This window comes from Solimonas fluminis, assembly GCF_002930645.1.
Taxonomy (GTDB): Bacteria; Pseudomonadota; Gammaproteobacteria; order Nevskiales; family Nevskiaceae; genus Solimonas_A; species Solimonas_A fluminis.
Window position 1 is genome coordinate 1 of the sequence record NZ_PSNW01000006.1, and the last position, 104,900, is coordinate 104,900.

121 protein-coding genes, 2 tRNA genes and 1 pseudogene (1 of these 124 running past the window's edge) are annotated in these 104,900 nt (G+C 69.5%); 48 read left to right on the forward strand and 76 right to left on the reverse strand.

Features of this window, described 5'->3' with window-relative positions:
* Positions 1-353 (forward strand): OmpA family protein (locus C3942_RS11665; RefSeq protein ID WP_133164290.1); only part of this gene is annotated, 353 nt, incomplete at its 5' end.
* Positions 354-621: 268 nt separating this feature from the next.
* On the opposite strand, the gene C3942_RS11670 is transcribed toward C3942_RS11665, so the two are convergent.
* Positions 622-1,254 carry a TetR/AcrR family transcriptional regulator gene (locus C3942_RS11670; RefSeq protein WP_104230527.1) on the reverse strand — a complete coding sequence of 211 codons (633 nt, stop codon included), beginning with the start codon at positions 1,252-1,254 and terminating at the stop codon, positions 622-624.
* Between the two features lie 65 nt (positions 1,255-1,319).
* On the opposite strand from C3942_RS11670, the gene C3942_RS11675 reads away from it, so the two are divergent.
* Positions 1,320-2,678: a flavin monoamine oxidase family protein gene (locus C3942_RS11675; protein ID WP_104230528.1), complete on the forward strand. Its 1,359-nt coding sequence runs from the start codon at positions 1,320-1,322 to the stop codon at positions 2,676-2,678.
* Positions 2,679-2,963: 285 nt separating this feature from the next.
* On the opposite strand, the gene C3942_RS11680 is transcribed toward C3942_RS11675, so the two are convergent.
* A complete protein-coding gene (locus tag C3942_RS11680) occupies positions 2,964-3,683 on the reverse strand; it encodes a hypothetical protein (RefSeq protein WP_104230529.1) in 720 nt (239 codons plus the stop codon).
* Between the two features lie 78 nt (positions 3,684-3,761).
* On the reverse strand, positions 3,762-4,100 hold the full coding sequence (locus C3942_RS22295; RefSeq protein WP_165797425.1) for a DUF2834 domain-containing protein: 339 nt from the start codon (positions 4,098-4,100) through the stop codon (positions 3,762-3,764).
* Between the two features lie 161 nt (positions 4,101-4,261).
* Here C3942_RS22295 and C3942_RS11690 point away from each other — a divergent pair, with 161 nt between their 5' ends.
* The gene (locus tag C3942_RS11690) at positions 4,262-5,227 is read left to right on the forward strand and encodes a DMT family transporter (RefSeq protein ID WP_436286240.1); all 966 of its coding nucleotides are present in this window, start codon (positions 4,262-4,264) and stop codon (positions 5,225-5,227) included.
* Between the two features lies 1 nt (position 5,228).
* Positions 5,229-6,257, forward strand: coding sequence for an RNA methyltransferase (locus C3942_RS11695; RefSeq protein ID WP_104230532.1), 1,029 nt, complete (start codon positions 5,229-5,231; stop codon positions 6,255-6,257).
* Positions 6,258-6,334: 77 nt separating this feature from the next.
* Here C3942_RS11695 and C3942_RS11700 read toward each other — a convergent pair whose 3' ends face one another.
* The 4 genes from C3942_RS11700 to C3942_RS11715 form a co-directional block, all read right to left on the reverse strand.
* On the reverse strand, positions 6,335-7,657 hold the full coding sequence (locus tag C3942_RS11700) for a multicopper oxidase family protein (RefSeq protein WP_366516616.1): 1,323 nt from the start codon (positions 7,655-7,657) through the stop codon (positions 6,335-6,337).
* Positions 7,658-7,761: 104 nt separating this feature from the next.
* Entirely contained in the window at positions 7,762-8,019 is a 258-nt protein-coding gene (locus C3942_RS11705) for a hypothetical protein (protein ID WP_133164291.1), read from the reverse strand.
* 49 nt (positions 8,020-8,068) lie between these two features.
* A complete protein-coding gene (locus C3942_RS11710) occupies positions 8,069-9,580 on the reverse strand; it encodes a TolC family protein (protein ID WP_243393587.1) in 1,512 nt (503 codons plus the stop codon).
* A 125-nt stretch (positions 9,581-9,705) separates the two neighbouring features.
* Positions 9,706-10,134 (reverse strand): hypothetical protein, encoded by a 429-nt coding sequence (locus C3942_RS11715; RefSeq protein WP_104230534.1) that lies wholly within the window; start codon positions 10,132-10,134, stop codon positions 9,706-9,708.
* A 193-nt stretch (positions 10,135-10,327) separates the two neighbouring features.
* Here C3942_RS11715 and C3942_RS11720 point away from each other — a divergent pair, with 193 nt between their 5' ends.
* From C3942_RS11720 to cueR, 3 genes are all read left to right on the forward strand, one after another.
* Positions 10,328-10,519: a heavy-metal-associated domain-containing protein gene (locus C3942_RS11720; RefSeq protein ID WP_104230535.1), complete on the forward strand. Its 192-nt coding sequence runs from the start codon at positions 10,328-10,330 to the stop codon at positions 10,517-10,519.
* Between the two features lie 113 nt (positions 10,520-10,632).
* Positions 10,633-13,050 (forward strand): heavy metal translocating P-type ATPase, encoded by a 2,418-nt coding sequence (locus tag C3942_RS11725; protein ID WP_104230536.1) that lies wholly within the window; start codon positions 10,633-10,635, stop codon positions 13,048-13,050.
* Positions 13,037-13,483 carry a Cu(I)-responsive transcriptional regulator gene (cueR, locus tag C3942_RS11730; RefSeq protein ID WP_104230537.1) on the forward strand — a complete coding sequence of 149 codons (447 nt, stop codon included), beginning with the start codon at positions 13,037-13,039 and terminating at the stop codon, positions 13,481-13,483. Before C3942_RS11725 ends, cueR begins: the two co-directional genes overlap by 14 nt.
* A gap of 80 nt (positions 13,484-13,563) precedes the next feature.
* On the opposite strand, the gene C3942_RS11735 is transcribed toward cueR, so the two are convergent.
* The 13 genes from C3942_RS11735 to C3942_RS22855 form a co-directional block, all read right to left on the reverse strand.
* Positions 13,564-13,640, reverse strand: a tRNA-Met gene (locus C3942_RS11735).
* An 82-nt stretch (positions 13,641-13,722) separates the two neighbouring features.
* Positions 13,723-15,354: a 3-(methylthio)propionyl-CoA ligase gene (locus C3942_RS11740; RefSeq protein ID WP_104230538.1), complete on the reverse strand. Its 1,632-nt coding sequence runs from the start codon at positions 15,352-15,354 to the stop codon at positions 13,723-13,725.
* A gap of 163 nt (positions 15,355-15,517) precedes the next feature.
* Positions 15,518-16,612, reverse strand: coding sequence for a redox-regulated ATPase YchF (ychF, locus tag C3942_RS11745; protein WP_104230539.1), 1,095 nt, complete (start codon positions 16,610-16,612; stop codon positions 15,518-15,520).
* A gap of 17 nt (positions 16,613-16,629) precedes the next feature.
* The gene (pth, locus tag C3942_RS11750) at positions 16,630-17,214 is read right to left on the reverse strand and encodes an aminoacyl-tRNA hydrolase (RefSeq protein ID WP_104230540.1); all 585 of its coding nucleotides are present in this window, start codon (positions 17,212-17,214) and stop codon (positions 16,630-16,632) included.
* A 64-nt stretch (positions 17,215-17,278) separates the two neighbouring features.
* Positions 17,279-17,977, reverse strand: a complete 699-nt coding sequence (locus C3942_RS11755) for a 50S ribosomal protein L25/general stress protein Ctc (protein ID WP_104230541.1) — start codon at positions 17,975-17,977, stop codon at positions 17,279-17,281.
* 87 nt (positions 17,978-18,064) lie between these two features.
* Positions 18,065-18,979 carry a sigma-70 family RNA polymerase sigma factor gene (locus C3942_RS11760; protein WP_104230542.1) on the reverse strand — a complete coding sequence of 305 codons (915 nt, stop codon included), beginning with the start codon at positions 18,977-18,979 and terminating at the stop codon, positions 18,065-18,067.
* A 10-nt stretch (positions 18,980-18,989) separates the two neighbouring features.
* On the reverse strand, positions 18,990-19,532 hold the full coding sequence (locus tag C3942_RS11765; RefSeq protein ID WP_104230543.1) for a hypothetical protein: 543 nt from the start codon (positions 19,530-19,532) through the stop codon (positions 18,990-18,992).
* Between the two features lie 12 nt (positions 19,533-19,544).
* Positions 19,545-19,937 (reverse strand): hypothetical protein, encoded by a 393-nt coding sequence (locus C3942_RS11770; protein WP_104230544.1) that lies wholly within the window; start codon positions 19,935-19,937, stop codon positions 19,545-19,547.
* A gap of 210 nt (positions 19,938-20,147) precedes the next feature.
* Positions 20,148-21,101, reverse strand: a complete 954-nt coding sequence (locus C3942_RS11775; RefSeq protein ID WP_104230802.1) for a ribose-phosphate diphosphokinase — start codon at positions 21,099-21,101, stop codon at positions 20,148-20,150.
* Between the two features lie 167 nt (positions 21,102-21,268).
* A tRNA-Gln gene (locus tag C3942_RS11780) sits at positions 21,269-21,343 on the reverse strand.
* A 3-nt stretch (positions 21,344-21,346) separates the two neighbouring features.
* A complete protein-coding gene (gene ispE, locus C3942_RS11785) occupies positions 21,347-22,207 on the reverse strand; it encodes a 4-(cytidine 5'-diphospho)-2-C-methyl-D-erythritol kinase (RefSeq protein ID WP_104230545.1) in 861 nt (286 codons plus the stop codon).
* A 48-nt stretch (positions 22,208-22,255) separates the two neighbouring features.
* Positions 22,256-22,888: a lipoprotein insertase outer membrane protein LolB gene (gene lolB / locus C3942_RS11790; protein ID WP_104230546.1), complete on the reverse strand. Its 633-nt coding sequence runs from the start codon at positions 22,886-22,888 to the stop codon at positions 22,256-22,258.
* Positions 22,885-24,561, reverse strand: coding sequence for a tetratricopeptide repeat protein (locus C3942_RS22855; RefSeq protein WP_104230547.1), 1,677 nt, complete (start codon positions 24,559-24,561; stop codon positions 22,885-22,887). The genes lolB and C3942_RS22855 overlap by 4 nt, the downstream gene beginning before the upstream one ends.
* Positions 24,562-24,713: 152 nt before the next feature.
* On the opposite strand from C3942_RS22855, the gene hemA reads away from it, so the two are divergent.
* The 7 genes from hemA (at position 24,714) to C3942_RS11830 (ending at position 30,374) form a co-directional block, all read left to right on the forward strand.
* Positions 24,714-25,976, forward strand: a complete 1,263-nt coding sequence (gene hemA / locus C3942_RS11800) for a glutamyl-tRNA reductase (RefSeq protein WP_104230548.1) — start codon at positions 24,714-24,716, stop codon at positions 25,974-25,976.
* Positions 25,977-26,033: 57 nt separating this feature from the next.
* The gene (gene prfA / locus C3942_RS11805; protein ID WP_104230549.1) at positions 26,034-27,113 is read left to right on the forward strand and encodes a peptide chain release factor 1; all 1,080 of its coding nucleotides are present in this window, start codon (positions 26,034-26,036) and stop codon (positions 27,111-27,113) included.
* Positions 27,110-27,940 carry a peptide chain release factor N(5)-glutamine methyltransferase gene (gene prmC / locus C3942_RS11810; protein WP_104230550.1) on the forward strand — a complete coding sequence of 277 codons (831 nt, stop codon included), beginning with the start codon at positions 27,110-27,112 and terminating at the stop codon, positions 27,938-27,940. Before prfA ends, prmC begins: the two co-directional genes overlap by 4 nt.
* Positions 27,937-28,668: a HesA/MoeB/ThiF family protein gene (locus C3942_RS11815; RefSeq protein ID WP_104230551.1), complete on the forward strand. Its 732-nt coding sequence runs from the start codon at positions 27,937-27,939 to the stop codon at positions 28,666-28,668. Before prmC ends, C3942_RS11815 begins: the two co-directional genes overlap by 4 nt.
* Complete coding sequence (locus C3942_RS11820; protein ID WP_104230552.1) at positions 28,658-29,077, forward strand: M67 family metallopeptidase; 420 nt, start codon at positions 28,658-28,660, stop codon at positions 29,075-29,077. The genes C3942_RS11815 and C3942_RS11820 overlap by 11 nt, the downstream gene beginning before the upstream one ends.
* Before the next feature lie 96 nt (positions 29,078-29,173).
* Complete coding sequence (locus C3942_RS11825) at positions 29,174-29,962, forward strand: crotonase/enoyl-CoA hydratase family protein (protein WP_104230553.1); 789 nt, start codon at positions 29,174-29,176, stop codon at positions 29,960-29,962.
* Positions 29,963-30,098: 136 nt separating this feature from the next.
* Complete coding sequence (locus C3942_RS11830; RefSeq protein ID WP_243393588.1) at positions 30,099-30,374, forward strand: endonuclease domain-containing protein; 276 nt, start codon at positions 30,099-30,101, stop codon at positions 30,372-30,374.
* Between the two features lie 166 nt (positions 30,375-30,540).
* On the opposite strand, the gene C3942_RS11835 is transcribed toward C3942_RS11830, so the two are convergent.
* Positions 30,541-32,982: a CehA/McbA family metallohydrolase gene (locus C3942_RS11835; protein ID WP_104230554.1), complete on the reverse strand. Its 2,442-nt coding sequence runs from the start codon at positions 32,980-32,982 to the stop codon at positions 30,541-30,543.
* Positions 32,983-33,214: 232 nt separating this feature from the next.
* Here C3942_RS11835 and C3942_RS11840 point away from each other — a divergent pair, with 232 nt between their 5' ends.
* From C3942_RS11840 to C3942_RS11860, 5 genes are all read left to right on the forward strand, one after another.
* Entirely contained in the window at positions 33,215-34,915 is a 1,701-nt protein-coding gene (locus tag C3942_RS11840; RefSeq protein WP_104230555.1) for a proline--tRNA ligase, read from the forward strand.
* A 90-nt stretch (positions 34,916-35,005) separates the two neighbouring features.
* Entirely contained in the window at positions 35,006-37,348 is a 2,343-nt protein-coding gene (locus tag C3942_RS11845; RefSeq protein ID WP_104230556.1) for a penicillin acylase family protein, read from the forward strand.
* Between the two features lie 16 nt (positions 37,349-37,364).
* Positions 37,365-37,958: an NAD(P)H:quinone oxidoreductase gene (gene wrbA, locus C3942_RS11850; protein WP_104230557.1), complete on the forward strand. Its 594-nt coding sequence runs from the start codon at positions 37,365-37,367 to the stop codon at positions 37,956-37,958.
* 7 nt (positions 37,959-37,965) lie between these two features.
* Positions 37,966-38,487: a hypothetical protein gene (locus tag C3942_RS11855; RefSeq protein ID WP_104230558.1), complete on the forward strand. Its 522-nt coding sequence runs from the start codon at positions 37,966-37,968 to the stop codon at positions 38,485-38,487.
* Positions 38,484-38,825 (forward strand): DUF2069 domain-containing protein, encoded by a 342-nt coding sequence (locus C3942_RS11860; protein WP_133164292.1) that lies wholly within the window; start codon positions 38,484-38,486, stop codon positions 38,823-38,825. Before C3942_RS11855 ends, C3942_RS11860 begins: the two co-directional genes overlap by 4 nt.
* A gap of 4 nt (positions 38,826-38,829) precedes the next feature.
* On the opposite strand, the gene hda is transcribed toward C3942_RS11860, so the two are convergent.
* From hda to C3942_RS11875, 3 genes are read right to left on the reverse strand one after another with little or no spacing between them, the layout of a single operon-like run.
* Entirely contained in the window at positions 38,830-39,495 is a 666-nt protein-coding gene (gene hda, locus C3942_RS11865) for a DnaA regulatory inactivator Hda (protein ID WP_165797426.1), read from the reverse strand.
* Positions 39,492-40,658, reverse strand: coding sequence for an AI-2E family transporter (locus tag C3942_RS11870; RefSeq protein WP_104230561.1), 1,167 nt, complete (start codon positions 40,656-40,658; stop codon positions 39,492-39,494). Before C3942_RS11870 ends, hda begins: the two co-directional genes overlap by 4 nt.
* Complete coding sequence (locus C3942_RS11875; RefSeq protein WP_165797427.1) at positions 40,655-41,278, reverse strand: DUF8605 domain-containing protein; 624 nt, start codon at positions 41,276-41,278, stop codon at positions 40,655-40,657. Before C3942_RS11875 ends, C3942_RS11870 begins: the two co-directional genes overlap by 4 nt.
* 84 nt (positions 41,279-41,362) lie before the next feature.
* On the opposite strand from C3942_RS11875, the gene purM reads away from it, so the two are divergent.
* Genes purM through C3942_RS11895 form a run of 4 tightly spaced genes read left to right on the forward strand, consistent with a single transcriptional unit; the run spans position 41,363 to position 43,994 of the window.
* The gene (gene purM, locus C3942_RS11880; protein WP_104230562.1) at positions 41,363-42,394 is read left to right on the forward strand and encodes a phosphoribosylformylglycinamidine cyclo-ligase; all 1,032 of its coding nucleotides are present in this window, start codon (positions 41,363-41,365) and stop codon (positions 42,392-42,394) included.
* Entirely contained in the window at positions 42,391-43,050 is a 660-nt protein-coding gene (gene purN / locus C3942_RS11885; protein WP_104230563.1) for a phosphoribosylglycinamide formyltransferase, read from the forward strand. The genes purM and purN overlap by 4 nt, the downstream gene beginning before the upstream one ends.
* Positions 43,047-43,751, forward strand: coding sequence for a DUF3108 domain-containing protein (locus C3942_RS11890; protein WP_104230564.1), 705 nt, complete (start codon positions 43,047-43,049; stop codon positions 43,749-43,751). The genes purN and C3942_RS11890 overlap by 4 nt, the downstream gene beginning before the upstream one ends.
* A 9-nt stretch (positions 43,752-43,760) precedes the next feature.
* A complete protein-coding gene (locus C3942_RS11895) occupies positions 43,761-43,994 on the forward strand; it encodes a hypothetical protein (protein WP_104230565.1) in 234 nt (77 codons plus the stop codon).
* On the opposite strand, the gene C3942_RS11900 is transcribed toward C3942_RS11895, so the two are convergent.
* Positions 43,981-45,354, reverse strand: a complete 1,374-nt coding sequence (locus C3942_RS11900) for an MBL fold metallo-hydrolase (RefSeq protein ID WP_104230566.1) — start codon at positions 45,352-45,354, stop codon at positions 43,981-43,983. The two genes, C3942_RS11895 and C3942_RS11900, sit on opposite strands and share 14 nt — an antisense overlap.
* On the reverse strand, positions 45,354-45,626 hold the full coding sequence (locus C3942_RS11905) for a hypothetical protein (protein WP_104230567.1): 273 nt from the start codon (positions 45,624-45,626) through the stop codon (positions 45,354-45,356). Before C3942_RS11905 ends, C3942_RS11900 begins: the two co-directional genes overlap by 1 nt.
* A gap of 123 nt (positions 45,627-45,749) precedes the next feature.
* Between C3942_RS11905 and C3942_RS11910 the strand changes: the two genes are divergently transcribed.
* A complete protein-coding gene (locus C3942_RS11910) occupies positions 45,750-46,154 on the forward strand; it encodes a CBS domain-containing protein (RefSeq protein WP_104230568.1) in 405 nt (134 codons plus the stop codon).
* Positions 46,155-46,168: 14 nt separating this feature from the next.
* Here the strand turns inward: C3942_RS11910 and C3942_RS11915 are convergent, their stop codons facing one another.
* Positions 46,169-47,485 (reverse strand): sigma 54-interacting transcriptional regulator, encoded by a 1,317-nt coding sequence (locus C3942_RS11915; protein ID WP_104230569.1) that lies wholly within the window; start codon positions 47,483-47,485, stop codon positions 46,169-46,171.
* A gap of 190 nt (positions 47,486-47,675) precedes the next feature.
* Here C3942_RS11915 and tal point away from each other — a divergent pair.
* From tal to creD, 5 genes and pseudogenes are all read left to right on the forward strand, one after another.
* Positions 47,676-48,761, forward strand: a pseudogene (gene tal, locus C3942_RS11920) (transaldolase); the annotation flags it as partial.
* 116 nt (positions 48,762-48,877) lie between these two features.
* A complete protein-coding gene (locus tag C3942_RS11925) occupies positions 48,878-49,207 on the forward strand; it encodes a BON domain-containing protein (protein ID WP_104230570.1) in 330 nt (109 codons plus the stop codon).
* Positions 49,208-49,273: 66 nt separating this feature from the next.
* The gene (locus C3942_RS11930) at positions 49,274-50,404 is read left to right on the forward strand and encodes an AI-2E family transporter (protein WP_104230571.1); all 1,131 of its coding nucleotides are present in this window, start codon (positions 49,274-49,276) and stop codon (positions 50,402-50,404) included.
* A gap of 12 nt (positions 50,405-50,416) precedes the next feature.
* Positions 50,417-50,809 (forward strand): group II truncated hemoglobin, encoded by a 393-nt coding sequence (locus tag C3942_RS11935; RefSeq protein ID WP_104230572.1) that lies wholly within the window; start codon positions 50,417-50,419, stop codon positions 50,807-50,809.
* Positions 50,810-50,916: 107 nt separating this feature from the next.
* Complete coding sequence (gene creD, locus C3942_RS11940; protein ID WP_104230573.1) at positions 50,917-52,305, forward strand: cell envelope integrity protein CreD; 1,389 nt, start codon at positions 50,917-50,919, stop codon at positions 52,303-52,305.
* Between the two features lie 231 nt (positions 52,306-52,536).
* Here creD and C3942_RS11945 read toward each other — a convergent pair whose 3' ends face one another.
* Both C3942_RS11945 and C3942_RS11950 read right to left on the reverse strand, forming a co-directional pair.
* Positions 52,537-54,015, reverse strand: coding sequence for an aminotransferase-like domain-containing protein (locus C3942_RS11945; RefSeq protein ID WP_104230574.1), 1,479 nt, complete (start codon positions 54,013-54,015; stop codon positions 52,537-52,539).
* A 114-nt stretch (positions 54,016-54,129) separates the two neighbouring features.
* Complete coding sequence (locus tag C3942_RS11950; RefSeq protein WP_104230575.1) at positions 54,130-54,558, reverse strand: FxsA family protein; 429 nt, start codon at positions 54,556-54,558, stop codon at positions 54,130-54,132.
* Between the two features lie 132 nt (positions 54,559-54,690).
* On the opposite strand from C3942_RS11950, the gene C3942_RS11955 reads away from it, so the two are divergent.
* A complete protein-coding gene (locus C3942_RS11955) occupies positions 54,691-55,032 on the forward strand; it encodes a BON domain-containing protein (protein ID WP_104230576.1) in 342 nt (113 codons plus the stop codon).
* A 54-nt stretch (positions 55,033-55,086) separates the two neighbouring features.
* Here C3942_RS11955 and C3942_RS22065 read toward each other — a convergent pair whose 3' ends face one another.
* Positions 55,087-56,271, reverse strand: coding sequence for a hypothetical protein (locus C3942_RS22065; protein ID WP_165797428.1), 1,185 nt, complete (start codon positions 56,269-56,271; stop codon positions 55,087-55,089).
* A 148-nt stretch (positions 56,272-56,419) separates the two neighbouring features.
* Between C3942_RS22065 and C3942_RS11960 the strand changes: the two genes are divergently transcribed.
* Positions 56,420-57,211: an acyl-CoA thioesterase gene (locus tag C3942_RS11960; RefSeq protein WP_165797429.1), complete on the forward strand. Its 792-nt coding sequence runs from the start codon at positions 56,420-56,422 to the stop codon at positions 57,209-57,211.
* Positions 57,212-57,226: 15 nt separating this feature from the next.
* Positions 57,227-58,156 carry a patatin-like phospholipase family protein gene (locus C3942_RS11965; protein ID WP_104230578.1) on the forward strand — a complete coding sequence of 310 codons (930 nt, stop codon included), beginning with the start codon at positions 57,227-57,229 and terminating at the stop codon, positions 58,154-58,156.
* A 33-nt stretch (positions 58,157-58,189) separates the two neighbouring features.
* On the opposite strand, the gene dmeF is transcribed toward C3942_RS11965, so the two are convergent.
* Positions 58,190-59,119, reverse strand: coding sequence for a CDF family Co(II)/Ni(II) efflux transporter DmeF (gene dmeF / locus C3942_RS11970; protein ID WP_104230579.1), 930 nt, complete (start codon positions 59,117-59,119; stop codon positions 58,190-58,192).
* A 48-nt stretch (positions 59,120-59,167) separates the two neighbouring features.
* Here dmeF and C3942_RS11975 point away from each other — a divergent pair, with 48 nt between their 5' ends.
* Positions 59,168-59,434, forward strand: coding sequence for a metal/formaldehyde-sensitive transcriptional repressor (locus C3942_RS11975; RefSeq protein WP_104230580.1), 267 nt, complete (start codon positions 59,168-59,170; stop codon positions 59,432-59,434).
* Here C3942_RS11975 and C3942_RS11980 read toward each other — a convergent pair.
* On the reverse strand, positions 59,427-59,774 hold the full coding sequence (locus tag C3942_RS11980) for a DUF2834 domain-containing protein (protein ID WP_104230581.1): 348 nt from the start codon (positions 59,772-59,774) through the stop codon (positions 59,427-59,429). The two genes, C3942_RS11975 and C3942_RS11980, sit on opposite strands and share 8 nt — an antisense overlap.
* Positions 59,775-59,816: 42 nt before the next feature.
* Between C3942_RS11980 and dinB the strand changes: the two genes are divergently transcribed.
* Both dinB and C3942_RS11990 read left to right on the forward strand, forming a co-directional pair.
* Entirely contained in the window at positions 59,817-60,890 is a 1,074-nt protein-coding gene (gene dinB / locus C3942_RS11985; protein ID WP_104230805.1) for a DNA polymerase IV, read from the forward strand.
* Between the two features lie 442 nt (positions 60,891-61,332).
* A complete protein-coding gene (locus tag C3942_RS11990) occupies positions 61,333-61,830 on the forward strand; it encodes a CbrC family protein (RefSeq protein ID WP_165797430.1) in 498 nt (165 codons plus the stop codon).
* A 234-nt stretch (positions 61,831-62,064) separates the two neighbouring features.
* Here C3942_RS11990 and C3942_RS11995 read toward each other — a convergent pair whose 3' ends face one another.
* The 8 genes from C3942_RS11995 to C3942_RS12030 form a co-directional block, all read right to left on the reverse strand.
* Positions 62,065-62,481, reverse strand: a complete 417-nt coding sequence (locus tag C3942_RS11995; protein ID WP_104230583.1) for a DoxX family protein — start codon at positions 62,479-62,481, stop codon at positions 62,065-62,067.
* A gap of 8 nt (positions 62,482-62,489) precedes the next feature.
* Entirely contained in the window at positions 62,490-62,744 is a 255-nt protein-coding gene (locus tag C3942_RS12000) for a hypothetical protein (RefSeq protein ID WP_104230584.1), read from the reverse strand.
* Between the two features lie 14 nt (positions 62,745-62,758).
* The gene (locus C3942_RS12005; RefSeq protein ID WP_104230585.1) at positions 62,759-63,817 is read right to left on the reverse strand and encodes an SDR family oxidoreductase; all 1,059 of its coding nucleotides are present in this window, start codon (positions 63,815-63,817) and stop codon (positions 62,759-62,761) included.
* A 67-nt stretch (positions 63,818-63,884) separates the two neighbouring features.
* On the reverse strand, positions 63,885-64,793 hold the full coding sequence (locus C3942_RS12010) for an oxidoreductase (protein ID WP_104230586.1): 909 nt from the start codon (positions 64,791-64,793) through the stop codon (positions 63,885-63,887).
* Positions 64,794-64,860: 67 nt separating this feature from the next.
* Positions 64,861-65,736 carry a transglutaminase family protein gene (locus tag C3942_RS12015; RefSeq protein WP_104230587.1) on the reverse strand — a complete coding sequence of 292 codons (876 nt, stop codon included), beginning with the start codon at positions 65,734-65,736 and terminating at the stop codon, positions 64,861-64,863.
* A 28-nt stretch (positions 65,737-65,764) separates the two neighbouring features.
* On the reverse strand, positions 65,765-66,313 hold the full coding sequence (locus tag C3942_RS12020) for a lipocalin family protein (protein ID WP_104230588.1): 549 nt from the start codon (positions 66,311-66,313) through the stop codon (positions 65,765-65,767).
* Positions 66,314-66,389: 76 nt separating this feature from the next.
* Positions 66,390-66,782, reverse strand: a complete 393-nt coding sequence (locus C3942_RS12025; RefSeq protein ID WP_104230589.1) for a hypothetical protein — start codon at positions 66,780-66,782, stop codon at positions 66,390-66,392.
* A gap of 153 nt (positions 66,783-66,935) precedes the next feature.
* On the reverse strand, positions 66,936-67,553 hold the full coding sequence (locus C3942_RS12030) for a class I SAM-dependent methyltransferase (protein WP_104230590.1): 618 nt from the start codon (positions 67,551-67,553) through the stop codon (positions 66,936-66,938).
* 125 nt (positions 67,554-67,678) lie between these two features.
* Here C3942_RS12030 and C3942_RS12035 point away from each other — a divergent pair, with 125 nt between their 5' ends.
* Positions 67,679-68,686 (forward strand): SMP-30/gluconolactonase/LRE family protein, encoded by a 1,008-nt coding sequence (locus C3942_RS12035; RefSeq protein ID WP_133164295.1) that lies wholly within the window; start codon positions 67,679-67,681, stop codon positions 68,684-68,686.
* On the opposite strand, the gene C3942_RS12040 is transcribed toward C3942_RS12035, so the two are convergent.
* Positions 68,683-69,441, reverse strand: a complete 759-nt coding sequence (locus tag C3942_RS12040; RefSeq protein ID WP_104230592.1) for a helix-turn-helix transcriptional regulator — start codon at positions 69,439-69,441, stop codon at positions 68,683-68,685. The two genes, C3942_RS12035 and C3942_RS12040, sit on opposite strands and share 4 nt — an antisense overlap.
* 86 nt (positions 69,442-69,527) lie before the next feature.
* On the opposite strand from C3942_RS12040, the gene C3942_RS12045 reads away from it, so the two are divergent.
* Positions 69,528-70,391 carry a sterol desaturase family protein gene (locus tag C3942_RS12045; RefSeq protein WP_104230806.1) on the forward strand — a complete coding sequence of 288 codons (864 nt, stop codon included), beginning with the start codon at positions 69,528-69,530 and terminating at the stop codon, positions 70,389-70,391.
* Here C3942_RS12045 and C3942_RS12050 read toward each other — a convergent pair.
* Complete coding sequence (locus C3942_RS12050) at positions 70,366-70,776, reverse strand: TM2 domain-containing protein (RefSeq protein ID WP_104230593.1); 411 nt, start codon at positions 70,774-70,776, stop codon at positions 70,366-70,368. The two genes, C3942_RS12045 and C3942_RS12050, sit on opposite strands and share 26 nt — an antisense overlap.
* A 102-nt stretch (positions 70,777-70,878) precedes the next feature.
* Here C3942_RS12050 and C3942_RS12055 point away from each other — a divergent pair, with 102 nt between their 5' ends.
* Positions 70,879-71,142, forward strand: coding sequence for a hypothetical protein (locus tag C3942_RS12055; protein ID WP_104230594.1), 264 nt, complete (start codon positions 70,879-70,881; stop codon positions 71,140-71,142).
* A 16-nt stretch (positions 71,143-71,158) separates the two neighbouring features.
* Here C3942_RS12055 and C3942_RS12060 read toward each other — a convergent pair whose 3' ends face one another.
* From C3942_RS12060 to C3942_RS12100, 9 genes are all read right to left on the reverse strand, one after another.
* Entirely contained in the window at positions 71,159-71,908 is a 750-nt protein-coding gene (locus C3942_RS12060; RefSeq protein WP_104230595.1) for a glutathione S-transferase family protein, read from the reverse strand.
* A 56-nt stretch (positions 71,909-71,964) separates the two neighbouring features.
* The gene (locus tag C3942_RS12065; protein ID WP_104230596.1) at positions 71,965-72,423 is read right to left on the reverse strand and encodes a host attachment protein; all 459 of its coding nucleotides are present in this window, start codon (positions 72,421-72,423) and stop codon (positions 71,965-71,967) included.
* Positions 72,424-72,431: 8 nt separating this feature from the next.
* Positions 72,432-72,632 carry a hypothetical protein gene (locus C3942_RS12070; protein ID WP_104230597.1) on the reverse strand — a complete coding sequence of 67 codons (201 nt, stop codon included), beginning with the start codon at positions 72,630-72,632 and terminating at the stop codon, positions 72,432-72,434.
* 85 nt (positions 72,633-72,717) lie between these two features.
* Entirely contained in the window at positions 72,718-74,652 is a 1,935-nt protein-coding gene (locus C3942_RS12075) for a sensor histidine kinase (protein WP_104230598.1), read from the reverse strand.
* Between the two features lie 11 nt (positions 74,653-74,663).
* Complete coding sequence (locus C3942_RS12080; RefSeq protein ID WP_104230599.1) at positions 74,664-75,326, reverse strand: glutathione S-transferase family protein; 663 nt, start codon at positions 75,324-75,326, stop codon at positions 74,664-74,666.
* A gap of 90 nt (positions 75,327-75,416) precedes the next feature.
* Positions 75,417-75,932 carry a hypothetical protein gene (locus C3942_RS12085; protein WP_104230600.1) on the reverse strand — a complete coding sequence of 172 codons (516 nt, stop codon included), beginning with the start codon at positions 75,930-75,932 and terminating at the stop codon, positions 75,417-75,419.
* A 94-nt stretch (positions 75,933-76,026) separates the two neighbouring features.
* Positions 76,027-76,818: a dienelactone hydrolase family protein gene (locus tag C3942_RS12090; RefSeq protein WP_104230807.1), complete on the reverse strand. Its 792-nt coding sequence runs from the start codon at positions 76,816-76,818 to the stop codon at positions 76,027-76,029.
* A 22-nt stretch (positions 76,819-76,840) separates the two neighbouring features.
* Entirely contained in the window at positions 76,841-77,482 is a 642-nt protein-coding gene (locus C3942_RS12095) for a 1-acyl-sn-glycerol-3-phosphate acyltransferase (RefSeq protein ID WP_104230601.1), read from the reverse strand.
* A gap of 97 nt (positions 77,483-77,579) precedes the next feature.
* Complete coding sequence (locus C3942_RS12100; protein ID WP_104230602.1) at positions 77,580-77,969, reverse strand: DUF4345 domain-containing protein; 390 nt, start codon at positions 77,967-77,969, stop codon at positions 77,580-77,582.
* A gap of 159 nt (positions 77,970-78,128) precedes the next feature.
* Between C3942_RS12100 and C3942_RS12105 the strand changes: the two genes are divergently transcribed.
* Positions 78,129-78,494 (forward strand): VOC family protein, encoded by a 366-nt coding sequence (locus C3942_RS12105; protein ID WP_104230603.1) that lies wholly within the window; start codon positions 78,129-78,131, stop codon positions 78,492-78,494.
* A 72-nt stretch (positions 78,495-78,566) separates the two neighbouring features.
* Here the strand turns inward: C3942_RS12105 and C3942_RS12110 are convergent, their stop codons facing one another.
* Positions 78,567-79,553 (reverse strand): NAD-dependent epimerase/dehydratase family protein, encoded by a 987-nt coding sequence (locus C3942_RS12110; protein WP_104230604.1) that lies wholly within the window; start codon positions 79,551-79,553, stop codon positions 78,567-78,569.
* Entirely contained in the window at positions 79,550-79,972 is a 423-nt protein-coding gene (locus tag C3942_RS12115; RefSeq protein ID WP_104230605.1) for a hypothetical protein, read from the reverse strand. Before C3942_RS12115 ends, C3942_RS12110 begins: the two co-directional genes overlap by 4 nt.
* A 137-nt stretch (positions 79,973-80,109) precedes the next feature.
* Here C3942_RS12115 and C3942_RS12120 point away from each other — a divergent pair, with 137 nt between their 5' ends.
* Complete coding sequence (locus tag C3942_RS12120; protein ID WP_104230606.1) at positions 80,110-80,559, forward strand: hypothetical protein; 450 nt, start codon at positions 80,110-80,112, stop codon at positions 80,557-80,559.
* 15 nt (positions 80,560-80,574) lie between these two features.
* On the opposite strand, the gene C3942_RS12125 is transcribed toward C3942_RS12120, so the two are convergent.
* Together C3942_RS12125 and C3942_RS12130 are read right to left on the reverse strand one after the other, a co-directional pair.
* Complete coding sequence (locus C3942_RS12125; protein ID WP_104230607.1) at positions 80,575-80,844, reverse strand: YcgL domain-containing protein; 270 nt, start codon at positions 80,842-80,844, stop codon at positions 80,575-80,577.
* A gap of 28 nt (positions 80,845-80,872) precedes the next feature.
* A complete protein-coding gene (locus C3942_RS12130) occupies positions 80,873-82,477 on the reverse strand; it encodes a L,D-transpeptidase family protein (protein WP_104230608.1) in 1,605 nt (534 codons plus the stop codon).
* 115 nt (positions 82,478-82,592) lie between these two features.
* Here C3942_RS12130 and C3942_RS12135 point away from each other — a divergent pair, with 115 nt between their 5' ends.
* Positions 82,593-83,306, forward strand: a complete 714-nt coding sequence (locus C3942_RS12135) for a murein L,D-transpeptidase catalytic domain family protein (RefSeq protein ID WP_207766064.1) — start codon at positions 82,593-82,595, stop codon at positions 83,304-83,306.
* Here the strand turns inward: C3942_RS12135 and C3942_RS12140 are convergent.
* From C3942_RS12140 to C3942_RS12165, 7 genes are all read right to left on the reverse strand, one after another.
* A complete protein-coding gene (locus C3942_RS12140; RefSeq protein WP_104230610.1) occupies positions 83,303-83,689 on the reverse strand; it encodes a cupin domain-containing protein in 387 nt (128 codons plus the stop codon). The genes C3942_RS12135 and C3942_RS12140 overlap by 4 nt on opposite strands.
* Positions 83,686-83,859, reverse strand: a complete 174-nt coding sequence (locus tag C3942_RS22300) for a hypothetical protein (protein ID WP_165797431.1) — start codon at positions 83,857-83,859, stop codon at positions 83,686-83,688. Before C3942_RS22300 ends, C3942_RS12140 begins: the two co-directional genes overlap by 4 nt.
* A complete protein-coding gene (locus C3942_RS12145; protein ID WP_104230611.1) occupies positions 83,856-84,266 on the reverse strand; it encodes a hypothetical protein in 411 nt (136 codons plus the stop codon). The genes C3942_RS22300 and C3942_RS12145 overlap by 4 nt, the downstream gene beginning before the upstream one ends.
* A gap of 91 nt (positions 84,267-84,357) precedes the next feature.
* Complete coding sequence (locus C3942_RS12150) at positions 84,358-84,957, reverse strand: ferritin family protein (protein ID WP_104230612.1); 600 nt, start codon at positions 84,955-84,957, stop codon at positions 84,358-84,360.
* Between the two features lie 220 nt (positions 84,958-85,177).
* On the reverse strand, positions 85,178-85,483 hold the full coding sequence (locus tag C3942_RS12155; RefSeq protein WP_104230613.1) for a YMGG-like glycine zipper-containing protein: 306 nt from the start codon (positions 85,481-85,483) through the stop codon (positions 85,178-85,180).
* Between the two features lie 75 nt (positions 85,484-85,558).
* Entirely contained in the window at positions 85,559-86,791 is a 1,233-nt protein-coding gene (locus C3942_RS12160; protein ID WP_104230614.1) for an aminotransferase class V-fold PLP-dependent enzyme, read from the reverse strand.
* 67 nt (positions 86,792-86,858) lie between these two features.
* On the reverse strand, positions 86,859-87,164 hold the full coding sequence (locus C3942_RS12165; protein WP_104230615.1) for an EF-hand domain-containing protein: 306 nt from the start codon (positions 87,162-87,164) through the stop codon (positions 86,859-86,861).
* Positions 87,165-87,366: 202 nt separating this feature from the next.
* Between C3942_RS12165 and C3942_RS12170 the strand changes: the two genes are divergently transcribed.
* Positions 87,367-88,545, forward strand: a complete 1,179-nt coding sequence (locus C3942_RS12170) for a WG repeat-containing protein (RefSeq protein WP_165797432.1) — start codon at positions 87,367-87,369, stop codon at positions 88,543-88,545.
* Positions 88,546-88,555: 10 nt separating this feature from the next.
* On the opposite strand, the gene C3942_RS12175 is transcribed toward C3942_RS12170, so the two are convergent.
* Complete coding sequence (locus C3942_RS12175; protein WP_104230617.1) at positions 88,556-88,801, reverse strand: hypothetical protein; 246 nt, start codon at positions 88,799-88,801, stop codon at positions 88,556-88,558.
* Between C3942_RS12175 and C3942_RS12180 the strand changes: the two genes are divergently transcribed.
* Positions 88,800-89,387, forward strand: coding sequence for a Crp/Fnr family transcriptional regulator (locus C3942_RS12180; RefSeq protein WP_104230618.1), 588 nt, complete (start codon positions 88,800-88,802; stop codon positions 89,385-89,387). The two genes, C3942_RS12175 and C3942_RS12180, sit on opposite strands and share 2 nt — an antisense overlap.
* Positions 89,388-89,442: 55 nt before the next feature.
* On the opposite strand, the gene C3942_RS12185 is transcribed toward C3942_RS12180, so the two are convergent.
* The gene (locus C3942_RS12185) at positions 89,443-90,273 is read right to left on the reverse strand and encodes an SDR family oxidoreductase (RefSeq protein ID WP_104230619.1); all 831 of its coding nucleotides are present in this window, start codon (positions 90,271-90,273) and stop codon (positions 89,443-89,445) included.
* Positions 90,270-91,196 (reverse strand): MBL fold metallo-hydrolase, encoded by a 927-nt coding sequence (locus tag C3942_RS12190; RefSeq protein ID WP_104230620.1) that lies wholly within the window; start codon positions 91,194-91,196, stop codon positions 90,270-90,272. Before C3942_RS12190 ends, C3942_RS12185 begins: the two co-directional genes overlap by 4 nt.
* A gap of 226 nt (positions 91,197-91,422) precedes the next feature.
* Here C3942_RS12190 and C3942_RS12195 point away from each other — a divergent pair, with 226 nt between their 5' ends.
* On the forward strand, positions 91,423-92,466 hold the full coding sequence (locus C3942_RS12195; RefSeq protein ID WP_104230621.1) for a Rieske 2Fe-2S domain-containing protein: 1,044 nt from the start codon (positions 91,423-91,425) through the stop codon (positions 92,464-92,466).
* Positions 92,467-92,518: 52 nt separating this feature from the next.
* Here C3942_RS12195 and C3942_RS12200 read toward each other — a convergent pair whose 3' ends face one another.
* The 5 genes from C3942_RS12200 to C3942_RS12220 all read right to left on the reverse strand — a co-directional run bounded on the left by C3942_RS12200 (position 92,519) and on the right by C3942_RS12220 (position 97,114).
* On the reverse strand, positions 92,519-93,301 hold the full coding sequence (locus C3942_RS12200) for a phosphatase PAP2 family protein (RefSeq protein ID WP_104230622.1): 783 nt from the start codon (positions 93,299-93,301) through the stop codon (positions 92,519-92,521).
* The gene (locus C3942_RS12205) at positions 93,298-94,107 is read right to left on the reverse strand and encodes a metallophosphoesterase family protein (RefSeq protein WP_104230623.1); all 810 of its coding nucleotides are present in this window, start codon (positions 94,105-94,107) and stop codon (positions 93,298-93,300) included. Before C3942_RS12205 ends, C3942_RS12200 begins: the two co-directional genes overlap by 4 nt.
* Positions 94,104-95,045, reverse strand: a complete 942-nt coding sequence (locus C3942_RS12210) for a diacylglycerol/lipid kinase family protein (protein WP_104230624.1) — start codon at positions 95,043-95,045, stop codon at positions 94,104-94,106. Before C3942_RS12210 ends, C3942_RS12205 begins: the two co-directional genes overlap by 4 nt.
* Positions 95,046-95,107: 62 nt before the next feature.
* Positions 95,108-95,977 carry a lysophospholipid acyltransferase family protein gene (locus tag C3942_RS12215; protein ID WP_165797433.1) on the reverse strand — a complete coding sequence of 290 codons (870 nt, stop codon included), beginning with the start codon at positions 95,975-95,977 and terminating at the stop codon, positions 95,108-95,110.
* Between the two features lie 51 nt (positions 95,978-96,028).
* Positions 96,029-97,114, reverse strand: coding sequence for an NAD(P)H-dependent flavin oxidoreductase (locus C3942_RS12220; protein WP_104230626.1), 1,086 nt, complete (start codon positions 97,112-97,114; stop codon positions 96,029-96,031).
* A 105-nt stretch (positions 97,115-97,219) separates the two neighbouring features.
* Between C3942_RS12220 and C3942_RS12225 the strand changes: the two genes are divergently transcribed.
* Entirely contained in the window at positions 97,220-97,561 is a 342-nt protein-coding gene (locus C3942_RS12225) for a winged helix-turn-helix transcriptional regulator (RefSeq protein WP_104230627.1), read from the forward strand.
* Positions 97,562-97,580: 19 nt separating this feature from the next.
* Here the strand turns inward: C3942_RS12225 and C3942_RS12230 are convergent, their stop codons facing one another.
* The 3 genes from C3942_RS12230 to C3942_RS12240 are packed head-to-tail and all read right to left on the reverse strand — an operon-like array spanning position 97,581 to position 100,111.
* On the reverse strand, positions 97,581-98,567 hold the full coding sequence (locus tag C3942_RS12230; RefSeq protein WP_104230628.1) for a hypothetical protein: 987 nt from the start codon (positions 98,565-98,567) through the stop codon (positions 97,581-97,583).
* A gap of 1 nt (position 98,568) precedes the next feature.
* Entirely contained in the window at positions 98,569-99,108 is a 540-nt protein-coding gene (locus C3942_RS12235; protein ID WP_104230808.1) for a YaeQ family protein, read from the reverse strand.
* A 31-nt stretch (positions 99,109-99,139) separates the two neighbouring features.
* A complete protein-coding gene (locus tag C3942_RS12240) occupies positions 99,140-100,111 on the reverse strand; it encodes an alpha/beta fold hydrolase (RefSeq protein ID WP_165797434.1) in 972 nt (323 codons plus the stop codon).
* 105 nt (positions 100,112-100,216) lie between these two features.
* Between C3942_RS12240 and C3942_RS12245 the strand changes: the two genes are divergently transcribed.
* A complete protein-coding gene (locus tag C3942_RS12245; RefSeq protein ID WP_104230630.1) occupies positions 100,217-100,855 on the forward strand; it encodes a TetR/AcrR family transcriptional regulator in 639 nt (212 codons plus the stop codon).
* A 185-nt stretch (positions 100,856-101,040) separates the two neighbouring features.
* Here the strand turns inward: C3942_RS12245 and C3942_RS12250 are convergent, their stop codons facing one another.
* Positions 101,041-101,913 (reverse strand): DUF1295 domain-containing protein, encoded by an 873-nt coding sequence (locus C3942_RS12250; protein WP_104230631.1) that lies wholly within the window; start codon positions 101,911-101,913, stop codon positions 101,041-101,043.
* A gap of 150 nt (positions 101,914-102,063) precedes the next feature.
* Between C3942_RS12250 and C3942_RS12255 the strand changes: the two genes are divergently transcribed.
* Positions 102,064-102,582, forward strand: coding sequence for a DUF2937 family protein (locus C3942_RS12255; RefSeq protein WP_104230632.1), 519 nt, complete (start codon positions 102,064-102,066; stop codon positions 102,580-102,582).
* Here the strand turns inward: C3942_RS12255 and C3942_RS12260 are convergent.
* Entirely contained in the window at positions 102,579-102,986 is a 408-nt protein-coding gene (locus C3942_RS12260; RefSeq protein WP_207766065.1) for a PaaI family thioesterase, read from the reverse strand. The genes C3942_RS12255 and C3942_RS12260 overlap by 4 nt on opposite strands.
* A 133-nt stretch (positions 102,987-103,119) precedes the next feature.
* Here C3942_RS12260 and C3942_RS12265 point away from each other — a divergent pair, with 133 nt between their 5' ends.
* Positions 103,120-104,346, forward strand: coding sequence for a saccharopine dehydrogenase family protein (locus tag C3942_RS12265; protein WP_104230633.1), 1,227 nt, complete (start codon positions 103,120-103,122; stop codon positions 104,344-104,346).
* Positions 104,347-104,430: 84 nt separating this feature from the next.
* On the opposite strand, the gene C3942_RS12270 is transcribed toward C3942_RS12265, so the two are convergent.
* A protein-coding gene (locus tag C3942_RS12270; RefSeq protein WP_104230634.1) for a Pycsar system effector family protein crosses the window boundary here: on the reverse strand, positions 104,431-104,900 show its 3' portion. Its footprint extends 76 nt past the window's final position; 470 of the gene's 546 nt are visible here — the last part of the coding sequence; its start codon lies beyond the right edge, outside the window; its stop codon occupies positions 104,431-104,433.

Consider the following 104,900-nt stretch of genomic DNA (forward strand, 5'->3'; position numbering starts at 1 on the left):
GCTGCGCGCTGGACAAGAACTTCATCCTGCGCGGCGTGAAGTTCGAGTTCGACTCCGACCGCCTGACCGAGCCGGCCAAGCTGATCCTCAACGAAGTGGGCGAAACCCTGAAGGCCTACCCGAGCATCCGGGTCGACCTGGAAGGCCACACCGACTCCGTGGGCTCGGACAACTACAACCTGGGCCTGTCGGAGCGCCGTGCCAACGCGGTGAAGACCTACCTGGGCGGCCGCGGCATCCCGGCCAACCGGATGAACCCGGTGGGCTACGGCGAGACCCGCCCGATCGACAGCAACGACACCGAGGCCGGCCGCGAGGAGAACCGCCGCGTGGAGCTCAAGGTGCTCGAGTAAAGCAAATCTCCGCGTGGAGGGGCCCCGGCGCCAGAGCGCCGGGGATCCTGGCGAAGAGATCTGCGGTTTGATGGACCGAACCCCGCCCTGACCGGCGGGGTTTTTTCTTTGTCCGGCCCAGGCCTCGCTTGGAGATTCTTGTCGTTGTGCATTGACCGCCAAGTGCCACTTCCAGTCCCTCGTGAGGAACCGCTTTGCGGCGGCGAATCCAAACAGTTCCAGGAGCAGACCTTAAATTGCGCTCGCGCATCGCTTGCTTTCCGGGTGTTCAGCGCAACCCGATGACTAATGCGCGGATCGTCGCGCGCTTGAGTTTGTCAGGATCCCCCCAGGGAAATTCCGGCATCGCGATCAAGCTGACCGCGATGCCCTGCACACCGCATAACAGCACGTTCTGGATTTCCTCAGGGTCTCCGGCGCGCAGTTCGCCGCGCGACTGTGCTTCTGTAATGCCGCGACGAAGGACGGCCATACGCGGCAGCACTTGGGCGCTGTCGACGAAGTAGCGATCCTGCTCGCCTTGCAGTCGGTCCTCAATCATGAAGATCGCACGGAATTCATCAGGCCGCTGCAGCCAGAAATCGACGAAGGCCAAGCAGACCGCTTCCACACGATACTGCGTGCCACTGGTCGCGTAGGCACTTTCCAACTGCACCAGTAACTCGGAGAACAGTTCTTCCCAGATGCCGCGCAGCAGTTGGCGCTTGTTGGGGAACAGGGTGTAGAGCGCGGCCGGCGAGCATTGGGCGATCGCAGCGATCTTCCGCATGGACACGCCCTCATACCCTTCCTCCGCAAACAGCTTGCGGGCGGATTCCACGATCAGGCTGCGGCTGGCCGCGGCCTGCTGATCGCTGCGCGCGGGCCGGCCGCGCCTTGTTTTTGGTGTGCCGGTCTTCATTGTCTCTTGAATATAGTGAACGCGTTCATTATTATAAATCCAACAGTTTTACCGAAGATAAACGCATGGATCATCTGAATTCGACCTGGGATGTGATTGTAGTAGGTGCGGGTCTCGCAGGACTGAAGACCGCCATCGAACTCAGCGCTGCGGGTCGCAAGGTGTTGGTGCTGGAAGCCCGGGACCGCGTCGGCGGCCGTTCCAAGCCGGGTGAGATCTGTGGCCAGGTGATCGACCTGGGCGGCCAATGGGTGGGGCCGGGGCAGAAGTCGCTGCTGAAACAGGCCGAGGAGCTGGGCGTGAAGACTTATTCCCAGTACATCCGAGGCAAAGCCCTGATGCGGCTCGACGGCAAGCTGACGGAATCCAGAACCACCATCCCCAAGCTGCCCTTGTTCTCTTTGCTTGAGGTGGGACTGTTGGAGCAGCGCTGGAAGCGGGAATCCCGCACGCTCCCGACGGACGCGCCTTGGTCTGCGCCGCGCGCGAGGGAGTGGGACGCGCAGTCGGTGGAGAGCTGGATACTGAAGAACGTGCGCACGCACGCGGCGCGTGAACTGCTGCGCGCCATCACGCGGACATTGTTCTGCGCAGAGGCATCCCAAGTGTCCTATCTCTGCCTGCTGGAGTTCATGCGGCAGGCCCATGGTCTGGAGGTGGCCACCGGCGTCGAGGGCGGAGCGCAGCAGGACAAGTTCGTGGGCGGTGCTTGGCAGATTCCCCGGCGCATGGCGGAGCGCCTGTGTGGGAGCATCATCTTCGATTCTCCGGTGCAGGAGATCGAACAGCACGAGGATCATGTCCGCGTCACCACACCCGAGGCTCGCTACACGGCCAGGCGCTTGGTCATGACGGTTCCGCCCGCGCTGGCGGCGCAGGTCCACTATGCCAGGCCGTTGAGTACGCGTCGTCTCGGACTGTTGCAGCGGATGCCAATGGGTTCCGTGATCAAGATCCATGTCGCCTACGAGTCGCCGTTCTGGCGCAGGCGAGGATTGAGCGGCATGGCGTTCAGCAACGACCTTCATTTCAGCGCGGTCTTCGATCAATCACCACCCGACGAAAGCCTGGGCATCTTGGTGGGATTCATGGATGCCGCACATGCCGTGGAGATGAGCGCCCACGGGGAAGAAGCCAGGCGCACGCAGGCAGTGTCCGACCTGGTGAAGTACTTCGGCGCGGAAGCCGCACAGCCACTGGCATATGTGGACCAGGACTGGACGCAAGACCGCTGGAGCCTGGGCGGCTACGTCGCGCATATGCCACCGGGCGTGATGACCACGTACGGCAGCGCGCTGCGCGAGCCCTGTGGCCGCATTCACTGGGCGGGATCGGAAACGGCGAACGAGTGGGCGGGCTATCTGGATGGCGCCCTGCAATCGGGCATTCGCGCCTCCGGGGAAGTTCTGTTGGCGCAAGGGTAGTTCGCGGGGCTGCGCCTTTTCTACAAGGGTCTGCTTCGCGCATACACGACTGCCGTTAGAGGCGATGCCGAGCCTGAGCTGAATGTCTGCTACTCGGCGATCAGTCTTTGAATATCAACTTCCGCTTCGGGCTGATCTTCAATAACGTCAACCACGCCGTCCCCGCGCCCTTCACCCCAGCCCTCTCCCGGAGGGAGGGCGCCAGGACTCGCGGGTTTGTCCTGGGATGGGCGTATGGTCTTGCCTTGGGCTCCAGGCGGTCCGCTCCGGTGTGCCGCCAGCAGGCTACTTCTTCTCGCCCGGGAAGCGGATCGGCTCCTGCGGCAGGTTGTGCTGCACCGACTCCACCGTCAGGCTGAACTTCCGGCTGCCCTCGGTGCCGGTCACCCTGAAGGCCAGCAGGATGCCGTCCACTTCACGGTAGTCGCCGACATTGGAGATCACCGTCACGGGCGGCTTCTTCGGGTCTTCCTGCTGGCTGCCTTCCATCTGCCTGAGCAGGCCGGTGTCTGCATCGAAGCGCCAGACCTGGCGGTCGCCGATGTCGGAGATCATTTCCACCACGTGCAGCTTCACGCCGTCCACCTGGGTGTCCGGCAGCAGCCGGCGGGTGGGATACCACTGCGCGAAATGGCGGTACCAGTCGAGGCTGTGGCCGCGCAGCATGCGCGTGAGTTCCTTGCCCTGCACGACGGTGACCTTGCTGCCCCGGCGGGTCCAGCCGGTCTTGCCGTCGTAGCCGCTGCCGCCGCCCTGGCCGAGGATGGAGGCTTGTTCCTCGAAGCGGTTGGGGTGGAGGATGCGCGATGTCAGGCCGAGGCTCAGCCAGCCCAGCGAGATTTTCGACTCCATGACGCGCGACTGGATGCGTCCCAGCTTTTCATGGCCGCCGAGCGCTTCGATGTAGCGGTCCAGCACCTCGTCGGCATTCGCGGGCGGCGCGGCGCCTGCTGCCGTGGCGAGCAGCAGCAGGGCGAGGGTACAGGATCGCAGGAGGGCATTCATCGGTTGTCCGGAGGGTGGAATCCGGCCGCATCCTGAGGCAAGCCCGGCGCCCTGCACACCACCCCGCCTGGCGGGGGATCAGCCCGGGATGGCCGCGGCCGGCAACTGGCGCAGGCGGCGCTCGCGGAGGACCAGGAACAGGCCCAGGGCGAGGCTGACGAAGACCGTCACCGGCACGAAGAGCCAGGCCCGGCGCATTCCCAGCCGCCGCGATTCGGCGACGATCCAGATGCCGACGATGGCGTAGGTGAAGCTGAGGTCCGCGAGCGCGGAGGTGGTGGCCGGATTCACCAGGCACTGGCGGATCCAGTCGATCCAGCCGGGATCCGGCTGCTGCAGGTACTGCAGGTTGTAGTACCAGCCGATCACCGTGGCCGCGAGGGCCAGGAGTCCGTACAGCCATTCACGAATCGACATCGCAAGCCTCCTCCGCGCTTCTCCCCCGGAGTCCGGTCCCGCTGCCGCAGGGGCCTGCTCCGTCCGGTACCGAGCCTTGCACCCCCTGCGGCGGCCGGCCTCGCGCAAACGAGTGAGCCGGGCTTTTCCTCCATAATTGCCGCCCGACGAGGAGCCGATCCATTTCCGCTCGCAGCAACACATTCCTGGGCATTGCCTGCGGTATCGCGGCCGGCGCGCTGTGGGGCCTGGTGTTCGTGGCCCCCGAGGTGGCCAGCAGCTTCAGCCCGATGATGCTGGCGGCGGGCCGCTACCTGACCTACGGGTTGTTCGCCGTCGCGCTGATCCTGCCGGCCTGGCGCCGCCTCGCCGCCGGGCTGGCTCCGCGCGACTGGCTGACGCTGGCCTGGCTCAGCCTGCTCGGCAACACGCTCTACTACGTGCTGTTGGCCAACGCCGTCCAGCTCGGCGGGGTGGCGATGACCTCGCTGGTGATCGGCTTCCTGCCGGTGGCGGTGACGATCATCGGCAGCCGCGACCAGGGCGCGGTGCCGCTGCGCCGCCTGGCGCCGTCGCTGCTGCTCAGCGCGGCCGGCGTGCTCTGCATCGGCGCCGAGACGCTCGGCAAGGCCGGCGCGGAGTCCGGGGGAGGGCAGCGGTTGCTGGGTCTGCTCTGCGCCTTCGGGGCGCTGGCGTCCTGGACCAGCTTCGCGGTCGGCAACAGCCGCCAGCTCGCCCGGCTGGACCGCATCTCCTCGCATGACTGGAGCCTGCTGATCGGTGTGGTGACCGGCGTGCAGGGCCTGCTCCTGCTGCTGCCGGCCCTGCTGCTGGAGACAGGGGCCCACACGCAGGCCGACTGGCTGCGCTACGGCGCGGTCTGCGCCGGCCTCGCCCTGCTGTCCTCGATCGTCGGCAACGGCCTGTGGAACCAGGCGTCGCGGCTGCTGCCGCTGACGATGGTGGGCCAGATGATCCTGTTCGAGACCCTGTTCGCGCTGCTGTACGGCTTTCTCTGGGAACAGCGGGGGCCGACGCTGCTGGAGTCCCTGGCCGTCGGCCTGGTGCTGGCCTCGGTGCTGTCCTGCCTGGCCGCGCACCGGCCCAGCGCGCGGATCACGACGGCGATCACGGCGGGGCATGAGTAGCATGCAGATCGCACAGATTCGCGAACGGCTGCGACAGGCCGGCGCCGCGCCGATCCACGAGCGGCATGTGCTGCGCCAGTGGGTGCAGGGAGCGGCGCAGACCCGCAAGCGCAATCCAGAGGACTTCCTGCCGCGCAGCCTTCGCGAGGCGCTCCCGGCGCTGCAGGCCGACCTGGCCGCCCTGGCGGCGCTGCGCTCGGTCCACCCGAGCGAGGACGGTTCGGAACGCCTGCTGCTCGGGCTGCGCGACGGCCAAACCATCGAGAGCGTGCTGCTGCCCCGCGAGGGGCTGTGCGTGTCCACCCAGGTGGGCTGCGCGGTGGGTTGCGTCTTCTGCATGACCGGACGCACCGGGCTGATCCGCCAGATCGGCAGCGCCGAGATCGTGGCCCAGGTGGTGCTCGCGCGCCAGCGCCGGCCGGTCCGGAAGGTGGTGTTCATGGGCATGGGCGAGCCGGCGCACAACCTCGATGCGGTGCTGGAGGCGATCGAACTGCTCGGCACGGGCGGCGCGATCGGCCACAAGAACCTGGTGTTCTCCACGGTGGGCGATCCGCGCGTGTTCGAGCGCCTGCCGCGGGGACCGGTGAAGCCCGCGCTGGCGCTGTCGCTGCACACCACCGACGCGGCCCTGCGCGAACAGCTGCTGCCGCGCGCGCCGCGCATGGCGCCGCAGGAACTGGTGGCCCTGGGCGAGGATTACGCGCGCCGCACCGGCTACCCGATCCAGTACCAGTGGACCCTGCTCGACGGGATCAACGACAGCCCGGCGGAACTCGACGGCATCGTGCGCCTGCTGCGGGGCCGCTATGCCGTACTCAACCTGATTCCCTACAACGCGGTCGACGATCTGCCCTTCAGGCGCCCGAGCTGGGAGCGTGCCCGCGCGATCGCGCGCGACCTGCACGGGCGCGGCGTGTTGACCAAGCTGCGCCAGTCGGCTGGCCAGGATGTCGAGGGCGGCTGCGGGCAGCTGCGCGCGCGTGCCGCGCGCCTCAAGGCAGCGGCCACGCCGCCGCCGCGATCGTGACCGTCCTTCGATGGGTGTCGCCGGCCGCCATCGGATAGGCGCCGGACCCTCTTGAGGAGTTTCATGTCCTGCGGGCATCAGCCGCCGTGCCGGGAATGGTCCGCCGGCGGCGTGGCCGGCGCCGCCGCGGGTTCCGGGCGCGGCCCGTAGGGATCGCGCCGCGGCGGGTTGCCGAAATCCGGGTCGCTGGAAACGCGGCGCGCGATCCTGTCCGGCGGATTGCGGTACCAGCCTGGGTCCCGGTAGTCGCCCGGTGCCTGGTCGTCGCGCACCTTGAGCAGGGTGAACATGCCGCCCATCTCGATCGGGCCGTAGAGCCCTTGCCCGGCCATCATCGGCAACGTGTTCTCCGGGCCCTTGAGTCCCATGGCGACATGGGCGCCATGCTCGGCCATGCCGTGGCGGCCCATGGCGCCGTAGCCGGGCAATAGCTTGCGGATGTCGGCTTCGACGCCGCTCTGGTCGACGCCCACCGGGTTGGGGATGCCATGCCCCATCGGGCCCATGGTGTGATGGGCCATGTGGCAATGCAGGGCCCAGTCGCCGGGCTCGGTGGCGACGAATTCGAGATCGCGGATCTGGCCGACGCCGACGATCTCGGTGACCTCGCGGCGCCACTGGGAGCGAGGCCAGCGTCCGCCGTCCGAGCCGGTCACCCAGAAGGGATTGCTGTGCAGGTGGATCGGGTGGTTCCACATCGACAGGTTGGCCACGCGGATGCGGGCGCGTTCGCCGGTGCGCATCACCAGGTTCTCGATCGCCGGGAAGGTCTTGCTGTTGAACGTCCACAGGTCGAAGTCCTGCATCACGCTGGGATCGGGCCGGTAGGTGCCGGGGTGCAGCGCCCAGTTGTGCAGCAGGAAGCTGTAGTCACGGTCGATGGGCACGTCCTCGCCCGCCTGGGGATGGATGATGAACATGCCCATCATGCCGAAGGCCATCTGCGTCATCTCGTCGGCATGCGGGTGGTACATGTGCGAGCCGTGCTGCCTGAGGGTGAACTCGTAGACGTAGGTCTCGCCCGGCTGGATGTGCGGCTGGTTCAGGCCGCCGACGCCGTCGAAGCCGTTGGGCAGGTCGATGCCGTGCCAGTGCACGGTGGTGGGCTCGCCCAGGCGGTTGGTGACGAAGATGCGCACGCGGTCGCCCTCCACCGCCTCGAGGGTCGGGCCCGGCGTGGTGCCGTTGTAGCCCCAGCATTTCGCGCGGGAGCCAGGCGCGAATTCGTGCTCGATCTCCTCGGCCACGAGATGGAACTCCTTCACGCCGCCCTTGAGCGTGTAGGGCAGCGTCCAGCCGTTGAGCGTGCGCACCGGCAGGTAGCCCTGGGGATGGCGCTTGAGCGTGGCCGGCGCGGGCGCCGGCGCTGCGCGAGGCGGTGCGGCCGCGGCATGATCCATGCCCGCCATGTCGTGTCCTTCGTGCTGGGCGAGGGCCGGCGCGGCGGCCAGCAGGCCGGCGCCGCCGGCGCCCATCATCTGCAGCAGATCGCGTCGCGTGACCATCAGTGGCCTCCGTGTTCGGTGGAGGAGGGCTTGGCGCCGTCCGGCTTCCCGTGGCCCCTGCAGCGCTCGTGCAGGGCCTTCGTCACGGGGTCGTTCGGGTCCATCTCCGACAGGTCCATGCGCTTCATCGAGGCGCAGTCAGGCCCGGCCTTGGCCGCCGCCGCTTCCCTGGCGTGCTCTGCCGGATCGTGGGACCAGGCGCCCTGGGCGAAAAGCATGGCGGCGGCCGCGAGGGCGCTGCGGAGGCTCGTGTTCATCGTGTGACTCCAGTGCGTCTGACGCCGGGGGGCGTCGGGGGATAGGGTGTCAGTGGACATGCGGCGGCTCCTGGCCGGCGGAGGCCGGCGCGGCGTGATGCATGCCATGGCCGGAGTGCTCCGGAGCGCCGTGCTGCGAGTGGTCCATGCCGGGCATGGCGTGCCCGGAGTGGCCGGCGGGCTCGTCCCGGGGCCGTGTCAGCTCCGCCGGATCGAGCGTCGCCGCGGCGGGCTGGTCGCTGCTGGGCAGGCGGCGTCCCACGGCTTGCGTGAGCACGGCGCGGGCAACCCAGTAGTCCTGCACCGCTTCGAGATAGCCGGCGTAGGCCTCGTACTCCTGCTGCCTGGCGACCAGCAGCTCGAAGACGCCGACCAGCATGTAGTTGACCTCTTCCTGCATGCGGGCCACCACGGCCTCGCGCTGAGGGATCAGCTCGTCGCGGTAGCGTGCGGCGCGGCTCCTGGCCGACAGCAGCCGGGCATGGGCCAGCTTCACCTCGTTGCCGCTGTCGAGTACCGCGGCGTCGAGATCGGCCTCGGCCTGGGCCAGCGAGGCCCGCGCGGCGGCGACGCGTCCGCCGCCCCAGTTGAACAGCGGCAGTTCCAGCTCCAGCGTGGGTCCCACGTTGATGCTGCCGTCGAAGTCCTTCTCCCGTTCCACGCCCAGCTGGATGCCGTCGATCCAGCGCGTGCGGCGTTCCAGGCCGTAGCGCGCCGACAGGGACTCGGCGTTGCTGCGCGCGCTGGCCACGTCCAGGCGCGAGCCGGCCGCGAGCTGGAGCAGCGTGTCGAGCTCGTCCTCGTGATGCAGCGGCTCGGCCAGGCGTGCTTCCAGCGTCCAGCCGTCCTGGGCCGCGGGCAGGCCCATCAGGCGCTGCAGGCGGCTGCGGGCCTCGACCGCCTGGAGCCGGGCGGAGAGCGCATCGAGTCCGGCCTGGCTGGACGAAGCCTGCTCCAGGGCCAGCTCGCGCCGGTTGATGTTGCCGGCATCGAAGTAGCGCTGGCCCAGGCGGGCCGAGGCATCCGCCGCGCGGGCCACGGCCTCGCGCATCTGGGCGCGCTGCTCGGCGCCGATGGCCTGGTAGTACGCCGCCTCGACCTCGCCGGCCAGTTCCAGGGTCCTGTGGGCCAGGGACAGCTTGGCGCTCTCGAACTGCGCGCCGGCGAAGCGCGAGTTGGCCGGCAGGAACAGCAGGTTGACGAAGTTGATGGCGATGCCGAGCGTCAGTTGGGGATTGGCCGCCGCGGGATCGCCGGGCGAAATCCGCGCCGCGCTGAGCACGGGATTGGCCAGGCGCCCGGCGTCGTAGACCTGCGCGGCGGCAAAGCCGAGCCCGGCGGTGTCGCGGCGCAGGCCGGGGTTGTGGAGCAGCGCCAGCTGCACCGCGGTTTCCGCGGTGAGGGGGCGCTGCAGCGCCTGGCGAGTGAAGGCGGCCGCGTCGTCGCCGGCCGGCATCGGGCGGCCATGCGAACGCGCGAGATCGGCGACCTGCGAGCGCCCCCAGTCCGACGGGATGCTCGCACAGCCGCTCAGCAGCGCTGCGCACAGCGCCGGTACCAACAGAAATTTTCGGGGAACCACAAAGCCTCCCAGGAATCCATGAGCGAAGGGCCGCGGCGCTCGGGCCACGGCGGGGCCGCGGGCATGCGGGCAGGGTTCACCTGCGCCGCAGACGCGGCTTCGACTCAGGACATACTGGGCGGGCGGATCAGGTCGAGGATGTAGGCGCCGGAGGTGGCGGCGGGCGCCGGGAAGGCGCGCAGGCTTTCGGCAGGAGGAACGAGAGCGGACAGGGAAAGACCGGCGGCCATGCCGGGGCCGCTGCCGCTGCAGCCGATCATGGCGCAGTCACAGCCGCAGTCGCAGCCGGGTGCCGGGGCCGTGCCGGAGGCATCGTCCGCGGCCTGGGCCATGACGTGGCCGGCGTGCTCGCCCTGCTGCATGGCAGCGTGGTCGTGATGCATGCCGGCATGGCCGGCGGGCATCGCTTCGAGCGCCTGCGGCTGCTGCGGCCCCGCGGGATGCCGGCAGGACGAACCCACGACGCCGGCCATAGCCTGGAACGAGAACGTCCAGGCGAGCAGCAGGGCGAGCAGGGGCTTGAGCAGGGGCATATGCGTAGTTTCTTCCTTGCGCTTAGGCGCTGGCAAGGGGAGAAAGTTCACCAGCTGCACCCAGGAAAAAGGCTTGAGCCTGGAGCCGGCTCCGGGGTTATAGGAGCCTCGACGAGGGTATCGCTTGACCTTGCCATCATGGGAAGGTGGAGAGTATCCCCGTCCAATGCCGGACCCGAGACGGAGAAGCACCATGTACCAGTTCCATGTTCCCACGATGACCTGCGGCCACTGCGTGGCCCGCGTGACCCGGGCGGTGCAATCCGCCGACCCGCGTGCGCGGGTGCAGATCGACCTGGCCGGCAAGACGCTGAGCGTGGAGTCCACGGCTTCCGATGCGAGCCTGCGTCAGGCGCTGAGCGAGGCCGGCTACCCGGCGCGATGAAGCGCGGCGGGCGGGGCGCCTGCGGGACGCAATCCCCTGGCGCCTTGACCTTCCCATCATGGCAAGCCCCAGCCTGCAGTCCCTAGAGTGTCCCCATCCAGTCGAGATTCCCGATGAACAACCCTGCTGCAGCCGAACTCTGGCAGTTCCAGATCGAGGGCATGACCTGTGCCTCCTGCGTGTCCCGTGTCGAGAAGGCCCTGGCCAAGGTGCCGGGCGTGCGCGAGGCCACGGTCAACCTGGCGATGGAGAACGCCACCGTGAGCGTGGATCACGGTACCCGGCTCGAATCGCTGCAGGAAGCCGTCCGCGGGGCGGGATACGGCATCGTGGAAAGCACGGTGGAGCTTGCGATCGAGGGCATGACCTGTGCGTCCTGCGCCGGGCGGGTCGAGAAGGCGCTGCAGCAGGTGCCGGGCGTGCTGGAAGCCTCCGTCAACCTGGCGACCGAGCGCGCGACGGTGAGGGTCAGCGGTGAAGCGGCCGCGGCTGCGCTCGGCGCGGCGGTGGAGCGCGCGGGCTATGTCGCGCGCCCCGTCAGGGATTCCGCGCCGGCCGCGCAGGCGTCGCGCGGCCGGCCCGGCTGGGCGCCGGTCGCCGCCGCGGCACTGCTGTCGGCGCCCCTGCTGCTGCCCATGATCGGCATGCTGTCCGGCCATCACTGGATGCTGCCGGCCTGGCTGCAATGGGCCCTGGCGACGCCGGTGCAGTTCCTGCTTGGCGCGCGCTTCTATCGCGCTGCCTGGAAGGCGCTCAGGGCCGGCGTCGGCAACATGGACCTGCTGGTGGCGATCGGGACCAGCGCGGCCTATGGCCTGTCGGTGTACCAGGTATTGATGGGGCGGCCGGCCGAAACGCTCTACTTCGAGGCCTCGGCGGTGGTGATCACGCTGGTGCTGCTCGGCAAGTGGCTGGAAGCCCGGGCCAAGCGGCAGACCACGGAGGCGATCCGCGCCCTGCAGGCGCTGCGCCCGGAGACCGCGCGCGTGCGCCGCAACGGCGAGGACCGCGAGGTGCCGCTCGCCCAGGTGAAGATCGGTGACCTGGTCGTGATCCGTCCCGGTGAACGCATCCCGGTGGATTCGAAGCTGCTGGAAGGCCGCAGCCATGTCGACGAGTCGCTGATCACCGGCGAGAGCATGCCGGTGGCCAAGGAGCCGCAGAGCCGCCTGACGGGCGGATCGGTCAACGGCGAGGGGCTGATGGTGGCCGAAACCGTCGCCGTGGGGGCCGAGTCCACCCTGTCGCGTGTCATCCGCATGGTGGAGTCGGCACAGGCCCGCAAGGCGCCGATCCAGAAACTGGTGGATCGCGTCAGCGCGGTCTTCGTGCCGGTGGTGCTGGCGATTGCCGCGGCGACCTTGCTGGGCTGGGGCCTGGCCGCGGGCGACTGGGAGGCGGCGATCCTGCATGCCGTGGCGGTACTGGTGATCGCCTGTCCCTGCGCGTTGGGCCTGGCGACGCCGACGGCCATCATGTCCGGCACTGGCGTGGCGGCGCGGTTCGGCATCCTCATCAAGGACGCCGAGGCACTGGAGCAGGGGCACCGGGTGGATACCGTGGTCTTCGACAAGACCGGGACCCTGACCGCCGGCCAGCCCGAGCTCGTTGCGCTGGAAGCCCTGGAAGGGGAGGAGGCGGACAGCCTGTCGGTTGCGGCGGCCCTGCAGTCCGGCAGCGAGCATCCGCTGGCGCGCGCCGTCATTGCGGCGGCGGAGCAGCGCCACCTGGCTCCCGCTACGGTCAGCGGGTTCCGCGCCTTGCCGGGGCGGGGACTGGAGGGGGTCGTGGGCGGGCGCAGGCTGGTGCTGGGCAGCACGCGGCTGATGATCGAGCTGGGCCTGCAGGAATCGCAGTTGCAGGAGCGCAGCGCGGCCTTGCAGGCCCAGGGCCGAACCATCTCCTGGGTCGCCGACATCTCCGCAGCGCCGCGGCTGCTGGCGCTGCTGGCCTTTGGCGATTCCCTGAAGCCGACGGCGCGGTCCGCGGTGGAAGTGCTGCAACGACAGGGCGTGCGCACGGTCCTGCTGACCGGCGACAACTGGGGCAGCGCGCGGTCGGTGGGCCAGCAGCTGGGCCTTGACCAGGTCCGCGCCGAGGTCCTGCCGGCGGCCAAGGCGCATGAAGTGCAACTGCTGAAGGAGCAGGGCCGCCGCGTCGCCATGGTGGGCGACGGCATCAACGATGCACCCGCGCTGGCGACGGCCGACGTCGGCATCGCCATGGCCACCGGTACCGACGTGGCGATGCACACCGCCGGCATCACGCTGATGCGGGGTGATCCGGCCCTGGTGCCGGCCGCCATCGACATCTCGCGCCGCACCTACGCCAAGATCCGCCAGAACCTGTTCTGGGCCTTCCTGTACAACGTGGCGGGCATCCCGCTGGCGGCGCTGGGTCTGCTGAGCCCGATGGTGGCCGGTGCGGCCATGGCCCTGAGCAGCGTGAGCGTCGTCACCAACGCGCTGACGCTGTCCCGGTGGCGCCCTGTGGAACAGTTGAAAGGAGGAGACCCGGATGCCCCGCGCTAAGCCAAGCCTGGAGAACGCCGAAGCCCGCAGCAGCGGCTACCACAACATCGGCCAGGCCGCGGAGGCGACCGGCGTGACGGCCAAGATGATCCGGCACTACGAGTCGCTCGGCCTGCTGAGCCGCGTGGAGCGCACGCTGTCCAACTACCGCATCTACACCGAACGCGACCTGCACATCCTGCGCTTCATCCGGCGCGGCCGCGGCCTGGGCTTCTCGATGAAGGAGATCGAGGCCCTGCTGGGCCTGTGGCAGAACAGCCGGCGGCGCAGCGCCGAGGTGCGCCGCCTGGCCGCGCAGCACGTGGAGGAACTGGATGCGCGGATCGCGGAAATGCAGGGCATGCGCGACACCCTGGTGCACCTGATCGACGCCTGCCACGGCGATCACCGGCCGGATTGTCCGATCCTGGAGGATCTCGGCGGGCCGCGGTAGCGGGGGATAGGGCACCGGAAACAAAAAACCCAGCAATTACGCTGGGTTACGGATACCCTGGACATCTTGGGATCGGGATTTGGTGGTGATGAGTGGAATCGAACCACCGACCTCAGCATTATGAGTGCCGCGCTCTAACCGTCTGAGCTACATCACCGGGGGCGCGCATTGTAAGTGGTTGGAAACCCCACGTAAATGCCAAACCGGGGCCAGCCCGCCAAGGCCGGCCCCGGTGGACCTCAGGCCGTCAGCAGGCGCTCGCCGAACTCGTCGCGCAGCTTGTTCTTCTGCACCTTGCCGGTGGCGCCCAGGGGCAGGGCGTCGACGAAGACCACGTCGTCCGGCGTCCACCACTTGGCGATCTTGCCCTCGTAGAACTTCAGCATCTCGTCGCGGCTCACTTCCGCGCCGGGCTTCTTCACCACGACCAGCAGCGGGCGCTCGTCCCATTTGGCGTGCTTGGCCGCGATCACGGCGGCCATGGCCACCGCCGGATGCGCCATGGCGATGTTCTCCAGGTCGATGGAGCCGATCCACTCGCCGCCGGACTTGATCACGTCCTTGCTGCGGTCGGTGATGGTCAGGTAGCCGTCGGAATCCAGCGTGCCGCGGTCGCCGGTGGGGAACCAGCCGCCCTGCAGCGGGCTCTTGTCGCCCTTGTAGTACTGGTCCACGATCCAGTAGCCGCGCACCAGCAGGTCGCCGGAGGTCTGGCCGTCGCGCGGCAGTTCCTTGCCGTCCTCGTCCACGATCTTCAGGTCCACGCCGAAGGGCGGCCGGCCCTGCTTGAGCTCGACCTTGAACTGCTCTTCCTTCGACAGTTCCAGGTGACGGTTCTTCATCGTGCAGACCGTGCCCAGCGGCGACATTTCCGTCATGCCCCAGGCATGGATCAGCTTGATGCCGTAGTCGCGCTCGAAGGCCTCCATCAGCGCCGGCGGGCAGGCCGAGCCGCCCACCACCATGCGCTTCACCGTCGAGAGCTTCTTGCCGGTCTGCTTGAGGTGCTGCAGGGCGCCGAGCCACACGGTGGGCACGCCGGCGCTGAAGGTCACCTTCTCGTTCTCGAACAGTTCGCAGATGCTGGCGCCGTCCAGCGCCGCGCCGGGGAACACCAGCTTGGCGCCGATCATCGCGCCGACATAGGTCAGCGCCCAGGCGTTGACGTGGAACATCGGCACCACCGGCAGGATCACGTCGCGTGCCGAAAGGTTCATCACGTCGGGCAGCGGCACCGCGAAGGTGTGCAGCAGGGTGGAGCGGTGCGAGTACAGCACGCCCTTGGGGTTGCCCGTGGTGCCGGAGGTGTAGCAGAGGCAGGCGGCGGCGCGCTCGTCGAACTCGGGCCACACGTAGCGGTCATCCTCGGCGCCGATCAGGTCCTCGTAGGACAGCGGCTTGACGTTCTTCATCTCCGGCAGGTGCGCGCGGTCGGTCAGCGCCACCCAGGTCTTCACGGTCTTGCACTTGGCGGCCACCGCGTCCACCAGCGGCGCGAAGGTGATGTCGAAGAACAGCACCTGGTCCTCGGCATGGTCGGCGATCCAGGCGACCTGCTCGGGGAACAGGCGCGGATTGATGGTGTGCATCACCGCGCCGGTGCCGGAGATGGCGTAGTACAGCTCCAGGTGGCGGTAGCCGTTCCAGGCCAGCGTGGCCACGCGGTCGCCCTGGCGGACGCCGAGCCGTTCCAGTGCCTTGGCGGCCTGGCGCGCGCGGCGCGCCGCCTCGACCCAGGTGTAGCGATGGATGGGGCCCTCGACCGTGCGCGAGACGATCTCGGTGTCGCCATGGAAACGCTCGGCGTGCAGCAGCAGCGACGAGATCAGCAGGGGGCGGTCCATCATCTGGCCCATGAGCACGGACGACATCGTATTCTCCTCAAACGTGACAAAAGACGGGTGGCTGAGCCCCGCGTCTGGGCGCGGGTATTGCTGAAATCCTTGCCGGTTTTGACGCAAAGGGCAATAGACGGATGCCTGGAAACGAAAAAGGCCCGCTTGCGCGGGCCCTTTTTCCTACACGTTGACCGGTTCAGACATTGAAGCGGAAGTGCATCACGTCGCCTTCGTTCACGATGTACTCTTTTCCTTCCAGGCGCCATTTGCCGGCTTCCTTGGCTCCGGCCTCCCCTTTGTACTGGATGTAGTCGCCGTAGCCGATCACCTCGGCGCGGATGAAGCCCTTCTCGAAGTCGGTGTGGATCACGCCGGCGGCCTGCGGCGCGGTGGCGCCCAGCTTCACGGTCCAGGCGCGCACTTCCTGCACGCCGGCGGTGAAGTAGGTCTGCAGGCCCAGCAGGTGGTAGGCGCCGCGGATCACGCGGTCCAGGCCGGCTTCCTCCAGGCCCAGGTCGGCGAGGAAGGCGAGCTTGTCGGCGTCGTCCAGCTGCGCGATCTCGGCCTCGATCGCGGCGCAGACCGGCACCACCTCGGAGCCCTCGGCGGCGGCGTATTCCTTCACGCGCTTGAGGTAATCGTTTCCATTCTGCAGGCCGGCCTCGTCGACGTTGGCGATGTACAGCGCCGGCTTGGCGGTGATGAAGGAGAACTCGCGCAGCTGCACCTTCTCTTCCGGCTCCAGCGCCAGCGAGCGCACCGGCTTGCCGTCGTTCAGGTGGGCCTGCACGCGCTTGAGCAGGTCGTGCTTGGCCACTGCTTCCTTGATGCCGGCCTTGGCGGTCTTGGCGATGCGCTCCACCGCCTTGGTGACGCTGTCGAGGTCCGCCAGCGCCAGCTCGGTGTTGATGATCTCGATGTCGCGGATCGGATCGGGCTTGCCGGCCACGTGGATCACGTCGTCGTTGTCGAAGCAGCGCGTGACGTGGGCGATGGCGTCGGTCTCGCGGATGTGGCCGAGGAACTGGTTGCCCAGGCCCTCACCCTTGGAGGCGCCCGCGACCAGGCCGGCGATGTCCACGAACTCCACCGTGGTGGGCACGACGCGCTGCGGCTTGACGATGACGGACAGCGCGTCGAGGCGCTTGTCCGGCACCGGAACGATGCCGACGTTGGGGTCGATGGTGCAGAACGGGTAGTTCTCCGCCGCGATCCCCGCCTTGGTCAGCGCGTTGAACAGGGTGGACTTGCCGACGTTGGGGAGACCGACGATGCCGCACTTGATGCCCATGGTGTCCTTTGCTTCGCTTATTTCGTTGCGGTGTGGAGCTGGGTCAGCGCCCGCTCCCAACCCTTGGTGAACCAGGTCTCGATCGCGTCCGCGGCGAGGCTGATCCCGTTGAGGATGGCATCCTCGTCCGCCTTGGAGGCGCGGTTGAGGACGTAGTTGTGCACCAGGCTCTTGTCGCCCGGATGACCGATGCCGACGCGCAGGCGCTGGTAGCCCTCGCCGAACACCTTGTGCAGGTCGCGCAGCCCGTTGTGGCCGCCATGGCCGCCGCCGGACTTGAGCTTCATCGTGCCCACCGGCAGGTCCAGTTCGTCATGCGCGGCGAGGATGTCGGCCGGCTGCAGCTTGTAGAACTGCGCCAGCGCCTGGGCCGCCTGGCCGCTGCGGTTCATGTAGGTGGACGGCTTGAGCAGCAGCGTGTCCTGCCCGGCGATCTTCACGCGCGCCAGTTCGCCGTGGAACTTCGACTCCACCCGGAACGTACCGCCATGGCGGCGCGCCAGTTCGTCGACGAACCAGAAGCCGGCGTTGTGGCGCGTGCGCGCGTAGTCCGGCCCGGGATTGCCGAGACCGACGATGGCGCGAAGGGCGGGAGAGGACATGGCGGTTCAACAAAAAACCCGTCCGGCCAAAGCGGACGGACGGGTCTGTTCAGTCCAGACGGCCTTACTTCTTTTTCGGGGCAGCAGCCTTCGGAGCGGCGGCGGCGGCCTTGGCATCCGGAGCCTTCTGGTTCGCAGCCGGGACTTCGGCGGCGGCAGGGGCGGCGGCGACCTCTTCTTCCTTGGCGGCGCGCGGCAGATGGATCACGACCACGCTCTGGTCGTTGCCATGCTTCAGCTCGGCCAGGGAGACGCCTTCCGGCAGCTTGATCTGCGACAGGTGCACCACGTCGTTCAGTTCCAGGCCCGAGAGGTCGATCTCCAGGAACTCCGGCAGGTCCTTCGGCAGGCACTCGACATCCACCTGGTTGAGGTGATGCTCGACGATGCCGCCGCCGATCTTCACGCCCGGGGCCACGTCGGCGCCCTTGAAGTGCAGCGGCACGGCGCGACGCAGGATCTGGTCGGCCAGGATGCGCTGGAAGTCGATGTGGATCAGGGTCTCGTCGACCGGGTGACGCTGGAGGGCCTTGAGCACCACCTGCTGCGACTGGCCGTCGAGCGTCAGGGTCAGGATGTGCGAGTAGAAGGCTTCAACCTTCAGGCTCTTCCACATCTCGTTGTGCGAGACGGCGATGCTCTGGGCCTTGTCCTTGCCACCATAGAGGACGGCGGGAACCTTGCCCTCGCGACGGAGGCGGCGGCTCGCACCTTTGCCTTCGTCCGCGCGGGTTTCGGCGATGACGGTAAAGTTCTGTTTCATGGAAATCTCTCGAAAAATCAATGGGCTTCCGCCCGCGACCAGACGGAAGGGCGCAAATTGTACTGGAACCGGCCCCGCGCCGCGAGTTCAGGCCTGCCCGGCGGGCTGCAGCCGGGCCAGTTTCTCGGGATTGCGCGTCACGTAGACCGCCGCGATGCGGCCGTCGCGGATGTCCAGCGCATAGGTCTGGGCCAGGCGCCCGGCCATGTACAGCAGGATGCCCGGCATGCCGTTGATGCTGGCCAGCCGCAGGTTCAGGGGGCCGGAGACCAGGCGCCGGGCGATCTTCGGCTTGCGCACCAGCCCGGTCAGGAAGCGCGCGATGCGCTCGGCACCCCGCACCGGCTTGAGCGCCGCGGGCACCTTGCCGCCGCCGTCGGAGTAGAACACGGCGTCGTCCGCCAGCACCTGCTTCAGGCCCTCGATGTCGCCGCCGCCCAGGGCCATCACGAAGGCCTGCGTCAGCCGCGCCGACTCCTCGGCGGAGGGGCGGAAGCGCGGCCGCTCGCGCCGCACCTGGCTGCGGGCGCGCGAGGCCAGCTGGCGGCAGGCCTCCTCGCTGCGGCGCAGGGTGCGTGCCACCTCGGGGTAGTCCAGGTCGAAGACGTCGTGCATCAGGAAGGCGGCGCGTTCCAGGGGCGACAGGCGCTCCAGGGTCAGCAGCAGCGCCACCGACAGGTCATCCGCGTACTCGCTGGCGGCGTCCGGCGCCAGGGCCGCGTCGTCGAGCAGCGGCTCCGGCAGCCAGGGGCCGATGTACTCCTCGCGCTGCAGCCGCGCCGACTTGAGCTGGTCCAGGCACAGCCGCGTCACCGTGCGGGCGAGAAAGGCGCGCGGCTGCTCCACCGCCGCGCGGTCCGCCGCGTGCCAGCGCAGGTAGGCGTCCTGCACCGCGTCCTCGGCCTCCGCTCGCGAGCCGAGCATGCGGTAGGCCAGGCCCAGCAGGGAGCCCCGGTGGGGCTCGAAGCTGGCGGCCGGATCGGGCTGGGCGCTGGCGGACATGGCGCGCGGGTCAGGCCGTCTGCGTCACGGCCTGCGGCCGCCCGCCCACTTCCACGCGCAGGCAGGTCTTGCCGTAGCCCAGGGCGTACTTCAGCGTCGGGAAGATGCGTGCCGCCACCAGGGCGAAGGCGATCGACACCAGCGCGCGCCGGCCCCATCGCTGCAGGACCTGCTCGCGCAGCGGATCGGCCTCCGGGCTGCGGGCCAGCGAGGCCTCGGCGAAGCGGTAGGCCAGCCGGGCATCGGGCGGCAGCTGCTCCGGCCTGCGGCCGACCACGGCACGCAGGGTTTCGGCCGGCACGCCGGCCTGCTCGGCCATGCGCACCACCAGTTGCGTGCAGGGACCGCAGTCCTCGTGCAGGCCGCCGACGATCTTGGCGGTGAACCAGGCATCTACCGGGATGTCGCGGTGGTATTTCGCCAGGGGCATGACCTTGTTGAAGAGCAGCACGGCCTTCAGGTCGGCGGCGAGCAGTTCGCGGGCGTAGGACATGTCGTAATCGTACGCGCGCTCGAACTTCGAGATCTGGCTGTTGATGAGGGGCTTGATCATGGCGGCGGTTCCTCAGGCGTAACGGGCGGCGGGGGCGGCCTTGCGCGGCCAGGACAGGGCCAGCGCCGCCAGGGCGGGGACCACGACCAGCAGGGCGTCATTGAGCAGGTGGCCCGCGGCGACGCGGCCCTGCAGGGCGTCGAAGACATGGATCAGGGCATGCAGCAGCTGGAACGCGCTGCCGGCGATGGCGGCCGGCCAGGCCTGGGGCCAGCGCAGCAGGGCGAGCAGGCCGGCACCGGAGACGCTGTAGGCGGCACCGATGTCGCGGATGAAGTGGGGGTTGTAGGGCCCGGTGGCGCTGACGCCGGGCACCGCCGGATACCAGGACGCTGGCGCCAGCAGCATGAACAGGCCGTTGGCCAGCAGGCCGAGGCCCAGGACGGCCAGGATCGGGTTTCGCATCGCTCGTGTGCTCCGGTGAGGGGGTTCACGGACAAGACGAGCCGGCTGCGCAGGTTGTGACATGACACGGCGTGCCATGCAGCAGCCAGCTTGCTGGCGACCGGGTGCGAGAGGTCGCCGGCAAGCTGGCTCCTGCATGAATACCCCTGTATCCCCGGAAAGCAGAAAGCCCCTCGCAGGGAGGGGCTTTCGCTTGAAACCCGCCGCGGCTCAATCCACGTACAGCGAGCTCACCGACTCCTCCGCGCTGATGCGGCGGATGGTCTCGGCCAGCAGGCCGCCGATGGACAGCTGGCGGATCTTGGGGCAGGCCTTGGCGGCGTCGGAGAGGGGGATGGTGTCGGTCACCACCAGCTCGTCCAGCACCGACTTGCTGATGTTGCTGATCGCCGGGCCCGAGAGTACCGGGTGGGTGATGTAGGCCACCACCTTGATCGCGCCGGCTTCCTTCAGGGCCTCGGCGGCCTTGCAGAGGGTGCCGGCGGTGTCGGCGAGGTCGTCCACCAGCACGCAGGTGCGGCCGGTGACGTCGCCGATGATGTTCATCACGCGCGATTCGTTGGGCTTGGGCCGGCGCTTGTCGATGATCGCGAGGTCCGCGTCGTCCAGGCGCTTGGCCACGGCGCGGGCGCGCACCACGCCGCCGACGTCCGGGGCCACCACGATCAGGTTCTCGTACTTCTGGCGCCAGATCTCGCCCAGCAGCACGGGGCTGGCGTAGACGTTGTCCACGGCGATGTCGAAGAAGCCCTGGATCTGGTCGGCGTGGAGGTCCACCGTCAGCACGCGGTTGGCGCCGCACTCGCCGATCATGTCGGCCACCACCTTGGCCGAGATCGGCACGCGCGTGGAGCGCGGGCGGCGGTCCTGGCGGGCGTAGCCGAAGTAGGGGATCACCGCCGTGATGCGGCCGGCCGAGGCGCGCTTGAGCGCGTCCAGCATCAGCAGCAGCTCCATCACGTTGTCATTGGTCGGCGCGCAGGTCGGCTGGATCACGAACACGTCCTTGCCGCGCACGTTCTCCTGGATCTCGATCTGGATCTCGCCGTCGGAGAACTGCGAGATCACCGCCTGGCCCAGCGGCTGCTTCAGGTAATTGGCAATGTCCTGCGAAAGCTTGGGATTCGCATTACCCGAGAACAGCATCAGCTTGGAGTCGGCCATGTAAACGTTCGCCTCTGCGGTGGCGCTGTCGGAATAGGAGTTCATGCAGCGCCCCGTCGATCCTGGCTAGAAAGAAAGGAAGTAAGAAACGGCTGGGGCGGATGGATTCGAACCTCGCCCCGATGATCGGGATCGTTCGGTTGCCAGCTGCCGGCCATTCGAAACTGTGGCTGGGGCGGATGGATTCGAACCACCGAATGGCGGGATCAAAACCCGCTGCCTTACCGCTTGGCGACGCCCCAACATCACAGGCCGCGCATTATACCGGTGAGCGGTGAGTGATTCAGCCCGCGCGCAACAAAACTCTTCCACGCGGCCGGAACCTGCTTCTGGGCGGCGCTGGCGAGCGCGCGTTCGGCAAAGCTGACGAAGACCGAGGCGCCGGTGCCGGACATCTGCGCCGGGCCCTGGCCGCGGGCCCAGTCCAGGGCGGCCTTGACCTGGGGATAGCGGGCGGTGGTGACCGGCTCGCAGACGTTGCCGGTGCGGCCGGCGAGGTAGTCGTCCAGCGTGACGCGGGGGCAGTCGCGCTTCAGCTCGGGCGCCTGGAAGATCTCCTGGGTGCTGACCGAGACGTCGGGCACCACCACCAGGTACCAGGGCTCCGGCATCTCCACCGGGGCCAGCCGCTCGCCCACGCCCTCGGCCCAGCTGGCCAGCCCGCGGACGAACACCGGGACGTCGGCGCCCAGCTGCAGGCCGATCTCGGCCAGTTCGGCGGTGGTGAACCCGGTGTTCCACAGCCGGTTCAGCGCCACCAGGGTGGTGGCGGCATTGCTGGAGCCGCCGCCGAGCCCGCCGCCGATGGGCAGGCGCTTCTCGATGCGGATGTCCGCGCCGAGGCCGGCGCCGCTGAGCCGGCCCAGCAGCCGGGCGGCCCGCACCGCCAGGTCCTGCTCCGGGTCGATGCCCGGCAGGGCGTTCTGGCGGACCACCTGGCCGTCGCCGCGCGGGACGAAGAACAGGCTGTCGCCGTGGTCCAGGAACTGGAACAGGGTCTGCAGCTCGTGGTAGCCGTCCTTGCGGCGGCCGGTGACGTGCAGGAACAGGTTCAGCTTGGCCGGAGCCGGCCAGGGGAATTCGTTGGTGAAGGGAGCGAGGGTCATTGGTCTTGTTGATGGGCAGGGCGGGAGGTCCGTCTCCGGCCGTTCTCGTTATTGTACCGGGGGAGCGTCCGGCGCTTCGGCGCCCGGCAGGCCTTCCCAGCGGTCGGCCACCAGCTTGATCGTCACGTCCGGGCTGGCCAGCTGGAAGCGCCGCGGCAGCGTCACCGGGCCTGCCGGCTGGTATTCGTCGTATTCCAGGCGCCAGCCATCCTGCTCCAGGGCAGCGATCTCGCCCTCGGCGTCCAGCTCGATCCGGGCGGGCGAGGCGGGGGCGGGCAGGCCCAGGGCCCAGTAGCGCAGCCCGGCGATCGGCAGGGTCCAGCCCAGCTTGCGCCGCAGCCAGGCTTCCGGGTCCGCCGTGACCTGGCTGCCTTCGCGGCTGCGCACCTCCACCACCGAGGGATTGCCGGCGATGCTCAGTGCGCCGACGCCGAAGGGGCCCGCCAGGCGCAGGTCGAAGCTGTCATCCGGGTTCTGCTGCCAGCGCAGTTCGCCCTTCATGCCCAGGCTGCCGCTGCTGGCGACGCGGGCTTGCAGGCTGAAGCGGTCGATCCGCTCCAGCGCCGCCTTGCGCTCCTGCCAGCGTGCTTCGGAGGGGGGCTGCGGCATGTCCGGACCCTTGAACAGGGCGCAGCCCGCCAGCAGGCTGGCGGCGGCAACGCCGCACCATGCGAGCCTCATCGGGCGAGCCGCTGCACCGTTTCCTTCAGCACACGGTGGTCGGGATCGTCGGCGAGGGCCTTGTCCCAGATGTCGCGGGCACGATCCTTCTCGCCCAGGGCCCACAGCACCTCGCCCAGGTGGGCGGCGACTTCGGGGTCGGGGAATTTATCGTAGGCCTGTTGCAGCCAGGTGAGCGCCTCCCGGGTACGGCCGCGCTTGTACTCGGCCCAGCCCAGGCTGTCGATGATCGCGGCATCCTCGGGCTCCAGCGTATGCGCGCGCCGGATCATCTCGGTGGCTTCGTCCAGGCGCTTGGTGTGGACCAGCAGCATGTAGCCCAGTCCGTTGAGCGCGCGGGCGTCGTCCGGGTTCTCCGCCAGCAGGCTGCGCAGGTCCTTCTCCGCCAGCGGCAGCTGGCCCAGGCGCTCGTGCACCAGGGAGCGGCTGTAGACCAGGTCGCCATCCTCCGGATAGTCGCCCACCGCTTCGTCGAGCAGCTTCAGGGCCTCGGCATTCTCATTGGCGTCGATCAGGATCTCGGCCTCGGCGCGGTAGAAGCGCGGCCCCAGCGGCGGCAACTGGTCCCGTGCCTGCGCCAGCAGCGAGCGGGCGGCGGCCATCTGGCCGTTCTCCGCCAGCACGGAGGCGCGGCGCATCAGCGCCTCCACCGCCGGCATGCCGGTGGTGACCTTGGCGTAGTAAGCCAGGGCCTGAGCCCAGTTCTTGCGCGATTCCTCCATGCGGCCGAGCTGCAGGGCGGCCTCCTGGACGCGCTCGCCCTGCATCAGCGGCTGCAGGTACTTCTCCGCCTCGGCGTACTGCTGGTCGCTGACGGCCAGCACGCCCAGCGCGAAGCGGGCCTCGTCCATCTTCGGATTGGCGGCCAGCGTCTTCTGCAGCTGGCTGCGCGCGGCGTCGCGCTGCTCGGCTTCCAGCAGCAGGCGGGCGTAGGCGTAGCGGATGGTGGCGCCCTTGGTTCCGGCGGCCAGCTTGTCTATCAGGGCCGTGGCCTCGTCCAGCTTCTTCTGGCGCACCAGCACGCCGGCCAGCAGCAGGGTCTCTTCCTCGGCCCCCTTGGACAGCTCCACGGCCTTGCGCGCCGAGGTCTCGGCCAGCGGCAGGTCTTCATAGCGCAGGGCCACCAGGGCCAGCGCGTGCTGGGCGCCGGCACGCTGGGGCTCGCGCCCGGCCAGGGGCTTCATGACCTCCAGCACGGCGGGGCCCTGCTCGTTTCCGGCCTGGGCCAGCAACAGGGCCACGTGGCGGTAGCCGTCGTCCCGGCCGCCGGCGTGGCCCTCCACGATGGCCTCGGCCTGGCGCTGCACCTCGGCCTTGTCGCCGGCTTCCAGGGCCAGCCGGGCGATGACCTCGCGGGCCTCCAGGGCATTGGGTTCCACCACCAGCCAGCGCTGCGCGGCCTGCATCGCCAGCCCCGCGTCCTTGGCCAGCAGCGCCAGCTGGGTGGCGCGCTGGGCCAGGTCCGGATCGGGGGTGATGGCCAGGGCCTTGAGGAATTCCTGGGCCGCCACGGCGGGCTGCTGGCGGTTGGCCGCCATCTCGCCGGCCATGACGTGGAACTGGGCGTTGGCCTCCTGGGAGGCGAAGGGAGCCGTCTGCGCGGTCCTGGCTTGCTCGGCCGCCAGGGTCTGGACGGAAACCAGCAGGAGGGCGCTCAGGCCCAGGAGTTGCATCGGGAAAGTTCTGGAAATCACGGGGAAAACCGGCGCGGGCGATGGATCACAGACATTATCACCCCGCCGGGGTTCAGTTCGTGAGGTCGGTAGCCAGGCAGGCAGCAGATTCGCGAACCCGTTAAAATTGCTGAATTGTTTCCGGTAGCCCCATGGCCTTAATCACACTGGGTCTCAGCCACCATCTCGCGCCGGTCGAGGCGCGCGAACGCATGGCCTTTGCAGAAGCCGACCTGCCGGCGGCCCTGACGCGCCTGCGTGCCCTGCCGGGCGTGGCCGAGGCCGCCATCCTGTCCACCTGCAACCGCACCGAGATCATGGCGGTGGCCGAACTGGGGGAGGAGTCGCGCCTGCTGGAGTGGTGGCGCCGCGAGCGCCAGGCCCCCGAGGGCTACGTCGAGAAGTACCTGTATTCGCACCGCGACCTGGGCAGCGTCACGCACAGCCTGCGGGTCGCCTCCGGGCTCGATTCCATGGTGCTGGGCGAGCCCCAGATCCTGGGCCAGATGAAGCAATCCTTCGCCCTGGCCAGCGAGATCAAGTCCCTGGGCCCGGTGCTGGGGCGCCTGTTCCAGCACGCCTTCGCCGTTGCCAAGCTGGTGCGCAGCCAGACCCAGGTCGGCGCCCATCCGGTGTCCGTGGCCTACGCCGCCGTGCAGATGGCGCGGCGCATCTTCGCCGACCTGTCCGGCCAGACCGTGCTGCTGATCGGCGCCGGCGAGATGACCCAACTGCTGGCCCGCCACCTGCAGCAGCATGGCGTCGGCCGCATCGTGGTGGCCAACCGCAGCCTGGAGCGCGCCGAGAAACTGGCGCGCGAGGTCCACGGCTACGCCATCAGCCTCAACGACCTGCCGAACTACCTGGCGGATGCCGACCTGATCGTGTCCTGCACCGCCGCGCGCGGCACCATCCTGCACAAGGAAGTGATGCAGCGCGCGGTCAAGAGCCGCCGCCGCAAGCCGGTGTTCATGATCGACCTCGCCGTGCCGCGCGACATCGACCCGCGCATCGCCGACCTCGAGGACATCTATCTCTACACGGTGGACGACCTGCGCGCCGTGGTGGCGGAGAACCTCAAGCTGCGCGAGGAGGCCGCCAAGCAGGCCGAGGTGCTGATCCAGTCGCAGGCACTGGAATTCGGCCGCTGGCTGGAGACGCGCGATGCCGGCGCCACCATCCAGCAGATCCGTGCCCGTGCCCGCAGCGTGCGCGACGAGGTTCTGGACAAGGCCCACCGCAAGCTCGCTTCCGGCGAGAAGCCGGAAGAGGTGATGGCCTTCATCGCCGACACGCTGGCCAACAAGCTGCTGCATGCCCCGTCCAGCGCGCTCAAGCGCGCCGACGCCGTCGAACAGGCGCTGCTGCTGAACGCGGCGCGCAAGCTGTTCGACCTTCCCGACGACCAGGCCTAGCGGCCCTGCGGCCGTGCCGGCAAGCGCCGGCCGGTCGCCATTCCCGTTGATCCGCACATGAAAGCCTCACTACTGACCAAGCTGGAAGGACTCGCTGAGCGCCGCGAGGAGATTGCGGGGGAGCTGTCCGACCCCGACGTGATCGGCAACGTCGAGAAGTTCCGCCGCCTGTCGCAGGAGTACGCGCAGCTCGGCCCCCTGGCCGAGGCCTTCGCCGGCTACCGCGACACGCAGAAGGAAATCGCGGGCCTGATCGACATGCGCAACGAGTCGGACCGCGAATTGCGCGAGATGGCCGAACTCGAGCTGCCGGCGGCCGAGGAACGCCTGGCGGCGCTGGAGAAGACCCTGCAGGGCTATCTGGTGCCCAAGGACCCGCTGGACAACAACAACGTCTTCCTCGAAATCCGTGCCGGCACCGGCGGCGATGAGGCGGCGATCTTCGCCGGCGACCTGTTCCGCATGTACTCGCGCTGGGCCGAGGGACGCGGCTGGACCGTGGAGGTGCTGTCGCAGAGCGAGGGCGAGCACGGCGGATTCAAGGAGATCATCTCGCGCGTGGCCGGGTTCGGCGCCTACTCGCAGATGAAGTTCGAGTCCGGCGCGCATCGCGTGCAGCGCGTGCCCGAGACCGAGGCGCAGGGGCGCATCCACACTTCCGCCGCCACCGTCGCCGTGCTGCCGGAGATCGAGGAAAGCCAGATCACGATCAACCCGGCGGACCTGAAGATCGACACCTTCCGCTCCGGCGGCGCCGGCGGCCAGCACGTCAACAAGACCGAGTCCGCGATCCGCATCACCCACGTGCCCACCGGCGTGGTGGTGGAGTGCCAGGAAGAGCGCTCCCAGCACAAGAACCGCGCCAAGGCCATGGCCCTGCTGTCGGCGCGCCTGATCGACGCCGAGCGGGCCAAGCAGTCCGCCGACATGGCGGCCGAACGCAAGAAGCTGGTCGGCAGCGGCGACCGTTCCGAGCGCATCCGCACCTACAACTTCCCGCAGGGCCGCGTCACCGACCACCGCATCAACCTGACGCTGTACCAGCTCGAGCGGGTGATCCAGGGCGATCTGGATCCGGTGATCCAGCCGCTGCTGGCGGAGCACCAGGCCGAGATGCTGGCCGAGATCGGCGAGTGACCCTGACCGAGGCGCTGGCCTGGGCGACGCAGCGCATCGGCGCCGCCAGCGACAGCCCGCGCCAGGACGCCGAGATCCTGCTGGCCCACCAGCTGGGCCTGAGCCGCGGCCAGTTGTTCACGCGCCTGCGCGAGCCGCTGCGGGCCGCCGACGCCGAGGCCTTCGAGGATCTGGTGGCGCGCCGCGCGCGCCAATTGCCGGTGGCCTATCTCACCGGCGAGAAGGGTTTCTGGACACTGCTGCTGAAGGTCACGCCGGCCGTGCTGGTGCCTCGGCCGGAGACCGAGCTGCTGGTGGAGTGGGGGCTGGAATGCCTGCAGGCCTGCGAGCTGCCCCAGGTGGCCGATCTCGGGACCGGCAGCGGCGCCATCGCGCTGGCGCTGGCCAGCGAACGCCCGGAGGCGGCCGTGATCGCCACCGATGCATCGGCCGAGGCCCTGGCCGTGGCCCGCGGCAACGCCGCCGACCTGGGCCTGGAGCGCGTGCAGTTCCGCTGCGGCCATTGGTGCGCCCCGCTGGAGGGCGGGCGCTTCGACCTGATCGTCTCCAACCCGCCCTACATCCGCGCCGCCGACGAGCACCTGCCGGCACTGCGGCACGAGCCGCTGTCCGCGCTCACCGACGGCGCCGACGGCCTGCAATGCCTGCGCGAGATCGCGGCCACGGCGCCGGTCCTGCTGCGGCCGGGTGGCTGGCTGCTGCTGGAACACGGCTATGATCAGGGCGAGGCCGTGCGCGGACTGCTGCGGCAGGCCGGGCTGGCCGATATCGCCACCCGCCGTGACCTCGGCGGCCAGGAACGCGCCACCGGAGGGCGCCAGCCTTGAGCAACTTCGCCCGCTATGCCCGGCAGGTGATCCTGCCGGAGGTCGGCGTCAACGGCCAGCAGCTGCTGCGCGACTCCAGCGCCCTGGTCGTGGGCCTGGGCGGCCTGGGCTCCATCGCCGCCGCCTACCTTGCCGGCGCCGGGCTGGGCCGCCTGGTGCTGGCCGACCGCGACCGCGTCGAGGCCAGCAACCTGCAGCGCCAGCTGCTGTACCGCCAGGCCGATATCGGCCGCGCCAAGACCGAGGCCGCGCGAGCCCAGCTCGCCGCGCTGAACCCCGAGGTGGAGATCGAACTCCGCGACGCCGGGACCTGGCCGCAGGCGGTCCCCGCCGTGGACCTGGTGCTCGACTGCACCGACAACTTTCCCGCGCGCTTCGCGATCAACCGTGCCTGCGTCGCCGCACGCAAGCCGCTGGTATCCGGTGCCGCCATCCGCATGGAAGGGCAGCTCGCCGTGTTCGACCTGCGCCGCGGCGGCCCCTGCTATGCCTGCCTCTATCCGGACCACGGCGAGGCCGCAGAGACCTGCGAGGAGGCCGGCATCCTCGGCCCGGTGGTGGGCTCCGTCGGGGCCATGCAGGCCCTGGCGGCGCTGCAGCTGCTGCTGGGCATCGGCGAGGCGGGGCGTCTCCAGGTGTGGGACGCGCGCCAGATGCGGTGGCGTTCGCATAAGATGACGCGCGATCCCAATTGCCCCGTATGTGGAGCACAACAAGATGGTCACTGAAGCCGCCCTGATCCTGCCTCGCCGCCTGGTCCTGCGCATTCTTGCCGCCGCCCAGAATTCGGCGCCGAACCGCATGGGGGGCGTCGTCGGCCATGACGCCGACGGTCCGGTGGCCTTCATGCAGTTGCGCAACGGTGCGCCGCAGCCGGAGACGCAGCTGGTGCATGCCAGCGGCGACATCCAGGCGGCCCGCTTCGGCCTGGACGGCCGCGGCCTGGGCCTCTGGGCCTATGTGGTCTCGTACCCGGCCAGCGCCGCCGAACCCAAGGCCGAGGATTTCCGCAACAGCCCGTACCCGGATGCGCTGCACCTTGTGATCTCGCTGTCCACCAAGGGCGTCCTGGAAATGCGTGCCTGGAGGCGGCTGGGCACCGAGCCGCACGAGTGCGTGCTGAAGATCAAGGACTGAGTCCGTTTGCCCTACAGTAGCCAGCCTGCTGGCGACCCGCAGGGACCTGTCGCCAGCAAGCTGGCTCCTACAACTACAATCCGGAGGAGACCCCCGATGTCCGAGCAGAAGATCGTCACCGAGAAGCGCGGCCATGTGCTGCTGATCGGCTTCAACCGCCCGCAGAAGTACAACGCCTTCGATCTCGAGATGTTCATGCAGCTGGCCGATGCCTACGGCCAGCTCAACGCCGATCCGGATCTGCGCGTCGGTCTGGTGCACGGCAACGGCAAGCATTTCCATGCCGGCCTGGAACTGCCCACCTGGGGCAATACCTTCTCCGCCGGCAAGTGGCTGGACTTCGCGCCGCACCAGTGCGATCCCTGCGGGCTGACGCCGGACCGTCGCCTCAACAAGCCGATCGTCATGGCGATCCACGGCATCTGCTTCACCTCGGGTATCGAACTGGCGCTGGCTGCCGACATCCGCGTCGTCGGCGACGACGCCCGCTTCGGGCAGATCGAGATCAAGCGCGGCATCTACCCGGTGTTCGGTGCCACGGTGCGCATGGTGCAGGAATTCGGCTGGGGCAATGCCCAGCGCTACCTGCTGACCGGCGACGAATTCAACGCCGCCGAGGCGCATCGCATCGGCCTGGCGCAGGAGGTGGTGCCGGCGGGGCAGCAGTTCGACCGCGCACTGGAGATCGCGCAGCGCATCGCCAAGCAGGCGCCGCTGGGCGTCTACGCCAGCCTCAAGTCCTCGCGCATCACCCTGGAAAAGGGTTTCGCCCAGGCCGTGGCGGCGCTGATGCCGGACCTGCAGCCGATCATGGGCAGCGAGGACGCGAAGGAAGGCGTGGCTTCGTTTGTCGAGCGGCGCGAGGCGAACTTCAAGGGGCGCTAGCCAGCAAAGCCTCTCCCCGCAAGCGGGGAGAGGGGTGAGGGGTAGCGCGCCAAACTGAGGCAAGGCCATGCGTGGCCCGGACGCCAAGACCACCACACGCTCTCGATCCCTGCGGCGCAATCAAACGGATGCCGAGATGCGTCTCTGGCACGCCTTGCGAGATCGCAGACTGGCCGGCTGCAAGTTCCGTCGCCAGTTTTCTCTAGGTCCCCATTTCGCTGACTTTGCCTGCCCCGAGAAGCGGCTGGTCGTCGAATTGGATGGCGGGCAGCATGCGGATCGGTTCGAGCAGGATGCGGAGCGGAGCGCCTATCTGCGAGATCAGGGATTCACCGTGCTGCGCTTCTGGAATGATCAGGTGTTGCTTGAGACCGATGCGGTGCTGGAGGAAATCCTGCGGCATCTCGTTTGAGGGCGCTGCCCCTCACCCCCACCCTCTCCCCGCAGGCGGGGAGAGGGAGCTATCGAGGCGAGTCTTCACACCATTGTTTTTTGCCCATGCCATCCTGCCCCCTCTGCCCGCCTGCGGGGAGAGGGTAGGGGTGAGGGGCTGCTTTCTCCGATTCGGGAACAAAAACTCAGGGCGACTGAAGCAAGAACACCTGCTGCGTCCGGTCCCGCTGCATCCGCTGCGCGTGGCGCGTGCTGGCGAACACGATGGCGCCGCCGTCGGTCGCCGGCCAGGTGTTCACGCCGCGCGAGTTGAGCAGCTTCGCGTCCTGCCAGGCCCCGGATACCCAGCGCGCCGTCATCACGCGCCAGCGCCAGTCGGCCGAGCGCGAGTCATACCAGACGGCGCGCAGGCTGCCGTCGGCCGCTGCGCCCAGTTCCGGGTACTGGCTCATCGCCGGGCCCGCGGCGATCGGGGCGGGCGCGCCGAAGGTCTTGAGATCCGCATCGGAGATCGCCGCCAGCACCTCGGTGTTGACGCCGGAGGAACGCAGTTCCTTGCTGTCCCAGGCCAGCACGAGGCGGCCTGCGCCATCGAAGGCCAGCGCGGGATGCCGGTCGGCACGGTCGTCGGCGCCGACGCTCAGCGCCGTGCCCCAGTCGCCGCCGGCGGGGCGGGTGGCTACCTGGATCTGCCAGTTGTCCGGGTCGGTGCCTTCGCCGCGGCCGGTCTCGCCGGTCCACAGCGGGTCCTCATCCGTGCGGTTGTCCTGCCAGCTCACCGCCATCAGGCCGTCGCCGCGCACGGCGACGCGCGGCCGCACCGAGGCCGGGTAGCGCGCCGAGCGGCTGTCCACCAGCAGCGCGGCGCGCACGGTCTTGCCCTCGCGCGTCAGGTTGCGCGGCTCGGCATCCACGCCGACCCATTGCGCCCAGATGTCGAAGGGCTGCTGCGCGCGGATTTCCTGCCAGGCCACCAGCGGGCGGCCCTGCGGGTCGAGCGCGAGGTCCGGCCGCTCGGCGCGGCCCTCGACGGCGCGCAGCGTCTGAGCGGCCTGCCAGGTGGTGCCGCCATCGCTGGAGTGGCGCAGGCGGATCGCCGGCCGCCGCGGTTGCTGGCCGGCGATTTCGTCCTGCCAGGCGACCCAGACGTCCTTGCCGCGGGCTGCCACGCGCGGGAAGCGCGCGCTGGCGGAGTCCGGGGCCAGGCTCACCGGCTCGCTCCAGCGGCTGCCGCTGCGGCGGCGGTAGACCACGCGCGTCGCGGCCGGCTCGTGCAATTCCGCCACCAGATGCGTCGCGCCCTCGCTGAGGGCCAGGTCCGGGAACCCGCCGAACTGTCCCGGCGCGCCCAGCGCCAGCAGGGCGCCGTCGTCGCCGCCGGCGTCGGCCGGCAGCGCAATCTCCGGCTGCGCCTCCACCGGTGCGGTGGAGACGAAGATCGGGGAGGTGGCGGCCCGCAGGGTGTCCGGGATTTCGGCCAGGAAGGGGAGCAGGCCCCCGGGCAGCAGTTCGGCCAGGTTGATGCCGGCCGGGATGCCGGCACCGCGCGCTTCCAGGCGGTACCAGGCCGGCTCCGCGCCCACCTCGATCTCCACCGTGTGCTGTTCGTCGAACAGGCCGGGGCGGAAGGTCTGCAGCGGTCCGGCGCTGCGGCCCGGCGAGCGGTACAGCAGCACCTGCGTGCCCAGGGCGTTGCGGATGCCGATGCGCAGCTTGCCCTTGCGTCCGGCGGGGGCGAAGACCTCGTCGCCGGCGATGGCCTCGAAGATGCCGTCGTCCTGCAGGTCCGCTTCCAGCGTCAGCTCCGGTGCCAGCGCCGACTCGGTGATGCGCGTGCGGCCGCCCCACAGCGCCTGCAGCAGCGCTCGCTCGCTGCGGTCGGCGGCAAACACGGAAGTGATCGGCTGGCCGGGGCCGGCCAGCAACCACAGCTCGCGGAAATGATTGTCGCTGCCGCCGTTGACGCCGAAGCGGAAGCCGGCGTTCCAGCGGTTCTCTCCGTAGTCGATCTCGGTGTCCGGGCTGCTGGCGCGGTTCCAGGCCTCGATCGAATCCACGCCCTGGGCGCTGGCGCGTGCATTGGGCTGGCCGTCGTCGAACACGCCGTCATCGGGGTGCGCGATCACCCAGACGGCACCCTGGCTATGGGCGTCCCAGATGCTCCACTGCAGCGGCACGAAGTCGGGCTGTCCCTCGGGCTGCGCGCCCTGCACGATGGTGTCGGTGGCGCCGTGCACGGTGGAGTGGGGGCTGCCGTTGGCTTCCTCGCCGGGGACCAGCAGCAGGTCGGCGGACTCCCAGCCGGGGTCGTAATGCTGGTCGTAGGTGCGGTGGTCGGTCAGCGGCAGGAATTCCAGGCCCATGCGCACGGCCTGGGCGATCTGGTCGGACACGGAAACGTTGCCGGGTCCCTTGTCGTCGCCGAGCTGGCGCAGCAGGCTGCCGTCGGAGGAATGGTCGTCGTGGACGTGCATGTCGCCGGCCAGCCAGAGGCCGGCCGGCGCGGCGGGCGGCTGTTCGGGCTCGGGTGGCTCGGACGGATGGGCGGCGCCCTGCGGGTCGCTGCGGCTGCAGCCGGCCAGGAGCAGGCCCAGGCCCAGGAACAGGCCGTATATGGTGCGCTTCATTGGTTTTCCCCCGGTCCGTACTCTTGAGGTTTAGCCCCGGTTCGGCGGGCAGCGGTCGGACTTCGCGGGAATTCTAGGTTGCATGGCCGGGGGCAGGCTGTAGGAGAATCGCAGGGTATCCGGCAGTTTCCGGGCCCTTGGCGGAGTCTAGAAGGGCTGGATGACAGCCAGAATGCAGCCTTGTGCCGCGCCAGCGACTACAATCCGCGGCTCACCAGAGAAATCGAACCCCATGCGCCTTTCCAAGTTCCCCCTGCACACGGCCAAGGAAACCCCGGCCGACGCCGAAGTCGTCTCGCACCAGCTGATGCTGCGCGCCGGCTACATCCGCAAGCTGGGCGCCGGTCTCTACAGCTGGCTGCCGCTGGGGCTGCGCACCCTGGGCAAGATCTCCCAGATCGTGCGCGAGGAAATGAACGCGGCGGGCGCGCTGGAACTGCTGATGCCGGCGGTGCAGCCGGCCGAGCTGTGGCAGGAATCGGGCCGCTGGGGCGTGATGGGCGACGAGATGCTGCGCTTCAAGGACCGTCACAAGAACGACTTCTGCTACGGCCCCACGCACGAGGAAGTCATCTGCCACCACGTCAAGCAGGACTTCCGCAGCTACAAGCAGCTGCCGGTCAACTTCTACCAGATCCAGACCAAGTTCCGCGACGAGCGCCGCCCGCGCTTCGGCGTGATGCGCGCCCGCGAGTTCCTGATGAAGGATGCCTACTCCTTCCACCTGGATACGGCGGACCTGGAGCGCGAGTACTACAACATGCGCGGCGCCTACACGCGCATCTTCACCCGCATCGGCGCCGACTTCCGCGTGGTCAAGGCCGACAGCGGCAACATCGGCGGCGCCATGTCCGAGGAGTTCCATATCCTGGCGGGGTCCGGCGAAGACCTGCTGGCCGTGGCCGAGGGCGGCACCTACGCCGCCAACGTCGAGGCGGCCGAGACCCGTCCCTCCGGCCAGCCGCGCGCCGCGGCCTCCGCCGCGCTGGAGAAGGTTTCCACGCCCGGCCAGAAGACCTGCGAGCAGGTGTCGAAATTCATGAACGTGCCGCTGACCGGCAAGGTCAAGCTGCTGGTGGTGAAGGCCGCCGGCGGCGGCCTGATCGGCATCGCGCTGCGCGGCGACCACGAGCTCAACGAGATCAAGGCCGCCAAGCACCCGAAGATCGCCAGCCCCTTCGAGATGGCCAAGCCGGAGGACGTGCAGAAGGCCTTCGGCTGCGAGGTCGGCTACCTGGGCCCCGTGGGCTGCCCGATCCCGGTGATCGCCGACCATGCGGCGGTGGAGTTCGCCGACTTCGTCTGCGGCGCCAACGACAACGACCATCACTACAAGGGCGCCAACTGGGGCCGCGACTGCGCCGAGCCCGAGACTGCCGACCTGCGCCAGGTCTGCGAGGGCGACCCGAGCCCGGACGGCAAGGGCGTCATCAAGTTCTACCGCGGCATCGAGGGCGGCCATATCTTCCAGCTGGGCCAGAAGTACACCAAGGCGATGAGCCTGTCGGTGCTCGACGCGCAGGGACAGGCGGTGACGCCGGAGATGGGCTGCTACGGCATCGGCGTGTCGCGCATGGCGGCCGCGGTGATCGAGCAGTCGCATGACGCCAACGGCATCATCTGGCCGGACGCCATCGCGCCGTTCCGCGTGCTGATCTGCCCGATCGGCATGGACAAGTCGGCGGCGGTGAAGGAGGCGGCGGAGTCGCTCTACGCGGCGCTGACGCAGGCCGGCATCGAGGCGGCGCTGGACGATCGCGGCCAGCGTCCGGGCGCCATGTTCGCCGACGCCGACCTGATCGGCATCCCGCACCGCGTGGTCATCGGCGACAAGGGCCTGGCGAACGCGCAGTTCGAGTACAAGCACCGCCGCGCCGCCAGTGCCGAGATGATTCCGGCCACCGCCGAGGCGGTGCTGGAGAAGCTGCGCTGAAATGCGGGCAGCGGGCGCTCCCCTTCGCAGGATCACCCGCGGCTGCCGTTTGCTCTACCATGTAGCCGTTCCGGGCTTCGCTACGCCGTCATGCTCAAGCGCTTCCTCATTGGCTTGCTGATGCTGGTCCTGCTGCTGCTGGCTGCCGCCTGGCTGCTGCTGGGCGGAAGCCTGGCGACGCTCGACGGCGAGGATGTGCTCCCCGGCCTGGTGGCCCCGGTGCATGTCGAGCACGACCTGATGGGCATTCCCACAGTGCAGGCTTCCAACCGCCTGGACCTCGCGCGTGCCACCGGCTACCTGCACGCGCAGTCGCGCTTCTTCCAGATGGACCTGACGCGCCGCGCCGCGGCCGGCGAACTCTCGGCCCTGGTCGGCCCTGCCGCGCTGCCGCGCGACCGCGCCGCCCGCATCCACCGCCTGCGCGCCGTGGCGCGGCAGGTGGCAAAGGACGCCAGCGATCCCGAGCGTGCGCTGCTGGCGGCCTACGCCGAGGGCGTCAATGCCGGCCTGTCGGCCCTGTCGGTCCGGCCTTTCGAATACCTGCTGCTGATGGAGCCGCCGCGGCCCTGGCTGCCCGAGGACAGCATCCTCTGCGTGCTGGCGATGTGGCTGATGCTGACCGACGAGGCGGCCGAGCGCGACGCCATGCTGCATGCCCTGCACCAGGCCCTGCCGCCGCCGCTCTATGCGTTCATCACCCAGTCCGGCACGGCCTGGGATGCGCCGCTGGAGGGCGCTGCGGCGGCGCCGGAATTGCCGATCCCGGGGCCGGAGATCTATGACCTGCGTGGGCTGAAGAAGACCCGGTTCCGCCGCGACGACTATCGCTGGTCGGCGGGGGAGGGCGAATCCGCCGTCGGCAGCAATGCCTGGGCGGTGGCCGGCGCCCATACCGCGGACGGCGGCGCGCTGGTGGCGGACGACATGCACCTGAACCTGCCGGTGCCCAACACCTGGTACCGCATGCGGCTGCAGCTGCAGGGCGACCGCGATCTCGACGTCACCGGCGTCAGCCTGCCGGGCGCGCCCTTCATCGTCGCCGGCAGCAACCGGCACATCGCCTGGGGGCTCACCAACAGCTACGGCGACTGGAGCGATCTGGTCCAGCTCCAGCCGGCTCCGCGGGACCGCAGCCGCTATCTCACCGCCGAAGGCTACAAGCCCTTCGAACTGGCGGCCGAGACCATCGTGGTGCGGGGCGATCACGATGTCACCTTCAACATCCGCAGCACGATCTGGGGGCCGGTGGTCGGCAAGGATGCGGCCGGGCGGGACCTGGCGGTGCGCTGGCTGGGCGCGCAGCCCGGCGCCACCAACCTGCGCATGGCCTGGCTGGAGCAGGCGCAGACGGTGGAAGAAGCCCTGGCAGTGGTCAATGGCGCCGGCATCCCGCCGCAGAACTTCGTGGTGGCCGACCGCGCTGGCGACATTGGCTGGACCATCGCCGGGCACCTGCCCCTGCGCAATCCGCTGCCGCCCGATGCACCGCCGGTGGGCGGCTACGAACAGGGCGGATGGAGCGGCTGGCTGACGGCTGCCGACTATCCGCGGCTGGTCAATCCGCCGTCGGGCCGCATCTGGACCGCCAACCAGCGGCTGGTGGACGGCGAGGCCCTGCAGCGCATCGGCGACGGCGGCTATGACCTCGGCGCCCGCGCGCTGCAGATCCGCGGCACGCTGCTGGCGCTGCCGGAGGCCACGCCCGGCGACATGCTGCAGATCCAGCTGGATGATCGCGCGCTGTTCCTGTCGCGCTGGCAGGCCCTGCTGCTGCGCAGCCTCGAGGGCCTGGAGCAGGCCGGGCAGGGTGACCCGGCTGCGCTGGCCGCGGTGCGCGACTGGGGCGGCCATGCCGCAACCGGATCGGTCGGCTACCGCATGGTGCGCCAGTTCCACGACACCGTCAGCCAGCGGGTCTTCGACGCTCTGACCGCGGCGGTGCGCAAGGCCGATCCTTCCTTCAAGCGCATCTACCTGCGGCAGTTCGAGCGGCCGCTGCTGCAGATCGTCGAGGGCGACGCCCCGCACCTGATCGACCCGCAGTACGCCAGCGCCGAGGCCTTCCTGCAGGCCGTGGCCGCCGAGGTCGTTGCCGACCGCAGCACCTGGGGCGAGCGCAACACCGCCAGCATCCGCCATCCGCTGTCGCAGGCCTTGCCCTGGCTGGCGCCGCTGCTGGACATGTCGCGCCGGCCGCTGCCGGGCGACATCGACCTGCCGCGCGTGCAGTCTCCGGCCTTCGGCGCCTCCGAGCGCTTCGCGGTCTCGCCGGGGCGCGAGGAGCAGGGCTACTTCCACATGCCCGGCGGGCAGTCGGGCCATCCGCTGTCGCCGTTCTACCGCGCCGGCCACGAAGCCTGGGAACGCGGCGACGCCATGCCCTTCCTGCCGGGCGGTCCGGTGCACAACCTCGTACTGAATCCCAAGTGAGCGAGCTGAGTCCCCCGTGAGCGAAATCCTGATCCTGTATTACTCGCGCCACGGCTCGGTGGCCAGGATGGCGCGCCAGATCGCCCGCGGCGTCGAGTCGGTGAGCGGTGCCACCGCGCGCCTGCGCACCGTGCCGCCGGTGTCCGCCGACTGCGAGAAGACCGGCCCCGACGTGCCCGACAGCGGCGCGCCGTATGCCGAGGCGCGCGACCTGAAGGAATGCTCCGGGCTGATCCTGGGCAGCCCGACGCGCTTCGGCAACATGGCGGCACCGATGAAGTACTTCCTCGACGGCACCTCCGGGCTGTGGCTGTCCGGCGCCCTGGCCGGAAAGCCGGCCGCGGTGTTCACCTCCACCGCCAGCCTCCACGGCGGACAGGAGACCACGCTGCTGACGATGGCGCTGCCGCTGCTGCACCACGGCATGCTGCTGGTCGGCCTGCCGTACACCGAGCCCGAGCTCAACACCACGCAGGCGGGCGGGACGCCCTACGGTGCCTCGCATCATGCCGGCACCGGCACGCAGCCGCGCGCGCTGACGCGCGAGGAAGAGGCGCTGTGCCAGGCCCTGGGCCGCCGCGTGGCCAGCATCGCCCTGAAACTGCAGTAGGAAAACCATGATCCGATCCGCCCGGCTGATCCTTGCGCTGTCGGCCACGCTCCTGCTCGGCGCCTGCCTGAGCAGCAAGGAATACTTTCCTCCCGCCGCCGTGCCGCTGGCACGGGTGGTCTTCCTGTCCCTGGATCGCGGCTCCTACGGCGTCGAATTCCTCGAGGACGAGAAGTGGAAGCTGATGAAGCGCCGCGCCAGCGAGCATCGGGCCGGAGCCGGCTCCTTCTTCAACGACATGAGCGAGGCCGACACCCACATCCTGGCGGGCCAGCCGGTGACGTTCCGCCTGCGCTACCAGGGCCCGGCGGTGGGTGAGCTGCCGGCACTGGCCTGCGATCCGCAGATCACGATCTGCGCGGTGGCGGGAGCGCACTACGAGCTGCAGCTCGAGACCGCCAGCGGTCGTTGCGAGGTGGTGCTCCGCAAGCAGTATTTCAGCGGCACGGGCTCCTTGCGCCGCGAGACCCTGGACCTGGCCGAAGTGGCGACCTGTCCGAAGCCGCAGGAGCAGGGGGCGCAGCAGTGAAGCCCAGCGTCCCGATGCACGCGCTGGCCGTCGCCTGCCACCTCGCGCTGACCGCCGGCCTGCTGCACTTCGGTGAAGGGCGGCTGTCCCTGCTGTTCGGCCTGCTGCTGTTCCTGCCGCTGCCGGGCCTGCTGCGCGGCCGCGAGCGCACCCATGCCTGGAACAGCATGATGATCTCGTTCTACTGCGCGGCGTTCGCATCCAACGCGTACTCGTCCGGCGCGGAGATGCGGACGCTGTGGTTCGTGCTGGCGACGCTGGCCGCGCTGGAGTTCACCGCCAACCTGCTGTTCGTGCGGCTTCGCGCACGCGAACGCCGGGTCGCCGCCGCGGCCTGAGGGCTCAGCCTTCGAGCACGGACTGCACGAACGGCAGCGTCAGCCGCCGCTTCGCCGCCAGCGCCGCGCGATCCAGCCGCTCCAGGGCTTCCAGCAGGCTCGGGATGTCGCGGGCGCGGTGGTTGATGATCCAGCGCCCCACGTCGTCCGGCAGGTCCAGGCCGCGCGCCCTGGCCCGTTCGCGCAGCAGTTCGCGGCGCTCCTCGTCGCTGAGGGGCTTCAGGCCGAAGCGGCTGCAGGCGCCCAGGCGCGTGCGCAGGTCGGGCAGGGCGAGGTCCAGGCGTTCGGGCGGCGCGTCGGCGGCGAAGGCGTAGCCGGCTCCGCGGGCGCGCAGCTGGTCGGCCAGGCGCAGCAGGGCGATGCACCACTCTCGCTGCGCCGCGACCTGCTCCAGGTCGTCGATGCAGACGGCGGGCGCGCCTTCCAGTCCTTCGAGCAGGGAAGGACCATGCGCCGACAGCTCCGCCAGCGGCAGGTAGGCGGCGCGGTGATGCCTGGCGGCCGCCTGCAGCAGGTGCGTGCGGCCGCTGCCGCGAGGGCCGTAGAGCAGCACGGGCACCGCCAGGGACTGCAGGGCCTGCACGGCATCGCCGTTGGGGCCGGGGTAATAGCTCTCGAAGCTGGCCGATTCGCGCAATTGCACGGCCAGCGGCAGTTGCGCGCCGATCATGGCAGCGGGCTGGTCGGCTCGTCGGAGGCCGGAGGCTGGGCCGGTGCGGCAGGCAAGGACTGCGGCGTGCCGGCGCGGTACAGCGGGCTCAGCAGCCATTGCCGCTTGGTGTGGCGCATCATCACCGCCAGCACCGCGGCCACCGGCAGGGCCAGCAGCACGCCGACGAAGCCGAACAGCTGGCCGCCCGCCATCACCGCGAAGATCACCGCCACCGGGTGCAGGCCGATGCGGTCGCCCACCAGCCAGGGCGTGAGCACATTGCCTTCCAGGAACTGGCCGATGCCGAACACCACCGCGATCCAGATCAGGGAGGTGGGGTCCTGCGTCTGCACCAGCATCGCGATCACGGCGATCAGCACGCCGACGATGCTGCCGAGATAGGGGATGAAGCTGATCAGGCCGACGATCAGGCCCACCACCAGCGCCAGGTCCAGCCCGGCCGCCCACAGCGCCACGGCGTAGTACAGGGCCAGGGCCGCCATGACCGAGAGCTGGCCGCGGATGAAGGCGCCCAGCACCCCGTCCGCCTCGCCGGCGAGTTCGCCGACCTTGGGCAGGTAGCGCGGCGGGATCACGCCGCGGATCCAGGCGATCAGGTCGTCCCAGTCGCGCAGCAGGTAGAAGCTGACCACCGGGATCAGCAGCAGGTTGGCGACCGTGATCAGCAGCAGCTTGCCGGACTGCGAGACGCGTTCCCAGGCCGCCTGCACGAAGCCGCCCGCTTCGGACCAGTGCTGGGTGACGATGGCCTTGAGACCCTCAGCATCCAGTTGCACGCCGGCCGGCAGCGCGACGCCCAGCCGCGGCAACGCCTGGGTTTGCAGCCAGACCAGCCAGTCCGGGATGTTGCGCAGCAGGGCCAGGAACTGGTGATAGACCATCGGCGCCAGCAGCAGCAGCGCCGCAAGGCCCGCCAGCGTCAGCGCCGTGAAGACCACGCAGACCGCGGCGGTGCGCGACAGGCGCAGGCGCTGCAGGCGGTCCACGATGGGATCGCCGACATACGCCAGGCCAGCGCCCACCACGAAGGGCATCAGGATCGGGCCGAGCATCACCGCCAGCAGCAGCAGGCCGGCGCCCACCAGCAGCCAGGGCCAGTGCTCACGCAGATGGAAGCGGACGTAGTCCTCGGCCGTGCCGGGTACGGGATCGGTGTTCATGGCGTCGCGGCCGGAGCCGTCGCGGCGGGGGCGAGGCTGTAGACGAAGGCGCCGCCGGCGTCGGCCTGGCGCTGCAGCAGGGGACTGCTGGCGCCGGTCAGCGTGGCCGCTCCGCCCTCGACGCGGGCGCGCAGCAGCAGGCGGCTGCCGTCGGCGCCCAGCACCGCGATGCCGCGCACGCCCGGCAGGCTGCGCAGCGCCACCAGCGCGCGGCTGTAGTCGCCGATGCCCTGCAGGCCATCGATGCTCAGGGGCAGGTCCTCGGTCACCGCCGGCACCTGGCCCCAGACCGGCAGGCCGGCGCTGGACAGGGCGGCATCCACCGCGCGGCGATCGAAGCCGGCCACCAGCATCAGCTGGCCGCTGGCGGGGTCGCGCTCGTAGCTGAACCGCTGCAACAGCCGCGGCGCCCTCGCCAGCGTGGGCTGCAGCCGGGGCTGGCTGGCCAGGGGCTGTCCTCCGGCACGCTCCAGCACCTGCGTCAGGGCCTCGCCCAGGGCGGCCGTGCGGGCGGCCTCCGACTGGTCCGCCACGGCCACGCGGCCGAGGTAGCCGTCGGCGGGCGCCTGGGCCAGGACCAGGGTCGGCAGCAGCATCAATACGAGCAGAAACAGGCGCATGGGTGGATCGCAGGGGGGCATGGAGGGAGCCGTAAAGGTAGAATAGCAGCCGTTCCCGCACTCTTCCGAGATTTCCAAGGCTTTATGGCTGCCAAGACCCCGCTGACCTACCGCGACGCCGGTGTGGACATCGACGCCGGCGACGCGCTGGTGGATGACATCAAGAAAATTGTCAAATCGACCCATCGCCCCGAAGTGCTGGGCGGCGTCGGCGGTTTCGGCGCCCTGGTGTCGATCCCCAAGAAGTACAAGAACCCGGTGCTGGTCAGCGGCACCGACGGCGTGGGCACCAAGCTCAAGCTCGGCATCGAGACCGGCCGCGTGCAGGGCCTGGGCCAGGACCTGGTCGGCATGTGCGTCAACGACGTGCTGGTCAACGGCGCCGAGCCGCTGTTCTTCCTCGACTACTACGCCACCGGCAAGCTCGACAACCGCGTCGCGGCGCAGGTCATCAAGGGCATCGCCCAGGGCTGCAAGCTGGCCGGCTGCGCCCTGGTGGGCGGCGAGACCGCCGAGATGCCGGGCCTCTATGCCGGCGGCGACTTCGACCTGGCCGGCTTCACCGTGGCCGTGGTCGAGAAGAAGAAGATCATCGACGGCAGCAAGATCAAGCCCGGCGACGTGCTGATCGGCCTGCCGTCCTCGGGTCCGCACTCCAACGGCTACTCGCTGGTGCGCAAGATCCTGGCGGTGAGCAAGGCCAAGCTGGACCAGCCGCTGGGCAAGGGCACGCTGGTCGACGCGCTGATGGCGCCCACCAGCATCTACGTCAAGCCGGTGCTCAAGCTGCTGGCGGCCGGCATCGACGTGCGCGGCATGGCGCACATCACCGGCGGCGGCATCGTCGGCAACCTGCCGCGCTGCTTCCCCAAGAAGACCGCCGCGGTGGTCGATACCCAGAGCTGGACGCGTCCGGAGGTCTTCGACTGGCTGCAGGCCCAGGGCAAGGTCGAGCAGGACGAGATGTGGCGCGTGTTCAACTGCGGCGTCGGCTTCGTGATGGTGGTGCCGCGCCTGCAGGCCGACAAGGCCCTGGCGCAGCTGCGCCGCGACCGGCTCAAGCCCTTCCTGATGGGCGAGATCGTCCGCGGCAACCAGGACGTGCGCTTCGCGTGAAACGCGTCGTCGTCCTGATCTCGGGCGGCGGGCGCAACCTGCAGGCATTGCTGGACGCCGGCGCCGACGGGCGCCTGGGCGCGCACATCGTCGCGGTCGTCAGCAACCGGGCCGATGCCTACGGACTGGAACGTGCACGCCGTGCCGGCGTGCCGGCCCAGGTGCTGCCGCACGCGGATTTCCCCAGCCGCGAGGCCTTCGACGCCGCCCTGGCGGAGCTCATCGAGGGCTACCGTCCCGACATCGTCGTGATGGCCGGGTTCATGCGCGTGGTGGGCGCCGCCTTCGTGCGGCGCTTCCTGGGCCGCATGATCAACATCCACCCCTCGCTGCTGCCGCGCCACCCGGGCCTGAAGACCCACCAGAAGGTGGTGGAGGCGGGCGACCGGGAGCACGGCGCCACGGTGCATTTCGTCACCGAGGAACTGGACGGCGGCCCGGCGATCATTCAGGGCCAATTCAGTGTGACGGCCCAAGATACGCCGGAGACCCTCGCCGAGCGTGTCATGCAGGATGTCGAGCTGAAGATCTATCCTCAGGCGGTGGCCTGGATGGCGCGCGGCCGCATCGGCCTGCGCGACGGCCGGGTCTGGTCCGACGGCAGGCCGCTGGCCGCGCCGCGGGGGCTCGACGATCTGGAGACGGAGTTCCGATGAACAAGCTTCTGGCAGGGCTGGTACTGCTGGCCGCTGCGCTGTCCGCGCAGGCGGCTCCCACGGTGTTCGCGCCGCGCTCGGACCAGTACGACGTGTCCTGGGGCTCCATCGGCCTGGGCGACGGGACGATCTCGCTGTCGCCGCTGCAGGGCAATTGCTACCGCTACGAGTCGGCCACCCATCCGATGGCGATCGTGCGCTGGACCTATGGCTCCCCGAAGGAAACCAGCGAGTTCTGCGTGGTGGACGGCCGCATCGTGCCCAAGCGCTTCGTCTACGCCAACGACAAGCGTGCCAAGGACGGCTTCACGCTGGATTTCGACTGGGCGGCGCACCAGGTCAAGACCATCAAGGGCGGCGAGGTCAGCCTGCGCGAGCTGCCCGACGGCACCTACGACCGCTTCCTCATCCAGCTGGCCGTGCGCCAGTGGGTGATCCAGAACGCCGGCAAGGACAGCGTGCCGCCGCTGGAGGTGAAGGTCGTGGATCACCGGCGCATCAAGGCCTACCGCTTCGTCATGGCCGGGCGGGAGAAGCTGCAGACGCCGGCCGGGACCTTCGACACCCTGCTGGTGGAGCGTGTCGACAAGCCCGGAGACTCCCTGCGCTTCTGGGTTTCCCCGGAACGCGGCTATATTCCGGTGAAGGTGCAGCAGATCGACGACGGCGAACTCAAGCTGCAGATGCTGCTCCGGAAATAAGGGGGCGACATGAAGAACGCACTGACCACCGCGCTGGTACTGGCTGTCCTGCTGGCGGGCTGCAGCAAGCCCGAGGAACCGGTGGCCGACCGCAAGCCGGAAGGCCGCGAGGAAACGCGCGGCATCCGCAACACCGAGGCGATCGGCTACTCCGGCGGCGCCATCGCCGACAAGGTGGATGGCGCGCTCGACGCCAGCGACGCGCGCAAGTCGCAGCTGGACGAGCAGATCAACGCCCAGTAGGCGCCGCCGCCAGCCGGCCTTCCTCGCGCAGCTTGTCGAGGTGTCCCTCGATGTTCATGCGCGCCAGCGGCCACAGTGACTGGTCGACGCCCTCGTAGACGATCGGCAGCATCTCGTCGACGCTGCGTCCCTGCTGGTGCAGGCCGAGGATCTGCAGTTCGCGGGCCTGGCGGTGCTTCAGCGTCTCCGACAGCCGGTAGACGGTGCCCAGCGACGTGCCGTGCGAGGGCACGATGACCTTCGGATCCAGCGCGATGATGCGCCGCAGGGACTCGAAGTAGCGGCCCATGTGTCCCTCCGGCTTGGCGATCACCACCGTGCCCAGGCCCTGGATCAGGTCGCCCACCAGGCACCAGGCGCGGCTGTCCGGCATCAGCGCCAGTTGCCCCTGGTCGTGTCCCGGCACCTCCAGCACCCGCACCGGCTGGCCCATCCAGCGGCACAGCACGTCGCCTTCGCGGTAGAGGTTGACGGTCGGCAGGCCCTCGAAGAAGCGTCCCTCGGTGCGGTCCCAGATGCGCCCCCGCGTGTCGTCCGACATGCCGATGGGGATCTGCAGGCGCCGCGCCATCACGTCGGCGCGCTCGCGGTGGTCGTGGTGGTGATGGGTCAGGAAGATCTCGTGCACGCCGTAGCGCTGCGCCATCGCCAGCAGCTTCTCCATCTCGGCGTCGTCGGCCGGGGACGGGTCCACCAGCACCCGGTGCGACTGCATGTCGCCCAGGATGAAGGCATTGGTGTGCTGCGCCGGAGGGATGGTGTGCGAGCGCACCCAGACATGCCGCAGGCCGCAGACCTGTTCGATCATCGGCAGTTCGTCGTCGCTGCGGAATTCGAAGTGCAGGCGCGCCACCTGCCGGGCCCCGATGTCGGCGGCCAGGGCCTTGAGGGTTTCCAGCGAGGGCGGGGCGATCAGCATCTCGCCGGCCTCGTAGCGCCGCACCAGTTCGGCCGGCGGCGCCCAGAAGGCTTCCGCCACCTCGTTGTGGTCGATGGTGAGTGCCGGACGTTCGCGCAGGTCCACACGGTAGAAATGCGTGTTGAAGCGCACCGGGAACACCGGCGGCGTCAGCGCCGTGCCCAGCAGGCTGGCGCCCGCGACCAGGCCGGCGTCGCAGGCCGCCGGCAGGTCCCAGCCCAGTTCCTCGGCCAGTTCGCGCGCCAGCGCCTCGGCCTGGCGCGGTTCGACGCCGGCCAGCGAGCGGCAGCCTGGCGCATTCTGGCCGTCGGTCTTGTCGATCTTGCCGCCGGGAAAGGCATTGAACCCCGGGAAGGCGGACAGCCAGGGCTGCCGCCGCATCAGCAGCACCTCGCCGTCATGGACCAGCACGGCGGTCACGGCATCGAGGATCCTCGACATCAGGGCTGTACCGCGTCGATGTGCTTGATCACCACGGTGTCGCCGCCGTAGCTGACCTGGACCACGTGCTTGCGGCCCTTCCAGGTTTCGGTGGAAACGGAAAGGCCGCCGAAGCCGCCCCCGGACACCTCGTCGGGCTGCCCGAGGATGGCGTGGACGTCCTCGCGCTTCATGCCGGCCTCGACGCGCTCGTAGTTTTCCGGGGTGACCCGGGAGCAGGCCGCCAGCACCAAGGTAGCCAGGGCCAGGGCGGCGAGGAAGCGGGGGGACATGGTTCTCTCCGGCAAAGGGTGTTGTCTGACGGGCAGATTACAACAGCGGGCCCGGGCGAGCAGAGCGTCACTTCACAGCGGCGCCAACGGGTGCATAATCGGCAAAAGCCCTGGGAGGGGAACATGTCGCAGCAGCTGGATTCCAAGCGTGTCCGCGATTACATGGCGCGCAACCTGGTGACCTTCACGCCGGACACCGAGGTGCTCAGCGCCATCCACCAGATCGTCAAGCACCGCATCTCCGGGGCGCCGGTGGTGGACCGCGACGGCAAGCTGGTGGGCATGCTGTCGGAGAAGGACTGCCTCAAGGTCGCCCTGGTGGCGGGCGCCGAGGGCGTCCCCGCCGGGCTGGTGGAGGACTTCATGTCGCGCAACGCCTCCACCGTGGATGTGGATGACGGCCTGCTCGACATCGCCAACCGCTTCATCGACGCGCCGTTCAAGCGCTTCCCGGTGCTGGAGAACGGCAAGCTGGTCGGGCAGATCTCCCGCTCCGACATCCTGCGCGCGATCGACGAGCTGTACTGAGTCCGCCGCAGCCCTCAGGCCGCGGTCGGTGCGTAGAGCTGGTGGCTGTGGTGGGTCTTGGGTTCCCACAGCTCGATGCCGCGCTGGACTTCCTCCGCCGCGATCACCTGTCCGGCGGGTCCCGTGGTGGTATCCACGAACGCCGCTTCCAGCACGCGCACCAGGCCGCGCACGTTGCCGTGCCAGCGGCAGTTGCGGATCAGTTCCCAGGCCGGGCCGCTCAGGCCCGTCGGCGCCTTCCAGCTGGTGCACTTGGAGCCCAGCTTGGCCAGCACGGTGCCCATGATCGCGATCATGTCCTCTTCGCGCGCGGACAGCTCCGGTACCTGGAGCACGGCGGCGCCCATGCGGGTGAACTCGTCCAGGTTCACGGCGTTCTGCAGGTAGGTCCAGCTGCGGTTGGTGGCGAACAGCACCGCGCAATCGATCTGGCGCTTGGCGGTGGCGCCGTAGGGCAGGTACTGCCCGTTGTCCAGCGCCTCCATCAGCACCTCCATCACCGGGCCGGAGATGTCGTGGCTCTCGTCGATGAAGGTGACGCCATCGCGGGCCTGGGTGAAGGCGCCGGTGCGCGCGGAGGCTCCGGGGAAGGCGCCGGCCACGTGGCCGCAGAGCAGCGACTTGATGGCGGCCTTGTCGCGGGTGTTCTCGGCCAGCAAGTTGACCGAGACGAAGTTGCCGAGGCCGCGTACCAGGTAGTAGTAGTAGGCCATCGAGGTCTTGCCGCTGCCCGGGCCGCCGAGCAGGCAGGCGCGGCTGACGCCGTTCTGGGCGAAGCCGCGGATGCGGTGCACCAGCTGGTGCGTCTCGGGGCTGATGACGAACAGGTTGCGCATCGGGCTGTTCTCCACCTCGGTGGAGGTCGGCGTGCGGATGACGTTGTCACCCTCGGTGTGCTGCAGGCGCTGGGGCAGGCGCCGCGCGACGTCCGCCACCGTCTCTTCCAGCATCAGGCGGATGCCGCCCAGGCGGTTCTGTACCGCGCGCCGCTCCAGCCACTGGCCCAGCGCCACCAGGCGGTCGCCGGTGATGGCGATCACCAGCGTCATGGCGCGGCCCGCGCTGCGCTGCGCCAGCACCAGGTCGGCCAGGGGGTCCAGGTCGGCCGGGTTGGGGAACAGGCTCAGCAGGAATTCGCTTTCCGGCGAGACGCCGGCCGCCGCCGAGGCCGGCTGGATCTCGCAGCGCCGTCCCTCCGGGACGCAGGCATGCAGGGCATCCAGCTGCTCCGCCTGGTGCAGCAGGTCCTGCGGGACGAACACGGTCAGGAAGGCCGGGGGAATGCGGTCCAGGGTGGGGATCGCAGCAGGCTTCTTCTTGATGTTGAACATGGAGCGCTCGCAGGGTGGGGGCGGTGGGGTATCACACTACCGCAAGGCTAGGCGGTCGGGGATGCCCCGGTCACCTGTCCGCCGACAAAACGGGATGGCGCGCGGATCAACGGTGCCCGGTCCGGCCCGGGTGGATGCCTTCGGCCGCGTTCCGGGCGATACTCCCGGCTTCTCCAACCCTGCGAATCCCATGAGCGCGCTCAAGGCAATCAGCGAATACGGCCAGTCGGTCTGGCTCGACTACATCCGCCGCGACCTGCTGGAGTCCGGCGGCCTGCGCAAGCTGATCGTCGAGGACGGCCTGCTCGGGCTGACCTCCAACCCGGCCATCTTCGAGAAGGCCATCGGCGGCAGCGCCGACTACGACCGGGCGCTGCAGGCCCTGGTGGCCGGCGGCCTGCGCGACCCGGCGGCCCTGTTCGAGCGCCTGGCGATCGAGGACATCCAGCAGGCGGCAGACATCTTCCGCCCGGTCTGGGAGGCCAGCGGCGGCGTGGACGGCTACGTCAGCCTGGAAGTGGCCCCGGGACTGGCTTACGACACGGCCGGAACCCTGGCCGACGCCCGCCGCCTCTGGGCCGCGGTCGGACGCCCCAACCTGATGATCAAGGTGCCGGGCACGGCCGAGGGCGCCGCGGCGATCCGCCAGCTGATCGCCGAGGGCCTCAACGTCAACGTCACCCTGCTGTTCTCCCGTCCGGCCTACCGGGCGGTGGCCGAGGCCTATCTCGCCGGGCTGGAGGCGCGCCGGGCGGCCGGCGGGCCCATCGAACGCATCGCCAGCGTCGCCAGCTTCTTCATCAGCCGCATCGACACGGCGATGGACGCCGAGATCGCCGCCCGCGGCGGCGAGGCGCTGGCGCTGACCGGCAAGGTCGCCATCGCCAACGCCAAGCTGGCCTACGAGGACTACCGGGCGCTGAGCGCTAGCCCGCGCTGGCAGGCCCTGGCGGCGCAGGGCGCGCGTCCGCAACGCCTGCTCTGGGCCAGCACCGGCACCAAGAACCCTGCCTACCGCGACGTGCTCTATGTCGAGGAGCTGATCGGCCCGGACACGGTGGACACCATCCCGCCCGCCACCATGGATGCCTTCCGCGACCATGGCCGGCCGCGCCGCAGCCTCGACGAGGGCACGGCCGAGGCTGCCGCGGTGATCGCCGCGGTGGCGCGCCTGGATCTGCCGCTGGATGCGATCACCACGCGGCTGGTGGCCGAGGGCGTCAAGCTGTTCGTGGATGCGCACGACCAGTTGCTGGCGGCGGTGGCGCGCAAGCGCGACGCGCTGGCGCCGCAGGCACAGCCGGCCTGAGCCGGACCGGCGGCGGATTCATGGTGGATTCAGCGCCATGCAGGCAGGATAACCGTCCGTTTCCGTCTCGCAAGGATTGCATCATGCTGGCCAGAAACCTGCTGCTGGCTGCCGCCGTCGCCCTGTCCGGGGCGGCCGCCGCCAGCGTCCAGGCCGAAATCCCGGTCTCCGACGCCGACGCCGACCAATACCTGAGCGACGCCGCCGTCACCGCCGACGTCAAGCGTGCCCTGATCGAGCAGAAGAACCTCGATGCCCTGGAGATCAAGGTCAGTACCCGCAAGGGCGTGGTGCAGCTCTCGGGGTTTGCAGGCACTTCGGCGCAGATCAGCCAGGCCATCGACGTGGCGCGCAAGGTTCGCGGCGTGCGCGAGGTCAAGAACGAATTGCGCCTGAAGATCGAGAAGCCCTAGAAAGGTGCTGGCGGCGCTGGCGCCGCCGCCTTAACCTCAAGGTCCCGCCCAGGAGACCACAGCGCCGTGGCCGAACTCCCCGAGCAGCAGATTCCCGACCAGCCTCCGGAGCGCCGTTTCGAGCGCTTCTTCCAGTACGTCTTCATGCTGGCCCTGGTCGCCGGCTGCCTGACCATCCTGCTGCCGTTCTTCACCGCGATCCTGTTCTCGATGGTGATCGCGATCTCCACCTGGCCGTACTACCGCTGGCTCAAGGGCAAGCTGCGCGGCGCCGTGCCGGCAGCCCTGGTCGGCTGCCTGGCCGTGACGCTGCTGATCATCGGTCCGGCCGTTCTGCTGTCGCTGTCGGGGGTCCAGGGCGTGGCCTGGCTGTCCGACGCCGCGCGCGGCTGGTTCGCCAACGGTCCGCCGCCGCCGCCGGAATGGCTGCTGCGCATCCCCTGGTTCGGCGACGACCTGCAGGCGACCTGGCGCCGCCTGGCCAGCAACACCGGCGAGCTGCAGCAACTCCTGGCGCGCTACTTCGAGCCGCTGCGGCATTTCGCGGTGAGCGCCGGCAAGGTCTTCGGGGCGGGGCTGCTGCAGATCGGCTTCGCCATCTTCCTGCTGTTCTTCATGTACCGCGATGGCGAGCGCCTGGGCGGCTGGCTCCAGACCGCCGCGCAGCGCATCGCCGGCCCGCCGGCGATGGAGCTGGTGGAGACCGGCCAGAACACCATCGTCGGCGTCATGATCGGCGTGCTCGGCACGGCACTGGCGCAGGCCATGGTGGCGGCGCTGGGCTTCCTCGTCGCCGGCGTGCCGGGAGCGATCCTGCTGGCCACGCTGACCTTCGTGCTGTCGATGGTGCCGGTGGGTCCGCCGCTGGTCTGGGGCGGCGCGGCGATCTGGCTGTTCAACCAGGGGCAGCCGGGCTGGGCGGTGTTCATGGTGGTCTACGGCCTATTCGCGATCAGCGCCGTGGACAACGTCATCAAGCCCTACCTGATCTCGCGTTCCAGCCACCTGCCGTTCGCCCTGACGCTGATGGGCGTGATCGGCGGCGTGCTGAGCTTCGGCTTCATGGGCGTCTTCATCGGCCCGACGCTGCTGGCGCTGGCGATCAGCATCGGCGGGCGTTGGCTGGCCCCGCCGCCTGCCGCCGTGCCGGCATCGCCGCAGGGCGCGGAGGGAGCGGGCACGGCCGTGCAGGGGTAAGATGCGCGCCGCATGAACGCCGTACTTCCCAGTTTCTACGAGCAGCTCGGCGGCGAGGCCGTGATCCGCCGCCTGGTGGACCGCTTCTACGACCACATGGACAGCGATCCGGCCTACGCCGGCATCCGCGCCCTGCACCCCCCGCAGCTCACGGGCTCGCGGGACAAGACCTTCTGGTTCCTCTGCGGCTGGAGCGGCGGTCCCAACTACTACATCGAGCGCTTCGGGCATCCGCGCCTGCGGGCGCGGCACCTGCCGTTTCCCATCGGCGTGTCCGAGCGCGACCAGTGGCTGAGCTGCATGGCGAGGGCGCTGGTCGACAGCGGGATTCCCGAGCCGCTGCAGCGCCAGCTGCTCGGCAGCCTGTCCGGCACGGCGGACTGGATGCGGAACCGGGAAGGCTAGGGCCTGCACCGCGGCTGCACACGGTTCCGCAGCTTTTGCACGAATGCTGCGCAGCGGCTGCGGGATCGCGGCCTAGGCTGGGAGGCTCCCCTACCCAGGAGCTTTCCATGGATAACGAAGTCCCTTCGCCGCCGGCGCCACCGGCACGCCCCTCCCTGGTCGCCGGACTGTTCCGGAGTCCCGGCGGCCGCCTCGCCCTGATCGGGCTGCTGCTGTTCCTGCTGATGATCCCGGTGCAGATGATCCGCGACGTGGTGCAGGAGCGGGCGGCGCGGCGCGACGAGGCGGCCGCGGGCATCGTCGCCTCCTGGGGCGGTGCCCAGCGGCTGCTGGGACCGGTGCTGCGCGTACCCTTCAAGTGGCGCGAGCCGGGCACCGATGCCAAGGGCCGGCCGGTCGTGAACTTCCACGAGGACGCGGCCTACCTGCTGCCGCGCGACCTGAAGATCGAGGCCGAGCTCGGCACCCAGTTGCTGCGCCGCGGCATGTTCGAGGTGCCGGTCTACCAGGCCGGCCTCGTGCTGCGCGGGCACTTCGTCGAGCCGGACCTGTCGCGCTGGAACGTCCAGCCGCAGGACATCGATTGGCGCGCAGCCGAGCTGATCGTCAGCCTGAGCGAACCGCGCGCACTGCAGGCCGATGCCGCGCTGGAGTGGAACGGCAAGGTCCTGCGCTTCCGCCCGTCCACCGGCAGCGGCCGCATCGGCAAGCTTCCCGGCATCCATGCCTCGCTGGGCGAGGCCGCTCCCGGCCTGTTCGCCAAGGGTGAGGCCGCCTTCACGATCGCCCTCAAGGCCCGCGGCGCACAGCAGCTGTTCTTTGCGCCCACGGCGGAGGAGACCACGGTGAACCTGCGCTCCGACTGGCCCCATCCCAGCTTCCAGGGGGATTGGCTGCCGTCGAGCCGGCAGGTCGGCGGCTCGGGTTCCAGCGCGGACTGGTCGGTTTCCTGGCTCGGCCGCGACTATCCGCAGCTCTGGCGCGGGACGGACGCCGTGGATGACGCGCGGTTGCAGGCGGGCTTCGGCGTGGGCCTGGAGGTGCCGGTGGATCCCTACATGCTGGCCGAGCGCATCAGCAAGTATGCGCTGCTGACCCTGGTCTGCAGCTTCGCGGTGATCTGGCTGACCGAGCTACTGTCGGGCCGCCGCGTGCATGCGATCCAGTACGGTTTCGTCGGCGCCGGCCTCTGCCTGTTCGGCCTGCTGCAGCTGTCGGTCGCCGAGCATTTCGGCTTCAGCTTCGCCTATGTGGTCGCGGCGCTGGCGGTGACGCTGATGGTGACCCTGTACAGCCGCAGCCTGCTGGGGGGCTGGCGGGCACTGGCGGTGGGTGCCGTGCTGGCGGGGCTCTACGGGTACCTGTACATGATCCTGCGGGCCGAGGACTACGCCCTGCTGGGCGGGGCGGTGGCGCTGTTCCTGGGGCTGGCGCTGGCCATGTATCTCACCCGCCGGTTCGACTGGTTCGGCGGCGGCAGGGAGGGGTTGGGCTGAGCCCAAAAAAATGGGCCGCCCGGAGGCGGCCTTGGGGAGTTCGCGGGCCTGGGGTTCCGCGGACTCCCTCGCTGCGCCCCCACGCCTGCGTCAGGATTCCGCTGGTCACCGCCAGGCTGCGCCGTCGTTCAAAAAACGCTGCGAGTCGCCGGGGCTAGAGGACCCCGGTCGAGTCAGACTAGCGGGTCGCTTCGCCCACCGCGCCCCCCATACAGGTGGTGCCGGCGGGTCTCAGGCGCGCCGCGCCTGCCAGCTGGCGATGCGGCCCAGGGTGGCGATGGCCTGCTCGATCTCGGCGGACCAGGGCAGGGCGCAGTTGATGCGCAGGTAGTTCTGGTAGCTGCCGTTGGCGGAGAAGATCACGCCGGGATTGACCGAGATGCGCTCGCGCGCGGCGCGCTGGAACAGCTCCAGGCCGTCCACGTTGCGAGGCAACTCGATCCACAGCACGAAACCGCCCTGCGGCCGCGACACCGCGGTCTGCGGCGGGAAGTGCCGCAGCACCGCTTCCGAGAACCGCGCCACCGAGCGCGCCAGCGTGGCGCGCAGCGTGCGCAGGTGGCGGTCGTAGGCACTGGATTCCAGGAATGCCCCCGCGATCATCTGCGACAGCGAATTGGTGGCGGTGGACAGGGTGAACTTGTGCCGGATGAGCTCGCGGCGCCAGCGGTGGCTGGCGACCCAGCCCACGCGCAGGCCCGGCGACAGCGTCTTGGACAGCGAGGAGCAGTGCAGCACCATGTCGGCCTCGTCGTAGGCCTTCAGCGGCGTGGCGCGGCCGCAGGCGTAGCCCAGCTCGCCGTAGATGTCGTCCTCGATCAGCGGCACGCCGTGGCCGTTGAGGGTCTGCACGATGTCGCGCTTGGCCTCCTCGGGCAGCAGCGAGCCGGTGGGGTTGTTGAAGTTCTGCACGAACAGCGCCGCCGCCACGCGGTGGCGGCGGATCGCGCGGCGCAGGTCGTCCGGGTCGATGCCGTGCTGGGGGTGATTGGGCAATTCCACCACGCGCAGGCGCATCTCCTCGGCCACCTGCAGCAGGCCCGAGTAGGTGGGCGATTCCATCAGGATGGTGTCGCCGGCACAGCACAGCAGCCGCAGGCAGAGATTGATCGCCTCCAGGCTGCCGGTGGTGATGACGATGTCGTCCGGCGAGACCTCGCAGCGATGCCCTGCCAGCCGCCGCGCGATCTGCTGGCGCAGGCCGGCATGGCCGGGCGGCATCAGGTAGCCCGCGGCGGTGTCGGGATCCTCGCGCAGCAGGCGGCGCGTCAGGTGATGCAACTGCGCCACCGGCAGCAGTTCCGGAGCCGGGGAGGCATGCGCCAGCGGCACCAGGCCCGGGCGGCTGACGGTCTCCAGCACGCTGGAAATCACGTCGGCCGAGATCAGGCTGGCAGGTCCGGGCGGGATCTCCAGGGTCTGCGGCAGGGCCTGGGCCCTGGCCGGCTCCAGCCGTACGAAGTAGCCCGAGCGCGGCCGCGACTCGATCGCGCCCAGGGCTTCCAGGTGCTCGTAGGCTTTCAGCGCCGTGGTGATGCTGTAGCCGGTCTTGCGGCTGAGTTCGCGTACCGAGGGAACGCGGTCACCCGGCCGCAGGGCGCCGACGTCGATCTGCGCCAGCAGGCGGCGCGCCACGGTTTCGTAGAGCGGATCGCCTCCATGGGCTTCCGCGGACGGGGCTGTAGGGGTGTCGCTGTCGAGGCTGGCCATGTGTGCCCCCGAAAACCGCCCAGGAAACGGTCGGCCGGACCATTCTCTGCCCCGCCTGTGCTCCTGGCAATGCACAGATGCTCCATCTGTGCCCTGGTTCTGTGCCCTGCGGGATCAGCGCTCCGGCGGCAGGGCTGGGGGCGGGCGGGTGGTTTCGCGGTATTCGCCTTCGATGACCACCGGGCGGCGCAGGTCCGGGCGGGCGGCCGCCATGCGGCGGTCGATCTGCCGCGCCAGGCGGCGGCGCAGGGCCAGCAGCAGCAGCGCCAGTCCGTCGGACAGCAGGCCGGGCAGGATCAGCAGCAGGCCGGCGGCAAAGCCCAGCAGGCCCTCCATCATGGCGATGGCGGGCAGTTCGCCGCGCGACAGGGCGGCCCGCACCTGCTGCATCGCGGCCAGGCCATGGCGGCGCATCACCAGGACGCCGGCGGCCGCGCTGGCCAGCAGGTAGAGCAGCAGCCAGCCGCCGCCAAGGCCGCGGCCCAGGCGCAGCAGCAACAGGGTCTCGAGGAAGGTCCAGGCCAGCAGCAGGAGCAGGGGCATCGTCAGAAAAATCCGTGGGCGGTCGCCACTGTAGCGTAAGTGGCTGATTCAGTATGGGTTAAGGGCTCATCCATGATGATGGTATGACCGGGCAGGAGCCCGGCGAGTTTCCCACCACACGGAGAGTGAACCATGAAGCTGAAAGCCGCCATTGTGGCCGCCACCATCGGTCTGACCGGCCTCCCTCTGGCCGCCATGGCCGAGTCCAATGCCTCCAGCACGGCCAAGGAAGTGAAGGCCGATACGCAGCGCTACGCCAGCGACGCCAGCATCACCGGCAAGGTCAAGGCAGCGCTGATCCGCGAGAAGGACCTGAGCGCGATGGACGTCAACGTCGAGACCCAGAACGGCACGGTCCAGCTGTCGGGCTTCGTCGATACCAAGGACCAGCAGGATCGCGCCGAGAAGGTCGCCAAGTCGGTGACCGGCGTCAAGGACGTCAAGAACGATCTGCGCCTGAAGTCCGGGTCGTAAGTCCGGCGGGGCCGGGAGGAGGCCGCCCGTTCGCCGCGGGTGGCTCCTCCCGGCTCAGTCGTAGCGTTCGCCGAAGGGCAGTTCCAGCCCGAAGCCGATGCCGAAGGAGCCCTCGCGCTCCTGCGAGCGAAGTTCGCGCGGGAAGGTGTAGCCCAGCACCCATTCGCCCCAGAGGCGCTCGTGCATGATGGGGTGGCGCAGGATGGTCTGGACGCCGTACTCCTTCAGCGGGACCTCCGCTCCGGTGGAGCCGCGGACGAAGCCCTCGTAGGCGATGGCGCGCCGCTTCTCCAGCGCCTTGTAGTGGATCAGCGCGCTGTGCCAGTCCACGCCCTCGGATTCCTGCGTGACGGTGGAGACGTTGGCCCAGCGCAGCAGGCGGGTATCGCTCAGCACCTTGCTGAAGTCGAAGCCGGTGGTGAAGCCGAAGCCGTCGTCGGTGTTCCAGAAGGGCGTGGCGCGCAGGTACAGCAGGTGTTCGTCATTGGACCAGGGGATGTAGCCCACGCGGTTCTGCACGAACAGCATCGGTGATCCCAGGCCGCGCACGCCGACGCGGAAGTCCGAGCGGAAGTTGCGGTTGCCCGGCAGCGAGTAGCCCAGGCCGGCCAGCCAGGCGTCGTCGCCCTCCAGGCTGGGGAACTGCGAGCGCAGGCCGAAGCGCTCCGTGCGGTCGCGCAGGAAGGCGTCGCTGTCGTCGCGCCCGAAGAAGCCCGAGAGTCCGTGCTTGATGTTGGGAAAGTCGGCGCGCACGTTGAGGCGCACGCGCGTCTTGTTGCCGTAGAACTCCGACCAGTCGTGCGACAGCTGCAGCCGGCCGTTGGCCTGGCGCGCGGTCCCGACGTGGTACTCGTCGCCGAACAGTCCGTCGATCCACATCGCGGTGGCGCAGGTCATTTCCTCCAGGCGCCGGCGTGCGAGATCCACACGCACCTCGTCCTCCGGCGGCTCCTGGTCGCAGGCGGTGTTGGGCTTCACCTCGTCCTTGCCGACCACCACGTCCGGCGCGGTGCCGCCCGAGCCCGGCAGCACCGGGTCGCTGGTGAAGACGCGCTCGGGCGGTTGCGGCGCCGTGGCGGGCGCGATCTTGTCGATGGTGGCGGACGCGGCAGCCAGGGGCGGCGGCGCTTCGGCCGGCTTCTGCGGATTGCCGGCGCAGCCCGTCATGGCGCCAAAGGCCAGCAGCAGGAATGCGGGGCGCGGGCAGCTTCGCCCGCGCGGGCTCCGGACGGTATTCATCGACCCCTTCCCTGGGTTGTCCAATCGGTCCATCGCAATGACCGTGGCCCGGGGCTTCCGGTTCCTCGGGCGGCTCGCCAGCCGCCAGGCAATCGCTGACAATCCCGCATCAGCTTTTTATTCATGCTTTTCTCCTCGGGAGCTTTGTATGCGATTTTCGGAAATCCTGCAGGCCATGGCCGGCAGCGGCGGTGCGTGGACCGCGAGCGTCGGCGAAGAGTGGCTGCAGGGGCGCACCGTGTTCGGCGGCCTGCAGGCAGCGATCGCGGTGAAGGCGATGCGCGGCCTGGTGCCGGCAGGCTTGCCCCTGCGCACCTTGCAGACCAGCTTCATCGCGCCGCTGGGCGCGGGCAGCTTCCGCGCCGAGGCGCGCGTGCTGCGCAGCGGCAAGTCCGCCACGCAGGTGGAGGCGCGGCTCTACGACGGAGAACAGGTGGCCTGCCATGCATTGGGCATCTTCGGCAGTTCGCGCGAGTCGGCAGTCCATGTCGAGCTGCCCTATCCGGAGGTGCCGAAGGATTTCGACGGCGCCCGCGAGATCCCCTTCATCCCCGGTGCCACGCCGGTGTTCACCCGGAATGTGCGCATGCGCTGGGCCAGCGGCACCTTTCCGTTCCAGGGTTCCACCGTGCCCCGGACGCAGATCTACGTCAGCCTGCGCGACGAGCCTTCCTGCGACGAGTTGCTGCTGATCGGACTGGCCGACATCATCCCGAGCCCGGGCCTGTCGCTGCTGAAGAAGCCGGCCCCGGCCAGCTCGCTGACCTGGACGCTGGAACTCTTCAGCGAGGAGTACGACGGCAGCGCCGCCGATCCCTTCCTGGTGGATGCCGAGGTAGTGAGCGCCGCCAACGGCTACATCAGCCACAGCACCACGGTCTGGAGTCCGGCGAAGCGCCTGCTCGGCCTGAGCCGCCAGAGCGTCGTGGTCTTCGGCTAGCCGCGGAGCATCGACATGCGAGAAGACGGCATTCCCAACGTGGTCGGCGTGGCGCTGGGCAGCGGCTCCGCGCGCGGCTGGGCGCATATCGGCGTGCTGCAGGGTCTTGAGGCCATCGGCGTGCGGCCCCAGGTAGTGGCCGGCACCTCCATCGGCGCCTTGGTCGGCGCGGTCTACGTCTCGGGCCAGCTCGACGAGTTCGCCGAGTGGGTGCAGACGCTCAGCGCCCGCGACGTCTTCAACCTGATGGACTTCACGCTGTCCGGCGGCGTGGTCAAGGGCGAGCGCCTGTTCGGCTTCTTCGAGGAGAGGCACAAGAATCCCGAGATCAAGTCGCTGGAGCAGCGCTACGTCAGCGTCGCCACCGAGATGAAGAGCGGGCGCGAGGTCTGGATCACCCATGGCCCGATCCTGCCGGCGGCGCGTGCGTCCTGCGCGCTGCCCGGCGTGTTCCCGCCGGTGAAGTTCGACGGGCGCTGGATGCTCGATGGCGGCCTGGTCAACCCGGTACCGGTATCCGCGGCGCGCGCGCTCGGCGCCGACGTGGTGATCGCGGTGAACCTCAACGCCCAGCTGGTCGGCGCGCACCTGGCGCGTCCGCCGCCGGAGGAGCCCGAGGTGGAAACACCGGCCAAGGTCGAGCGCACGCTGTGGCAGCGCGCGGTGACCTACCTCTCCAGCGGGGACGGCGAGAACCCGAGCTTCTTCGATGTGGTGGGCGCCAGCGTCAACATCATGCAGGACCGCATCACGCGCAGCCGCATGGCCGGCGACCCGGCGGAGATCACGCTGGCACCCGCGCTCGACGACTACGCGCTGATGGACTTCCACCGCGCCGGCCAGGCCATCGCCGAGGGGCGCCGCCTGGTCGAGGAGAATGCCGCGATGATCCGGGCCTGGGCCGGACTGCCGGCCCTGGAAGAGGATGCGCCCGAGAGCGACTAGGCCTGCCGGTGCTACCGCGGCGGCGGTGATTGCCTAGCGGGCCGGGTTGACCTCGACGGTCACGTGGACCAGCTCCTCGTGTATGGCGAGCTGGCGGCGGAAATCCTCGGGCAGCGCCGGCGAGGCGGTAGTCACGCCGAGGATGCAGGCGAACCTGTCGCGGCCCACGCGCCAGACGTGCAGGTCGCTGATCTCCGCCGGGATCGGGCTGTCGCGCACGGCCTCGCGGATTTCCTCGACCACCGGTGCGTCCATCTCCGCATCGAGCAGGGCGCGGCCCGACTCGCGCAACAGGCCCGCGGCCCAGACCGACACCAGCGCCGCGCCGACCAGGCCCATCGCCGGGTCCAGCCAGCCCCAGGCCCAGTATTTGCCGCCCAGCAGGGCCGCGATGGCCAGCACCGAGGTGGCGGCGTCGGCCACCACGTGCAGGTAGGCCGCACGCAGATTGATATCGTGATGGTGGTGGCCGTGCTCACGCCCATGTCCATGTCCGTGGTCATGGCCGTGATGGTGGTGGTCATGGCTGTCGCGCAGCAGCCAGGCGCAGGCCAGGTTCACCAGCAGGCCGGCGACGGCGATGGGGATCGCCTCGTCGTAGCGGATGGGAGCCGGTTCGATGAAGCGCGCAAGGGACTGCCAAGCCATGGAAACGGCCACCAGCAGCAGGAGCACGGCGCTGGTATAGCCGGCCAGTACTTCGATCTTCCAGGTTCCGAAGGCGAAGCGCGAGTCGCGCGCCAGGCGCCGCGCCATGACGTAGGCGAACACCGACAATCCCAGCGCCAGCGCATGCGAACTCATGTGCCAGCCATCCGCCAGCAGGGCCATCGAATTGAAGCGCCAGCCGGCCGCGATCTCCACGACCATGGCCGTGGCGGTCAGCACCGTGGCCCACAGCGTGCGGCTTTCCGCTCCCCGGTGGCTGTCGTTGAAGGCATGGGAATGGGCGGGGGCATTCATCGGGCAATCTCTTGTATACTCCCCCCTAGTATATAGGAGGATCGGGTCATGGCGCATATCGCGCGTGATGCCAAGGCGCTGACGGCGCGCATCCGGCGCATCAGGGGGCAGCTGGGCAGCCTCGAGGAGGCCCTGGCGGGAGATGCCGACTGCGTGGCCGTGCTGCAGCAGATCGCCGCCGTCCGCGGCGCGGTGAACGGGCTGATGGCCAAGGTGCTGGAGGATCACCTGCGCGAGCATTTCGCGCCGGTGGAGGGAACGGACGCCGACGAGATGGAGCAGCTCGTCGGGATCATCGGCTCCTACCTCAAGTAGGAGGGCTGCCCGGAGCCGCGCCGGGCTGCTGCCGGAGCCGCAGCAGCAGGTAGAAGGCGAAGCCGGTGGCTACCCCGGGGGCAATGCCCAGCAGCAGCGCGATCCAGCCGTGGCGGATGCCGAGCGTGCTGCGCTCCCAGGCGACCCAGCTGGCCAGCACGCACCAGCACAGGATCGCGTCCAGCGCATAGCCCGATGCATAGGGATTGACGAAGCCGGCGGCGAACCCGCCCAGGATGTCGCCGTCGCGCAGCAGGGCCGGCATCACGACGAGGTTGAAGGCGACGGCGAAGCCGAGGCCGAACACCCACAGCAGCGCCTGGTAGAGGTTACGGCTCATCGGATTCTCCTGGATTTGCGCATCGGCCGGACCGATCTTAGCCTGAGCGCCGTGCGCAAGATCATTCACGTCGACATGGACGCGTTCTACGCCTCGGTGGAGCAGCGCGACGATGCCTCGCTGCGCGGCCGGCCCGTGGTCGTGGCTTGGCGCGGCAACCGTTCCGTGGTCTGCGCCGCCTCCTACGAGGCCCGCAAGTTCGGCGTGCGTTCCGCGATGCCGGCGGTGCGCGCCGAGCGCCTGTGCCCGGACGCGGTCTTCGTGCCGCCGGACTTCACGCGCTACCGCACTGTGTCGCGCCAGGTGCGCGAGATCATGCGCCGGCATACGGACCTGGTGGAGCCGCTGTCGCTGGATGAGGCCTACCTGGACGTCACCGTCAACAAGCAGGGCCTGCCCAGCGCCACCGACGTGGCCAAGGCGATCCGCGAGGCGATCCGCGAGGAACTGCAGCTCACCGCCTCGGCCGGCGTGGCGCCCAACAAGTTCCTGGCCAAGCTCGCTTCGGACATGCGCAAGCCCGACGGCCTGTTCGTGATCCGTCCGGCCGATATCGATACCGTGCTGCCGCCGCTGCCGGCGGCGCGCATCCCCGGCATCGGCAAGGTGACCGACAGGCGCCTGGAGCAGATCGGCGTACGCAGCATCGCGCAGTTGCGCGAGTTGACCCTGGGGCAGCTGGTGCAGCAGTTCGGGCGCTACGGACAGCGGTTGTATGAACTGGCGCGCGGCGTCGACGAGGAGCCGGTGGTGCCCGACCGGCCTCTGCAATCGATCTCGGCGGAGGACACCTTCGAGCGCGACGTGTCGCTGGCGGAGACCGAAGCCGCGATCCGGCGGCTGGCGGAAAAGACCTGGGCCGGTACGCGCAAGACGCAGCGCGTCGGCCGCACGGTGGTCCTGAAGCTCAAGACCGCGGACTTCCGCATCCTCACGCGCAGCCACACACCGGCGTCGCCGCCGTCATCGGCCGAGGAGCTGACGAGCATCGCGCTGTCGCTGCGCGAGCGCGTCACTGGCGAGGAGAAGACCCTGTACCGGCTGGTGGGTGTTGGGCTGTCGAACTTCCGGGAGCAGGAGCCTGCCGATCAACAGGCGGCCTTCGTGCTGGAGTGACGGAGATGTCTGCTTCCAGCCCAATGCCGCCAGTCGGCACTCACGATTTACCTTCCCAGAAGCGGACGTTGAACTTGCGGATTGGCCCGGCGATAGTGCAGACACAAGCATAAGAAATCAGGGCCTTGCGGATGGCTCCGCTGACAAAAGCCGCCGAACTGCAGCGGTTAATTTCCGCTACTACGCATTGGGACCAAAAGAACTGGCAGCTATGACTAAAACTTTTGAGGCGCTTGGCATACCGTTTCCTCTGTTCGCGGCTCCAGTCACCCAAGCAAGGGGGTACATCAACCAGGGCCAATGCACAGTCTGCAACTCCTCAGCTGAGCACTGTTTTCGCCTCGGCATCGGCTGTTTCGTAGTAGTGCCGTGCTCACACTGCAATACAGCCGTGGGTTTGGATGCTGACGATCGAGTATCCGGTACTTGTCCGGAGTGTGGCGTGACCGTGCCATTTCCAAAGGCAGAGGGGAATATCACTACCTGTTACTCGTGTCTGCGCCAAGGTAGAGCTGCCATCGGAAAGGATTCTGCGTTCGGAATGATTTCTTGGCAGCAGGCTATGGAGGGTGTCACGCACGGCGCTCCTGAGCTAGAAGCCCAAGGTTACGAACTCATTGATAAGGGCGATGATTGGTATGGAGTAAGGCTGCCCAAAGAACTCATGCTTGAACTGCTGCGGACGCCGAGTTACGTCACTTGGCAGGGCGATGTATGGCAATTCTGCTGCGGTGCTCCAATGTCCTTCATTGGCGAGTGGAGCAAAGCAGACTTCAACAACGCCGCCCAGGACGGAGCTGGCAGGGCCCTGTTCGCACAGGTGATGTCTGAGGACGCGCTCATGGTGTGGGACCGTAATGATCTTGGTGAGGGTTCTTACTGCTACGTCTTTCGATGTCCGGGCTGCAAAGCTCTAAAGGCTCACATGGATATGTCGTGATGCTTGGAGTCAGAAAATGCTTGCAGTGGGACGTCCTCGCCTTCAGCGAGGCTGCCCCTGGAGCTGGACGTTGAACAGCCCAGGAGCTGACGTTCGCGACCTGCCGCTTCTGGCACTTGGTGGCCGGCCGCTGGCAACGGATGCCAATCCGGAAGCCGCCCGCTGCTGCGCCGGCTGAAGCTACGAATCCTCCATTCCCACGCCACAAGCTCGTGAATCTGATGAGGCTCCTGCTCAAGCGGCGCTGTTCGCGGCGTAGGCCGGAGCGGCGGAGCGCGGCTCCCGCGTGCTCCACCAGATGCAGGCCAGCAGCGCCACCTGGATCACCAGGCGTGCCCACAAGGCTGCCGGCGGGAAGTCCGGGTACAGCTCCGGGTTCAGCGTCATGTGGACGTTGGCCGGCGTCACGCAGAGCGTCAGCAGGAACAGGCCGTTGCCGGCCCATTGCCGGACCTGCGGGATCAGGATGCCCACCGCGCCCAGGATCTCGAAGGCGCCGCTGAGGTAGACCAGCAGGCGCGGGTCCGCGGGAATCCAGGGCGGCACGATGCCGGCGAAAAAGTCGGTGATGACGAAATGCCCGATTCCGCCGAAGAAGAACCAGCAGAAGACGATGCCCAGGCCGATCTTGCGCAGCAGGTCGCGATCCATGGGGATTCTCAGAGCGGGCGGGTGGCGCGGCGCAGCTGGTAGAGGTCCTCGACGCCGTCGCGGCAGCCGTCGATGAAGGCCTCCGGATACTGGCCGTTGCAGGGGGTGGCGTCCACCAAGTTGGCGCGCTGGGCCCACTGGTAGCCGTCTTCGTGGCTGCTGCAGTTGCCTTGGCAGGCGGAGGAGACGGTGGTCTGCCCGGGGGCGGTGGCGCAGCCGGCTAGCAGGGCCAGCGGCAGGACGAGCGGGACGAATTTTTTCATGTCGGGATTCCGGTTCAGCGGCGGCGCATCAGGCCGTCGTCGATCATCTGCTGGAAATGCTCGACCACGGTCTGGTCGATCGGGCGGTAGCTCAGGCCCAGCTTCTCGCGGCTGCGGCGGTTGTCGATGCGCAGCGGCAGGCCGACGTTCTGCCTGACGAAGCTGCGCTGCAGGCGCGCTAGCGGCGCCACCAGCCAGACCAGGAAGGTGGGCGTTTCCTTGCGCGGGAAGGGGTATTGAGGGAATTTGCCGCGCAGCACGGTGCCGAGTTGCAGCAGGCTGCGCTCGCCGGCACAGACGATATGGCGGCCTTCGGCGGCGGGGTTGTAGCCGGCCAGGATGTGGGCCTGGGCCACGTCGCGCACGTCCACCACGCCCATCACCAGCTTGGGCGCGCCGGCGCGCATGGTGCCGTTGCCCAGCTGCTTCATGGTGCTGATGCTGGTGGAGGCGCTGCTGCGGGCCAGCGAGGGGCCCAGCACCAGGGCCGGGTTGATCGTGACCAGGTCCCAGCGCGACTGCGCCTTCTGGATCTTCCAGGCCTCGCGCTCCGCGGCGACCTTGGAGTAGGAGTAGGGCTGGTGGCTGACGCTGCTGCTGGTGTTCCAGTGCTCCTCGGTGAACACGCCGCCGGGGACCGCCTTCAGGTCGGCGTTGTCGCCGAAGATGCCGGCAACGCTGCTGGTCAGCACGACGCGCTTGACACTGGATACGCGGTTGCAGGCTTCCAGCACGTTGCGCGTGCCCTCCACGGCGGGGCGCACCAGGGCCTGGTTGGCGTCGGTGAAGCCGGTGATGATGAAGGGCGAGGCGGTATGCATCACCAGCTCGCAGCCCTGCATGGCGGCGTCGTAGGCACCGGGCGTCAGCAGGTCGGCCTTGAACAGCTTCAGCTGGCCGGGATGGGCGTCGGACAGCGCCTTGAGATGCTCCAGGCCCTTGGGCTTGGCCGGATCTCGCACCGTGCCGTGCACGGTATGGCCGGCTTCCAGCAGGTATTTGACGATCCAGCCGGCGATGTAGCCGCTGGCGCCGGTGACCAGCACGGGGGCGGTCTTGGAGATTTCGGTCATGGCAGGGTCTTGTTGTCGTGCTTGAGGCCGGCATGGTGCCATGGCCGCCCCCGCCCTGCATTGACCCTCAGGCGTCGAGAAAGTGCAGTCCGGTCATGCGCTCCGACCAGGCCCAAAGGCGGTCGGCCGCGGAGGGGTCGCGGGCCTCGGGGCGGCAGGCGGCCTTCTTGGGGTAGCCGGTCAGTTCCTTGTAGCCGCCAGGGCCCCAGTAGTCGCCGCCGGCGACGCCCGGCGCCGTGGCCGCGTACAGCGCGGGCAGGGCGCCCATGGCCGGCGCCTGCGCGAACAGGCGGGTGGCCAGGCGCATGAAGACATTGCCGATGTCGAGGTTGGTGGCGGTATAGCCCGGGTGGGCCGCCACGGCGGTCACCGGCAGGCCGGCGCGGCGCAGGCGGCGGTCCAGGCCGAAGGTGAACTGCAGCGTCGCCAGCTTGCTGGCGCCGTAGGCGTCCATTTCCTTGTAGGCCCGCCGCTCGTAGAAGGGGTCGTCCAGGTCCACGCCGGCGGTGAGGTTGTGGGCGAGGCTGGCGGTGTTGAGGATGCGCGAGCCCGGTGCCGCCGCCAGCCGCTCCAGCAGCAGTCCGGTCAGCAGGAAGGGACCCAGGTGATTGGTGCCGATATGGGTCTCGAAGCCGTCGCCCGTCCGGCCCCGCGGCGCCATGATCGCGGCGCCGTTGTTGACCAGCAGGTCCAGCCGGGAGTGACGGGCCGCGAAGCCGGCGGCGAAGTCGCGGATCGAGGACAGGTCGGCCAGGTCCAGGGCCATGATCTCGGCCCGGGCACCGGGCGCGCGCCGCTGGATTTCCGCCACGGCGCCCTCGGCCCGTGCCAGGTTGCGGCAGGCCAGAACCACGCGGGCGCCGGCGCCGGCCAGGCCCGCGGCGATCTCCAGTCCCAGGCCGCGGTTGGCGCCGGTGACCAGCGCCAGACGGCCGGACAGATCGGGAATGTCGCGAAGCGTCCACTGCGAAGCCATGTGGGGTCCCCCCAAGGTGTCCGGGCATTGCAGCAGAGCCGGGGCGGCGCCGACTCAGCCGTTTGCATCAGCCGGCCGTCACTTTCACCTCGACGGTCATGCCCAGGTAGTCCTCCGGCAGGCCGGTGTAGCTGCCGCTGAGGGGCACCGCCTGCCCGGCGTCGCGGGCCACGGCCACGCGGATCAGGTTGCGCCCGCCGACCAGGGCATTGGTGGGGTCGAACTCGATCCAGCCGGCACCCGGCAGGAAGATCTCCGCCCAGGCGTGGGTGGCGCCGCCACCGACCAGGCCATCGCCCGCGTCCACCAGTTGCTCGTCGTAGAGGTAGCCGGAGACGAAGCGTGCCGCCAAGCCCAGGCTGCGTGCCGCCTCCATCTGGAACAGCGCGAAGTCGCGGCAGCTGCCGCTGCCCAGCTGCAGGGTCTCCACAGGCGCCTGCACCCCCATCTCCTCGCGGCGGGCGTACTGGAATTCCTTCTTGATGGCCTTGGTCATCGCCACCAGCGCGTTGAGCGTGCCGGAGCCGGTCTTGCGGCCGACGAAGCGCTTGGCCCAGGCGTCGATGCGGTGGTCGGGATCGGGGTAGTGGCGCTCCTTGGTGCGCCCCAGGTCCGCCACTTCCTCGGCCGGGTAGCTGAAAGGCAGCTTGCGGGCGTATTCCTCGATCAGGATGTCCTGCGGCACGGCCGGGTAGTGCTCCGCGCGGAACGTGGACAGGAAGCACAGTTCCTGTGCCGGCTCCTGGAAGCTGGCGATGGCAATGGAGTTGCCGAAGACGTCGTGCAGCCAGCGCACGCTGGCTGCCGGCGTGATCGACAGACCCGTCTCCAGCAGGCGCAGGTCGTGGCTGTCGCGCGGACGGCACATCAGGCGGTGGTCGTTGAAGGCGACCGGTTTCGCATAGCGGTACAGCGTCTTGTGCTCGACGCTCAGGATCGCCATGGGCGTGCTCCCTCCGGGATGTCGTTGCTCAGGGCTTTTCGGGGACTTCCGGCCAGCGTTGCGGGACCAGGCGCAGTTTCGAGATGTCGTAGCCCATGGCGATGATGCGCTGCTTCAGCTCGCGCAGCTGCGCTTCGGGAATCTGCGGTTGCCGCGCCATCAGCCAGAGGTAGTCGCGCTTGCTGCGCGCCACGATCACCACGGAATAGTCCTCGGCCAGCCAGGCGATCAGGTACTCCGCCTTGATCGGCCAGATGAACTGCACGCCCCATTCGGCGTTGGTCTGCCGGTTCACCACGAAGGCCTTGGACGTCATGGTCTTGCGCGGACCGTCGAAGGTTTTCTTGCGGTAGGTGAAGGTGGTGGGAATGTTGCCGTCCGCGTCGAGGCGGTAGTTCTCCACCGAGTTGACCGCGTCCTTCTCGATCCAGGGCGGGATGTTGGCGATCACATACCAGTCGCCCATGAAGCGCTGCAGATCCACCGAGGCCACGGTGGCCAGGGGCGGGTGGTGGGCGCGGTTCATGCTGCAACCGCCCAGCATGAACGCCAGCAGCAGGACGGACAGCTTCCGCATGGACAGGCTCCGGTCATGGCAAGGGGCGGAGTGCCAGGCACTCCGCCCCTCCAGCTTACGCGATCAGCCCGCGATGTCAGTTGACGGAGTTCTCACGCCGTTCCTCCCGGCGCTGCTGACGGTCCTCGCGGCGGTCGGCGGCGGCCTCGCGGCGGTCCTGGCGGCGCTCCTTGGCGTCATTGTTGGCGTCCTGGAGCGCGTCCACCGTGTCCTGGCGGCGATCCTGCACGCGATCCTCGGCGTTGCGCAGGGCCTCGCGGCGATCATCGGCGCGATCCTGGCGTTTCTCGGCCCGGTTCTCCCGGCGATCCTGGCGGGCATCCTGGCGGTCGGCAGCGCGGTCCTGGCGCTGGTCGATGCGCTCGTTCACGTTGCTGCCGCTGTCGCCGCCGCCCGGCACCTGGGCGGACACCATGCAGCTCAGGCCCAGCAGGGTCGCCGCCAGGCCGCATTTCAGTGAGGTCTTCATCCTTGATTCCTCTTTTGTCATGAATGGCGGAACAATCCCTGTCCCGGAAGCGGCCATGCAGCCGATTCGCCACATTTGACGCCGCCCCGCCGTGAGGGTTCCGTGGCCGTTCAGCCGCGGTCCGGTATCGCTTGAACGGCGACTGAACGGCCTTCAGCCGTGAACCGCGGTGCCCGAGTAGACGTAGGTGAAGGCGCGCGGGCCGGGCAGGTAGCGCGCATGCAGTTCCTGCACGCGGAAGCCGCCGGCGGCGATCAGGGACGGGATGTCGCGGTTGAGATGGCAGCCGCCGGCAATGGGCTTCCACAGCGGCGTCAGGCGCTCCTGCCAGCGGCGCGGGCCGGCGTCCGGCGCGGTGCCGTGTTCGCAGAACAGCAGTTCGCCGCCCGGCTTGAGCACGCGCCGCATCTCCTCCAGCGCCGACACCGGATCGGGAATCGTGCACAGGGTGAAGGTGGTGACCACGGTATCGAAGCTGGCCGTCTCGGCGCCGATCTGCTCGATCACCAGCGGCAGGGTTTCGACGGGAATCGCGATCGCCTGCGCGCGGCGCTGGGCCAGCGGATGCATCTGTGCCGCCGGATCGACGCCGCAGATGTGCTGCACCTTGGACGCGTCGTAGAACGACAGGTTGAGCCCGGTGCCGATACCGATCTCCAGGACACGGCCCCGCGCGCGCGGCACGATTTGCGAACGGGCCTTCATCACGTCGCCCATGCCGCAGGCGCATTCGATCAGATGGGGCAGGATGTGGCGGTCGTAGAAACCCATGGGCGCTCAGGCGGGCAAGTTCGCCGCTAGCCTAGCGGTCCCTCCGCGCAGGCTCAAATGGGGCGTGCTCCGGCTGTGGTTTGCGTGCATGCTGCGGTCATAAAAACGATTACCGGGGAGAGACCATGCGGATTCGATCGGCGGTGCTGATGGGGGCTCTGCTGCTGGCCGCTTGCGGCGGCGACGGCGGCGGAAGCGAAGACGCGGTGCCGCGCGTGGAACTGGAGGACCTCTGCGTCAACTCGCAGTGCGGCGAACGCACCGTGCTGCTCGACATTCCCGGCGCCGAGAACCTGATCTTCTCGCGGCAGGGCCGCCTGTTCGTCAGCAGCGGCTCCGGGGTGTTCGAGATCCACAAGAACGCCGACGGCAGCTTCCGTGCCGACAGCATCTCCCCGGAAAGCTGCGGCTACACCGGACTGGCGATCCGCGGCGACCATCTGTACGCCTCCTGCGGCGATGGCCGCTTCTGGGCCGCGCGTCTCGATGCCGCGCCGCGGTTGCGCCTGATCCACACCATGAGCGGCATGTGCATCGCCAACGGCACGGCGCTGGGCGCCGACGGCCGCATCTACGTGGTCGACGAGCCGCTCAACGTCTGCGTGCCGGACCCCAAGATCAAGCGCCTCACGATCGATCCGGCCGATCCGCTGAAAGTGACCGACGAGGAAGTGTTCGTCCAGGGCAGCGCGCTGGGGCTGCTGTCGGTAGGCATCGGCAACCTGCTGCGCTTTCCCAACGGCCTGCAGGCCGAGGGCAACCGCTTCTACGGCACCGACGGCGGCAGTATCTTCTCGGTGGACTTGCTGCCTGACGGAACGGCCGGCGAGGTCACGCCGATCCTGTTCGAGGCGGACATCCACGACGACCTGGGCATCGCCGGGGACGGCCTGCTGCTGGCGAACTTCCTGACCGGCCGCATCACGCTGATCTCCAAGGATGGCGAGATCCTGCAGGCGACGGCACCGGGCACGTTCACGTTCCCGTCCTCGGTGCGCCTGGGGCGCCCGCCGATGTTCGAGCCCACCGACATCCTGGTCACCGAGACCGGCGTGCTGGCGGACCAGAGCCTGCCGCTGGACCACCTGAGCCTGTTCCGGCGCAAGGCGGTTCCCCAGGGCGATGGGCCCTAGTTGAAGGCGGTGTAGGCGATGCGGGCCCGCTGCTCGAACAGGAAGGACGGGGCCACGCCGAAGTGGTCGCGGAAGGCGCGCGAAAGGTGCGCCGAATCGGCGAAGCCGGCGCCATGCGCGGCGGCGGTCAGGCTGCCGCCGCGCATGGCGCAGCCCAGGGCCTCGCGCAGGCGCCGCCACAGGACGTAGCGCCGCAGTGGCACGCCGACCTGCTCGCTGAACAAGTGGGCGAAGTGGCTTTCCGACAGGTGCACGGCCTGCGCCACGTCCGCGATGCGGACCGGCATTCCGAGGTGTTCGCCGATCCAGGCCAGTGACCGGGCGATGCGGGGGTCCAGCGGCGCCGGCGTGCCCGGCGCATCGTCGCCCAGCATCGCCGCCAGCGCGGCCTCGGCCTGGTCGGGACGGCCGTCTGCGGCGAGCGCCTGCAGCAGCGGCAGGTAGCCCGGCCTGCCCAGCGGCGAGATGCCGCCGGCATGGTGCTGTGCCAGGCGCCGGCATTCCCCGCTGTCGGCCTCCAGGTAGAGGAAGGCCGTGGGCCGGGTACCGGCATCGAGCTGGTGGGGCTGGTCGGCGGTCACGAAGAAGCCGGGCGCCTGCTGCCAGGCCTGGTCCTCCGCCGCGCGCATGCGCAGCGGCGCCTCCAGGCCCAGGCAGAGCTGCGCGGCATGGTGGCGGTGATTGTCGGTGCCGACGCCGGGGCCGATCAGCAGCAGGCGCTGCGGCCAGGCGAAGAGGCGGAACAGGATGGTCATCCCGCTAGGTTGGTGCAGGTCCGCAGGTTTGTTCAAGCCGGGCCGCGGGCGGGAGCCGGAAGATGGCCGCCATCGAGGAGGCTTCCATGAACCTGTTGCGGACCCTGCTGCGCTACCTGAGTTTTCCGCTGTTCCTGCTGGGCGGCAATGCCGTGATGATCGGGCTGGTCGCCGCCGGGGCGCCGCTGTGGCAGCCGCTGGCGGCGCTGTCGGCCGCGGTGCTGCTGATGATGGCGATCGAGCGGATCATCCCCTGGCAACGGGATTGGAACCGTCCCCAGCAGGACGGCTGGCGCGATGTGGCGCATGCCCTGGTCAACACGGCGTCCTACCATCTCGGCATCCTGCTGCTGCCGCTGCTCGCGGGGCTGGCGCCGGCCGGCCTGTGGCCCTCCGGCTGGCCGTTCTGGCTGCAGGTGGTGGCGGCCCTGCTGGTGCTGGACCTCGGCGTCTCGGCAGCGCACCACGCCAGCCATCGCTGGAACTGGCTGTGGCGCTTCCATGCCGTGCATCACAGCATCCGCCGCCTCTACGGCTTCAATGGCCTGATGAAACACCCGGTGCACCAGTCGGTGGAAGCCTTGGCCGGTATCGCGCCGCTGCTGCTGCTGGGCATTCCGCAGCCGGTGGCGACGGCGGCGACTTTCTGCGTGGCGATCCAGTTGCTGCTGCAGCATTCCAACGCCGACTACCGCAGCGGTCCGCTGAAGTATGTCTTCGCCAATGCCGAGGTTCACCGCTTCCACCACGTCAACCGGCCGGGCGAGGGTGACGTCAACTTCGGCCTGTTCACCACGCTCTGGGATCACCTGGCCGGCAGCTTCCGCTACGAGCCCGGCCGGGCGCCGCGGAGCACGGCCGAGGTGGGCCTGGCGGACCGTGGGGACTACCCGGACGGCTACCTGGCGCAGCTGCTCGAACCCTTCAGGCCGGAGCGCCCTCGCGGTTGATGGCATCCACCTGGCCGTTCAGCGTCCACAGGTCGTAGAGCAGGCCCAGGCCGAACAGTCCCACGGTGCAGAGCCAGAGCAGGCCGGTGACCCACTTGCCGAGGTAGAAGCGGTGGATGCCGAGCACGCCGAGGAAGGTCAGCAGCAGCCAGGACACGGTGTAGCTCTTGGGGCCGGCGCGGTAGCGGCGTTCCGCGCTGCGCTCCATCGACGGAATCAGGAACAGGTCGATGATCCAGCCGATGAACAGCAGCCCCAGCGTGAAGAACCAGAGGGTGCCGGTGATCTGGCGGCCGTAGTAGAAGCGGTGTGCGCCGATGAAGCCGAAGATCCAGGTGAGGTAGCCGACCAGGAGGCTGTGAGTGTCGTTGCGCGCGTCGTTCATGCGGAATTCCTTGTTTTCGCGCGGAGAATCCCGCGTTTAGCGGGCATTCAGCAAGCCCCGGTATGCTGCAGTGCGTTCATTCATCGACAAGGAGCGTCTCTCATGAACACCCGTAATATCACGCTGCGCGCCCTGCTGCTGGCCAGCGCCCTGGGTCTCGGATTCGGCGTCGCCGCCTGCAAGAAGGAAGAGCCCACGCCCATGGAGAAGGCCGAGGAGAACGTCAAGGACGCCTTCGACGCCCGTCCCAACGAGCAGCTCAAGGATGCTGGCGAGGACGCCAAGTCGGCCATGGAGAATGCCGGCGACGCCGTCGAGCAGAAGGCCGACGAGTTGAAGCAGGACCCGCCGCCGGCCGGCCAGTAAGGCCGGGAGCCGGGTCTCAGGTCGCCATCACGCCGCGTCTCGGCGCGGCGGTGCCGAAGGTCTCGGCCGTCAGCGGTGCGCCCAGATCCCCCAGGACCGCCCGGTGCTGGGGGATCGGTGTGCGCAGCGTCTTGTGCTCGTAGGCCTTGAGCCGTTCGAAGGCGTCCAGCGCCAGCGCACGCTCCACCAGCGCGGAGCTTCGCGGCCAGCGTACGGGGTCCGGCTGCCAGCGGGCGAAGCCGGCGTTGCGGAAGAATGCCGCCACGGCGATGTCCGCAATGGACAGCTCGCCGAAGATCCAGCCCTGCGACGGCATCTGCGTCTCCAGGTAGTCCATCACCCGGGGCAGATCCTCTTCCAGGGTCTTCTGCAGCCGCACAGGGTCGGTGGGCTTGCCCCAGACATGGGGATTGATGGCGACCTCGTTGTACAGCTGCCAGATGATCACGTCGCCCATGCGCGTGTCGGCGTATTCCTCCAGCCAGCGCGCGCGGGCCCGGTCGGCGATGCCGGCGGGGTAGAGTGCGGGAGAGGGGTAGCGGTCCTCCAGGTACTGGCAGATCACCGAGGAATCGCTCAGCGTCACCTGGTCGTCGATCAGCACCGGCACGCGGCGGATCGGGCTGATCGCGCTGAAGCGCTCATCGCCGGTGAAGGGAACGATCGGGTCGATGCGGTAGGCGATGCCCTTCAGGTGCAACACCGCCAGCACCTTGCGCACATAGGGCGACAGGTAGCTGCCGATGATCGTGGTCGGGGTGGTCATCGCCGCCGTCTCCGGGAGAAGATGCCTCCATCTTCCCACGAAGGCCGCGGCTTCGCTCAAAGCCGGCTGGGCAGGGCCGCGCGGATGCGCTCGGCAGTCTCTCCCGCCAGCGACTTGGGGATCGTGCCGGCGATGCGCCGCTCCAGTTGTCCATCCATGCGCCGGCGCAGCAAGCCGAGGAAGCTAGGCTCCGCCACCACGTAGAGGCGCTCGGCCTGCGTGTCGCGCAAGGCGGCTTCCACGCCCTGGCAGACCGAGGCGGCGAACTCCTCGATGCGATGCTGCTTCATCGAGCCTCCGCCGAAGGCGGAATGACCGCCTTCGGTGGGGCGGTGATTGCGCCGGCCGCCATCGTCGGCAACCAGGTCGCCCTCGTGCAGGCGCGCTTCCGGATTGGCCAGGCTGGCGTAGTCCCTCAGGGGCGAGTCGGGCGTCACCGCCGCCAGGATGCGCGCACGGGCGGCATCGGCCGCGATCACCAGGGAGGCACCCTGGCGCGGGATCGGTGCGGACATGCGGCCTCCTAGAGCGCGGAACTCGGGCGCGCGGGCTTCTCGGCAGGGCGGCGCTCCAGGCGGTCCGCCTGGCGTGCCGACGGGCCGCGCGCGTCCGCGCCGTGGTCGGGCGTGGCGCGATCGGCGTTCAGGGCGCCCAGGATCGCGTCATTGGGATCGCGGGCGGTTTCGGGTTTGCGCGGCGCTTCGGCGCCGTTTCTGTTCGCCATCCTTGGCATGGGATTCTCCTTTGCAATCTGCGGGCGGGCTTACGGCTCCCTCAAGGATGGGACCGCAGGCCGCCGGGATAATTCCCTAGACCGGAAGGGTGAAGCGGAACACGGATCCCGGATAGCCCGGTTCCACCCAGATGCGCCCGCCGTGGCGCTCGACGATCTTGCGGCAGATGGCCAGGCCGATGCCGCTGCCCGGATAGACCTCGCGGGTATGCAGCCGCTGGAACAGCACGAAGACGCGCTCCGCATAGAGCGGATCGATGCCGATGCCGTTGTCGCGCACCGAGAACTGCCAGAAGTCCGCATCCGGCTGGACGTCGATGTCGATCTGCGGCGCTTCCTGGCCGCGGAACTTGATGGCGTTGCCGACCAGGTTCTGGAACAGCTGGGTGATCAGCTGGCCCTGCACGGGCAGCGTCGGCAGCGGCTGGCGCCGGATCACCGCACCGCTCTCGGCGATGGTCGTGCGCAGGTTGGCGAGCGCGGCGTCGAGCAGCCGGTCCAGCGAGGTGGGCTCCGGCTGCTGCTTCTCGCGGGTCACGCGCGAGTAGGTGAGCAGGCCCTCGATCAGCTGGCGCATGCGCTGCACCTCGTCGGTGATGTAGCCGACGAATTCGTTGGCGTCCGGATCGCGTCCGCTGAAGCGGCGCGCCAGCAGCTGCGTGAAGCTGGCTACGGTGCGCAGCGGCTCCTGCAGGTCATGCGAGGCGACGTAGGCGAAGTGTTCCAGCTCGGTATTGGAGCGCGCCAGTTCCTCGGCGCGTTCGGCCAGCTCGGCGGTGGCGCGCTTGCGCTCGGTGATGTCCTCTGCCGTGCCGGCGACGCCGATCACCGTGCCGCCCTTCATCAGCGGGGCGTTGCTGAACACGATCGTGGTCAGGCTGCCATCCTTGCGCTGGATCGGCGTCTCGACGTTGTTGGCGGCACCGCGGCCGCTGGCCGCCGCGTCGAACAGGGCCTGCACCAGCGGCCGCTGCTCCAGCGGGATCAGCGGCAGGAAGCTGCGGCCCAGCAGTTCCTGCTCCTCGTGGCCGGTGATCACGCAGGTCTGCCGGTTGACCAGCGTGAATCGCCCCTGCAGGTCGAAGGCGAAGATCGCATTGGTGGCGCTCTGCATGACCTTGTTGCGGAACTCGGTGGTTTCCCGCAGTCCCTCCTCCGCCAGGCGCCGCCGCACGATCATCTCGTTGAACACGGTGGCCAGCTCGCCCAGTTCATCCCCGGAGCGCACCTCGATGCGATGCGTCAGGTGGCCCTGGGAGACCCGCAGGGCCCCCTCGCGCAGCGCCAGGATGCTGCGCCGCAGGTCCTGCGAAACCACCCAGGACACCAGCAGGCCCGCCGCCAGCAGCACGGCGGCGAACAGCGCGATCAGCAGCGGCAGGCCGTGCTGCATCCAGCGTGCGGCGGAACCGATGGCCACGGAGAAGCGGCGTTCCAGCGGTGCCACGGCGGCGTTGATCGTGGCGATGCGTTGCAGCAGATGTTCACGCCGTTCCGGCGTCAGTGATCCGGCGGCATGCGAGCGCTTCAGCTCGTCGGCGATGACTTCCAGCTCCAGCAGGCGGCGCTCCGCCTCGCGCCAGACCTGCACCGCGGTGTCGAGTTCGTCGATCCAGCGGAAATGGCGGAACAGGAAGATCATGTCCGGCACGTCCTGCTCGGCATTGCCGCCGGCGACGAAGCCGCGGCGGACGGTAGCCTCGTTGTAGGAGCGCCGCTCCATTTCCAGGCGGGCCTCGCGGTCGCCCAGCGGGATCGCGATGGCTTCCCGGTAGAGCCGGTAGTCGTCGGTGCGGCCGTACTGGGCGTAGCGGCTCAGGTAGTAGACCGCGTCCTTCTGTCCCTTGGACCAGAGGCCCTCGCCGCCGACGTAGGCCCGCGCACCGCTGGCCAGGCGCAGGCTGAGCGTGACCACGGCCACCAGGGAGAACACGATCGCCACGAATACCACCACGATCGCCGCCAGCTTGGCGGTGATCGAGAGGTGGTGCGTCCGTCCCCCGAGGAACATGCGTGGCCGCGTCAGCGCAGCAGTTCGTAGGGGCCGCCCTTCTGCAAGGCCCGCTGATAGGCAGGGCGTGCGTGGATGCGCTGGAGGAAGCCGGCCAGGTTGGGCGGCACGTCGCCGCCTCGCGCCGCCAGCGCCTCGGCCGGGAAGCTCATCTGGATGTCGGCCGCGCTGAACTCCCTGCCGGCGAACCAGCCGGTCTTGCCCAGCTCGTTCTCGATGAAAGCGACATGGGTGCGCAGGTTGGGGCCGAGGAACATCTTGTCCACGCCCCCGACGATGCCGCGCGCCACCGGCCGCACCAGTGCCGGCGTGCCCTTGGGCACCTGGCTGAGGACCAGCTTCATCACCAGCAGGGGCATGATCGAGCCCTCGGCATAGTGCAGCCAGTAGCTGTACTGCAGCCGCTCCGGGCTGCCCTCGGCCGGGACCAGCCGGCCCTGGCCGTAGCGGCCCACCAGGTACTCCAAAATGGCGCCGGATTCGGCCACGGTGTTGCCGCCATCGGTGATCACCGGGGACTTGCCCAGGGGATGGACCGCCTTGAGTTCCGGCGGTGCCAGCATGGTCCTGGCGTTGCGCTCGTAGCGCTTCACCTGGTACTCCACGCCCAGTTCCTCCAGAAGCCAGAGCACGCGCTGCGAGCGGGAGTTGTTGAGATGGTGGACGGTGACCATGGCAGTCCTCTGCGGCAAGGGTTCGTCCGTCATCAAAGCACAGATGGGCGGCAGCGTCATGTAGACAAGCCGCCCATCCGGGGCGGGATATCAGATGTCGGTGCGGCGCTGGGCCCAGAGGCGCAGCAGGCCCTTGATGGCCAGGTGCACGAGCGCGTAGATGCCGATGGCCAGCAGCAGCGGCAGGACCAGGGTGCCGCCGGTTTCCAGGGCCGGGCTGGCGACGATGCCCTTGAACGGCAGGAACAGCGGCTCGGTGATGCCCTTGACGAAGCGCACGAAGCCGGCGCCCTCGCGGGCGCCGATCAGCGCCAGCGTGAAACGCAAGCCCAGCAGGGCGTAGAGCACCCAGAAGACGTAGTCCACGACCTGGCCGGCGCGGGCAATGGCGCGCAGCTGGATGACTTCGCGCTCGCGGTCGGAAACCTCGTCGATCAGGCGCCGCTGCAGGTCCGCCGCGACGGCGTCGATCCGCTGCTGCTCGTTCTGCAGGCCGTCCTGGGCCTGCGCCGCGATCTGCGAATCCACCCGGGTTTCGAGTCGGGACTTCAGGGCATGATGCTGGGCGGCCCGGCGGGCCTCGTCCTGAGCCAGTGTCGTATCCATGGCACGATCCTTCCGAGATCAAGCGGCCTTCCTGGCCGCCGGTCCATGATGGAAGGGGGCGGTGAACGCCGTCTGAACGCGGGCCCGGCCCCGCTCAGGCGCGGTTCAGCTGTTCGTGCAGGAAAGCCAGCGTGCGGTCCAGCGCCGCGCGAGTCGGTTCGCCCTCGCGGTCGATCAGGTGCGTGGTCATGACACTGTGCGCCGGGGGCAGGGCGTCCGGATTGGCGTTGCGTGACGGCACCACGATGGCTTCGAAGGCGGGACCGAACTCGGCCTGCAGGCGCTCGAAGCGCTCGGCCCGGCACATCGGGTCGCCGCTGAAGCGCAGGCCGAGGATGCGGGCGCCCTCCCGGTCGATGCGCCGGTGCGCCGCGGCGATCTCCTCCGGCGAGGCGTGCAGGCCGGAGCGCTGGGCATGGGTGATGCCGCCGGGCAGGGAGGGTTGCGCCAGCACCGGCGCGATCACCGGCGCGTCGAGCATCATGGCCAGGCCGAAATTGCCGGTCAGGCACATGCCGACCGCCCCGACGCCCGGGCCGCCGCATTGGGCATGAGCGTGGCGTGCCAGGGCACGCAGCCAGTCGACGATGGGGCTGGAACGGTGGGCCGCCAGCACGCGGAACTCGCGGCTGATGCAGACCCTGGCGATGGTGCGCGCGGCAGTGGCGGGCGTCAGCGGTTCCAGCGGCGTGCCGAACAGTTGCGGCATCCATACCGAGAAGCCGGCATCGGCCACGCGCGTGGCGAAGCGCGCCACCTGCGGCGTGATGCCCGGCACCTCCGACATCACGATCACCGCGCGCCCCTGGCCTCGGCGATAGACGTCGCGGCGCTCGCCCTCCAGTTCCAGCGGGCCGTGTTCGAATCCGGGAATCTCGATGCTCATCTGCGGCTCCATGCGAGGCGGTTCAGTCCGGGCCGGCGTCCTCGCCCCGCCAGGGGCGGCCCTGGCGCTCGGCGATAGGCTTCGAGAGACGGTCGGCGTGGCGCGGGGCGGAATGAGCGGCGACGAAATCCAGCAGCCGGCCGAGATCGGCCTCGTAGTCGCTGCAGGGCTGCAGCGGCTGGTTGAAGCTGACCTGCTTGCGCTGGTAGTCGATGGCGGCCGCCACGATCGGCACGCCGGCACCCAGGGCCACGTGATGGAAGCCGCGCTTCCAGGCCTTGGCGGCGGTGCGCGTGCCTTCCGGCGCCAGCAGCAGCACGAACTGCTCGTTCTGGTGGAAGGCATCGACGGTCTGTTCGACGATGCCCTTGGGGCTCTTGCGGTTGACCGGCACCGCTCCCAGCCAGCGCAGCACCACGCCGCCGAAGCCGCGGAAGGCGCTGTCCTTGATCATGGTGCTGGCGCGCAGGCCCAGGCCGATCAGGATCGCGAAGGCGATCACGCCGTCCAGGTTGGTGGTATGCGGGGCGCCCACCAGCACCATCTTGGGCACGTCCGGAACGCTGCCGACGACACGCCAGCCCATCAGCCGCAGCACCAGCCGGCCCAGCCCGCGCGAAAACGCATTGCCGCGCTGCGGCACCCTTGGCCCGAGCGGCGCCATCAGCCCATCCCCCCGTGTGACATTCCCTGGTTTTCTCTGTGTTTGCGGTGTCGGGGCCGGATTATCCCATCATCGGCCGTCACGCGGGGCCACCCGCTCAGGCCGGGACGGCTTCGTGCTGCAGCCAGTACAGCGCCTGCCACAGGCCGAGGTTCTCGATCACCATGCTGGCCACGACGCCGGGCGGCGGAGGGGCATCGACCAGCAGGCTGACCACGCGGCCGGCCTCCAGGCCGCCCAGGACCACCACCACCGTCCACAGCGCGGGACGCCGCAGCGCCGGCCGCAGCATCGAGGCCAGCAGCAACAGTCCCACCGCCAGCGTCGTGCCGCCGCCGGCCCCGCGCATCTGGCTGAAGGCGGCGGCCGAGTCCAGCGTCAGGCCCAGTTGCCCGGCATCCATCGCTCCCTGCGGATCGGCCAGCGTGTAGAAGCCCAGCAGCGCGAAGATCAGGCCGGTGACCAGCAGGTATGCGTACAGCGCCATGGCTTCTCCTCCCCTGTTTCGCGGCAGTGTCCGCCATCGGGCGGCGCAAGGACAGGACCGCCGGCGGCCGTGCCGCGTCCTTTCGCGCGACTTGACCGCCGCGTGGGCGCCCGACTAGCTTGCCCGCCATTCCAGAAGAACCCTGCGGGGGAGAAGGTCATGATCGGTTATGTCTGCGTCGGCACCAACGACATGGGGCGGGCCACGCGCTTCTACGATGCGCTGTTCGGCGAGATGGGCGTCAAGCGCATGATGGAGTTCGACGGCTTCGTCCTCTGGGGCAAGCCGGGTGCCGCGGCGCTGGCCGTGGTGAAGCCTTTCGACGGCAACTCCGCGACCGTGGGCAACGGCGTCATGGTGGCGCTGTCCGCCGGCAGCAAGGCCAACGTCGACAAGTTCTACGCCAAGGCCATGGAGCTGGGCGGGACCGACGAGGGCAAGCCCGGTGCGCGCGGCGATACCTTCTACGCGGCGTACTTCCGCGATCCGGACGGGAACAAGCTCAACGTCTTCTTCATGGGCTGAGCATCGCCGCCCCCCCGGGGTACTCGCGGCGGTTTCTCCACGACTCTCGGCCGAGGTCGGGCCGGGCGATGGTCAGCTTGCGGGGGGCGCCAGTTCCCGCAGGCCTTCCTCGACGCTGACCACGGGGCGGTAGCCGATTTCGCGGCGCGCCTTGTCGTCGCGCACGGTCACCTCGCGGAAGAACAGGTTCAGGGCGCTGCGGGTCAGGGGCGGCTCGCCGCGGAGCGGCAGCAGCGTCCAGGCGGCTTCGCCGAGGGCGGCGAGGGCGTCGGCGATCCACAGCGGCGCGGTGCGCTCGCCGGGCTCCACGCCCTGGCTGCGGATCAGGCGGCCGATGAAGTCGCGGAAGGCCACCGGTGCGCCGTCGGTCAGGAAATAGATCTCCCCGGCGCGCCCGCGCTCCAGCGCCAGCAGCACGCCGTGCGAGACGTTGCGCACGTGGCAGGTCGAGATGCGATGCCGCCCCCCGCCGAACCATACCCAGCCTGCCCTCGCGGCCTGTGCCAGCTTGGGCGCCAGCGTGGTGTCGCCCTTGCCCCAGATGAAGCGCGGCCGCACCACGAGCGTTTCCAGGTCGCTGCCGTTAGCGGCCAGCACGCGCTGCTCGGCCAGCCCCTTGGAGCGCGGATAGAAGCCGTTGGGCTGCGGCGGCAGCGGCCGCGTTTCGTCGGCATCGACGATCGGATGGCCGTCAGCCAGCACGGCCTCGGTGCTGATGTGCAGCAGGCGCGGCAGCCCGGCGGCGCGCGCGGCGGCGATCACTTGCTCGGTCCCCTGCACGGTGTCGCGCAGGAAATCCTCCCAGCGTCCCCACTGCTCGACCTTGGCGGCGGAATGGATCGCCGCCGCGCAGCCGGCCATGCCGTCGCGCATCGACGGCAGATCGCCGAGGTCGCCCGGCACCGGCTCGGCACCCAGCGCGCGGACGGTTGCGGCGGCGCGCTCCGAGCGGGCGAGCGCGCGTACGCCATAGCCGGCGGCGATCAGGTCGACGATCAGGCGGCGGCCGAGGAAGCCGGAGCCGCCGGTCAGGAAGATGCTGGGGCGCGGCGCCGTCATGCGGCGGGCTCGATCGCGTCGACAGCTTCCAGCCACTGCATGGCTTCCTGCGGGTCCTTGAAGTAGCGGGCGGTGATGCCCTGTGCGCGGTAGTCGTCCACCGCGCGCTGCATGGTCCACTGCCCGAGCTCTTCCTCCGGCGCCACGATGGCCCAGTACTTCCACCCGGCATCGCGGGTCCTCGGAAACCAGGAATTGCGGGCCCAGTCATGCAGGGTCTGCGCCAGCACCGGGTTCTTGCGGTCGTCGGAGAGCCACTTGCAGGCGCCGTTCTGCTTCATGGCCTGCATGCCGGCTTCCAGGAAATCACGGAACACGGACTCGATGATGAACTTGTGCATCTGGTGATGCACGATCTTGCTGTCCGTGTGGAACCACAGCGTGACGTAGGGGTTGTCGATCAGCACCTGGGTCGCCATGTCGCGCTTCCTGGGACGGGTTTGCGGTGGACCCGCGCAGCCTAACCCGGCGCGGCTCGCAGCGGAATATCCCGCGCGCGGCCCGTGCGGTCTATCATTCGCCCGATGCGGCAGCGGCCGCGACCCGGAGCCTGCGGATGACCCTGTCGACGATCGATCTGTGCACTCAGGAAGCCACGCTGCAGCGCACCTGGCAGCCCAAGGCGCCGAAGACGCCGATCTACGCCAACTACACGCCCTGGCCGGTGGCGATCACCCTGGCCGCCGGCACGGCCGGCTCGCTGGGTGAGGGCGGCCCGGTGCCGGAGCAGCGCTGGATCGCGATCTACGACACCGCAACTGGACGGGAAGTCAGCAACCACGGCGCCGGCGCCAATGTGTTTTCCACCGTGCTGCAGCCGGGACAGGAACTCAAGGCCGCGGCCGAGCAGGAGATGGTCTACCGGCTGCTGGCGATCAAGGCGCTGATCGACGATTCCACCGCGCTGCCGCGTCCGGAAAAGATGCACCTGCCCAAGCGGCTGGCGCGCGAGCTGATCGCCAAGGGCAAGCAGCAGCTGCGCCGCGCCGAGGACGCGGAGGACTAGCGCGCGTCGAGAGGTCTAGTCGCCGAAATGCAGGTTGGCCTTGAGCAGGCCGTCCGGCGGCATCTGGATGTAGTAGCCCTGCGCCACCAGCTTCTCCAGTACCAGCGCCACGTCCACCCGCGCCAGCCGCCGCTCCGGCGTCAGGCTCAGGCGCATGGCCTCGGTCAGCTTGCCGGTCAGGCGCCGCAGCGCCTCGGGCAGCTGCTCGGGCGTCAGGTCGGCGCGCAGGTAGAGGTACATCTCGTCCTGGCGGCCGCAGCGGTAGATGGTGCAATCGGTGCTCATGGCGCGGAGTATGGCGGTGGATGCCGGCTCAGGGCCTTGGCCGCTCGGCCAGCGCGCGTACCAGGGCGGGGTCGCGGTCGTAGATGTCGGCCTTGAAGCCGACGCGGCCGCTTTCGGGTACGTCGATGGTCCAGTAGGCCAGCAGGATCGGCAGGGGCTTGCCCAGCTTCACGCTGCGGGTGATGGGTTCGGCCAGCGCCTTGTCCAGCCCAGCCTGGTCCCAGGCCGGGTCGTCGAGCAGCAGGCGCACCAGCTCCAGCACGTTCTCCACGCGGATGCAGCCGGAACTGAAGGCACGCTGGCTGGCACCGAACAGCTCCCGGTGCGGCGTGTCGTGCAGGTACACGGCGTAGGGGTTGGGGAAGCGGATCACGGCACGGCCCAGCGAATTGCCCTCGCCGGCATCCTGGCGCAGCGTGATGGCTCCCGGCTTGGCCCAGTTCACCTTCTTCGGATCCAGCTCCTGCCCGGAGGAGTCGAACACGCGGATGCGGTTGCGCGCCAGGTAGCCCGGGTCTCGGCGGACCTTGGGCAGCACGTCCTCGCGCAGGATCGTCGGCGGCACGGTCCAGGTCGGGTTCAGCGTCAGGTAGGTGACCTCGGACTTGAAGATCGGCGTGCTGCGGAACGGCTTGCCCACCTGCACGCGGGAGGACCACACCGATGCGCCCTTGCGGAACAGGTTGATCTGGAAACCGGCCACGTCCACCAGCACGAAGTCGTCGTGCAGTTCGTGCAGCAGCCAGCGTCCGCGTTCGAGGTTGGCCCGGACCTGGTCGATGCGCCGGGCCACCGGCACGTTCAGCGCCGTGCGGGTGCCGGGGCCGATGGCGCCGTCGGCGTCCAGGTACTGCTCCTGCTGGAAGCGTTTCACCGCGGCCTCCAGCGTGGCGTCGTACAGGGTGGCGCCGTTGTCCTCCGCGGCCGCGATGTCGCCGGTGGCGGCCAGCCGCTTGCGCAGCAGCACCACGCGAGGATCGTCCATGCCGGGCTTGAGCGTGGCCCCCGCCGGGATCGCGACCCAGCCGCCGGCGGCTTCCACCGCGCGCAGCCGCGCCAGCGCCGCGCGCAGCCGCGCATAGGCCGGGTGGGCCGGCCGGGCGCCATCGAACACGCCGGCGATGTTGCCGCTGCGCACCGCGTCCACCATGTAGCCCAGGGCCTCGTCCGGGGTCATGGTGCGCGCGGCGAAGTTCCACTGCGCGTCGAGGCTGGCGGGGTTCACCTTGCCGCGGAACAGGTGCGCCAGGGCCAGCAGGTAGGAGCGGGTGGTGGCCAGGTCGTAGGCCGCGATGCTCGGCGGATCGGCCGAGGCCGGACCCTTCTCGACCGCTTCCGGCGCATAGTCGCGTGGATCCAGGCCGTCGCCGGCGACGCCGCGCAGCGCGCCGATCAGCGCTTCCTGCCTGGCGCGGTCATTCCAGGCCGGCGCGAAGTCGCGGCGCTCGTAGAAGCGCGCGATGCCCTCGCTCAGGGAGACGCCCTCCAGCTTCGGGCCGGAGGGACCGGCGTCGCGCAACTGCTCGACGCGCTCCCGGATCGCCTCGTCCAGGCCCTGGGCCTGGGCGGGCAGGATGCAGGAGCCGGCCAGCAGCAGGGCCGCGAGGCCGCGGCGGAGTATGGATGTGCTCATGACGCTCCCTGTCAGTCGTGCGGGTTCGGATGCCCGCTGGTCGGGGCGATTTTGCCCTGTCCGCCGGCCCGGCTACCATGGCGCCATGTCGTATGCCCTTGTCAGGCGGCGTCTGATGGCCGCCCTTGCCCTGCTGGCGGCCGGAACCGCCGCCGCCGCGCCACCGGCCGAGGCCCTGCGCCGCGTCGCGCCGGATCTCAACCCGGTGGCGCTGAAGGCGGCGCTGTCCGCCCTGGCCTGTGCCGAAGCGGCCGGCATGGCGCCGGCCCGGCACCTCGGGGTGATCGACTACTCCCTGCCATCGACGCAGCGGCGCCTCTGGGTATTCGACCTGCAGCGGCGCAAGCTGCTGTTCCGCGAGCTGGTGGCGCACGGGAAGAACTCGGGCGAGAACCTCGCCACGCGCTTCTCCAACGATCCCGAAAGCCTCACCTCCAGCCTCGGCCCGTTCCGCACGCTGGAGGCCTATGACGGGCGCAACGGTTATTCCCTGCGCATGGCCGGCCTGGAACCCGGGATCAACGACCGTGCCTATGCGCGCGCCCTGGTGATCCACGGCGCGCAGTACGTGGACGCCAGGCAGGCCGGCAAGCAGGGACGGCTCGGACGCAGCTGGGGTTGCCCGGCCGTGCGGCCGGCGGTGGCGCAGAAGCTGATCGACACGCTCAAGGACGGCCAGTTCCTCTTCGCCTGGTACCCGGACCCGCACTGGGCCGGTGCCAGCGGCTATGCGCAGTGTCCCCTGGTGTCCGGCCACGAGCCGCCCGATGCCGCCGGGGCCGCGCTGGCTTCCAACGAGCCGCCGCTGCGGTCCGGAGCGCTGCCCTAGGTCCGGCCGGCCATCGCCTCGTCGATGTCCTCGTAGGCGTCCCAGCGGAAGCGCGGCGTGCACAGCGCCAGGAACACCAGGTCTGCCGAGCCGGTATTGGTGATGCGCTGCGGCTGGTCCGGGGCGATGCGCAGCACGTCGCCCGGCAGCAGGTCCTGCGGCGGCAGGCCGCCGACCTCGGCGCGGCCGCGCCCTTCCAGGATCACGTAGCGCTCCGCAATCCCGTGCAGGCGGTGCCAGCGCGTGGTGATCCCCGGGGCGACGCGCGCGCGAGCCACCGACAGCTCCGGGTCGTCCGCCGTGTTGGACAGTTCGGCGATGTCGCAACGCTCCGCGGTGGGCTGCTCGGCTGCCGCGCTGCCCCTGCTGGTTCCTTCCTTCATCGTGTCTTGCCGGCCTTGCCCTGACGGGCAGCCCACATGTTGTCGACGAGGTTGGGATAGCGGCGTCCGGCACGTTCGGCGCGGGCCTTGGCAGCCGCCTTCTGCTCCGGCGTCAACGACTGGCCCTTGCCCGGCGGCTTGCCCCGCTTCCAGGGTGGCAGTTCCTTCATGCGTCGGGCCTGGCATAGGCGGCGCGCAACTGGCTCAGGGTGCCGGCGGTTTCGGTCAGCACGAACAGCCAGAGGATCGGCGGGCCGTCCAGCCCCAGGATCACCCAGGCCAGCACGGCCGCCACGTACAGGCGTGCCCAGCCGTCGATGACGCCCAGCAGGCCGACCGGGTGCAGCAGCCGCGCCAGTGCCCAGGTGCCCACCAGGGCGCCGGTCAGGCAGACGAACAGCAGGTGCATGGGCTGGTCCAGCGGCGGGGCGGCGGCATCGCCGCCGAGCAGGCCGTTGAGCCAGTAGATCATCGCCAGGAACTTCGGCGCCAGCGGCGGGATCGCCATCCAGGCGATGCCGGCATCGAGACCGGCCCAGAAGCGGACGGTGCGGGGCGGGATCGGGTGTGGGGTCATGGGGGCTCCGGCGGGCGTTGCGCCAGCCTAACCCGGAGCCCTTGGCGCCCGGAAGGCAGGGGCGCCCCCGGGGCGCCCCTGCACGCGGCCGTCAGTGCTTCAGCATCTGATCGCGGCTGTGCTCGGCTCGCGAGGCGCCGATGGCGGTCTTGACCTGCTTCTTCTCCTCGGGCGGAGGCAGCACGGCCTTCATGCCCAGCGAGGCGATCCACAGTTCGCGGCACCAGCCGCGCGTGTGATAGAGATGCTCGTCCTCCTGGTCCTCGACTTCTTCGGCGGCGCTCTGGAGGATCTTGGCTTCGGCGCCCCGGAGCTTGTCGGCGCAGCGCCCCAGCAATTCCCAGTTCAGGTGGTCCTTGGTCTCGGCCAGCACCACGCATTCGCAGGCCACCAGTTCCGCTGCCTCGGGCTGGCCGGCCTGCAGGGCGGCCTGCATCGCGGCGACCAGCGACTGGCCGAGATCGTGGACGATGCGGCGGCCAGGGGAATCCTCCTCGATGTCCAGGCCCAGGGATTCGAACACGCCGGTCAGTACCTCCACGTGGCGGCGCGTCTCTCCGAGGTATTTCTGCCACTCTTCCTTCAAGTCTTCGTTGACGGCGCACTCCACCGCGGTGGTGTAGACCTCCACGCCGCCGCGCTCGTGTTCCAGTGCCTGGATCAGCAGTTCCTTCAGCTGTGCCTTGTTCATGGTGCCTCCAAGTGAATGTGGGTCGACCAAGGGGTAGCCGCCAGCGCGGCCGCAAGCGCCAGCGCAAGGAGCGGGCCGGGGGCAAAACCTCGTGGAATCAAGGGGGAATGCCGGGGCACGGCTGCGGATTGCAGGGGCAGCAGGACGCCGCCGCGCGTTTTGCAGGCCGGAACGAAAAAAGCGCCGGCAGGCCGGCGCTTTTCGGAACGCTGCAAGACGGTCAGTCGTCGTGCTTGTGGTGCTTCTTGTGCTTGCGGTGGCCGCGGTGCTTGCCGTTGTCGCCGTGATAGTGCTCGTGCACCACGACTTTCCTGGCCGGCTCGGACTGCGAGCCGATCGCCGCGCCCGCCGCGCCGCCGATGGCGCCGCCGATGATGGCGCCGTCTCGGCCGCCGATGCTGTCGCCGACCGCGGCGCCGGCACCGCCGCCGATGGCTCCGCCGAGGATCGCCCCGGTGTCGGCGGCCAGGCTGGCCGTGGACGCCAGGCCCAGACCGGCCAGCATGGCAATGACTTTCAGACGCATGTGAAAACCCCCTCCCTGGAGATTGATGGTATGCGGTGCGCATTCTGCCATTGCCGGCAGAACGGCGGCTGAACGTCAGGCCGCCAGGACTTCGTCCAGTGCCGTCAGCAGGCGCTCGATGTCCCGCGCCGAGTTGTAGTGCACGAAGGACAGGCGCAGCACGCCTTGCTGCGGATCCAGGCCCATCGCCTGCAGCAGGCGCAACGCGTAGAAATGCCCGGCCGCCGCCAGGATGCCGCGCTGCGCCAGCGCCGGGACCAGGGCGGCAGGCGATTGCCCCAGGGGCAGGACCGCCACCGTGGCGGCCCGCTGCGCCGCGTCGGCGGGGCCCAGGATGCGCAGGCCGCGCAGGCGGCCGAGCCCTTCGAGCAGGCGGGCCAGCAGCGGTTGCTCGGCCTGGTGCAGCAGGCTGCGCACGCGCTGCGCACGGCCGCCTGCAGGGAGCCCCGGGTGATGATGGATGTCCAGCGCGTCGAAGTAGTCGGCGATGCCCTGCGCCGCCGCGACCTGCGCATGGTCGGGGCCGGCCGGGGTCAGGCGCTTGCGCGGCAGCGCAGCGTTGAAGAAGTGCCCCTGGTTGGCCAGCCGTTCCAGCAGGCCGCGTTCCAGCACCATCAGGCCCTGGTGCGGCCCGTAGGTCTTGTAGAGCGAGAACAGGTAGATGTCGGCGCCGAGCTGGCGCAGGTCCGGCAGGCCGTGCGGGGCGTAGGAGACGCCGTCCACCAGCGACAGCGCGCCGGCGGCGCGGACCTTCGCGGTGATCTGCGCCACCGGATTGATCTGGGCGACGATGTTGGAGCACTGCGGAAACACCACCAGGCGCGTGCGTTCGCCGAGCAGGGGGTCCAGCGCGGCAGGATCCAGTGCGCCGCTGGCGGGGTCGACCCGCCACTCGCGGACCACGACGCCCTCGGCCTCCAGGCGGCGCCAGACGCCGCTGTTGGCCTCGTGGTCCTGGTCGGTCACCACGATCTCGTCGCCCGGCCGCAGCAGGCCGCGGAAAGCCTGTGCCAGCACGTAGCTGTTCTGGGACGTGGAGGGGCCGAAGTGCAGCTCCCCGGCGGTGACGCCGAGATACGCCGCCAGGCGCTCGTGCGAGGCATCCATCCAGGCGCCGGCCTCGGTGGAGGCAGGATAGGGATAGTAGGGCTGGACCTTCAGGCGCCGGTAGTACTCGCCCAGGCGGTCGATCACCTGGCGGCAGGCATGGGAGCCGCCGGCATTCTCGAAGAAGGCCTGGCCCTGCAGCGAGGGCTCGGCGAAGGCGGGAAACTGGGCGCGGACGAAATCGAGATCGAGCGGGGTCATCCGCCGATCTTACCCCTGCGCCGCCGACGGCGGGACGGAGCGGCGCCGGCTCCGTCCCGGCCGCGGATCACTTGAAGAAGTACTCGTCGCGCGACAGCTTGCCGTCGCCATTGGTGTCGCGGGTGGCCAGGCGCTTGGCCAGCTGCGAGCCCGGCTCCAGCTCGGAGCTGTCGAGGAATCCGTCGCCGTTCTTGTCGGGCGAGGGGCGTTCGGCGGCTCCCAGCACCTTGACGTCCTTGCCGTAGTCCGGCGTGCCGACGACATTGCTGCCGGGCGCCATCATGTCGGCGCCGGGCAGGGGGCGGTCGGCATGGGCGGAGGCGGTGACGGTGACCAGGGCCAGGGCGGCGAACAGGGTATTGCAGCGAAACATGGTGATTCTCCGAGCGGATGTTGAAGACATGGCGATGCCCGATGGGGGGACGCCGTTGTCCGCTGGGGTCAGGCTGGTGACGGAAGCGCGGCCACGCCCTTGGGGCCGATCCGTCCGTACATAGCCTAGCCGCAGCGGCGGACGGCGACAACGGCTTATGCTGGCGGCCTGTGGCGCTCGAGACGCCGAAGGGGGAGTGACGATGCCGAAGTCTGCCTGGGGCCTGCTGGCCGCCCTGCTGCCTGGCCTGCTGCTGCCGGCCTGGGCGGCGGAGGCGCCGGCACGCTTTTCGATCCGCCAGGGTGATCGCTACGGCGCCATCGATGCCGGCGGCAGGGTGGTGATCGAGCCGCAGTACGATGCCGAGCTGCGCTTCGCGGACGGGCTGGCCGTGGCGGCGGTGGGGAGCAAGGTCGGGGTGATCGACCTCGACGGCAAGCTCGTGATCTCGCCGCAGGCCAAGGTCGGCATCGGCAGCGGCGAGTTCGCCCAGGAGGTGAGCCTGGCCTCGCTGATCGCCGGCGATTTCGCCGAGGGCCTGGCGCCCTTCCGCATGGGCCGCAAGCTGGGCTACCTCGACCGCAGCGGCGCGGTGGTGGTGCCGCCGCAGTTCGACCAGGTGGAGCCTTTCGCCGAAGGACAGGCGCTGGTGGCCCAGGCCGGGCGCTGGGGCAGCATCGACCGTGGCGGCAAGTGGGTGATCGAGCCGCAGTTCGACAAGCCCTTCCGCTTCCGGGAAGGACTGGCGGTGGTGCTGGTATCCGGCAAGGGTTTCGGCTACATCGACCGCAAGGGACAGTTCGTGATCCCGGCGCAGTACAACTACGCCTACAACTTCTCCGGCGGCCGTGCCCGCGTGCAGCTCCGCGACGGCTTCGGCTACATCGACCGCCAGGGCAAGGTCGTCGTCGGGCCGTCGAAGGACTACCGCATCGCTGCCGACTACAGCGACGCCCGCGCTCCGGCGCGCGCGGGCGACCAGGGCTGGGGCTACCTCGACCCGCAGGGTGGCTTCGCCGTAGCGCCGCAGTTCTTCAGCGCCCGGGAATTCAGCGAAGGCCGTGCCGCCGTGGCGGTGGGCGATTTCCGCAACCACCAGTGGGGCTACATCGACGCTGCCGGCAAGCCGGCGGGTGCCGCGCGCTTCCAGCAGGCCGAGCCCTTTTCCGAGGGCCGTGCCGCGGTGCTGGTGCCGCGAGCCGGCTACGGCTATGTCGACACGGCGGGCGAACTGGTCATCGGCCCGCTGGAGGGCGTGACCCAGGTGGAGCCTTTCCAGGGCGGCCTGGCGCGTGTCTGGTTCAGCCAGGTCACCGGCCGCGACGGCCGCTGGGGCTATATCGACCGCGACGGCAAGCTGCTCTGGAAGGTGGAGCCTTGAAGGCGCGCGCTCAGTACGGATCGGGCCGGCAGGGCGGCCCCGGCATCGCCGGGAGCCTCAGGGCGGCGCGCAGGCGCCGCGTCGCCAGGTCCTTGCGGCCGGCGGGCGCGCGGCGTGACTGCAGCCAGCGCAGCGGCGCGTCGATGTCGCTGCGGCGTGCCGCCGCCGCCGTGCAGGCGGCTTCCAGCGCGGCGCGGTCGTCCTCGTCGAGGAAGCGCTCCAGCAGCGCGGCGATGTGTTCCAGGTCCTGATCCATGGCGGCGGATGATACGGCTGACCTAGCCGCCGCGCTGCGCCGCTACCTGCCGCTGGACGACGTGCAGGCCGCCGAGCTGCGGCGGATGGCGCGGCCGGCGCGCGTGGCGCGCGGCGAGCATCTGTTCCGCCCGCCCGAGATCTGCCGCCGGCTGTTCTTCATGACGCGCGGCCTGGTGCGCAGCTACTACCTGTTCGACGACAAGGAGGTGAACCTGCGCCTGATCTGCGACGGCAGCGCCGTGCTGCCGCTGACCAGCCTGATCACGCAGCAGCCGTCCCAGGAGTACATGCAGTGCCTGTCCGATGCCGAGGGCTGGTGGCTGCCGCTGGAAGCCATGCTGCGACCGGAAACGGCGCCGGCCTGGGAGACGCTGCGGCGCGTGCTGGCCGAGCGGCACTACCTCTCGATGGAGCGGCGCCTGCTGACGATCCAGTACAAGTCGGCGGCGCAGCGCTGGGAATACTTCCGCCGCACGATGGAGCCGCGGATCGTCGCGGAGACGCCGGTGATGCACATCGCGTCCTACCTCGGCGTGACGCCGGAATCGCTGAGCCGCATCAAGCGCGGTCCCGCCGAGCCCTAGGCCGCTGCGTATCGGCGCCCCGGCGAGCAGGGCTCCGGCGCGTGCTTCCTGGGAGTCACGCGGCGCCCATGGCCTTTTCGCTGAGCCGCCAGAGGCGGGCCGCCAGGTCCATGTCGCGGCTGTTGGCGCTGCCGCGCCGCCGGTGGCGGCTGACGTAGTACTTGCCGCTGACGCCCTTGAATTTGTCGTCCGTGGCCATCCAGACCGCGGTGTCGGCGCCCTGCTGCGGAGTGAGCATGAAGGCTTTCATCAGCCGCGCCAGCGGCGCGGGGAGCTGGCGATAGATGTCGGTGGCCACGGCCCCGGGATGGAAGGCGTTGACGGTCACGCGGGTGTTCTTCAGGCGCCGCGCCAGTTCCCGCACGAAGAGCAGGTTGGCCAGCTTGGCCTGGCCGTAGGCGTGCAGCCCGGTGGGATGCCGGCGCGGATCGGTGAAGCTGCGGGCGTCGATCCGGGCAATCTTGTGCATGACCGAACTGGTGACGATGATGCGGCCCTGCGGCGCCGCCACGACCGCATCCAGCAGGCGCTGCGTCAGCCGGAAATGGCCGAAATGCATGACGCCGATCATCGCTTCGTAGCCGTTGGGAAGCGTGTGCAGCTTGGCGGTGTAGACGCCCGCGTTGAGGATCAGCACGTCGATGGTCGGCACGCGCTTGAGCAGGTAGTCGGCGAAGCGGTCGACCTGGCCGAAATCCGAGAGGTCGAGCTTCAGCGCCGCGATCCGGGCGCCCGGACTGGCAGCCTTGATGCTCTCGACCGCGGCGGCCGACTTGGCCTCGTCGCGCGCGGCGATGATCACGCGGTCGCCGCCCTTGGCCAGTGCCAGGGCCATTTCATAGCCGATGCCGCTGTTGCCTCCGGTGATGAGTACGGTTCTGCTCATTGATTGCCTATTCGTATGAATCCCGGTGTCAGAAATCCTGCAGCCGTGAGCTCGGCGACGACATCGCCGTCGTGACCCGGAACCTGCCGGATGGCGGGCTCCCGCTGCGCAAGCTGGTGCAGCGTCCTGAGCTGGCCGAAGACCGCATGACGATCCTCCCCGATCAGCCAGTCGGTAACGAAGCGGGGGCGCTCTCGCTGCCGCTCGATGTTGCCATGTTTCCATGACACATCGCCGAGGAACAGCAGCTCGCGCCCGTCGGCCAGGCGCACGTAGACCATCTGGCTGCCCGGCGTATGTCCCGGCGCGGCCACCGCGACCACGCCCGGGGCAATGGCGGCGGCGCGCTCGTAGCTCAGCGGCCGGTAGCCGGCGAACGATCCTTCAGGGGCCGCCGCCGGCTCCATGTAGTGGGGATGGTCCATCTGCACCCGGGTCAGCCGCAGCGCGGGCAGCAGGGCCCTCAGCCGCGGATGCTGCAGCACGCCGCCGCTATGGTCGCTGTGCTCGTGGGTGATCAGGATGAAGGACGCCCGTTCCAGCGCCGCCGCGACGCGCCCCTGAGCGGCGCTGTCGAAGTAGGGCACCATGAAGTCGGGCTTGGCCAGGTCCCGGGTCATGGCCGAGTCGATCATCCCGGTGCGGTCCGGATAGATCAGCTGGTAGGCGTAGACCGGCATTTCCTGGGTGGCCCAGCCGTCGCCGGCGGCGATCATCGCCCCGGGAAAGGCGAACGCGGTGACCTTCTCGTAGCGGACCTCGCGCGGCAGGTCGCCCGGCAGGCTGCCGGACAGGCGCCGCAACTCCGCGATATCCAGCGGAAAATCGGCATCGGCGGGCATGCGGCCATCGACGGCATACCACCAGTACAGCATGCCGAGGGCGGCGGTCAGGCACACGATCCAGGCAGCAAGCTTGCGCATCGGTCGATTCCCTTGGGAGGAAGGAGCAGGGGGCGAAAGGCCGCCCGGGGAACTCCGGGCCGGAATGCATGCCCTAAATTTCGCAAAAGCGCAAGATGCATTCTAAGAAGGCCCGGAAGGGTGTTTCGTAGCATCCTCAGAATCACCCCACTGTTTCCTTTTTACTCGGCGACACAGGGAAATCATCAGGTGCGCCCCGGCGCGTAAGAAGCTGCAGGAGATTACCGTGAGCAAACCCATCAACCTCAAGATTCTGCTGGAATCCAAGAACCTGGAACGCGCGCCGTTCCCGATTCCGGTCGGCTGGTTCTTCGTCGACTTTTCCGACACCCTCAAGCCCGGCGAGCTGCGCAATGTCGAACTGCTCGGCCAGGAGTGGGTGCTGTTCCGTACCGAGGGCGGCACGGCCGGCCTGAGCGACCCCTACTGCCCGCACCTGGGCGCCCACATGGGCCACGGCGGCAAGGTCTGCGGCGAGCATCTGCGCTGCCCCTTCCATCACTGGGAGTACAACACCGAGGGCTGGTGCAAGTCCGTGCCCTACGGCAAGCGCAAGCCGCCCATCACCAACCTGCAGCCGATCCTGCGCACCCTGCCCGTGGTGGAGAAGTACGGCATGATCTGGTGCTGGCACCACCCGGCCTGCGAGGCGCCGACCTGGGAGCTGCCCTACATCCCGGAAATGGAAGACGCCACCGGCTTCGCCGGCAACCGCCGCGGCAGCTGGACGGCCAACACCTGCGTGCAGGAGATCGCCGAGAACGGCGTCGATACCGCGCATCTGAAGTTCCTGCACAACGCGCCGATCATCCCGCCGGTCGAGGCCAGCTATGACGGTCCGGTGATGACCCTGAACATCGGCCAGGGCTACATCGTGGGCAAGTCCTACGGCCCGGGCCTGAACGTCCTGCGCTTCACGCAGGAAGGCGTGACCGCGACGATGATGTCCTACACGGTGCCCATCACCAAGGACAAGACGCAGATGAACATGTCCTTCCGCCACGTGGCCTACCCGGAAGGCACCAAGGAGCTGTACGTCTCCAAGAAGATCATCGACCACATGATCGGCGCCGCCGAGGGCGAGGAGAGCGCGGGCTTCGAGAGCGTCGACTTCATCGTCTGGAACAACAAGAAGTACCGTCCGAACCCGCTGCTCTGCGACGGCGACGGCCCGGTCATCCAGTTCCGCCAGTGGTTCAAGCAGTTCTACGTCGAGGCCCCGACGTTCTCGCCCAACGTGGCGAACCCGGCCCCGGCCGAAGCCGCCTGATCCTTACGGTCCGGCAGCAACGAAAAGCCCGCCTTCACGGCGGGCTTTTCGTTTAGGGCTCAGGGCCTGCGCGCAGGCGAGCCAGCTCGGCACCGGTGATGCAGATCGCGAGCCAGGAGGCGCCCAGCGCAAAGCCTGCCAGCACGTCGCTGAACCAGTGCACCTGCAGCACGATGCGGCTGTAGCCGACCAGCAGCGCCAGCCCGATGGCGGCCAGCATCAGGGGCAGGTGTGCCGCGCGCGGGGTGAAGCGCATCAGCAGCCAGGCCAGCATGCCGTAGGCCACCAGCGAGCCGGAAGAGTGGCCGCTGGGAAAGCTCCAGCCCTCGGCGTAGGTCCAGCCATGCTCATGGAGGGGACGGCTGCGCTGGAACAGTTCCTTCAGGGCGCGGTTGAGCAGGCCGTTGCCGGCCAGGGCGATGACCCAGGCCACTGCCAGCCGGCGCTCGCCGCGGCGCAGCAGCAGCAGCGCCACGACCATGCAGAGCGCGGTCAGCGTCCAGGCATCGCCGAGATGGGTGAGCAGCGCAAAGGCGCGCAGCGTGCCAGGCTGCAGGCGCCGGGCCAGTTCGCCCGCCAGGTCCTCGTCGAAGCGGCCCAGCGACCGATCCAGGCCGATGTCGTCGGCCAGCTGCAGGAACAGCGACAGCGTCGCCAGCAGCGTGGCGAAGCTGAAGCACAGATACCACAGCCATTCGCGCCGGTTGAAGAAGTGGCTGCGGCGCAGGTGGCGGATCAGCGCCCAGGACAGCGCCGCCAGGCCCAGCAGGGCGGAACAGAGCACCGCGAACGTCGCCAGCGGCTGGGCGGCGACGAAGCCGGCGAGCGGAATCACGTCCCGCGGTCCAGGGCCAGCTCGCTGCGGCGGGCCAGGCCAAAGCGCCGCGACTCCGGCAGGTAGTCCCAGCGTTCCACCAGGCAGCGGCCGTCGGCGGCTTCGTAGCGCAGCAGGTTGACGGAATTGTCCACCTCGGAGCGGATGCGGTGCGACACCGCGGTGCCGGCCTGTACGCCCCAGGCGCGGCGCGGCAGGCCGGGATAGCGGTCGGACAGCAGGCCGACCGAGGGAAAATGGATATGGCCGCCCAGCACCAGGTCGGCACCGGCTTCGGCCCAGGCCCGCACGGCCGGCCCGGCTCCATGCAGCAGGTTGTGTTCGTCGCGCGGCCGCACCACGTGCACCGGCTGGTGCGTCACCACGATGCGCAGTTGCCGCGGCGTGGCGCGGCGCAGCCGCTGCGCGACACGTGCGACCTGCGCCGCGGAAACCTCGCCGTCCTTGTGGCGCCGCGGCCGCGTCGTGTTGACCCCGATGGCCAGCAGCTCCGGCATTTCCAGCACCGGCTCCAATTCGGGACCGAAGGCCCGGTGGAAGGCGGCATAGGGCCGCAGCCAGCGCGCCAGGGGCTGCAGCAGCGGGATGTCGTGGTTGCCGGGCACGGCCAGCATCGCCGGTATGCCCAAGCCGTCGAGATAGCGCCGGGCCGCGTCGAACTGCCCGGGGCTGCCGCGCTGGGTGATGTCGCCGGAGACGATCAGGACCTGCGGCCGCTCGGCCTCCGCGAGCGCCTGCAGCGCCTGCATCACCGGCGGCCGCTCCGTGCCGAAATGGGGATCGGAAACCTGGAGCAGCAGCGTCATGCCGGCTCCACGCGCTGGTCCGGGCGCGGCACCATCAGCAGCAGCGGCTGCGGCGCCACGCGGAACTGCAGCGGGCTCCGCAGATGGAAGACCTCGCCGTCGGCCGCCACCTTGATGCGGCGCTGCCGCGGCGTGCGCACCGTGAGCTGGCGCAGGCAGAAGCTGGTCACCGTTTCGGCCTCGCCCAGGCGGCCGAGCGCGCCGCGCAGCAGCAGGCCCAGCATGCTCAGCCCGCGGATCGGCCGGAGCATGATCGCGACCAGCCGGCCGGCTTCCAGCGCCGGCGCTTCGGCAATGCCGATCTGATCGAGCTGCAGGCGGTTGTTGCCGACGAACAGCGTCGGTGTGCGCAGGCACACGGTTTCGCCTTCCAGTTCGATGCACAGGTCCAGCTGGCGCCGTTCACGCAGCAGCGTCACCAGGCCGGCCAGCAGCGCCACCGGGCGGCTGCGGCCGAGCTGGCGCTTGTAGGCTTCGCGGTCCTCCAGCAGTGTCGGGTACAGGCCCAGGCTCGCATTGACCAGGAACAGGCGATCGTTGACCAGGCCGGCCTGCACCGGCCGCAGTTCGGCGGAGAGCAGCGCCCGCACGGCGGCTTCGGTTTCCTGCGGGATGCCGTGCGTCCGGCCGAAGTAGTTGAACGTGCCCTGCGGCAGCACCGCAAAGGGAAGGCCCGCCCCGATGACGGCCTGGGCCACGGCATTGATGGTGCCGTCGCCGCCGGCGGCGACCACGACGCCCTGCTGTTCTCGCGCCAGGGCCACGGCCTGCCGCGCCGCGGCCACCACGCCACCGCCGTGGGCAGGCAGGAAACGGTGTGCGCGGTCCGCGGCGCCCAGCAGCGCCGCGATCTTCGGCTGGATCTCGCTGGCGTGCCGGGCACCGGATCCGGCATTGATGACGATGAACAGCGGTCCGTCGCTGCGGGGCAGGGTCATGGTCGGGCGGCCGATGGTCGTGCCGCTCAGACTGCCACAAACGCGGCCGGGTTCAATCCGGCTCAGGCGCCGCGGTAGAAGTCGGGCGCGCCCGGCGGCTGGCGGCGGAAGCGCTTGTAGCCCCACCAGTACTGCTCGGGGCAGTCCCTGACGCACTGTTCCAGGCCCTGGTTCATCGCGGCGGTCGCTTTCTCCACGTCGGGGTCGTGGATGCCGGCGGGCGCCTCGACGTAGTGGGCGACGTAGCCGCCTGCCCAGGGCAGGCGCTCGCCGAACATGAACACCACCGGCGAGCCCGATTCCTGCGCCAGGCGCGCGATCAGCGTCGGGGTGTGTGCCGGCACGCCCATGAAGGGAACGAACACGCCGCGTCCCGGCGGGGGATCGTGGTCCGGCATGTAGTAGACGCCCAGCCCCTGGGCCAGCAGCGGCAGCGCTGCCTTGCGCACGCCGGCCTCGGCCGCGACCATGCGGCCGCCAAAGCGGCAGCGTCCCTTCAATGAAAGCGCATTGAGCGCGCCCTTCTGCGGCTTGTAGAGACCGTAGAACGGGAAGTTGGCCGACATCGGGATGGCCACGGCCTCGAAGGCGCCCTGGTGCAGCGTCAGCAGGATCACGCCCTTGCCCTGGGCGAAGGCGCGCTCCAGCACCTCGATGCCGCGCCACTCCTTGACCGCGTTCTTTACCGGTCCGCCGGGGCCGAGCCAGACGCGCGCGGTCTCGATGTAGGTCTTCATCTCATGGCCGAGGGAGGCCCGAGCGATGCGCCGCTGCTCGGCTTCGGACAGCTCCGGCATGCACCGGCCGATGTTGCGCAGCGCCACGCGCTTGCGCGAGGACGAGGTGACCCACAGCAGCCAGCCGGCGAAGGCGCCAAGGCCCTGCAGCACGGCCAGGGGCAGCCATGCCAGAACGTGGAAGAGGATGGACATCGGGGCACCGCGACGATGAAGGTCGCGCATTCTACCCGGTCATCCCCGGGACTACCCCGCCCGCGGCCCCAGCCTTGCCGAGGCGTCGCGGACCAGTTCGGCAAACAGCGCCGTTGCGTCATGGTGGCGCATCAGGGGCGCTGCCTGGCCGGCCCAGAGCGACATCAGGTCGGGCCGGTCCTGTGCGCCGGCGGCCTTGCGGAAACTCCCCGTGAACCAGTTCTGGATGGGGTAGGGAAAGGGCGGGACCCCCGAAGCGCTCATCTCTTCCAGGAAGCGATTGCGGATGCCGCGCGCCAGGCGCCCGCTGAACACCCGCGTCAGCGCGGTGTAGCGATTGCGTTCGTCGAACAGCATGCGCCGGTGGGGCGTGCTGGCCGAGGACTGCCGGCAGGCCAGGAAGGCCGTGCCGATCTGCACGCCTTGTGCCCCGAGCGTCAGCGCGGCCGCGATACCGCGGCCGTCGGCGATGCCCCCGGCGGCGATCACCGGCGTCTTCACGCGGTCCGCGACCGTCGGGATCAGCGCGAAACTGCCGGTCAGCGAATCCTCGGCCGGAGCCAGGAACGACACCCGATGCCCGCCGGCCTCGAAGCCGGTGGCCACGATCAGGTCCACGCCGGCCGCCTCCATCGCCACCGCCTCGTCGACCGTGGTGATGGCGCCGATGGTGACGATGCCGCGTCGGCGGCATTCCTCGAGGATGCGCGGCGAGGGGATTCCGAAGACGAAGCTGAAGGCTGGTGGACGTGCTTCCAGCACCGCCTCGACCTGTTCATCGAAGCTCTGGCCGTAGCGCGCCGGCATCGGCGGCGGCTCCACGCCCAGTTCTTCGTAGTAGGGGCGGAAGCGCTCGATGCCGGCGGCGAAGACTTCCGGCGTCAGCGACAGGCCGCCCTGGTCGTGATTCGAGACCCACAGGTTCAGCGCATAGGGCTTGTTCGTCCGTGCGCGGATCGTCGCGTCCAGGTCACGGATCTGTGCCGGTTCCAGGTGGTGCACGCCGAAAGACCCGAGTCCGCCCGCCTCCGATACCGCCGCCAGCAGGTCGACCGAGGACAGGCCGCCGCCGAAGGGCCCCTGCACGATGGGATAGCGCAAACCCAGCTTCCGGCTCACCGCGGTGTCCTGCCACATGCGAAGGCTCCTGGTTCGAGGTGGCGGCACTATACTGCGCTGGTTACCCTTGGTAACCCGTTTCCGGAAATAATCACGTTACCCGCAGGTAACCGGAGGTCAGGCATGGTCAAGCTCCGAAGAAGCCGCGTCGAGCCGCCGCCGGAGGTCTGTCCCCTCGGCGAATGCATGAGCCTGATCAGCGGCGCCTGGTCGCCGCATGTCATCTGGTATCTGCGCGACGGTCCGCGCCGCTTCGGCGAGCTGCGCGCCGACATCAAGGGCGTCTCGGCCAAGGTGCTGACGGCGCGCCTGCGCCAGCTGGAGCGCGACGGCGTGGTGATCCGCCGCGAGGTCGCGAGTTCACCGCCCACCGTGGAGTATGCGCTCAGCGAACTGGGCGCCGAGCTGCGGCCGGCCATCGCGGCGATCGTCGACGTCGGTCACCGGCTGAAAAGGCGCAACTAGGGCCAGTCAACGCTTCACTTCAAGCAACGATGCTGACGCCGTGCGAGGTCTCGTCGGTGAGGATCTCGAAGGCGGCGCGGCTGTCCGTGCGCAGCGTCCGCGACGGCATTCCCGCGCGCTCCAGAGTCACCTCGCAGGCGGCGATCTTCGAGTTCAGGCAGGTATGGTCGCCGCCCGGCGGGTTCATGTAGCGCAACCCCACGAAATCCTCGCGCGCGGCATGCATGCGCCCGTGGATGCGCAGGCCGCGCCTGCGGCTGTCGAAATGCCACTCGAAGAACCGCCAGTCGCCGCTGGCGCGCAGCGCCTGCAGCGGCGTATTGAGGCGGTACTCCTCGCCGTCCAGTCGCAGCACCATCATCGTCAACCGCGGCGTCTGCAGCGGCCCGATCTTCAGCTGCGCCGAGATCGCCTCGAAGAACGCCTCTGGTGCATCGTCGAAGCCGGCGACCTGTCCCCAGGCGTAGCGGTCCGTGTGCTTGCTGCCCCAGTTGTGGTTCTCGCTGCCCAGCCAGTCGTCGACGGCGATGCACCGGCCGTCCACCTCCAGCTGGCCGGAGAAGCGCACCAGTGGCCGCGGCGTCACCGCCTTGGCCTTGGGGAAGCCCCCGTCGTAGAGCGCGGTGGGCAGGAACAGCAGCGGCGGGCCGCCGCCGCCATGGCGCAGGTCCCAGCCGATGCGATGCGGACCGACGGCCTGGCCCTGCGCCCTGCCGTGCTGCAGCGTCGCCGCGCCGATCCGCAGGTCCAGGCCCTGGCCGGAAAAGACGCAGTCACCCATCGGGATTTCCGACTTCGCCGCGCAGAGCCGCCCTTGCTCGCGGTGGAAGTACACCGCCCACAGTTCGCCGATCGCATCCTGCGGCCGGCCCTGCGGCGCGAAGATCGTATAGCGCAGCCAGAAGGCCTCGGCGCGCTGCGGATGGTTCGCGCGCAGGAACCAGCTTTCGTAGTGTCCGGCGGACTGTCCGCGGCGATACCTCGCGCCCTGCCAGTCCGTGGTCATTTCAGCCGGCCCGCCGTTCCGTGATGGCGAGCATGTGGTTCTCGCCGCCGAGGTCGAGATAGAGCTGCCGCTCGGTGACCGTGACCGACAGGCTGTTGCGCCGTTCCAGCCTCCCGGCGATGGCGGTGATCAGCGGACGGTCGAAGCTGTAGACCGGGATGTCGGCGGCGCGGTGGATGCGCTGCCCGGTGTACTGCGCCAGCAGTTGTTCCGGGTCGCGGTGCGTGTAGACCGCGGCGCGTCCCGCCAGCTTGCTGCCGCGGTGCAGGCGCTCCGGGTCGGGTGCGCCCACCTCGATCCAGGCCGTCACGCGTCCGGTGAGGTCGCGCACCATCACGGCCGGCTCGTCCACGGCGGCAATGCCCTCGGTCAGCAGGATGCCGTCCTGGTATTCCAGGCAGTAGGCCAGCACGCGGATCAGCATGAACTCGGCGGTCTCCGAGGGCTGGCGTGCCACGCGCAGTTCCAGGTTCTCGTAGACGCCGCGGTCCATGTCGGCGAGCTGGATCGCGAAGTGATGCAGGGTAGCGGTCTGTGCCATGGCGCCGGAGTGTAGCGAAAGCCCGGCGGCTTCACCCGCCGGCACCGTGCTCCTTGAACCAGGCGTCGGCCAGCCGGGCCAGCTGCTGCGTGAACTCGGGCTGCAGGGAGAAGTGGCCGAAGTCGAGTTCGGCATAGCGCCGGGGTCCTGCCAGGCGCAGGAAGCTCTGCCGCGTCACCTCCGGCCGCACCATGCGGTCGCGCGTGGGGTTGGTGACCAGCACCGGCACCGCTTGGTTCTGCTCGAAGGGGATCGCTGCCGGCGTGCCGAGCACGCTGGCGAAGTAGCGCGCCGTGACCGTGGTCAGGATATGCGGATCGCGGCGCCAGAGCTCGTGGAAGCCGCCGTCCCAGTCGCGCCGGTCGAGCATCTCGCGGAACTTCGCCAGCGGCCGGTACGGCAGCCGCAGGCCGGGAGCCAGCCGGGCCAGGCCGCGCATCAGTGCGCGGAACAGCGGCGGCAGCAGCGGCAGCCGTGCCAGCACGGCAAAGCGCGTGAACTCCAGGGCGGTGCGGGGATCGCCGAAATCGTAGAGGTTGTGGCAGAGCACCGCGGCGGGCGGATCGCCGTCGCGCGCCATGGCCGCCGCCGCGAAGTAGGTGAGCCCGCTGCCGACGCTGCCGCCGCCGAGGTAGAGAGTGCCGCCATACTCCTGCCGGGCCCAGCGCGCCACGTCCACGATGTTCTGCACGGCCTCGTCGATGGTGAAGTCGCCCATCGCGCCGCCCGAGCGGCCCTGGCCCTTCTGGTCGGGCAGCACCACGGTATAGCCGAGCGCATGGCAAGCCATGGCCAGCTTCACGAAAAGCCCGCCGTAGCCGCCCCCGCCATGATTCAGCACCAGCAGCGGTGCGCCACGCCGCGGCTGAGGGTAGATGTCCAGATGCAGCGTCACGCCGGTGGACGGCAACTGCCGCACCTGCAGCACGCGGCGGATCCGCTCGATCTCCGCGGTGCTGTAGTAGCGGTGCCAGTAGGGTGCTGCGGGGGCGGAAGCGTTCATCGGTGCGGAGCCTGCTCGGGAGGGATCTTCCGCGGCGGTTTGCAGCCCGCCGCGGGCAGGCACAGAATGCGAATAATCCGTCACATTGTCGATTCGCATCCGCCCATGCCTGCCGCGTCGCGCCGCAAGCGCCCGAATCCCCAGCTGAAACAACCCGTTCAGGAGCGTTCGCGGTTCACCGTGGCGGCGATCCTGGAAGCCGCTGTTCAGGTTTTCGAGGAGCATGGGCATGCCGCAGGCACCACGGCGCGCATCGCCGACCGTGCCGGCATCTCGGTAGGCTCGCTGTACCAGTACTTCCCCAACAAGGACGCGATCCTGGTGGCCCTGGCCGAGCGGCATCTGGACGACGCCGAGGCGCAGGCGCGCCGCCTGCTCGATGCGGCGGCCGGAGGCGACCGATGGCCGCTGGAGCTGCTGCTGGAGGCGCTGGTGGCCGCGTTCCTGGCCCTGCACCAGCAGCACCCCGGCCTGCACCGCCTGCTGTACGAGGGAGGGCTGCTGCCGGAACAGACGCGCGAGCGCCTGCGGCAGCTGGAGCGGCGCTATGGCGAGGAACTGGCCCAGGTGCTGGCCCGGCATCCCGAGGTGCGGCGCGACGACGCCGAGCTGCAGGCCTGGTTCGTGATCCAGATGCTGGAGCACTTCACGCACCGGCTGGTGCTGGAGCCGCCGGCGCGCAAGCTCCGGCCCGCGGTGGCCGGGGAACTGAAGACGGTGCTGCTGCGCTACCTGAAGGGCTAGGGCCTGTTGACACTACGGCCGTCGCACCGACGGCCGTAGTGTCAACAGGCCCTAGCGAAAGCTCTGGAAGAGCCCGTTCGTGCTGAGCCTGCCGAAGCGCGGGAGGACCTCCCCGCTGCTGGCCCGCGAGTTTCCGTCCAGCCCCTCGGCAAGCTCAGGGCGAACGGCAAGGCTCCGGAGTTTCCCTAGCGCCGCGGCGGCAGCGGCACCAGCGCGGAAACCTTCTTCATGTGGTCCGCGTAGGCCGGACGGCGCTCGACGCTGCGCTGGTCCATCAGCGGGATGCTGGCGAAGACAAACATCGCCGTCATCGCCAGGGCTCCCGGGATCAGCCAGGCCCAGTACTGCGGCGCGGCGGCCAGGCCGAACAGCATCAGGCCCCACCAGAAGCTCAGCTCGCCGAAGTAATTGGGGTGGCGCGACCAGCCCCAGAGGCCGCTGGTGATGAACTCGCCCGGCTTTTTCTTTTTCGCGATGTAGGCATGCAGCTGCAGGTCCGCCACGGTCTCGATGGTGATGGCGCCCAGCGTCACGATGAAGGCCAGCGCGTCGAGCCAGCCCAGTTCGCCCTGGCCATAGCGGATCACCGCGTAGACCGGCAGGCAGCCCAGGAATACCTGGAAGGTGGGAAACAGGTGGATGCCGAAGAAGTCGGCCAGGAGCTCGGCCTTGCCGGCGCGCTGGCGGACCAGCGGATAGCGCCAGTCCTCGTGGTGCAGGCCGCCCCAGAAGGTGGCCCAGTTGGCCGTGAGGCGGATGCCCCAGAGCCAGACCAGTCCCACGACCAGCGCGATGCGCGCCGGGTTGGCGCCGGCGTCGGCGTTGAGCCAGCACCAGTACACCGCCAGCAGGGGCGGGATCACGCTCCAGTAGGCGTCGTAGAAACTGGAGTTGCGGTACTTGCGGCTGAAAGCGAAGATCACGATGGTGGCGGCGATGTCGCCCGCCAGCGCGTCATAGGGCTGTGGCAGTCCCAAGCCCAGCATCACGGCCAAGGCCAGGCCGGTGCAGATGACATACGACACCACGATCGGCGCGAAATCCGACTTGCTGGCCATCCTGTATCCCCCCTCCGGGATCGGTGCTGCGTTTATTTTGACCACTATGACGCCGCCATCCAGGGGCAACCTCGTCTTGGCGGAGTAGGGCGGGCCGGAACCTGCGGGACCGGCTGGCGGTCGGAAGCCGGTGAACCTATCCTCAGGCCCATGAACCTCCTTGCCCGCTTCCTGGGTGGCGTCTCCGAGCGGATCGCCGCCGTGGTCCTCGCGGTCGCGGCCGCGCAGTTCCCGGTCTACTTCCTGGCCTACGGCAACACCCTGGCCGGCGCGCAGATGGAGGCCGAGGCGCGCTACCGCGAACTGCTGGCCGAGGCGGCCACGCTGCACCTGGGCGTGGAGGATTTCGTGCGGCGCCACGAGGAGAACGCCGACGCGGTGTTCCAGGCCTCCGGGCGCATCCACCGCAGTACCCTGGAGCGCTACCGGCGCTACAGCGCCATGCAGGAGGCGCTGCGCAGCGCCCCGGCCTGGGAGCGCCCACTGGTGCTGGCGCGCAACTTCGACCCGGCCATCCATGCCGCTGCGCGCTTCGAGCCGGGCCTGCCACTGACGCTGGAGGCGGGCGCCTATGCGCTGGCCGGCCTGCTGCTGGCCTGGCTGCTGACGAGCCTCGTCGGCCTGGCTTTCCGGGGGGGCGGCGCGCGGCGCGCGGACAGTTTCCGCTAGCGCGGCGCCAGGATGCTCTTGGTGACGGTGGCGCGGGCCACCACGTCCTCGCCGACGCGTGCCTCGGCCTCCATGAAGGCCACCGAACGCCCGCGGCGGATCACGCGGCCGCTGAAGACCACGCGGTCGCCGGCCCTGGCGCCCCGCATCAGCGAGACATGGATGTCGTGGGTGACGGCGTTGTGCCCCTCCGGCAACTCGCTCAGCAGGGCGGCGTAGCAGGCCATGTCGCAGATCGTGTAGACGTTGCCGCCCAGGAACATGCCGGCGGCGTTGACCATGTCTCCGCCCACGTCGATCTCGATGCGCGAACGCCCGCCGGCGGCTTCGATGCGCTCAACGCCCATGGCGCGGTGCAAGGGGTGATCGACCACGTACGGCAGGAACTGCTCCAGCGAACTCACGGCTTCTGCTCCGGCAAGGGACCTTGCCGCCATTCTGGGGCAGCGCCGCGGCCGGGGCACACCGCGCCTGGACGGTGCAGGGGCCGGCGTCAACGGCTATCCTCGGCCACCGCAAATCCAGGGGAGCCCCGCAATGAGCCAGTACCAAGCCGTCGTCTTCGGCGCCACCAGCTTCGTCGGCCAGATCCTGGCGCGCTACCTGTTCCAGCGCCATGGTGCGAATGGCAGCTTCCGCTGGGCCCTGGCCGGGCGCTCCCGCGGCAAGCTGGAGCAGCTGCGCGACAGCCTGGGCGCCGATGCCGCGGCGCTGCCGCTGGTCATCGCCGACGCGGCCGACACTGCGGCCCTGCGCAAGCTCTGCGAGTCCGCCGACGTGGTGATCTCCACCGTCGGCCCCTACGCACTCTATGGCTCGCCGCTGGTGCAGGCCTGCGCCGAGACCGGCACCGACTACTGCGACCTGACCGGCGAGGTGCAGTGGATCTGGCGCATGATCGCGGCGCACGAGGACACCGCCCGGCGCAGCGGCGCGCGCATCGTCCACTGCTGCGGCTACGACTCGATTCCCTCCGACCTCGGCGTGCACTTCCTGCAGAAGGAGTCGCTGCGCGAGTTCGGGGAGCCCTGCACGCGGGTCAAGATGCGCGTGAAGACCCTGCGCGGCGGCTTCTCCGGCGGCACCGCAGCCAGCCTGATGAACGCGGTGGCGGAAAGCGCCCGCGATCCGGCGGTGCGTCGCATGATGGGCGATCCCTACGGCATCTGCCCGCCGGAATTCAGCCAGGGCCCGCGCCAGCCCAACGTGACCTTCGCCGAGTACGACGAGGACGCACGCAGCTGGCTGTCGCCCTTCGTGATGGCCGCCATCAACACGCGCGTGGTGCACCGCTCCAATGCGTTGACCGGCCGCTCCTACGGCGCCGACTTCCGCTACGACGAGGCCGTGATGACCGGTCCGGGCCTCAAGGGCCGGCTGGTCGCTTCCGGCACCGCCCTGGGCCTGGGCGGCTTCATTGCGGCGACCGCGGTCGGGCCCACCCGCCGGCTGCTGGAGAAATACGTGGTGCCCCAGCCGGGCGAGGGCCCCACGCCGGAGCAGCAGGAGAAGGGCCGTTTCGACCACCGCGTCTTCGGCGAAACCGCCTCGGGCCGCAAGCTGGTGGTGAAGGTCACCGGCGACCGCGATCCGGGCTACGGTTCCACCGGCAAGATGCTGGGCGAGGCCGGTGCCTGCCTGGCGCTGGACAAGCCGAAGGACCAGCTTGCGGGTGGTTTCTGGACGCCGGCCACGGCGCTGGGCGATGCGCTGGTGCAGCGGCTGGTGGCGCACGCCGGCCTGACGTTCGAGCGGGTGGGCTGACGCGTCCTGGGCGATGCCTGAACGGCATCGCCCGCCCTCTGGTCCGCCTCTCCCGACAGCGGCACTGGGGATTCTGCCTGCCTCCTAGGTCAAGGCCTGCACGATCCAGGCGCAGCCCGCCGCGAACAGGCCGATCAGGAACACCATGTAGCCGGCCTGCACATACCTGAACTTGTAGCGCTTCAGGTACTGGCCCATCTCGTAGATCTCGCGAAGCTGCATCTCGTAGGTCTTGGCCGGCGAGCTCATGACCTCTTCCATCTCGCGCAGGTACTGCTCGTAGCTCAGCGTGGTGAAATGGGCAAAGAACAGCAGGTTGCGGCTGGGCGTGGCCTTGGCGCCGCTGCCCAGCTTGGGCATGGCGGCGATGATCGCCAGGCAGACCGAGGCCAGGCTGAAGACGGTCAGGATCAGGGCCGGCAGGCTGTCGCCGCCATTGGCCTCGCGCGCCGCCAGGGTCAGCACCACCGAGGCGGCGATCATCAGCATGTTCGCCTTGGTATCGGCGGTGATGCTGAGCGTCATGTGATGGATGCGCGTCTGGCGCACCAGGA

What these genes read in the sequence shown, in the direction of transcription:
- C3942_RS12085 (WP_104230600.1), bottom strand. Translation starts at nt 75,932, where the DNA reads ATGGATACGACACTGGCTCAGGACGAGGCCCGCCGGGCCGCCCAGCAT.
- C3942_RS12100 (WP_104230602.1), bottom strand. Translation starts at nt 77,969, where the DNA reads ATGGCGCTGTACGCATACCTGCTGGTCACCGGCCTGATCTTCGCGCTG.
- C3942_RS11700 (WP_366516616.1), bottom strand. Translation starts at nt 7,657, where the DNA reads ATGGATCATGCCGCGGCCGCACCGCCTCGCGCAGCGCCGGCGCCCGCG.
- C3942_RS11825 (WP_104230553.1), top strand. Translation starts at nt 29,174, where the DNA reads ATGTCCGAGCAGAAGATCGTCACCGAGAAGCGCGGCCATGTGCTGCTG.
- C3942_RS12230 (WP_104230628.1), bottom strand. Translation starts at nt 98,567, where the DNA reads ATGACCACGGACTGGCAGGGCGCGAGGTATCGCCGCGGACAGTCCGCC.
- C3942_RS12075 (WP_104230598.1), bottom strand. Translation starts at nt 74,652, where the DNA reads ATGTTCCTCGGGGGACGGACGCACCACCTCTCGATCACCGCCAAGCTG.
- C3942_RS11705 (WP_133164291.1), bottom strand. Translation starts at nt 8,019, where the DNA reads ATGAACACGAGCCTCCGCAGCGCCCTCGCGGCCGCCGCCATGCTTTTC.
- C3942_RS12250 (WP_104230631.1), bottom strand. Translation starts at nt 101,913, where the DNA reads ATGGCCAGCAAGTCGGATTTCGCGCCGATCGTGGTGTCGTATGTCATC.
- ychF (WP_104230539.1), bottom strand. Translation starts at nt 16,612, where the DNA reads ATGGGCATCAAGTGCGGCATCGTCGGTCTCCCCAACGTCGGCAAGTCC.
- C3942_RS22855 (WP_104230547.1), bottom strand. Translation starts at nt 24,561, where the DNA reads ATGCAACTCCTGGGCCTGAGCGCCCTCCTGCTGGTTTCCGTCCAGACC.
- C3942_RS12000 (WP_104230584.1), bottom strand. Translation starts at nt 62,744, where the DNA reads ATGAAAAAATTCGTCCCGCTCGTCCTGCCGCTGGCCCTGCTAGCCGGC.
- C3942_RS12170 (WP_165797432.1), top strand. Translation starts at nt 87,367, where the DNA reads ATGCCGAAGTCTGCCTGGGGCCTGCTGGCCGCCCTGCTGCCTGGCCTG.
- C3942_RS11895 (WP_104230565.1), top strand. Translation starts at nt 43,761, where the DNA reads ATGAAGAACGCACTGACCACCGCGCTGGTACTGGCTGTCCTGCTGGCG.
- C3942_RS12255 (WP_104230632.1), top strand. Translation starts at nt 102,064, where the DNA reads ATGAACCTCCTTGCCCGCTTCCTGGGTGGCGTCTCCGAGCGGATCGCC.
- C3942_RS12245 (WP_104230630.1), top strand. Translation starts at nt 100,217, where the DNA reads ATGCCTGCCGCGTCGCGCCGCAAGCGCCCGAATCCCCAGCTGAAACAA.
- C3942_RS12115 (WP_104230605.1), bottom strand. Translation starts at nt 79,972, where the DNA reads ATGGCGACCCAGGTGCTGATCGACAACCCCTACGTCACGCTGTGGTTC.
- C3942_RS12215 (WP_165797433.1), bottom strand. Translation starts at nt 95,977, where the DNA reads ATGTCCATCCTCTTCCACGTTCTGGCATGGCTGCCCCTGGCCGTGCTG.
- C3942_RS12105 (WP_104230603.1), top strand. Translation starts at nt 78,129, where the DNA reads ATGATCGGTTATGTCTGCGTCGGCACCAACGACATGGGGCGGGCCACG.
- C3942_RS11835 (WP_104230554.1), bottom strand. Translation starts at nt 32,982, where the DNA reads ATGAAGCGCACCATATACGGCCTGTTCCTGGGCCTGGGCCTGCTCCTG.
- C3942_RS12020 (WP_104230588.1), bottom strand. Translation starts at nt 66,313, where the DNA reads ATGCGGAAGCTGTCCGTCCTGCTGCTGGCGTTCATGCTGGGCGGTTGC.
- C3942_RS11945 (WP_104230574.1), bottom strand. Translation starts at nt 54,015, where the DNA reads ATGGCCAGCCTCGACAGCGACACCCCTACAGCCCCGTCCGCGGAAGCC.
- C3942_RS12145 (WP_104230611.1), bottom strand. Translation starts at nt 84,266, where the DNA reads ATGACCCCACACCCGATCCCGCCCCGCACCGTCCGCTTCTGGGCCGGT.
- C3942_RS12235 (WP_104230808.1), bottom strand. Translation starts at nt 99,108, where the DNA reads ATGGCACAGACCGCTACCCTGCATCACTTCGCGATCCAGCTCGCCGAC.
- C3942_RS11960 (WP_165797429.1), top strand. Translation starts at nt 56,420, where the DNA reads ATGCGATTTTCGGAAATCCTGCAGGCCATGGCCGGCAGCGGCGGTGCG.
- C3942_RS11775 (WP_104230802.1), bottom strand. Translation starts at nt 21,101, where the DNA reads ATGGCCGACTCCAAGCTGATGCTGTTCTCGGGTAATGCGAATCCCAAG.
- C3942_RS11890 (WP_104230564.1), top strand. Translation starts at nt 43,047, where the DNA reads ATGAACAAGCTTCTGGCAGGGCTGGTACTGCTGGCCGCTGCGCTGTCC.
- C3942_RS12010 (WP_104230586.1), bottom strand. Translation starts at nt 64,793, where the DNA reads ATGGCTTCGCAGTGGACGCTTCGCGACATTCCCGATCTGTCCGGCCGT.
- C3942_RS12220 (WP_104230626.1), bottom strand. Translation starts at nt 97,114, where the DNA reads ATGTGGCAGGACACCGCGGTGAGCCGGAAGCTGGGTTTGCGCTATCCC.
- C3942_RS11820 (WP_104230552.1), top strand. Translation starts at nt 28,658, where the DNA reads ATGGTCACTGAAGCCGCCCTGATCCTGCCTCGCCGCCTGGTCCTGCGC.
- C3942_RS12125 (WP_104230607.1), bottom strand. Translation starts at nt 80,844, where the DNA reads ATGAGCACCGATTGCACCATCTACCGCTGCGGCCGCCAGGACGAGATG.
- C3942_RS12015 (WP_104230587.1), bottom strand. Translation starts at nt 65,736, where the DNA reads ATGGCGATCCTGAGCGTCGAGCACAAGACGCTGTACCGCTATGCGAAA.
- C3942_RS11725 (WP_104230536.1), top strand. Translation starts at nt 10,633, where the DNA reads ATGAACAACCCTGCTGCAGCCGAACTCTGGCAGTTCCAGATCGAGGGC.
- C3942_RS11765 (WP_104230543.1), bottom strand. Translation starts at nt 19,532, where the DNA reads ATGATCAAGCCCCTCATCAACAGCCAGATCTCGAAGTTCGAGCGCGCG.
- C3942_RS11770 (WP_104230544.1), bottom strand. Translation starts at nt 19,937, where the DNA reads ATGCGAAACCCGATCCTGGCCGTCCTGGGCCTCGGCCTGCTGGCCAAC.
- C3942_RS12175 (WP_104230617.1), bottom strand. Translation starts at nt 88,801, where the DNA reads ATGGATCAGGACCTGGAACACATCGCCGCGCTGCTGGAGCGCTTCCTC.
- C3942_RS12090 (WP_104230807.1), bottom strand. Translation starts at nt 76,818, where the DNA reads ATGAGCATCGAGATTCCCGGATTCGAACACGGCCCGCTGGAACTGGAG.
- C3942_RS11830 (WP_243393588.1), top strand. Translation starts at nt 30,099, where the DNA reads ATGCGTCTCTGGCACGCCTTGCGAGATCGCAGACTGGCCGGCTGCAAG.
- C3942_RS12130 (WP_104230608.1), bottom strand. Translation starts at nt 82,477, where the DNA reads ATGAGCACATCCATACTCCGCCGCGGCCTCGCGGCCCTGCTGCTGGCC.
- C3942_RS11915 (WP_104230569.1), bottom strand. Translation starts at nt 47,485, where the DNA reads ATGTTCAACATCAAGAAGAAGCCTGCTGCGATCCCCACCCTGGACCGC.
- C3942_RS12205 (WP_104230623.1), bottom strand. Translation starts at nt 94,107, where the DNA reads ATGACGCTGCTGCTCCAGGTTTCCGATCCCCATTTCGGCACGGAGCGG.
- hda (WP_165797426.1), bottom strand. Translation starts at nt 39,495, where the DNA reads ATGATCGGCGCGCAACTGCCGCTGGCCGTGCAATTGCGCGAATCGGCC.
- C3942_RS11680 (WP_104230529.1), bottom strand. Translation starts at nt 3,683, where the DNA reads ATGAATGCCCTCCTGCGATCCTGTACCCTCGCCCTGCTGCTGCTCGCC.
- C3942_RS12035 (WP_133164295.1), top strand. Translation starts at nt 67,679, where the DNA reads ATGCGGATTCGATCGGCGGTGCTGATGGGGGCTCTGCTGCTGGCCGCT.
- cueR (WP_104230537.1), top strand. Translation starts at nt 13,037, where the DNA reads ATGCCCCGCGCTAAGCCAAGCCTGGAGAACGCCGAAGCCCGCAGCAGC.
- C3942_RS12140 (WP_104230610.1), bottom strand. Translation starts at nt 83,689, where the DNA reads ATGAAGGAAGGAACCAGCAGGGGCAGCGCGGCAGCCGAGCAGCCCACC.
- C3942_RS11905 (WP_104230567.1), bottom strand. Translation starts at nt 45,626, where the DNA reads ATGTCCCCCCGCTTCCTCGCCGCCCTGGCCCTGGCTACCTTGGTGCTG.
- C3942_RS12165 (WP_104230615.1), bottom strand. Translation starts at nt 87,164, where the DNA reads ATGTTTCGCTGCAATACCCTGTTCGCCGCCCTGGCCCTGGTCACCGTC.
- C3942_RS22065 (WP_165797428.1), bottom strand. Translation starts at nt 56,271, where the DNA reads ATGAATACCGTCCGGAGCCCGCGCGGGCGAAGCTGCCCGCGCCCCGCA.
- C3942_RS12050 (WP_104230593.1), bottom strand. Translation starts at nt 70,776, where the DNA reads ATGAACGACGCGCGCAACGACACTCACAGCCTCCTGGTCGGCTACCTC.
- C3942_RS12060 (WP_104230595.1), bottom strand. Translation starts at nt 71,908, where the DNA reads ATGACCACCCCGACCACGATCATCGGCAGCTACCTGTCGCCCTATGTG.
- C3942_RS12045 (WP_104230806.1), top strand. Translation starts at nt 69,528, where the DNA reads ATGAACCTGTTGCGGACCCTGCTGCGCTACCTGAGTTTTCCGCTGTTC.
- C3942_RS11720 (WP_104230535.1), top strand. Translation starts at nt 10,328, where the DNA reads ATGTACCAGTTCCATGTTCCCACGATGACCTGCGGCCACTGCGTGGCC.
- C3942_RS12080 (WP_104230599.1), bottom strand. Translation starts at nt 75,326, where the DNA reads ATGGTCACCGTCCACCATCTCAACAACTCCCGCTCGCAGCGCGTGCTC.
- C3942_RS12180 (WP_104230618.1), top strand. Translation starts at nt 88,800, where the DNA reads ATGGCGGCGGATGATACGGCTGACCTAGCCGCCGCGCTGCGCCGCTAC.
- C3942_RS12025 (WP_104230589.1), bottom strand. Translation starts at nt 66,782, where the DNA reads ATGAAGACCTCACTGAAATGCGGCCTGGCGGCGACCCTGCTGGGCCTG.
- C3942_RS11855 (WP_104230558.1), top strand. Translation starts at nt 37,966, where the DNA reads ATGATCCGATCCGCCCGGCTGATCCTTGCGCTGTCGGCCACGCTCCTG.
- C3942_RS11755 (WP_104230541.1), bottom strand. Translation starts at nt 17,977, where the DNA reads ATGAAACAGAACTTTACCGTCATCGCCGAAACCCGCGCGGACGAAGGC.
- C3942_RS11950 (WP_104230575.1), bottom strand. Translation starts at nt 54,558, where the DNA reads ATGCCCCTGCTCCTGCTGCTGGCCTGGACCTTCCTCGAGACCCTGTTG.
- C3942_RS12190 (WP_104230620.1), bottom strand. Translation starts at nt 91,196, where the DNA reads ATGCGCAAGCTTGCTGCCTGGATCGTGTGCCTGACCGCCGCCCTCGGC.
- C3942_RS11975 (WP_104230580.1), top strand. Translation starts at nt 59,168, where the DNA reads ATGGCGCATATCGCGCGTGATGCCAAGGCGCTGACGGCGCGCATCCGG.
- C3942_RS12240 (WP_165797434.1), bottom strand. Translation starts at nt 100,111, where the DNA reads ATGAACGCTTCCGCCCCCGCAGCACCCTACTGGCACCGCTACTACAGC.
- C3942_RS11900 (WP_104230566.1), bottom strand. Translation starts at nt 45,354, where the DNA reads ATGTCGAGGATCCTCGATGCCGTGACCGCCGTGCTGGTCCATGACGGC.
- C3942_RS12135 (WP_207766064.1), top strand. Translation starts at nt 82,593, where the DNA reads ATGGCCGCCCTTGCCCTGCTGGCGGCCGGAACCGCCGCCGCCGCGCCA.
- C3942_RS11695 (WP_104230532.1), top strand. Translation starts at nt 5,229, where the DNA reads ATGCAGATCGCACAGATTCGCGAACGGCTGCGACAGGCCGGCGCCGCG.
- C3942_RS22295 (WP_165797425.1), bottom strand. Translation starts at nt 4,100, where the DNA reads ATGTCGATTCGTGAATGGCTGTACGGACTCCTGGCCCTCGCGGCCACG.
- C3942_RS12265 (WP_104230633.1), top strand. Translation starts at nt 103,120, where the DNA reads ATGAGCCAGTACCAAGCCGTCGTCTTCGGCGCCACCAGCTTCGTCGGC.
- C3942_RS11845 (WP_104230556.1), top strand. Translation starts at nt 35,006, where the DNA reads ATGCTCAAGCGCTTCCTCATTGGCTTGCTGATGCTGGTCCTGCTGCTG.
- C3942_RS11955 (WP_104230576.1), top strand. Translation starts at nt 54,691, where the DNA reads ATGAAGCTGAAAGCCGCCATTGTGGCCGCCACCATCGGTCTGACCGGC.
- C3942_RS11870 (WP_104230561.1), bottom strand. Translation starts at nt 40,658, where the DNA reads ATGAACACCGATCCCGTACCCGGCACGGCCGAGGACTACGTCCGCTTC.
- dmeF (WP_104230579.1), bottom strand. Translation starts at nt 59,119, where the DNA reads ATGAATGCCCCCGCCCATTCCCATGCCTTCAACGACAGCCACCGGGGA.
- C3942_RS11995 (WP_104230583.1), bottom strand. Translation starts at nt 62,481, where the DNA reads ATGGATCGCGACCTGCTGCGCAAGATCGGCCTGGGCATCGTCTTCTGC.
- C3942_RS12160 (WP_104230614.1), bottom strand. Translation starts at nt 86,791, where the DNA reads ATGACCCCGCTCGATCTCGATTTCGTCCGCGCCCAGTTTCCCGCCTTC.
- C3942_RS11675 (WP_104230528.1), top strand. Translation starts at nt 1,320, where the DNA reads ATGGATCATCTGAATTCGACCTGGGATGTGATTGTAGTAGGTGCGGGT.
- C3942_RS12095 (WP_104230601.1), bottom strand. Translation starts at nt 77,482, where the DNA reads ATGGCGCCGCTCGGGCCAAGGGTGCCGCAGCGCGGCAATGCGTTTTCG.
- C3942_RS12065 (WP_104230596.1), bottom strand. Translation starts at nt 72,423, where the DNA reads ATGTCCGCACCGATCCCGCGCCAGGGTGCCTCCCTGGTGATCGCGGCC.
- C3942_RS12210 (WP_104230624.1), bottom strand. Translation starts at nt 95,045, where the DNA reads ATGACCCTGCCCCGCAGCGACGGACCGCTGTTCATCGTCATCAATGCC.
- C3942_RS11875 (WP_165797427.1), bottom strand. Translation starts at nt 41,278, where the DNA reads ATGCGCCTGTTTCTGCTCGTATTGATGCTGCTGCCGACCCTGGTCCTG.
- creD (WP_104230573.1), top strand. Translation starts at nt 50,917, where the DNA reads ATGGATAACGAAGTCCCTTCGCCGCCGGCGCCACCGGCACGCCCCTCC.
- C3942_RS12185 (WP_104230619.1), bottom strand. Translation starts at nt 90,273, where the DNA reads ATGAGCAGAACCGTACTCATCACCGGAGGCAACAGCGGCATCGGCTAT.
- C3942_RS11760 (WP_104230542.1), bottom strand. Translation starts at nt 18,979, where the DNA reads ATGTCCGCCAGCGCCCAGCCCGATCCGGCCGCCAGCTTCGAGCCCCAC.
- C3942_RS11925 (WP_104230570.1), top strand. Translation starts at nt 48,878, where the DNA reads ATGCTGGCCAGAAACCTGCTGCTGGCTGCCGCCGTCGCCCTGTCCGGG.
- C3942_RS12040 (WP_104230592.1), bottom strand. Translation starts at nt 69,441, where the DNA reads ATGACCATCCTGTTCCGCCTCTTCGCCTGGCCGCAGCGCCTGCTGCTG.
- C3942_RS12055 (WP_104230594.1), top strand. Translation starts at nt 70,879, where the DNA reads ATGAACACCCGTAATATCACGCTGCGCGCCCTGCTGCTGGCCAGCGCC.
- lolB (WP_104230546.1), bottom strand. Translation starts at nt 22,888, where the DNA reads ATGAGGCTCGCATGGTGCGGCGTTGCCGCCGCCAGCCTGCTGGCGGGC.
- C3942_RS12030 (WP_104230590.1), bottom strand. Translation starts at nt 67,553, where the DNA reads ATGGGTTTCTACGACCGCCACATCCTGCCCCATCTGATCGAATGCGCC.
- pth (WP_104230540.1), bottom strand. Translation starts at nt 17,214, where the DNA reads ATGTCCTCTCCCGCCCTTCGCGCCATCGTCGGTCTCGGCAATCCCGGG.
- C3942_RS12225 (WP_104230627.1), top strand. Translation starts at nt 97,220, where the DNA reads ATGGTCAAGCTCCGAAGAAGCCGCGTCGAGCCGCCGCCGGAGGTCTGT.
- C3942_RS12110 (WP_104230604.1), bottom strand. Translation starts at nt 79,553, where the DNA reads ATGACGGCGCCGCGCCCCAGCATCTTCCTGACCGGCGGCTCCGGCTTC.
- C3942_RS11935 (WP_104230572.1), top strand. Translation starts at nt 50,417, where the DNA reads ATGAACGCCGTACTTCCCAGTTTCTACGAGCAGCTCGGCGGCGAGGCC.
- C3942_RS11910 (WP_104230568.1), top strand. Translation starts at nt 45,750, where the DNA reads ATGTCGCAGCAGCTGGATTCCAAGCGTGTCCGCGATTACATGGCGCGC.
- C3942_RS11840 (WP_104230555.1), top strand. Translation starts at nt 33,215, where the DNA reads ATGCGCCTTTCCAAGTTCCCCCTGCACACGGCCAAGGAAACCCCGGCC.
- ispE (WP_104230545.1), bottom strand. Translation starts at nt 22,207, where the DNA reads ATGACCCTCGCTCCCTTCACCAACGAATTCCCCTGGCCGGCTCCGGCC.
- hemA (WP_104230548.1), top strand. Translation starts at nt 24,714, where the DNA reads ATGGCCTTAATCACACTGGGTCTCAGCCACCATCTCGCGCCGGTCGAG.
- prfA (WP_104230549.1), top strand. Translation starts at nt 26,034, where the DNA reads ATGAAAGCCTCACTACTGACCAAGCTGGAAGGACTCGCTGAGCGCCGC.
- C3942_RS11740 (WP_104230538.1), bottom strand. Translation starts at nt 15,354, where the DNA reads ATGTCGTCCGTGCTCATGGGCCAGATGATGGACCGCCCCCTGCTGATC.
- C3942_RS11965 (WP_104230578.1), top strand. Translation starts at nt 57,227, where the DNA reads ATGCGAGAAGACGGCATTCCCAACGTGGTCGGCGTGGCGCTGGGCAGC.
- C3942_RS11980 (WP_104230581.1), bottom strand. Translation starts at nt 59,774, where the DNA reads ATGAGCCGTAACCTCTACCAGGCGCTGCTGTGGGTGTTCGGCCTCGGC.
- C3942_RS12120 (WP_104230606.1), top strand. Translation starts at nt 80,110, where the DNA reads ATGACCCTGTCGACGATCGATCTGTGCACTCAGGAAGCCACGCTGCAG.
- C3942_RS12155 (WP_104230613.1), bottom strand. Translation starts at nt 85,483, where the DNA reads ATGCGTCTGAAAGTCATTGCCATGCTGGCCGGTCTGGGCCTGGCGTCC.
- C3942_RS11715 (WP_104230534.1), bottom strand. Translation starts at nt 10,134, where the DNA reads ATGCCCCTGCTCAAGCCCCTGCTCGCCCTGCTGCTCGCCTGGACGTTC.
- purM (WP_104230562.1), top strand. Translation starts at nt 41,363, where the DNA reads ATGGCTGCCAAGACCCCGCTGACCTACCGCGACGCCGGTGTGGACATC.
- C3942_RS12005 (WP_104230585.1), bottom strand. Translation starts at nt 63,817, where the DNA reads ATGACCGAAATCTCCAAGACCGCCCCCGTGCTGGTCACCGGCGCCAGC.
- C3942_RS22300 (WP_165797431.1), bottom strand. Translation starts at nt 83,859, where the DNA reads ATGAAGGAACTGCCACCCTGGAAGCGGGGCAAGCCGCCGGGCAAGGGC.
- C3942_RS11670 (WP_104230527.1), bottom strand. Translation starts at nt 1,254, where the DNA reads ATGAAGACCGGCACACCAAAAACAAGGCGCGGCCGGCCCGCGCGCAGC.
- C3942_RS12070 (WP_104230597.1), bottom strand. Translation starts at nt 72,632, where the DNA reads ATGGCGAACAGAAACGGCGCCGAAGCGCCGCGCAAACCCGAAACCGCC.
- C3942_RS12150 (WP_104230612.1), bottom strand. Translation starts at nt 84,957, where the DNA reads ATGAACAAGGCACAGCTGAAGGAACTGCTGATCCAGGCACTGGAACAC.